Here is a 115,343-nt window from a genome sequence, read left to right as displayed (position 1 = left end):
ATCCTGCGCGTTGAAACCGGCAAGGTCCGGGTCGAAGACGCTCAGGGTCAACCGCCGACCATTCCATTCTGGCTCGGCGAGGCACCGGGCCGCAGTGCTGAATTGTCGTTTGCCGTGGCCCGCCTGCAAGCGCAGCTTGATGAACTGCTCGGCGCCACACCCGGTAATTTGCAGCCGGCGACTGACTGGCTCATCGACACCTTGGGCCTGAACCTTGCCAGCGCCGAACAATTGGTCGATTACCTGGCCCGTGCGCGCCTGACCCTCGGCGCCCTGCCGTCACAAGACACGCTGCTGATGGAGCGGTTTTTCGACGAGTCCGGCGGCACGCAACTGATCATCCACACGCCGTTCGGCAGCCGTATCAACCGCGCTTGGGGACTGGCCCTGCGCAAGCGTTTCTGTCGCACCTTCAACTTCGAACTGCAGGCGGCCGCCAGCGAAGACGCTATCGTTTTTTCGCTGTCCACCAGCCACAGTTTTGAGCTCGATGATGTCTGGCGCTACCTGCACAGCAACAGCGCCGAACACACCCTGATTCAAGCCGTGCTCGATGCGCCGCTGTTCGGTGTGCGCTGGCGCTGGAATGCCGGGGTGGCCCTTGCCCTGCCGCGTTATACCGGCGGGCGCAAAGTCGCGCCGCAGATCCAGCGGATAAAAAGCGAAGACCTGATTGCCAGCGTGTTCCCCGACCAGATTGCTTGCGTGGAAAACCTCGCCGGCGAACGGGAAATTCCCGACCATCCATTGGTGGAACAAACCCTCGACGACTGCCTGCACGAGGCCATGGACAGCGAAGGCTGGCTGGCGTTGTTGCGGCGCATGGAACGTGGCGACATCCGCCTGATCAGCCGCGATTTACCAGCCCCCTCACCGCTGGCAGCGGAAATCCTCAGCGCCCGGCCCTACACCTTTCTCGACGATGCACCGCTGGAAGAACGTCGCACTCAAGCGGTACTCAACCGGCGCTGGAGCGATCCGCAGTCCACCGACGACCTCGGCGCGCTGGATGCGCAAGCGATTCAAGCCGTGCGCGAGGAAGCCTGGCCAACGCCGACCGGCGCCGATGAAATGCACGAGGCATTGATGAGCCTGGCGTGCATCAGCGACGTCGAGGCCCAGGCCAATCCAGACTGGCTCGATTGGCTGAACGCCCTGGCTGACAGCGGTCGCGCCAGCCGCTTGCAAGTCAATGCCAGGCAAGCGCTGTGGTTGGCACTGGAGCGGCTGACCTGCCTGCGGGCGATTTATCCTCGGGCGATGTTGCAGCCACCGTTGGAGGCGTTGCCCGGGTTCGATGAAGTCTGGGCGCTGGACGACGCGGTGCTCGAAGTGATCCGTGCGCGGCTCAGCGCGTTCGGTCCGTTACCGCTGAAATCGATTGCCGAACCGCTCGGATTACCGGCGACACAAGTCACCCAGGCATTGGCGCAACTGGAACGCGAAGGCTATGTGCTGCGTGGCCAATTCACGCCCGGCACGGGTGAAGACGAATGGTGCGAACGGCATCTGCTCGCGCGGATTCACCGCTACACCGTCAAACGTCTGCGGCGGGAAATCGAGCCCGTGGCGCTGCAAGACTTCATGCGTTTCCTGTTCGACTGGCAGCATCTGTCCGTCGAGACCCAAGGCCAGGGCAGCGCAGTGTTGCCAGCGATAGTCAGTCAGTTCGAAGGCTACCCCGCCGCCGCTTCAGCCTGGGACAGCGACCTCCTGCCAGCGCGGATCAAAGGCTATTCGGCGAGTTGGCTGGATGACCTGTGCCGTAGCGGAAAACTGGTGTGGACGCGGCTGACCGCGCGCAACAAGAGCACGGGCACGGCATTGCGCAGCACGCCGATTCTGCTGTTGCCCCGCAGTCAGGTCGGGTTGTGGAGCGGGTTGACCGAGCAGACGCCGGCCAGCGAACTGTCGCCCAAGACACAAAAAGTTTTTGAAGCACTCAGCCAACACGGCGCGCTGTTTTTCGATGAGCTGATTCATGAGGCTCATCTGCTGCGCGCGGAACTGGAAATCGCCCTGCAGGAATTGGTCGGCGCCGGGTTGGTGAATGCCGACAGCTTCGCCGGCCTGCGAGCGCTGATCACCCCGGCCAGCAAGCGACAGAATCACAGCAGCCGACGCGGGCGCGGAGCGTTTGTCGGCGGGATGGACGATGCCGGGCGCTGGGCGCTGTTGCGGCGCGGAGCGCCGGCGCCGGTTGTGGATAACAAGCGCCCGCCGCCGACGCCGACCGACACCCTTGAACATATCGCCATGACCTTGCTTCGGCGCTACGGCGTGGTGTTCTGGCGCTTGCTGGAACGTGAAGCGGAGTGGCTGCCGAGCTGGCGGGAATTGCTGCGCACGTTCCATCGGCTGGAAGCTCGAGGCGAGATTCGCGGCGGACGGTTTGTCAGTGGCTTGGCGGGGGAACAGTTTGCGTTGCCCGAAGCCATTCCATTGCTGCGCGAGGTGCGGCGACGGCCGCATGACGGGAGTTTGATTGCCGTGTGCGGGGTTGATCCGCTGAACCTCGCCGGGACGCTTCTGCCGGGAGCAAAAGTGCCGGCATTGGCGAGTAATCGATTGGTGTATCGCGATGGATTGCCCGCCGCTGCCGAGATTGCCGGCAAGCCGCTTTTTTGGTTGGAGCTGGATCAGCAATCGACTACCGAGCTACACAACAAACTGATCCGGCATTAACGTTGCCTGGTCTGGCCCCTTCGCGAGCAGGCTCGCTCCCACAGGGGATTTGTGTCCGAGCCGAAAATTATATTCAACACAGAACACTGTGGGAGCGAGCCTGCTCGCGATGAGGCCAGCAAGCTCACCAAAATCATTGAGTACGCGGCTGATCCGGCAGCAACACCGATAAATGCTCCGGCGCAGGCCCATCGCTTTGCGGCAGATCAACAGCCTGCCGGGCCATCAAAACCTGCTGTGGATAAGTCTGCGCGAAATGCACCCACGGGCTGTTATCCACAAGTTTTTTCAAACGTTGGTTGAACGCCCGACTCACTGCGTATTGCCCGCCCGACACCGTGCGGAACTGTGCCGTCAGCACCACGCCGTTGAGGTCCATCTTGTCGACACCAAACACATCCAGCGGACCTTGCAGGTTGTACTTGAGGAACGCATCGTCGCGGATGGAATCCCCGGCCTCGCGGATCAACTCGATAGCCTTGTCGACATCGGTGTCGTAGGTGAACTGCACCGAGAAGAACGCATAGGCGAATTGCCGCGACTGATTGGTCACAGCCTTGATCTGACCGAACGGCACCGAGTGCACAAACCCCTTGCCGTCGCGCAGGCGCAAGGTGCGGATGGTCAGGCCTTCGACGGTGCCGGCGTGGCCAGAATCGAGCACCACCCAATCGCCAATCGACAACGTGTCTTCGATGATGATGAACAACCCGGTGATCACGTCCTGCACCAGTTGCTGGGAGCCGAAACCGATGGCCAGCCCAATGACACCGGCACCGGCCAAAAAGGGCGCAACGTTGATTCCCAGGTTGGCCATGGTGGTGATGGCGCAGATAACCACCAGGATGATTTTGATCGCGTTGCGCAGCAGCGGCAGGATGGTTTTGGTTCGGGTACTGGGTTGGCGCGCCGAGCGTTTGTTAACGGGGGGCTTCAGGGCTTCCTGAATCGCCGTGTCCAACACCACCCAGCCCATCCAGGTCACCAGGAAAATCAAACCGATACGGCTCAGCGAATCGCTGATCGCCCGTCCGACCGAATTGCTCACCGCAAACTCGAACAGCGACACGCCCCAGATGCGCCCCAGGACATCAATGAACACAATCGCCAGGGCGATCCGCAGCAACGCGTGCGAAAGGCTGAGAAAGCGCTCTTTGTAGGCACTGCTGCGGCGCACGGCCAACTCATTGCGCGACTTGAACAGGTGATGCAGCGACGTGCTGAGAAACACCGTCGCAATCAACAGCACCGTGGTAAACAGCGCACAACGCAGTACTTTCTGGTTGTCATCGCCAATGCCGATCAGGTTGATCACCGACACCAGCACCATCAATAGAATCGGCCAGTACCAGAGCCCGGAAAAGATCCGCAGCATTTCACGCAAGGCCGGCTGACTGAGGCGCTGGGCCAACGGCAAAATGCGGATCAGATGGGCCACCGGACGGCGCATTTTGATCACCAAATAGCCAAAGATGACCGAGGCTGCCACCCCGGTGAACACCGCGACACTGCTGGTGAGATTGCCGCCGAGCAGGCGGGCGATCTGCGGACTGGTCAAGGCGTCGCTCAGGGCCACGAGGAAGCCCATCAAAAACAGCGGTCGTGGGCTGTGCTGACGAATAATCTGCACCGCCCGGCGCTTGTGGCCGGCGTTGAACAACACCACCAGCGACAACAGCAACGAGGCGGCGAAAATGCCGCTGCTGGTGGCATAAGCGAAACACAATGCCAGTGCCCGGCCGGCGGACACTTGCAAGAAGTGGCTGACATAGAGTGTCAGCGGCAGGCTGACCAGCGCCGGAACCGTGTAGGGCAACACATAACCGAGTAACGCCTGACCGCGCTCGCGAGTGAGCAGCAGACGGTTCTGGCACAGACGTTTGGCGAGCAGCCCTCCTAGCAGCCAGAGCAGCGCAAAGACGCCAATCCACACACAAGACAACAGCAGGAAATCCCCCGCCACGCTCCAGCTTGAACGGGCCGATGGATGATTGACCAGTTTATCCACCTCAACCGCCGCCCGGTCTGCACGCAGACGCCAGGCGTCGAGCAAGTCCTCATTGAGATCGAGTTTGCCCTGGACTTCCTCAATGCTCGAACTGATCGCACCCAGCAAACCACCCTGTACCAGCGGTTCGGGGTGTGCCAGTGGTGTCGCGGCGGTGGCTGTCGCCGGCACACCTGGTAGTGCGGCAGCCTCCAGCTCGTTGCTGCCAAAAATCAGCAATGCCCCCAGTAGTATCGCGGTCTTGAACTTGAACAAACGCGGTGCTCCTGCAAATGGGTCTGTAAGGAAAGATCGGGAAAGTGTAGGCAAGTTCGGTTATTGGGTGAAATCAAGGGCTGGGTGAGGGGCAGCTTTTAATCTTTGCGCACAACGCAAATATCAAATGCCTATCCCCCTATTTTTCCGCATAACCCAAACCCGGACACTGCGCCCCATCAATCAATCCACCGGAGTTGCAGCCATGCCCATTGCCTTGCTCGCGCTGACCCTCAGCGCCTTCGCCATCGGGACGACCGAGTTCGTCATCGTTGGCCTGTTACCCACTATCGGCGCCGACCTCGGTGTCAGCCTGCCGTCCGGCGGCCTGCTGGTCAGCCTGTACGCATTGGGCGTTGGGCCCGAACCTTCGGCAGCTCCTACAGGTGTTCACATGCCTCTGTAGGAGCTGCCGCAGGCTGCGATCTTTGCTTTGCCATCCGTACTCCCGTCGAAACTTTCTCGCACGTCCCGCAGTCATCAAAAGACAGGGGCAGTCCGAGACCATTAGACGGGAGGCGATATGGCGGCGATTCACATCGGTATTTCAGGCTGGCGCTACACGCCCTGGCGGGGGGATTTCTACCCGAAGGGGCTGACCCACAAGCGCGAATTGCAATTCGCCTCACGGGCGGTCAACAGCATTGAAATCAATGGATCGTTTTACGCCCTGCAACGGCCTGAACGCTACGCCCAGTGGTACACAGAAACCCCGGCGGGCTTCGTCTTCAGCGTCAAAGCCCCGCGCTTCATTACTCACATCAGGCGACTGCGAGACATCCATAAACCCTTGGCGAATTTCTTCGCCTCCGGCGTGCTGGAACTCAAAGACAAACTAGGTCCGATCCTCTGGCAATTCCCGCCCAATTTTAAATTCGATGCCGAGTTGTTCGAAACCTTTCTGGAGCAGTTGCCCCACAACACCGAAGAGGCCGCCGCCCTCGCCCATCAACACGAATCGCGCCTGAACGGTCGCGCCAGCATGAAGGCCTACGGGAAAAAGCCTTTGCGCCATGCCGTGGAGATCAGAAACGAGAGCTTCGTCGACCCGGCATTCGTCCGCCTGCTCAAACGCCACAATGCTGCGCTGGTTATCGCCGACACCGCCGGTAAATGGCCGTACCGCGAAGACCTCACCAGCGACTTCGTCTACCTGCGCCTGCACGGTGCCGAAGAGCTCTATGCCAGCGGTTACACCTGCGAGGCACTGAAACGCTGGGGCGACCGGATCGAGGTCTGGCATCACGGCCAGCAACCGAGCGACCCGCAGCTGATCGCGCCCCGGCAAAAACCCAAAGCACGCAAGTCCCGTGAGGTGTTTTGCTACTTCGACAACGACATCAAAGTCCGCGCGCCCTTCGATGCCCGCCGCTTGCTAGAGCGCTTTCATCTGGATAAAGACCTCGCCACCCGTCCCGGTGAACTGGCCGCCGAAGGAGTGCTGTCATGAGCATTCCCGAACCGGTCGGCACCACCGACGAACAGCAATCAATCATCACCGCCGTGCGCCGCTTCACCGTGCTGACGGTCAACACGCACAAGGGTTTCACCGCCCTCAACCGGCGTTTCATCCTGCCCGAGTTGCGTGAAGCGGTGCGCAGCGTGTCCGCCGACGTGGTGTTTTTGCAGGAAGTCCACGGCACCCACGAGCATCATCCCCAGCGCTACGACAATTGGCCGCCGATACCGCAATACGAATTCCTCGCCGACACCCTGTGGCCGCAGTTCGCCTATGGACGCAACGCGGTCTATCCGGCGGGCGATCACGGCAATGCGCTGCTGTCGAAATTCCAGATCATTCGCCACGACAACCTCGACGTGTCCATCAACGGTCACGAGAACCGCGGCATCCTGCATTGCGTGCTGCGCCTGCCCGGTGATGGCCAGGAAGTGCATGCCATTTGTGTGCATCTGGGCCTTCGCGAAACCCACCGGACCGAACAACTCCAGTTGCTGGCCCAGCGCCTCAAAGAACTGCCGAGCGATGCCCCGGTGATCGTTGCCGGTGACTTCAACGACTGGCGCCAGCGTGCCGATGCGCTGCTCACACCCTGCGGTTTACGGGAAGTTTTCGCCGAGCTCCACGGCAAACCGGCGCGCAGTTTTCCAGCACGTTTGCCGGCGTTGCGCCTTGACCGCATCTACGTCCGCAATCTCAAGGCCAGTCACCCGCAAGTGCTGGCCGCGCGCCCCTGGTCACACCTTTCCGACCACGCACCGCTATCGGTGGAGATCGAGCTATGAGCAGCCCATCGATGGATAAAACCAACGTGGAGCACCTATCCACAACCCCGCCGATCCGTGAACCGGGCGTGGTAGACGTCGAATATGGCTGGCAAGGCAACAACCGCGTAGACATGCTGGAAAACGGCGAAGCGTATTTCCCTCGGGTGTTCGAGGCCATGCGTCAGGCCAAGACTGAAATCCTGCTGGAAACCTTCATTGTGTTCGAGGACAAGGTGGGTAATGAGCTGCAGGAAGTACTGATCGCCGCCGCTCAACGCGGCGTGCGGATCACCGCCAGTCTCGATGGCTTTGGCTGCGGCGAACTGAGCACGGGATACCTCACCGCCCTGAGCGAGGCCGGCGTGCGCATCCAGATTTTCGATCCGGCGCCGAAACATTTGGGCATCCGCACCAACTGGTTCCGCCGCCTGCACCGCAAGATCGTGGTGGTCGACGGCACGATTGCGTTCATCGGCGGCATCAACTTTTCCGCCGACCATTTGGCTGACTTCGGCCCGGAGGCCAAGCAGGATTATTCCGTTGAAGTACAAGGCCCGGCGGTGGCCGACATTCATCACTTCGCCCTGCTGCAAAGCGGTCGCCCGGCTCGCGCCAAATACTGGTGGCAACGGCGCAGGCAACGGCGCTCGGAACTGGCGTTCAGCGATCATGACGGCCAGGTTCGCCTGGTGTTCCGCGACAACGGCGAGCATCCGACCGACATCGAAGAGGTTTACCGCCAGGTGCTGCGCAGTGCCAAGCGCCGAGTCGTGATCGCGAACGCCTACTTCTTTCCAGGCTATCGCCTGCTACGCGAGATCCGCAACGCGGCGCTCCGTGGCGTCGATGTGCGGCTGATCCTGCAAGGTCAGCCCGATATGCTGGTGGCCAAACTCGCCGCGCGCATGACTTATGACTACCTGCTCAAATCCGGCGTGCAGATTTACGAATATTGCGACCGTCCCTTACACGGCAAGGTCGCGCTGGTGGATGAGGATTGGAGCACGGTCGGTTCGAGCAACCTCGACCCATTGAGTCTGTCGATGAACCTGGAAGCCAATGTGTTGATCCGCGATCGCGCCTTCAACCGCGACCTGTTCAAACGCCTCGAAGACCTGAGTAACAACCATTGCAAGGCCATGTCCGCCGACAAAACCCCGCGCGGACGGATCTGGCACATGACCGTCGGCTTTCTGGTGTTTCACTTTTTGCGGCATTTCCCAGCCTGGGCCGGTTGGCTGCCGGCGCATAAACCGCGCCTGAAGCGGTTCATTCATCCGGCCGGGAGCGACCACCATGAACCGCGCTGACGCACACCCGACGGCCCACGCCGACAGCCCGAGCAAATCTCGCTGGAGACGCTGGAAACGGCCGCTGACGATGCTGTTTTTTTTGGCGCTGATCGTGCTGATTACGATGCTCGCCCAGCGCATCGAATGGAACGAAGTGTTCGACACCCTGGCTGATCTCAAGGTGCGCACGCTGATCATCGCATTCAGCCTGACCTTGGTGAGTTTTCTGGTCTACGCCTGTTTCGATCTGATTGGTCGTACCTACATTCGCCAGGACCTGACGTGGAAGCAGATCCTGCCGGTGGGGATAATCAGCTATGCCTTCAACCTCAACCTGAGTGCCTGGGTCGGTGGCATCGCCATGCGTTATCGACTGTATTCGCGACTCGGGGTGAGCAAGGGCAACATCGCGAAAATTCTCGGGTTGAGCCTGGCGACCAACTGGTTCGGTTACATGGTGATTGCCGGCGCGGTGTTCAGCAGCGGGCTGGTGCGAATGCCACCAGGCTGGAAGCTGAGCACAGGCGCATTGCAAGGTGTAGGCGTGTTGCTGCTGCTGGTAAGCGCGGGGTATCTGGTGGCGTGTCAGTTTTCCAAGCGTCGGGAATGGTCGATACGCGGGGTAGAAATCAACTTGCCCTCCCTGCGCATGGCGGTGCTGCAACTGGCCCTCGGGGCACTGAATTGGTCGCTGATGGCCGCGGTGATTTTCACCCTGCTGCCGAGCAAGCTGGATTATCCGCTGGTGCTTGGGGTGTTGCTGATCAGCGCGATTGCCGGGGTCATCACGCACATTCCCGCCGGGCTCGGCGTATTGGAAGCGGTGTTCGTGGCGCTGCTGCAACATGAAGCGTCCCGAGGGAGCCTGGTGGGCGGATTACTAGCGTATCGGGCGATCTATTTCATCCTGCCGCTACTGATTACCCTGGTGATGTACCTGATCGTGGAGGCCAAGGCCAAGTCGTTGCGGATCGAGAAGAAACCTTCCTGAAGGTTGCGGTGAGGCGGATGCCGCCTTCTCGAGCAGGCTCGCTCCCACAGTTGATCGCAGTCTAATGTGGGAGCGAGCCTGCTCGCGAATGATTGCAAGAACACCGCAAATCTCAGCTGGATTGAATAATGCTCAACCGCTCACCCACCACCATCTCGGTGATCCAGCCCACCAGGATCGAGGTGTACGCCTGTTGCGAAACAGGTTCGCTCAAGGCGTGGTCGGCTCCGTCGATAATCCGGTGGGTCAACGAGTGAGTCTGCTGGCAGGCCGCGCGGTAACTCATGATGGTGGCGTGGGGCACGTAGTCGTCAGTCTCTGATTCGACCAGCAGCACATCCCCGGTGAACTGCGAACAGGCATGCAGCGCACGATTGCTGTCGGCGCGGACTAACGTGCGGCGGTAATCACGTAAATCGAGCTTATCCAGGTCACGCTTGGGCGTGTGCCATTGATCATCGCGATACAGCGCCGGCACCCGCAGCGCCAGCCAGCGCACCGGACGCAATGACGTCAGGATCGAGGCCAGATAACCGCCATAGCTGGTGCCGACCACGGCAATCGCCGGTGTATCGAGCGCTGGGTGCGCGAGCAAGCGGTCATACGCCGCCAGCAGGTCGCGCAGGTTGTCTTCGCGCGTCACTCGACTCAGCGCAATACCCGTCCCGCCGGTGTGCCCGCGCAAGTCGAACGTCAGGCACACGCACCCCAAACCCGCGATGCCTTTGGCCCGTAGCAGGTCCCGTTCCTGACTGCCACCCCAACCGTGCACAAAGAGCACGCCGGGGACTTTTGATTTGGGGCTGAGAAAAGTCCCGATCATCTGTTCATCGTCGATGTCGATCTGAATGGTTTCGCTTCTAGCCGTCATAGGATTTAACCGTTACGTACTTGAGAAGAAAGTCACTGTTTTGCGCCGGCCCGCGATACACCTCTATGGCGTCCGTCGGCAGCGGCTGGTCGATGTAGGTCTCGACCGAAGACACGCGAATCGCGCGCATCCCGGGGTCGTTGACGAAGCTCTGCAAGGCGGCGACTTCGGCGCTGCTGGCACCGCCCATCCGCCAGGACTGCTCGAGCACGCCACTGCGCTGTTTGCCGTGACTGTCCACACCTTGGGCGATGTCGTAGTTGCGCCGCGAGGCGTAGAAACCGGGATAAGCCTCATCCGCGGCGCTGTCGAACACTTGCGCCTGCCGAATCGCCAGCCGCACATCGTCCGGCAGGTCCAGTTCGAGCAAATCGTCGTAATACCCCTGAACCACCAGCAGGTTGGAGCCTCCATAAACCTGCTCGCCCTGACCGTCTTTGGTCAAGTACTGATCACCGCAATAACTCAGCACCTTGTCGCCGATAAAGCTCTGACCGACGCTGTGGGTGATCACTTGGCCCAGGTCCTGTTCCAGCACCACGCCTTCGGTGAACAGCGTTTCGGCATCGGCTCTGGCGAGGATGGCATCGAACTGGTCGAGGCTTTTGATCACTTCCTGACCGCGTCCGGCGCAGGCATGAATAGGCTTGATACGGATCGGGCCGCTGTAGAGCAGATGCTCTGCCGCAGGGCGCGCATCCTCCAGGGAAAAGACGCTGAGGCCATCGAGCACCACGCTGCGCACACGTTCGGAAAACAACGGCGACCAGCCTTCCGGAGCGTGAGCATTTTTGTTGCATAACCCGTGACTGATGGCTTTGGTGCAGATGAAGTCATGGTCGACGTAACCGCCCCACAAATCCTCCGGCCCCTTGACGCCTAATTGCCGGGCGGCAGCGGCGCCAACCAGCGTCTGGGTCGGAATCAGATAAAGGTCTCGACCGTTGTGAAGCTTGGGGTCGTAACTGCCGCCGTATTTAAGCCCCAGAATCTGCGCGAGCCAACGCGCCAGCGCACGATTGGTTTCTACTTCGTGCAACGGTGCTTCGGGGCGCACGGAGTGGGCGACCACCAGTTTCTTGTGATTTGTTGGGGTCATGCGTCCCCCTTCAATCTGCGTTTGATGAATGTAATGGAGGAGGTGCAGAGATCAGGCCAAGGGGGGGCGAAGACAAACGTTTATCAAATCAGCCAGTTGCGAAAAGAATGATGGCGCCGTGCCTGCATTATTCTGCACGACAAGAGTTTCAACTCCGGCATTTTGCACGACTTTCGCTCACCCCTGACTCGCTCCCACACCGAACCGTGTCCGGTAATCACTCGGCGCCAACCCGGTAATTTTCTTGAACGTCGCCCGAAAGGCACTCGGATCCTGATAACCCACCGTCCAGGCAATGTGATCAATGGTGCCATTGGTGAATTCGAGCATTTCCCGAGCCTTGCCGACCCGCAGGTGCTGACAGTATTCGGTGGGTTTGAGCCCGGTTGCCGCGCGAAATCGACGCAGAAAAGTGCGCTCTTCCAGCCCTGCCCGCTCAGCCATCATCATCAGCGACACATCGCTCGCTCCGGTGCTTTGCAGCCAATGCTGGACCTTGAGAATCGAGGCATCGCCATGGCTGAGGATCGGTGAAAAGTTGCTGCCGCACTCGCTCGCGCTGTCGCTGTGTTCCACCACCAGAAACCGCGCGGTGCTAGTGGCGATGCTCGGCCCCAGCAGACGGTTGACCAGACGCAAGCCCAGTTCGGACCAGGCCATCAGCCCGGCGGTGGTGATCAGGTCGCCGTCGTCAACAATGGGGGTGTCGGCTTTGAGCTTGATCGCAGGATAACGCTCGGCGAAAGCGTTGGCCGAGGTCCAGTGGGTGGTGGCGCTACGACCGTCAAGAAGGCCGCTTTCGGCCAACAAAATAGACCCCACGCACACCCCGCCGAGTGTCGCGCCATTCGCGTGTTGCTGACGCAGCCAGCGGTTCAACGACTGCGACGCCTGGCCTGGGGAAAAACCGGCAATCGATGGCGGGATCAACACCGCCACCAACTTGCCGTCTGGAGCGGGATGACTGTCGTAGACCCGCTCGGGCATCTGATCGCCATCGGCCTGCCAATGGCTGACCCGCAGCAATGGCAACTGCGCGGCCTGATGCTCGCTGGCAATCCGGTTCGCCACCCCGAACAAGTCCGTCAACCCATGCACCGCCGCCATCTGCGCGCCGGGATAGATCAACACGCCCAGCTCGGCGATTGCCCTTTCTGCGTCCATTGTCAGTTTTCCCCCTTCTATTGTCGGTGCGGCCAATCCTCGGACGGCCTGCTAAACCCAATACTTCAATCCACACCCAACAAGCACTTCGAGGAAACAGTCATGGCCAAGCAAGCCCTCATCGTAGTCGATATCCAAAACGACTACTTCCCCCAAGGCAAGTGGCCACTGGTCGGTGCCGACGCCGCTGCGGACAACGCCGTACGGTTGATCAAAGCCTTCCGCGATGCGGGTGATTCGGTGGTGCACATCCGCCACGAATTCACCTCCGACGAAGCGCCCTTCTTCACGCCGGGCTCCGAGGGCGCGAAGCTGCACCCCAAAGTCCTCAACCGTGCCGACGAGCCGGTCGTGCTCAAACACTTCGTCAACTCGTTCCGCGAGACCGAACTACAGTCAATCCTCGATCAGCAAGGCATCAAGGAACTGGTCGTCGTCGGCAGTATGAGCCACATGTGTGTCGACGGCATCACCCGCGCCGCCGCCGATCTTGGCTACACCGTCACGGTGATTCACGACGCCTGCGCCTCCCGTGACCTGGAGTTCAACGGCCTCACCGTGCCGGCAGCCCACGTGCATGCAGCCTTTATGTCGGCCCTGGGTTTTGCCTATGCCAGCGTGGTGTCCACTGACGAGTTCCTGGCGGCGCATCACTGACCAACGCTTCTGCCTCGGGTGCTGCAATCCGACGCTCCCGAAACAAAGAAGGCCAGTCGCGTGCGCACATGACTGGCCTTTTTTCTGAGACTTACGGCCGAAAAGCCGGATAATGGCGACCAAATCGTCTAGCCCGTTATTCTGGTAATCCCCATGGAAATCAAGGTCAACTTTCTCGACAACCTTCGGCTTGAAGCAAAGTTCGATGACTTCACAGTCGTGGCCGATCAGCCTATCCGCTACAAGGGCGATGGCTCGGCACCTGGTCCGTTCGATTACTTTCTCGCTTCATCGGCTTTGTGTGCGGCTTATTTCGTAAAGTTGTACTGCGACACTCGCAGTATTCCCACCGAAAACATCCGCCTGTCGCAGAACAACATTGTTGATCCGGAAAACCGCTACAACCAGATATTCAAGATTCAGGTCGAGCTGCCTGCGGACATCTCCGACAAGGACCGCCAAGGCATCCTGCGCTCCATCGATCGCTGCACCGTGAAAAAAGTGGTGCAAGCCGGGCCTGAGTTTGTGATCGAAGAAGTGGAAAACCTCGACGCCGACGCCCAGGCGTTGTTGATGCCTGCTTCCAGTTCAGCGGCTGGCACCTATATCGCGGGCAAAGACCTGCCGCTGGAGCAGACCATCGCCAATATGTCAGCCATTCTGGCTGACCTGGGCATGAAGATTGAAATCGCTTCGTGGCGCAATATCGTTCCCAATGTGTGGTCGCTGCACATCCGCGACGCGCACTCGCCGATGTGCTTCACCAATGGCAAGGGTGCGACCAAAGAAGGCGCGTTAGCGTCGGCGCTGGGCGAGTTTATCGAGCGACTCAACTGCAACTTCTTCTACAACGACCAGTTCTGGGGCGAAGACATCGCCAACGCGCCGTTTGTGCATTACCCGGACGAACGCTGGTTCAAGCCTGGCCGTAAAGATGCACTGCCGGCCGAAATTCTCGACGAGTACTGCCTGAAAATTTACAACCGCGACGGCGAGCTGCGTGGCTCCCACCTGATCGACACCAACTCGGGCAACGAAGAGCGCGGGATTTGCTCGCTGCCGTACGTGCGCCAGTCGGACGGCGCGGTGGTGTATTTCCCGTCCAATCTGATCGAAAACCTGTTCCTGAGCAACGGCATGAGTGCCGGTAACACGCTGGCCGAAGCCCAGGTGCAGTGCCTGTCGGAGATCTTCGAGCGCGCGGTAAAACGCGAAATCATCGAAGGCGAATTTGCTCTGCCCGATGTGCCGGCCGAGGTGCTGGCGAAGTATCCCGGGATTCTGGCCGGCATTCAGGCGCTGGAAGAGCAAGGGTTCCCGGTGCTGGTGAAAGATGCGTCCCTGGGCGGTGAATTCCCGGTGATGTGCGTCACGTTGATGAACCCGCGTACCGGCGGTGTGTTCGCCTCGTTCGGCGCCCACCCGAGCCTGGAAGTGGCGCTGGAACGCAGCCTGACCGAATTGTTGCAGGGCCGCAGTTTCGAAGGCCTCAACGATCTGCCTCAGCCGACGTTTGAAGGTCATGCGGTGACCGAGCCGAATAACTTCGTCGAGCACTTTATCGACTCCAGCGGCGTGGTGTCGTGGCGCTTCTTCAGTGCCAAATCGGATTACGAATTCGTGGAGTGGGACTTCTCCGGCCAGGGCGAAAATTCGAATGCCGAGGAAGCCGCAACCTTGTTCGGCATTCTCAAAGGCATGGGCAAAGAAGTGTACATGGCCGTCTACGAGCATATCGGCGCCAAGGCGTGCCGCATCCTGGTGCCGGACTATTCGGAAATCTATCCCGCAGATGATCTGATCTGGGATAACACCAACAAAGCGCTGTTCTTCCGCGCCGATATCCTGAACCTGCATCGCCTGGACGAAAGCGAACTGCAAGCGCTGGTTGAGCGTCTGGTGGAAAGTGAGCTGGACGACTACACCGACATCACCAGTTTGATCGGCATCGAATTTGACGACAATACGGCGTGGGGTCAGCTGACGATCCTGGAGTTGAAGCTACTGATTTATCTCGCCTTGCAGCAATTTGAAGAGGCGAAAGAGGCGGTGGAAATGTTCCTGCAGTACAACGACAACACGGTTGAGCGCGGCTTGTTCTACCAGGCGGTCAATGTGGTGCTGGAAATGAAGCTGGACGAAGACCTGGAACTGGAAGACTACGAGGCCAATTTCCGCCGGATGTTTGGCACCGAGCGGACGGATGCAGCGATCGGCTCGGTGGACGCAAGCGTGCGCTTCTATGGCTTGACGCCGACCAGCATGAAACTGGAGGGGCTCGACCGGCACCTGCGGTTGATCGATAGCTACAAGAAACTGCACTCGGCACGGGCCAATGTAACCACTTTGCCCCGTTAACAGCGCCAACAAAAAAGCGAAGCCAGATCAATGGCTTCGCTTCAGATGTTGTCACTTCTTAAATAGCTGTTTTTCAGAAAGGAATATCGTCATCAAAGCTGTCGAAATCCGGAGCCGGTTGCGGAGCTGCCTGCTGTGGAGCTGGAGCCTGGCGCGACTGCTGCGGTGCCGACTGCTGAGGACGCGGAGCCTGTTGGCGTGGAGCTGGGGCGGACTGCTGGTAGTTATTGCCCCCGCCTTGCTGGTCGCCCTGCTGTGGACGGCCGCCCAGCAGTTGCATGGTGCCTTGCATGTCGACCACGATTTCGGTGGTGTAACGCTTGATACCGTCTTTTTCCCACTCGCGGGTCTGCAGCTTGCCTTCGATGTAGACCTGCGAACCTTTACGCAGGTACTCGCCGGCGATCTCGGCAACCTTGCCGAACATCGACACACGGTGCCATTCGGTCTTCTCGACCTTCTGACCGGTTTGCTTGTCGGTCCACTGTTCGCTGGTCGCCAGACTCAGGTTGGTCACGGCGTTACCGTTAGGCAAGTAGCGAACTTCGGGATCCTGGCCGCAAGTGCCGACCAATATGACTTTGTTAACCCCACGGGCCATAACGTTCTCCTAGGCTACGCACGCTGCCCCGGCCGGGTTGTTCACCAGGCGTTCAAGGGTGGTGCGATCCAATAGTTCGGTGTCCAATTTGATGTAAATCGCCGCTTCATCTTCGACGATCACTGCATCCGTTACCCCTACGACGGCCTTCAGGCGCTCGACCAGACCCGCTTCGCGGATCGCCTCGGGCGACAACGGCAAGCGCAGGCTCGTCACGTAGGGAGGTTCGCGCATGGTAACAGCAAAGGCCAGCCAGAGGGCAGCCAGACCGGCGCATCCCAGGAACACAACCGACAAACCGCCATGCTGGAACAACCAGCCGCCGAGGATGCCGCCCAGTGCCGAACCGAGGAACTGGCTGGTGGAATAAACCCCCATCGCCGTGCCCTTGCCGCCTGCCGGTGAAACCTTGCTGATCAGCGATGGCAAGGAAGCTTCCAGCAGATTGAACGCGGTGAAAAACACCACCGTACCGATCACCAGAGCCCGCAAGCTATCGCCGAACTGCCAGAAGAATAGCTCAGTGAGCATCAGCGTCAGCACTGCGCCCAATAAAACTCGTTTCATTTTGCGTTTCTTCTCGCCGTAGATAATGAACGGGATCATGGCGAAGAAGGAAATCAGCAGCGCGGTCAGGTACACCCACCAGTGCTGCTCTTTAGGCAACCCGGCTTTTTCGACCAGCGCCAAAGGCAACGCAACGAAGCTCGACATCAACATCGCGTGCAACACAAAAATGCCCAGGTCCAGGCGCAGCAGGTCCGGGTGCTTGAGCGTCGGTATCAACGCTTGGCGCGCGACGCCGGATTCGCGATGCTGCAACGGGCCGTTGGCTCGCGGCACCATGAACATCACGATCACGATGCCGAACAGCGCCATGCCGCCCGTAGCAAGGAACAACCCGGACAGGCCGAATGCGCGGGTCAGCAACGGTCCTACAACCATCGCGACAGCGAAAGACAGACCGATCGTCATGCCGATCATGGCCATGGCTTTGGTCCGATGCTGTTCGCGGGTCAGGTCTGACAGTAACGCCATCACCGCCGCGGAAATCGCCCCCGCGCCTTGCAGGATTCGTCCGGCGATCACGCCCCAGATCGAATCGGCATTGGCCGCCAGCACGCTACCGAGGGCGAAGACGATCAGCCCCAGGTAAATCACCGGACGACGACCGATGCGGTCGGAAATGAAGCCGAAAGGAATCTGAAAGATCGCCTGGGTCAAGCCGTAAGCGCCAATCGCCAGCCCGATGAGGGCCGGGGTCGCTCCCGCCAGATCCATCCCATAGGTCGCCAGTACCGGCAACACCATGAACATGCCAAGCATACGGAAGGCGAACACCAGGGCCAGACCGCTTGCTGCGCGGGTCTCACTGCCACTCATGCGTTCGCTGTGGGGATCGTGCATGGAAAAACCTCATGTGAACCGGCGGCGATTCTACCAGTCCCATCGATTGACGGGGTATATCGCGACGCTTTGACGCGCTCTGCTGACACAGTCTTCATGTAAGGCTGCGACCCGCTCATTTGATAGTGTGCATCCATCCAGTATTTGGCCGTATACTCCTACGTTTTCGACGCCCGCCGAGCGAGGCCACTTTGGACAAGATCCTGATTCGTGGGGCCCGAACCCACAACCTGAAGAACATCGACCTGACCCTGCCACGGGACAAACTGATCGTCATCACCGGCCTGTCCGGATCCGGCAAATCGTCCCTGGCCTTCGACACGCTGTATGCCGAAGGCCAGCGCCGTTACGTCGAATCACTGTCGGCCTACGCCCGGCAGTTCCTGTCGATGATGGAAAAACCTGACGTCGACACCATCGAAGGTTTGTCGCCAGCGATTTCCATCGAACAGAAGTCGACCTCACACAACCCGCGTTCGACGGTCGGCACCATCACCGAAATCTACGATTACCTGCGCCTGCTATACGCTCGCGTGGGTATTCCGCGTTGCCCGGATCACGACATTCCGCTGGAAGCCCAGACCGTCAGCCAGATGGTCGACCTGGTCATGGCTCAACCGGAGGGTAGCAAGCTTATGCTGCTGGCCCCGGTGATCCGCGAGCGTAAAGGCGAACATCTGTCGGTTTTTGAAGAGTTGCGTGCCCAGGGCTTTGTGCGGGCCCGGGTCAACGGCAGGCTCTGCGAGCTGGACGAGTTGCCGAAGCTGGATAAACAAAAGAAGCATTCGATCGATGTGGTGGTCGACCGCTTCAAGGTCCGCGCCGACCTGCAACAGCGCCTGGCCGAGTCGTTCGAGACCGCCTTGAAGCTGGCGGACGGCATCGCCCTGGTAGCGCCGATGGACGACGAGCCCGGCGAAGAGATCATCTTCTCCGCGCGTTTCGCTTGCCCGATTTGCGGCCACGCCATCAGCGAGCTGGAACCCAAGCTGTTCTCTTTCAACAACCCGGCCGGCGCTTGCCCGACCTGCGATGGCCTTGGCGTTAAGCAATTCTTCGACATCAAGCGATTGGTGAATGGCGAACTGACGCTGGCGGAAGGCGCGATTCGCGGCTGGGACCGGCGCAACGTCTATTACTTCCAGATGCTCGGGTCGCTGGCCGCACACTACACGTTCAGCCTCGAAGTACCGTTCAACGATCTGCCGGCCGATCAGCAGAAGTACATCCTGCACGGAAGCGGCTCGCAGAACGTCGACTTCAAATACCTCAACGACCGTGGCGACATCGTCAAACGCTCGCACCCGTTCGAAGGCATCGTGCCGAACCTGGAACGTCGCTACCGCGAAACCGAGTCAGCCTCGGTGCGCGAAGAGCTGGCCAAGTTCCTCAGCACCCAGCATTGCCCTGATTGTCGCGGCACGCGCCTGCGTCGTGAGGCGCGGCACGTTTGGGTGGGCGAGAAGACGCTGCCGGCGGTAACCAATCTGCCAATTGGCGACGCCTGCGAATACTTTGGCGTGCTGAAGCTGACTGGCCGTCGCGGCGAAATTGCCGACAAGATTCTCAAGGAAATCCGCGAGCGCCTGCAGTTTCTGGTCAACGTTGGCCTCGACTATTTGTCGCTCGATCGCAGTGCCGACACGTTGTCCGGCGGTGAAGCTCAGCGCATCCGTCTGGCCAGTCAGATTGGCGCCGGACTGGTAGGGGTTCTGTACATCCTCGACGAGCCGTCCATCGGTCTGCATCAGCGGGACAACGATCGGCTGCTCGGCACGCTCAAGCACCTGCGTGACATCGGCAACACGGTGATCGTGGTCGAGCATGACGAAGATGCAATTCGTCTGGCCGACTACGTGGTGGATATCGGGCCGGGCGCAGGTGTACACGGCGGGCATATCGTTGCCGAAGGTACGCCGGCCGAGGTCATGGCTCACCCGGATTCGTTGACCGGCAAATACCTGTCGGGGCGGGTGAAGATTGCCGTTCCGGCCAAACGCACGCCCCGTAACAAGAAGTTGTCGCTGTCCCTCAAGGGCGCTCGCGGCAACAACTTGCGCAATGTCGATCTGGATATTCCAATTGGTCTGCTGACTTGCGTCACCGGCGTGTCCGGCTCGGGCAAATCGACGCTGATCAACAACACGTTGTTTCCTTTGAGCGCCACGGCACTCAACGGTGCAACGACGCTTGAAGCTGCCGCTCACGACAGCATCAAAGGTCTGGAACATTTGGACAAGGTCGTCGACATCGACCAGAGCCCGATCGGTCGGACGCCGCGTTCCAACCCAGCGACCTACACCGGACTGTTCACACCCATTCGCGAACTGTTCGCCGGTGTGCCGGAGTCCCGCTCACGCGGATATGGTCCTGGACGTTTCTCCTTCAACGTGAAGGGCGGACGTTGCGAAGCGTGTCAGGGCGATGGCCTGATCAAGGTGGAAATGCACTTCCTGCCGGACATCTACGTCCCGTGCGATGTCTGCAAGAGCAAGCGGTACAACCGCGAGACTCTGGAGATCAAGTACAAGGGCAAGAACATCCACGAAACCCTCGAGATGACGATCGAGGAAGCGCGAGTGTTCTTCGACGCGGTTCCGGCCCTGGCGCGCAAACTTCAGACGTTGATGGATGTCGGCCTTTCGTACATCAAGCTCGGGCAGTCAGCGACCACGCTGTCGGGTGGTGAAGCCCAGCGGGTGAAGCTGTCCCGCGAACTGTCCAAGCGCGATACCGGCAAGACGCTGTATATCCTCGATGAGCCGACGACCGGCCTGCACTTCGCAGATATCCAGCAATTGCTCGACGTGCTGCACCGCCTGCGCGATCACGGCAACACCGTGGTGGTGATCGAGCACAACCTGGACGTTATCAAGACTGCCGACTGGTTGGTGGATCTTGGGCCGGAAGGCGGTTCCAAGGGCGGCCAGATCATTGCTGTCGGTACGCCGGAAGAAGTGGCGGAGATGAAGCAGTCTCACACGGGCTTCTACCTCAAACCGCTGCTGGCTCGCGACAAAGCCTGAATCAGGCCTACGAAAAAGCCCCTGTCACTTCTTAAGTGACAGGGGCTTTTTTGTAGACGGCGGAATCAGCACTGCGATTGCAGGTAATTCTCCAGACCGATCAACTTGATCAGACCCAGCTGCTTCTCGAGCCAGTAGGTGTGATCTTCTTCGGTGTCATTCAGCTGGATACGCAGCATTTCGCGGCTGACGTAGTCTTTGTGAACCTCGCAAAGCTCGATGCCCTTGCAGAGTGCGGCGCGGACTTTGTATTCCAGACGCAGGTCAGCAGCGAGCATGTCAGGCACTGTGGTGCCGACATCCAGGTCGTCCGCACGCATGCGCGGAGTGCCTTCGAGCATAAGAATGCGGCGCATCAGGGCGTCAGCGTGCTGCGCCTCTTCTTCCATCTCGTGGTTGATACGTTCGTAGAGCTCGGTGAAACCCCAGTCCTCGTACATCCGCGAATGGATGAAATATTGATCACGTGCCGCCAGCTCGCCGGTCAGCAACGTGTTGAGGTAATCGATTACGTCTGGGTGGCCTTGCATCGCCCTACATCTCCCTGCTTGAAAGTCTGTAGTTTGAACCAAGCGGACTGTTTGGTCACTCTGCTTGCGCGTTAAAAGCGAAGATATTCTGAGAAAAGTGGTTTAAATAACGCAAAAACCGCCCAAATGAGGGCGGTTCTGCTTCTCGTTTAGACTTCGTTAAGCTGTACGCCCAACGCCGTTGCAATTGCTTCTCCATACGCCGGGTCGGCCCTGAAGAAATGCTGTAATTGACGGTCAATCACGTCGCCGGAAACCCCGCCCATGGCGCCGGCAATGTTGTTGACCAGCAGGGCTTTCTGCTCATCACTCATCAGACGGAACAGCGCTCCGGCGTGGCTGTAATAGTCGGTATCTTCGCGATGATCGTAACGATCAGCCGCGCCGCTCAGGGCCAACGCGGGCTCTGCATAGCGAGGCGCCTGTTTCGGCGACTCAACGTAGCTGTTCGGCTCGTAGTTAGGTGCCGCACCGCCATTGCTGCCAAATGCCATCGAACCATCGCGCTGATAGCTGTTCACCGGGCTGCGAGGTGCGTTCACCGGCAATTGCTGGTGGTTGGTGCCAATACGGTAGCGGTGAGCATCGGCGTAAGCGAACACTCGACCCTGCAGCATGCGATCAGGCGACAAACCGACACCCGGGACCATGTTGCTCGGACCAAACGCTGCTTGCTCGACTTCAGCAAAGTAATTCAGCGGGTTGCGGTTGAGCTCCAACTCGCCCACTTCGATCAGCGGAAACTCTTTCTGCGACCAGGTCTTGGTCACGTCAAACGGGTTCTCGTAGTGCGCCGCGGCCTGAGCCTCGGTCATGACCTGGATGCACACGCGCCATTTCGGGAAATCACCGCGCTCAATCGCGCCGAACAGATCACGCTGCGCATAATCCGGATCGGTACCGGCCAGGCGTGCCGCTTCTGTCGGTGCCAGGTTTTTGATCCCTTGCTGGGTCTTGTAGTGCCACTTCACCCAGTGACGCTCGTCATTGGCGTTGATCAGGCTGTAAGTGTGGCTGCCGAAGCCGTGCATGTGGCGGTAGCCATCAGGAATACCGCGATCCGAGAACAGAATGGTGACCTGGTGCAACGCCTCAGGCGAATGGGACCAGAAGTCCCACATCATTTGTGCGCTTTTCAGGTTACTTTGCGGCAGGCGTTTTTGGGTGTGAATGAAATCGGGGAATTTCAGTGGATCGCGAATGAAGAACACCGGCGTGTTGTTGCCAACGATGTCCCAGTTGCCTTCTTCGGTATAGAACTTGAGAGCGAAGCCGCGTGGATCGCGCTCGGTATCAGCCGAACCGCGCTCGCCGCCTACGGTGGAAAACCGCAGGAAGGTCGGGGTTTGCTTGCCGACGGACTCGAACAGCTTGGCGCTGGTGTACTCAGTGATGTCACGCGTCACAGTGAACTTACCGTAAGCGCCCGAGCCTTTGGCGTGCACACGACGCTCAGGGATGTTTTCACGGTTGAAGTGGGCAAGCTTCTCGATCAGGTGAAAGTCGTCGAGCAGCAGTGGGCCACGAGGACCGGCGGAACGGGAATTCTGGTTGTCGGCGACAGGAGCGCCACTGGCGGTCGTAAGCGTTTTGTTTTGGCTCATGCGATCTTCTTCCTCTGTCAGTTTTGGAACTGCCGGCTAATCGGCTTGGGAGGGAGTATTGACCATCGATCAGCACACCTACAAATTCATTAACTTGCAGACATCAATAGAAAAAAACTACCAACAATCCCGTTCACATAATGACGGCATGAACCGCAGTGAAGCTTGTACAAGCAGCGCGTTTTTTACAGGCACAAAAAACCGGGCACTAGGCCCGGTTCTTCGTTTCAGACTGACGTCTTACTCAGCGGATACAGCTTCACCGCCGGCAGGACGATCAACCAACTCGACGTACGCCATAGGCGCGTTGTCGCCAGTGCGGAAACCGCACTTGAGGATGCGCAGGTAGCCACCCTCACGGGTAGCGTAACGCTTGCCCAAGTCGTTGAAGAGCTTACCAACGATAGCTTTCGAACGAGTACGGTCGAAAGCCAGACGGCGGTTAGCCAGGCTGTCTGTCTTGGCCAAAGTGATCAGCGGCTCAGCAACGCGACGCAGTTCTTTAGCTTTCGGCAGTGTAGTTTTGATCAGCTCGTGCTCGAACAGCGACACTGCCATGTTTTGAAACATGGCCTTGCGGTGCGAGCTAGTGCGGCTCAGGTGACGACCACTTTTACGATGACGCATGGTTCATTCCTTACCAAACACAACGTTCGGTGATTACGACGATCAGGCAGTCGCCTTGTCGTCCTTCTTAAGACTTGCAGGCGGCCAGTTGTCGAGGCGCATGCCGAGGGACAGACCGCGGGAGGCCAGAACGTCCTTGATTTCAGTCAAGGATTTCTTGCCAAGGTTCGGAGTCTTCAACAGCTCTACTTCGGTGCGCTGAATCAGGTCACCGATGTAGTAGATGTTTTCCGCCTTAAGGCAGTTAGCCGAACGTACAGTCAGTTCCAGATCGTCAACCGGGCGAAGCAGGATCGGATCGATCTCGTCTTCCTGCTCAACAACCACTGGCTCACTGTCACCTTTGAGGTCGACGAACGCAGCCAACTGCTGTTGCAGAATGGTTGCAGCGCGGCGGATAGCCTCTTCAGGATCCAGAGTACCGTTGGTTTCCAGATCAATAACCAGCTTGTCCAGGTTAGTACGCTGCTCGACACGGGCGTTTTCCACCACGTATGCGATACGGCGAACCGGGCTGAACGAAGAGTCAAGCTGCAAGCGACCGATGCTGCGGCTTTCGTCTTCATCGCTCTGACGCGAGTCTGCCGGTTCATAACCACGACCACGAGCTACGGTGAGCTTCATGTTCAGGGCGCCGTTAGACGCCAGGTTAGCGATTACGTGATCGGGGTTAACGATCTCGACATCATGATCCAGCTGAATATCGGCAGCGGTAACCACCCCCGAACCCTTCTTCGACAAGGTCAGCGTAACTTCGTCACGACCGTGCAGCTTGATAGCCAGACCTTTAAGGTTCAACAGGATTTCAATTACGTCTTCCTGTACGCCTTCGATGGCGCTGTACTCATGGAGTACACCGTCAATCTCGGCCTCGACTACTGCACAGCCGGGCATTGAGGACAACAGGATGCGGCGCAGCGCGTTGCCCAGGGTGTGGCCGAAACCACGCTCGAGAGGCTCGAGAGTGATCTTGGCGCGGGTTGGACTGACAACCTGCACATCAATATGGCGGGGTGTCAGGAACTCATTTACCGAAATCTGCATGGATGCACCTATTTTCTAGCCCTTACTTGGAGTAGAGCTCGACAATCAGGCTTTCGTTGATGTCGGCGGACAGATCACTGCGAGCTGGAACGTTCTTGAAAACGCCCGACTTCTTCTCAGTGTCTACTTCTACCCATTCTACGCGGCCACGTTGGGCACACAGATCGAGAGCTTGGACAATGCGAAGTTGGTTCTTTGCTTTCTCGCGAATCGCGACCACGTCACCAGCACGAACCTGGTACGACGGCACGTTTACGGTCTGACCGTTAACGCTTACGGATTTGTGCGATACCAGCTGACGGGATTCGGCACGAGTAGAGCCAAAACCCATACGGTATACGACGTTGTCCAGACGGCATTCGAGCAGTTGCAACAGGTTTTCGCCAGTTGCGCCTTTCTTGCCAGCAGCTTCTTTGTAGTAGCCGCTGAATTGACGCTCGAGAACGCCGTAGATACGACGGACCTTCTGCTTTTCACGCAGTTGGGTGCCGTAATCGGACTGGCGACCGCGGCGTTGGCCGTGGATACCAGGTGCTGCTTCAATGTTGCACTTCGATTCGATCGCGCGCACGCCGCTCTTCAGAAAGAGATCGGTGCCTTCGCGACGAGCGAGTTTGCATTTTGGACCAATGTAACGAGCCATTCTTTACAATCTCCTGGATTACACGCGGCGCTTCTTCGGCGGACGGCACCCGTTGTGCGGGATTGGCGTCACGTCGGTGATGCTGGCGATCTTGTAGCCACAGCCGTTCAAAGCGCGGACTGCAGATTCACGACCTGGGCCTGGACCTTTGACGTTGACGTCGAGGTTTTTCAGACCGTATTCCAGCGCAGCTTGACCAGCACGTTCAGCAGCTACTTGAGCAGCAAACGGGGTGGACTTGCGGGAACCGCGGAAACCCGAACCACCGGAGGTAGCCCAGGAAAGAGCGTTGCCTTGACGGTCGGTGATGGTCACGATTGTGTTGTTAAAAGAAGCATGGATGTGGGCGATGCCATCAACCACTGTCTTTTTAACTTTTTTACGAGGACGAGCAGCAGGTTTAGCCATGATTAATTTCCTGTCGATTCGCTGGGGCGATTACTTGCGGATCGGCTTACGCGGACCTTTACGGGTACGCGCGTTGGTCTTGGTACGCTGACCGCGCACTGGAAGACCACGACGATGACGCAGACCGCGATAGCAACCGAGGTCCATCAAACGCTTGATTTTCATGTTGATTTCGCGACGCAGGTCACCTTCAGTGGTGAACTTCGCCACTTCGCCACGCAGCTGTTCAATCTGCTCGTCGCTCAGATCTTTGATCTTTGCCGCTGGGTTTACCCCAGTCACCGCACAAATCTTCTGTGCAGTAGTGCGACCAACACCATAGATGTAGGTCAGCGAGATAACAGTATGCTTGTTATCTGGAATGTTAACGCCTGCAATACGGGCCATTCAGTGGGACTCCAATTGACAGCTACCTACGCCCCGGAAGCCAAGAAATAGGGCGCGAGATAATATCGCTGTAATAACAAATAATCAACCCGGCAGCGCACTAGCTGCCGGGCTTAACACAATCACACTCAGCCTTGGCGCTGTTTGTGACGCGGTTCCGCGCTGCAAATTACTCGAACAACACCTTCGCGGCGAATAATTTTGCAGTTACGGCACAGCTTTTTCACCGATGCACGAACTTTCATCACCAACTCCTCGAACCTTATGGGTACTCAGCGCAACATGCCGCTGCCGTAACCCTTCAGGTTGGCTTTCTTCATCAGGGATTCGTACTGGTGCGAAACGAGGTGCGATTGTACTTGGGACATGAAGTCCATCACAACCACGACGACGATCAGCAACGAGGTCCCGCCAAGGTAGAACGGAACGTTTGCTGCAACCACCAGGAACTGGGGCAGCAGGCACACGGCCGTCATATATAGAGCACCGAACAAGGTCAAACGAGTCAGCACGCCATCAATATAGCGCGCAGACTGCTCACCTGGACGGATACCCGGAATAAAGGCACCGGACTTCTTCAGGTTTTCCGCTACGTCTTTCGGATTGAACATCAACGCCGTATAGAAGAAGCAGAAGAAAATAATCCCTGCACTAAACAGCAGAATATTCAACGGCTGACCAGGAGCGATCGACTGCGAGATGTCCTGCAGCCAGCCCATACCTTCAGACTGACCAAACCAGGTCCCCAACGAAGCCGGGAACAGCAGAATGCTGCTCGCGAAAATGGCTGGAATAACACCAGCCATGTTCACTTTCAACGGCAAGTGGCTGGTCTGCGCAGCGAAGACCTTACGGCCCTGCTGACGCTTGGCGTAATGAACAGCAATACGACGCTGACCACGCTCAATGAACACCACGAAACCGATAATCGCTACTGCCAACAAACCGATGGCAACCAAGGCGAAAATATTGATATCACCCTGACGCGCAGACTCGAAAGACTGCCCAATCGCCCTCGGAAGACCGGCGACGATACCTGCGAAAATCAACATCGAGATACCGTTGCCAACACCGCGCTCAGTAATCTGCTCACCCAGCCACATCATGAACATCGCACCAGCCACAAAAGTGGATACCGCGACGAAATGGAAGCCAAAGTCACCAGTGAACGAAACGCCTTGCCCTGCCAGACCAATGGACATGCCAATTGCCTGAACGAGAGCGAGAACGACAGTGCCGTAGCGGGTGTACTGGGCAATCTTGCGACGACCAGCTTCACCTTCCTTCTTCAACTGCTCCAGCTGCGGGCTCACGGCGGTCATCAGTTGCATGATGATCGATGCCGAAATATACGGCATGATCCCCAGTGCAAAGATGCTCATCCGCTCCAGCGCGCCGCCGGAAAACATGTTGAACAAGCTAAGAATGGTCCCCTCATTCTGTCGAAACAGGTCCGCGAGTCGGTCCGGGTTGATACCTGGAACCGGGATGTGTGCGCCTATTCGGTAGACGATAATCGCCAGGAACAGAAAACGCAGACGAGCCCAGAGTTCAGACATACCGCCTTTGCCGAGCGCAGAGAGAGCACCTTGCTTAGCCATTTATTCCTCGAACTTGCCGCCAGCTGCTTCGATAGCCGCACGCGCACCTTTGGTGGCGCCGATTCCCTTTCCGATGGTAACAGCGCGAGTAACTTCGCCGGACAGCATGATTTTCACACGCTGTACGTTGACGTTGATCACGTTGGCATCTTTCAGGGACTGCACGGTGACGATGTCGCCTTCCACTTTAGCCAGCTCGGACAAACGCACTTCTGCGCGGTCCATGGCCTTCAGGGAAACGAAACCGAACTTCGGCAGGCGACGATGCAGCGGCTGTTGACCGCCTTCAAAGCCTGGAGCAATGGTGCCACCGGAACGGGAGGACTGACCTTTGTGGCCACGGCCACCGGTCTTGCCCAAACCACTACCGATACCACGGCCCGGACGATGCTTTTCGCGACGGGAACCCGGCGCTGGACTCAGATCATTGAGTTTCATCGATTAACCCTCGACACGCAGCATGTAGTAAGCCTTGTTGATCATCCCGCGATTCTCGGGAGTATCAAGTACTTCTACAGTGTGACCGATGCGACGCAGACCCAGACCCTTAACGCACAGTTTGTGGTTAGGGATGCGGCCGGTCATGCTTTTGATCAGCGTTACTTTAACGGTAGCCATGATCAGAAGATCTCCTTGACGCTTTTGCCACGCTTGGCGGCAATGGATTCAGGAGACTGCATAGCTTTCAAACCTTTGAAAGTGGCGTGAACCACGTTTACCGGGTTAGTCGAGCCGTAGCACTTGGCCAGAACGTTCTGAACACCAGCAACTTCGAGGACAGCACGCATAGCGCCGCCAGCGATGATACCGGTACCTTCAGAAGCAGGCTGCATGTACACCTTCGAAGCGCCATGGGCGGACTTCATTGCGTACTGCAGCGTGGTGCCGTTCAGGTCAACTTGGATCATGTTGCGGCGAGCAGCTTCCATTGCCTTCTGGATCGCAGCAGGCACTTCACGTGACTTGCCACGGCCGAAGCCAACGCGCCCTTTACCATCACCAACCACGGTCAACGCGGTGAAAGTGAAGATACGGCCGCCTTTAACGGTTTTGGCTACGCGGTTAACTTGAACCAGCTTCTCAATGTAGCCTTCGTCGCGCTTTTGGTCGTTATTTGACATAACTTAGAACTCCAGCCCAGCTTCACGAGCAGCATCAGCCAGCGCCTTGACGCGGCCGTGGTACTTGAAGCCAGAGCGGTCGAAAGCCACCTGCGAGACGCCAGCGGCTTTTGCACGCGTAGCGACCAGCTGGCCAACCTTAGTGGCCGCGTCGATGTTGCCAGTGGCGCCATCACGCAGTTCTTTATCCAAAGTCGAGGCACTTGCCAGGACTTTGTTGCCGTCGGCCGAAATGACCTGGGCGTAGATGTGCTGCGACGAGCGGAACACGCAGAGACGCACGACTTCGAGTTCGTGCATTTTCAGGCGTGCTTTGCGAGCGCGACGCAGTCGAGTAACTTTTTTGTCGGTCATTTGCTATGCCCTACTTCTTCTTGGCTTCTTTACGACGGACGACTTCGTCCGCGTAGCGCACACCTTTGCCTTTGTACGGCTCTGGTGGACGGAAGTCGCGGATCTCGGCGGCCACTTGACCTACCAGCTGCTTATCGATGCCCTTGATCAGGATATCGGTCTGGCTAGGAGTCTCAGCGGTGATGCCTTCCGGCAGTTCATAATCCACTGGGTGCGAGAAGCCAAGAGCCAGGTTCAGCACTGTGCCTTTTGCTTGCGCTTTGTAACCAACACCGACCAGCTGGAGCTTGCGCTCGAAGCCTTGGCTTACGCCTTGGACCATGTTGTTTACCAACGCACGAGTGGTACCAGCCATTGCGCGAGTTTGTTGATCGCCATTGCGAGCAGCGAAACGCAGCTCACCAGCTTCTTCAACAATCTCAACGGACGAATGGATGTTCAGTTCGAGAGTGCCCTTGGCACCCTTCACCGAAAGCTGTTGGCCTGCGAATTTTACTTCGACACCGGCTGGCAGCTTAACGGGGTTCTTAGCGACGCGTGACATGCTTATCCCCCCTTAGAACACAGTGCAAAGAACTTCGCCGCCGACACCGGCAGCGCGCGCAGCACGATCCGTCATCACACCTTTGTTGGTGGAGACGATAGACACACCGAGACCGCCACGAACTTTTGGCAGATCATCGACGGACTTGTACTGACGCAGGCCTGGACGGCTAACGCGCTTCACTTCTTCGATGACCGGACGGCCTTCGAAGTACTTCAGCTCGATGGACAGCAGTGGTTTGATTTCGCTGCTGATCTGATAACCCGCAATGTAACCTTCGTCCTTCAGGACTTTGGCAACAGCTACCTTCAACGTAGAAGATGGCATGCTTACGACGGACTTTTCAGCCATCTGGGCATTACGGATTCGAGTTAGCATGTCCGCTAACGGGTCCTGCATACTCATGGGCTAGACGCTCCTAATACAAAAAAATTAGCCTTGCGGCTACTACTTGTCGCCGAGTGCATCCGTGCGAAAAAAGCACGGGCTCAGGCGAGCCGGGTATTCTAGACACACCCCACAAATGAATCAAGCCCCAATAGGGGCTTGATTCAAGTTCAAGGTCACCGACGGTCAGGATCTTGCGATTCGGACCGCCGAGACTTTGATCGTGCTTACCAGCTGGCTTTAACCAGACCAGGTACGTCACCACGCATAGCAGCTTCACGCAGTTTGTTACGGCCGAGGCCGAACTTGCGGTAAACGCCGTGTGGACGACCGGTCAGGCGGCAGCGGTTACGCATGCGCGAAGCGCTTGCGTCACGTGGCTGCTTCTGCAGAGCTACTGTAGCTTCCCAACGCGCTTCTGGACTTGCGTTCAGATCAACGATGATAGCTTTCAGTGCTGCACGCTTTTTGGCGTACTTGGCAACCGTGAGCTGACGCTTCAGCTCGCGGTTTTTCATGCTCATCTTGGCCATTTTCCTACTCCAATCAGTTGCGGAACGGGAATTTGAAAGCACGCAGCAGCGCGCGACCTTCATCATCGTTCTTGGCAGTGGTGGTCAGGGTAATGTCCAGACCGCGGAGAGCATCGATCTTGTCGTAGTCGATTTCCGGGAAGATGATCTGCTCTTTAACGCCCATGCTGTAGTTACCACGACCATCGAAGGACTTGGCATTCAGGCCGCGGAAGTCGCGGACCCGAGGCAGGGAGATCGACAGCAGACGATCCAGGAATTCGTACATACGCTCACGGCGCAGGGTCACTTTGACGCCGATCGGCCAACCTTCACGGACTTTAAAGCCAGCGATGGATTTCCGAGCGTAGGTCACAACGACTTTCTGGCCGGTGATCTTTTCCAGGTCAGCAACAGCGTGTTCGATGACTTTTTTGTCGCCGACCGCTTCGCCCAGACCCATGTTCAGGGTGATTTTGGTAACGCGTGGAACTTCCATCACGTTCGAAAGCTTAAGTTCTTCCTTAAGTTTCGGTGCGATTTCCTTCCAGTAAATCTCTTTTAGTCGTGCCATGGTCTTCTACCTAGCAGTGTTCAAGCATCAACCGCTTTTTGGGTCGACTTGAAGACACGAATTTTCTTGCCGTCTTCTACTTTGAAACCAACGCGATCAGCCTTGTTGGTTTCGCCGTTGAAAATGGCAACGTTGGAAGCGTGCAGTGGCGCTTCTTTTTCGACGATACCGCCTTGTACGCCCGACGCAGGGTTTGGCTTGGTATGACGCTTAACCAGGTTCAGACCACCAACGACCAGACGGTCGTCAGCGAGAACCTTAAGCACCTTACCGCGCTTACCTTTGTCTTTGCCGGCGATCACGATGATCTCGTCGTCACGACGAATCTTTTGCATGTCGGATCTCCTTACAGCACTTCTGGGGCGAGCGAGACGATCTTCATGAACTTCTCAGTACGAAGTTCACGGGTCACTGGCCCAAAGATACGGGTGCCGATCGGCTCTTGCTTGTTGTTCAGAAGAACAGCAGCGTTGCCATCAAAGCGGATAATGGAGCCATCAGCACGGCGAACGCCGTGGCGAGTGCGGACTACAACAGCAGTCATCACTTGGCCTTTTTTCACTTTACCGCGAGGAATTGCTTCCTTCACGGTAACTTTGATGATGTCACCGATACCAGCGTAACGACGATGGGAGCCACCCAGCACCTTGATGCACATAACACGGCGAGCGCCGCTGTTATCGGCCACATCGAGCATGGATTGAGTCTGAATCATATAATTTCTCCGACCCCTAGTCCTTAGACTTCCACAGCGCGTTCGAGAACATCAACCAGCGCCCAAGACTTGGTCTTGGCCAAAGGACGAGTTTCACGAATAGTGACTTTGTCGCCGATGTGGCACTGATTGGTTTCGTCGTGCGCGTGCAGCTTAGTCGAACGCTTAACGTATTTACCGTAGATCGGGTGCTTAACGCGACGCTCGATCAGAACGGTGATGGTTTTGTCCATCTTGTCGCTGACAACACGGCCAGTCAGCGTACGGACAGTTTTTTCGGCTTCAGCCATGATTACTTACCTGCCTGCTGGTTAAGCACAGTCTTCACGCGAGCGATGTCACGTTTAACTTGCGAGAGCAGATGAGACTGCCCCAACTGGCCAGTTGCTTTCTGCATACGCAGATTGAACTGGTCGCGCAGCAGGCCGAGCAGTTGCTCGTTCAGCTGCTGTGCGGATTTTTCACGAAGTTCATTCGCTTTCATCACATCACCGTCCGTTTAACAAAGGCGGTGGCGAGCGGCAGCTTTGCAGCAGCCAGGGCAAAAGCCTCACGCGCCAGCTCTTCAGTTACACCCTCGATTTCATACAGGACTTTGCCTGGCTGAATCTGGGCAACCCAGTACTCCACACTACCCTTACCTTTACCCATCCGAACTTCGAGTGGCTTTTTGGAAATAGGCTTGTCCGGGAATACACGGATCCAGATCTTGCCGCCACGTTTAACGTGACGGGTCAGTGCACGACGCGCTGACTCGATCTGACGAGCGGTGAGACGACCACGAGCTACAGACTTCAGCGCATATTCGCCGAAGCTGACTTTGCTACCGCGCTGAGCCAAGCCACGGTTGTGGCCAGTCATCTGCTTGCGGAACTTCGTACGCTTTGGTTGCAACATTTGGCGTACCCCTTACTTAGCAGCTTTTTTACGAGGCGCTGGTGCTTGTGGTTTCAGTTCTTCTTGGCGACCACCAATTACTTCGCCTTTGAAGATCCAAACCTTTACACCGATCACACCATAAGTGGTGTGAGCTTCGTAGTTGGCATAGTCGATGTCGGCACGCAGGGTGTGCAGTGGCACACGACCTTCGCGATACCATTCAGTACGTGCGATTTCAGCACCGCCGAGACGACCGCTCACTTGGATTTTGATGCCTTTGGCACCAATGCGCATGGCGTTCTGTACAGCGCGCTTCATAGCGCGACGGAACATTACGCGACGCTCCAGCTGCTGAGCTACGCTCTGCGCAACCAACATACCGTCGAGTTCCGGCTTGCGGATTTCTTCGATATTGATGTGCACAGGCACACCCATTTGCTTGGTCAGGTCCTGACGCAGTTTCTCAACATCTTCACCTTTCTTCCCGATAACAATACCTGGACGAGCGGTGTGGATGGTGATACGTGCAGTCTGAGCCGGACGATGGATATCGATACGGCTTACGGACGCGCTTTTTAGTTTGTCTTGGAGATACTCGCGCACCTTCAGATCAGCGAACAAATAGTCCGCATAAGTCCGACCGTCTGCGTACCAGACGGAGGTGTGCTCCTTGACGATTCCCAGGCGAATGCCAATGGGATGTACTTTCTGACCCATCTCTTCGACTCCGTTACTTGTCAGCAACCTTGACAGTGATATGGCAAGACCGCTTGACGATGCGATCAGCACGGCCTTTGGCACGTGGCATGATTCGCTTCAGCGAACGCCCTTCGTTGACGAAAACGGTGCTGACTTTAAGGTCATCAACGTCTGCGCCTTCGTTATGCTCGGCGTTGGCTACGGCCGACTCCAGCACTTTCTTGATGATCTCGGCGGCTTTCTTACTGCTGAAAGCCAACAGGTTGAGCGCTTCGCCCACCTTCTTCCCGCGGATCTGGTCGGCGACCAAGCGGGCTTTCTGGGCGGAGATTCGAGCGCCCGACAACTTAGCGGCTACTTCCATCGTTCCTTACCCCTTAACGCTTGGCTTTCTTGTCTGCCACGTGCCCACGATATGTGCGGGTACCGGCAAACTCGCCTAGTTTGTGGCCGACCATGTCTTCGTTCACGAGAACTGGAACATGTTGACGACCGTTATGCACTGCAATGGTCAAACCGACCATTTGTGGCAGGATCATGGAACGGCGCGACCAGGTTTTAACTGGTTTGCGATCGTTCTTTTCCGCCGCCACTTCGATCTTCTTCAGTAGGTGAAGATCAATAAAAGGACCTTTTTTCAGAGAACGTGGCACTGTCGTATCCCTCTATTTACTTGCGACGACGGACGATCATTTTGTCGGTACGCTTATTACCACGAGTCTTCGCGCCCTTAGTCGGGAAGCCCCATGGCGATACCGGATGACGACCACCAGAGGTACGACCTTCACCACCACCATGTGGGTGGTCAACCGGGTTCATGGCAACACCACGAACGGTTGGGCGAACGCCACGCCAGCGTTTGGCACCAGCTTTACCCAGCGAACGCAGGCTGTGCTCGGAGTTCGAGACTTCACCCAGGGTCGCGCGGCATTCAGCCAGCACTTTACGCATCTCACCAGAACGCAGACGCAGGGTCACGTAGACACCTTCACGAGCGATCAGCTGAGCCGAAGCACCAGCGGAACGAGCGATTTGCGCGCCTTTACCTGGCTTCAATTCGATGCCGTGTACGGTGCTACCAACTGGAATGTTACGCAGTTGCAGAGCGTTGCCCGGCTTGATCGGTGCCAGAGCACCTGCGATCAGCTGGTCGCCAGCACTCACGCCTTTAGGGGCGATGATGTAGCGACGCTCGCCATCTGCGTACAGCAGCAGAGCGATGTGAGCAGTACGGTTTGGATCGTATTCAATACGCTCGACAGTGGCAGAGATGCCATCTTTGTCGTTGCGACGGAAATCGACCAGACGATAATGCTGCTTATGGCCACCACCGATGTGACGGGTAGTAATACGACCATTGTTGTTACGACCACCAGTCTTCGATTTTTTCTCGAGCAGCGGTGCGTGAGGAGCGCCTTTATGCAGCTCCTGGTTGACCACCTTGACCACAAAACGGCGGCCAGGGGAAGTCGGTTTGCATTTAACGATTGCCATGATGCACCCCTTCCTTACTCAGCACTGCTGCTGAAATCGAGATCTTGGCCTGGCTGAAGGGAGATAACTGCCTTCTTCCAGTCATTACGCTTGCCCAGACCGCGAGCAGTGCGCTTGCTCTTACCCAGAACATTCAGGGTAGTAACACGCTCTACTTTCACGCTGAACAGGCTTTCGACGGCCTTCTTGATTTCCAGCTTGGTTGCGTCAGTTGCAACCTTGAAAACGAACTGGCCTTTCTTGTCAGCCAGAACCGTAGCCTTCTCGGAAACGTGCGGGCCAAGCAGAACTTTAAATACGCGTTCCTGGTTCATCCCAGCAGCTCCTCGAATTTCTTCACGGCCGACACGGTGATCAACACCTTGTCGTATGCGATCAGACTAACTGGATCGGAACCTTGCACGTCACGTACATCAACGTGTGGCAGGTTGCGAGCAGCCAGGTACAGGTTCTGATCAACCACTTCAGACACGATCAAGACGTCAGTCAGGCCCATGCCAGTCAGTTTGTTCAGCAGATCTTTGGTCTTCGGTGCATCAACAGCGAAGTCCTGAACCACAACCAGACGATCAGTACGCACCAGCTCAGCAAGGATGGAACGCATTGCTGCGCGATACATCTTCTTGTTCAGCTTCTGGGTGTGATCCTGAGGACGAGCTGCGAAAGTGGTACCGCCGCCACGCCAGATTGGGCTACGGATAGTACCGGCACGAGCACGGCCAGTACCTTTCTGACGCCATGGGCGCTTACCGCCGCCACGAACGTCGGAACGGGTCTTTTGCTGCTTGCTACCTTGACGGCCGCCGGCCATGTAGGCCACGACTGCCTGGTGAACCAGCGTCTCGTTGAATTCGCCGCCAAATGTCAGTTCGGAAACTTCGATCGCTTGAGCGTCATTTACATTTAATTGCATGTCAGCTTCCCCTTAACCGCGAGCCTTGGCTGCTGGACGTACAACCAAGTTGCCGCCAGTAGCGCCAGGAACAGCGCCCTTGACCAACAACAGATTGCGTTCAGCGTCCACGCGCACTACTTCGAGGGACTGCACGGTCACGCGCTCAGCGCCCATATGACCGGACATTTTTTTGCCCTTGAATACACGACCAGGAGTCTGGCACTGGCCGATAGAGCCTGGAACGCGGTGGGACACGGAGTTACCGTGGGTATTATCTTGCCCGCGGAAGTTCCAACGCTTGATCGTACCCTGGAAGCCTTTACCCTTGGACTGACCGGTTACATCAACCAGTTGACCAGCGGCGAAGATTTCAGCGTTGATCAGATCGCCAGCCTGGTACTCGCCCTCTTCAAGACGGAATTCCATTACGGTACGACCAGCGGCAACGTTCGCTTTAGCGAAGTGGCCAGCTTGAGCAGCTGTAACACGCGAAGCACGACGCTCGCCTACAGTGACTTGCACTGCACGATAGCCATCGGTCTCTTCAGTTTTGAACTGGGTGACGCGATTCGGCTCGATCTCAATGACCGTGACCGGAATGGAGACACCTTCTTCGGTGAAAATACGGGTCATACCGCATTTACGACCGACTACACCAATAGTCATGTTGTAAACCTCATGAGTGTACGGGGCTTTCACCCGCTATGGCCGCCCATTTCAGAGCGTTACACGACTAAGACCGAGTCTTAGCCGAGGCTGATCTGCACTTCCACACCGGCCGCAAGATCAAGCTTCATAAGCGCATCAACGGTTTTATCCGTTGGCTGGACGATGTCCAGAACGCGCTTATGCGTACGGATCTCGTACTGGTCACGCGCGTCTTTGTTGACGTGCGGGGAGACCAGAACGGTGAACCGCTCTTTACGGGTAGGCAGTGGAATTGGACCACGCACTTGAGCACCAGTACGTTTCGCGGTTTCCACGATTTCCTGGGTGGATTGGTCGATCAGGCGATGGTCAAAAGCCTTCAACCTGATACGGATTTGCTGATTTTGCATTGGATTTCAGACTCCGGCTGCTATTCCCACCGAGCGCAATACGCCCGTTAAAAGGAGGCGCAATTCTATAGACGGGCCAACTGAGTGTCAACCCAATAAAAAAGCCCCCGCAAGCGGGGGCCTTTTCATCAATCAACGCTTAGGCGATGATTTTGGCTACGACGCCAGCGCCGACGGTACGACCGCCTTCACGAATAGCGAAACGCAGACCATCTTCCATTGCGATGGTTTTGATCAGGGTGACAACCATTTTGATGTTGTCGCCCGGCATTACCATTTCAACGCCTTCCGGCAGCTCGCAGTTACCGGTCACGTCAGTGGTCCGGAAGTAGAACTGTGGACGGTAGCCTTTGAAGAACGGAGTGTGGCGACCGCCTTCTTCTTTGCTCAACACGTACACTTCAGCTTCGAAGGTAGTGTGCGGCTTAACCGAACCTGGCTTGACCAGAACCTGGCCACGCTCAACGTCGTCACGCTTGGTGCCGCGCAGCAGCACGCCGCAGTTCTCGCCAGCACGACCTTCGTCGAGCAGCTTACGGAACATTTCAACGCCGGTGCAGGTGGTGACAACAGTGTCACGCAGACCAACGATTTCCAGCGAATCCTGAACCTTGACGATACCGCGCTCGATACGGCCAGTTACAACAGTACCGCGACCGGAGATCGAGAATACGTCTTCGATTGGCATCAGGAACGGCTTGTCGATAACACGAATTGGATCTGGGATGTAGCTGTCCAGAGTCTCAACCAGTTTACGAACGGCAGTGGTGCCCATTTCGTTGTCGTCTTGGCCGTTCAGAGCCATCAGAGCCGAACCGATGATGATCGGAGTGTCGTCGCCCGGGAAGTCGTAAGTGCTCAGCAGATCGCGCACTTCCATCTCTACCAGCTCCAGCAGCTCAGCGTCGTCAACCATGTCAGCCTTGTTCAGGAAGACAACGATGTACGGAACGCCAACCTGACGGGACAACAGGATGTGCTCACGGGTTTGTGGCATCGGACCATCAGCGGCCGAGCAAACCAGAATAGCGCCGTCCATCTGAGCAGCACCGGTGATCATGTTCTTCACATAGTCAGCGTGACCTGGGCAGTCAACGTGAGCGTAGTGACGGATCAACGAGTTGTATTCAACGTGTGCAGTGTTGATGGTGATACCACGAGCCTTTTCTTCCGGAGCGCTGTCGATTTTGTCGAAAGCAACAGCGGCCGAACCGAAAACTTCGGAGCAGACACGAGTCAGAGCAGCAGTCAGCGTGGTTTTACCGTGGTCAACGTGACCGATGGTGCCAACGTTAACGTGCGGGAGGTCACGTACAAATTTTTCTTTAGCCACGACAATTAACTCCTAGCCTAAAGGGGCTGAATCAGCCTTGTTTTTTGGTAACAGTTTCGACGATATGCGACGGAGCTGTATTGTATTTTTTGAATTCCATAGAGTAGCTTGCGCGACCTTGGGACATGGAGCGAACGTCGGTTGCGTAACCGAACATCTCACCCAACGGAACCTCGGCACGAATCACTTTGCCGGAAACCGTGTCTTCCATACCCAGGATCATGCCGCGACGACGGTTAAGGTCGCCCATCACGTCACCCATATAGTCTTCAGGCGTAACAACCTCTACCGCCATGATCGGCTCAAGCAACTCACCACCGCCCTTCTGGGCCAGTTGCTTGGTCGCCATGGAAGCGGCCACCTTAAACGCCATCTCGTTGGAGTCGACGTCGTGGTAAGAACCGTCAAACACGGTAGCCTTCAGGCCGATCAGCGGATAGCCGGCGACAACGCCGTTCTTCATCTGCTCTTCGATACCTTTCTGGATAGCCGGGATGTATTCCTTAGGAACCACACCACCCACTACTTCGTTCACGAATTGCAGACCTTCCTGACCTTCGTCAGCAGGCGCAAAACGAATCCAGCAGTGACCAAACTGGCCACGACCGCCGGATTGACGAACGAACTTACCTTCGATTTCACAGTTCTTCGTGATGCGCTCACGATAGGAAACCTGAGGCTTACCGATGTTGGCTTCGACGTTGAACTCACGGCGCATCCGGTCAACCAGGATGTCCAGGTGCAACTCGCCCATGCCGGAGATGATCGTTTGACCAGTCTCTTCATCAGTCTTGACGCGGAAAGATGGATCTTCCTGAGCAAGCTTGCCCAGAGCGACACCCATTTTTTCCTGGTCGTCCTTGGTCTTAGGCTCTACGGCAACCGAAATAACCGGCTCCGGGAAGTCCATACGAACCAGGATGATTGGCTTGTCACCATTGCACAAAGTTTCGCCAGTGGTGACGTCCTTCATGCCGATCAAGGCCGCGATGTCACCAGCGCGCACTTCCTTGATTTCTTCACGGGCGTTTGCGTGCATTTGCACCATACGGCCCACGCGCTCTTTCTTGCCTTTGACCGAGTTGATCACGCCGTCGCCGGAGTTCAACACGCCCGAGTAAACACGGACGAAGGTCAAGGTACCCACGAATGGGTCGGTGGCAATTTTGAATGCCAGAGCGGAGAACGGTTCGCTGTCATCTGCATGACGCTCCAGCTCGATAGTCTCGTCATCCGGGTCAGTACCCTTGATGGCAGGAATATCAACAGGTGCAGGCAGGTAATCGATAACGGCGTCGAGAACCAGGGGAACACCCTTGTTCTTGAAGGAAGAACCGCAAACAGCCAGAACGATCTCACCAGCGATAGTACGCTGACGCAGAGCGGCCTTGATTTCCTCGTTGGTGAGTTCTTCACCTTCGAGGTACTTGTTCATCAGCTCTTCGCTGGCTTCGGCCGCAGCCTCAACCATGTTGCCACGCCACTCGTCAGCCAATTCCTGCAGTTCAGCAGGGATAGGCTTGCGAACTGGAACCATGCCTTTGTCAGCGTCATTCCAGTAAACAGCTTCCATGGCCATCAGATCGATCTGACCCTGGAAGTTGTCTTCGGAACCGATAGCCAACTGGATTGGCACCGGGGTATGACCCAGACGCTGCTTGATCTGACCGATCACGCGCAGGAAGTTCGCACCAGCACGGTCCATCTTGTTTACGTAAACAAGACGTGGAACGCCGTACTTGTTGGCCTGACGCCATACGGTTTCCGACTGAGGCTCAACGCCCGAGGTACCACAAAACACAACGACCGCGCCGTCGAGAACACGCAGGGAACGCTCAACTTCAATGGTGAAGTCAACGTGGCCCGGGGTGTCAATGACGTTGAAGCGGTATTGGTCTTTGTGCTGCTTCTCGGACCCCTGCCAGAAGGCGGTAATAGCAGCAGAAGTAATGGTAATACCACGCTCCTGCTCCTGAACCATCCAGTCTGTGGTCGCGGCGCCGTCATGCACCTCGCCCATCTTGTGACTTTTGCCAGTGTAAAAAAGGACGCGCTCGGTGGTGGTGGTTTTACCAGCATCCACGTGAGCAACGATACCAATGTTACGGTAGCGATTAATCGGTGTTGTACGAGCCATAAAGCCCTCGCAAAATTAGTGACGCTAAAATTAGAAGCGGTAGTGCGAGAAAGCTTTGTTAGCTTCAGCCATACGGTGCACGTCTTCACGCTTCTTAACTGCAGCACCTTTACCTTCAGCCGCGTCCAACAGTTCGCCAGCCAAACGCAGAGCCATAGACTTCTCGCCGCGCTTACGGGCGAAGTCTACCAACCAGCGCATTGCCAGAGCGTTACGACGGGACGGACGAACTTCGACCGGAACCTGGTAAGTAGCACCGCCTACACGGCGCGACTTTACTTCGACCAGCGGAGCGATGGCGTCGAGAGCTTTCTCGAAGATTTCCAGGGGATCGCTGTTCTTGCGTTCTTTAACCTTGTCCAGCGCGCCATAAACGATACGCTCGGCAACGGCTTTCTTGCCGCTTTCCATAACGTGGTTCATGAACTTGGCCAGGATTTGGCTTCCGTATTTTGGATCGTCAAGCACTTCGCGCTTGGCTGCTACGCGTCTTCTTGGCATGGATAAGCCCTCAAACGGTCTTCAGGTTCGCTCGGAATCGGTCCCCTTACGGGACGCCTCCGACCTTACTCTTATCGACTCAGAAAAATAGAAAATCAGTTTTTACAAAAAGCCACTACTACTTAGGCTTCTTGGTACCGTACTTCGAACGACCCTGGTTACGACCTTTAACGCCGGAAGTATCCAAAGAACCGCGCACGGTGTGGTAACGAACACCTGGCAAGTCTTTTACACGACCGCCGCGGATCAGTACCACGCTGTGCTCTTGCAGGTTGTGGCCTTCACCGCCGATGTACGAGGAAACCTCGAAACCGTTGGTCAGACGCACACGGCATACTTTACGCAGTGCCGAGTTAGGTTTTTTCGGCGTGGTGGTATACACACGGGTGCATACGCCACGACGTTGCGGGCAGTTCTGCAGCGCAGGCACGTCGGATTTCTCGACGATACGCTTACGCGGCTGACGTACCAGCTGGTTGATAGTTGCCATCTACTAGCTCCACTGTTGTCTTGCGACGCTATTGTCTTGCAAGAAAAGCAAAATGGCAGGAACGAATTCCCGCCAAATTTAGGGGTACAAGAGTCTAAAGAGGATCTTGCCCCCAGTCAAGGCAAGGCCCCAACCTCCCCGCTTATCCAATCTCGACAAATTGTCTCGATTCGATTAACGGAGAGGCCAGGGCCCCACGCTTATTTACTGCAGAACTCAGTTACCGCTCGAGTTCAGTGCTTCGGTCAGTGCAGCTTCCACTTCACTGGCGCTTACGCGCAACGGTTTGTCAGCTTCACGGCGACGCTTGCGCTCGCTGTGATAAGCCAGACCGGTACCCGCCGGGATCAGACGACCCACGACCACGTTTTCTTTCAGGCCGCGCAGGTAATCGCGCTTGCCGGTTACCGCCGCTTCGGTCAGTACGCGAGTGGTTTCCTGGAAGGAAGCCGCCGAGATGAACGATTCGGTGGACAACGACGCCTTGGTGATACCCAGCAGCACGCGAGTGAACTTGGAAACGAATTTCTCGTCGCCCGCCAGACGCTCGTTCTCTACCAGAACGTGAGTCAATTCCATCTGGTCGCCCTTGATGAAAGTGGAATCGCCGGATTCAGCGATTTCAACTTTACGCAGCATCTGACGCAGGATGGTCTCGATGTGCTTGTCGTTGATCTTCACGCCCTGCAGACGATAAACGTCCTGGATCTCGTTCACGATGTACTTGGCCAGCGCACTCACACCCAGCAGACGCAGGATGTCGTGTGGATCGCTCGGGCCGTCGGAGATAACTTCGCCGCGGTTTACCTGTTCGCCTTCGAAGACGTTCAGGTGACGCCACTTCGGAATCAGCTCTTCGTACGGATCGCTACCGTCGTTCGGGGTAATGACCAGACGGCGTTTGCCTTTGGTCTCTTTACCGAACGCGATGGTGCCGCTGACTTCAGCCAGAATCGAGGCTTCTTTCGGACGACGGGCTTCGAACAAGTCGGCAACACGCGGCAGACCACCGGTGATGTCACGGGTTTTCGAAGTCTCTTGCGGAATACGAGCGATAACATCACCGATCGCGATTTTCGCACCGTCCGCCACGCCGACCAGGGCGTTGGCAGGCAGGAAGTACTGAGCAATTACGTCGGTACCCGGCAGCAAGAGATCCTTGCCGTTGTCATCAACCATCTTCACAGCAGGACGGATATCTTTACCGGCAGCTGGACGGTCTTTGGCGTCGAGTACTTCAATGTTGGTCATACCGGTCAATTCGTCAGTCTGACGCTTGATCGTGATGCCTTCTTCCATGCCCACGTAGGTCACGGTACCTTTCATTTCGGTAACGATTGGGTGAGTGTGCGGATCCCACTTGGCCACGATTGCGCCAGCGTCGACCTTGTCACCTTCTTTAACCGAAATCACAGCACCGTACGGCAGCTTGTAACGCTCACGCTCACGACCGAAGTCATCAGCGATTGCCAGCTCACCGGAACGGGACACAGCAACCAGGCAACCATCCACTCGCTCAACGTGCTTCAGGTTGTGCAGACGGACAGTACCGCCATTCTTCACCTGAACGCTGTCCGCAGCAGAGGTCCGGCTTGCCGCACCACCGATGTGGAACGTACGCATGGTCAGCTGGGTACCCGGCTCACCGATGGACTGGGCGGCGATAACGCCGACCGCTTCACCAATGTTCACCTGGTGCCCACGAGCCAAGTCACGGCCATAGCACTTGGCGCAGATGCCGTAGCGGGTTTCGCAGCTGATCGGCGAACGCACGATCACTTCGTCGATGCTGTTCAGCTCGATGAACTCAACCCACTTCTCGTCTACCAGCGTGCCGGCAGGAACGATGATTTCTTCCGAACCTGGCTTGAACACGTCGCGGGCAATAACACGACCCAATACGCGCTCACCCAGCGGCTCAACAACGTCACCGCCTTCAATGTGCGGAGTCATTACCAGGCCATGTTCGGTGCCGCAATCGATCTCGGTCACAACCAGATCCTGCGCCACGTCTACCAGACGACGAGTCAGGTAACCGGAGTTCGCAGTTTTCAACGCGGTATCCGCCAAACCTTTACGAGCACCGTGAGTGGAGATGAAGTACTGGAGTACGCTCAAACCTTCACGGAAGTTCGCAGTAATCGGCGTTTCGATGATGGAACCGTCCGGCTTGGCCATCAGGCCACGCATACCGGCGAGCTGACGGATCTGCGCAGCAGAACCCCGTGCGCCCGAGTCGGCCATCATGTACATCGAGTTGAAGGATTCCTGGTCGACTTCGACGCCATGACGGTCGATGACTTTCTCTTTCGAGAGGTTGGCCATCATCGCCTTGGAAACTTCGTCGTTCGCCTTGGACCAAAGGTCGATCACTTTGTTGTACTTCTCGCCCTGGGTTACCAGGCCGGAGGCGTACTGACTTTCGATCTCTTTCACTTCATCGGTAGCAGCACCGATGATGCGGGCTTTTTCATCCGGGATAACGAAGTCGTTAACACCGATGGAAACGCCGGAAATGGTCGAATAGGCAAAACCGGTGTACATCAACTGGTCAGCGAAGATCACGGTCTCTTTCAAACCAACCACGCGGTAGCACTGGTTGATCAGCTTGGAGATCGCCTTTTTCTTCATCGGCTGGTTGACGACGTCGTACGACAGGCCAGGTGGAACAACCTGGAACAACAGCGCACGGCCGACAGTGGTGTCGACGATACGGGTGTTCTTGACGCTGCCACCATCACGATCGTTGACGGTTTCGTTGATCCGCACTTTGACCTTGGCGTGCAGTGCGGCTTCGCCAGCACGGAACACACGGTCAACTTCCTGCAGATCCGCGAACACACGACCTTCGCCCTTGGCGTTGATCGCTTCACGAGTCATGTAGTACAGGCCCAATACAACGTCCTGCGACGGAACGATGATTGGCTCACCGTTGGCTGGCGACAGAATGTTGTTGGTCGACATCATCAACGCACGCGCTTCCAACTGGGCTTCCAGTGTCAGCGGTACGTGCACGGCCATTTGGTCGCCGTCGAAGTCGGCGTTGTACGCAGCACAGACCAGAGGGTGCAGCTGGATAGCCTTACCTTCGATCAGTACCGGTTCAAACGCCTGGATACCCAGACGGTGAAGGGTCGGTGCACGGTTGAGGAGAACCGGGTGTTCGCGAATGACTTCAGCGAGAACGTCCCAAACTTCCGGCAGCTCGCGCTCAACCATCTTCTTGGCAGCTTTGATGGTGGTAGCGAGACCACGCATTTCCAGCTTGCCGAAAATGAACGGCTTGAACAGCTCGAGAGCCATTTTCTTCGGCAGACCGCACTGGTGCAGACGCAGGGTCGGACCTACGGTAATTACCGAACGACCGGAGTAGTCAACACGCTTACCGAGCAAGTTCTGACGGAAACGACCTTGTTTACCCTTGATCATGTCAGCCAGGGATTTCAGAGGACGCTTGTTGGAACCGGTGATAGCGCGGCCACGACGACCGTTGTCGAGCAGTGCATCGACGGCTTCCTGCAACATACGCTTTTCGTTGCGCACGATGATGTCCGGAGCGGACAGATCAAGCAGACGCTTCAAGCGGTTGTTACGGTTGATCACTCGACGATACAGATCGTTGAGGTCGGAAGTCGCGAAGCGACCGCCATCCAGCGGGACCAGTGGACGCAGATCTGGCGGCAGAACCGGCAGAACGGTCAGCACCATCCATTCTGGAAGGTTGCCGGAACCCTGGAAGGCTTCCATCAACTTCAGACGCTTGGACAGCTTCTTGATTTTGGTTTCGGAGTTGGTTTGCGGAATTTCTTCACGCAGACGGCCAATCTCGTGTTCCAGATCGATAGCGTGCAGCAGTTCACGGACAGCTTCGGCACCCATGCGGGCATCGAAATCGTCGCCGAACTCTTCCAGCGCTTCGAAGTACTGCTCGTCGTTCAGCAGTTGGCCTTTTTCAAGGGTAGTCATGCCTGGATCGATAACGACATAGCTCTCGAAGTAGAGAACGCGTTCGATATCACGCAGGGTCATGTCCATCAGCAAGCCGATACGCGACGGCAGCGATTTCAGGAACCAGATGTGGGCGACTGGCGAGGCCAGTTCGATGTGCGCCATGCGCTCACGACGAACTTTGGCCAGCGCGACTTCAACGCCGCACTTCTCGCAGATCACACCACGGTGCTTCAAGCGCTTGTACTTACCGCACAGGCACTCGTAATCCTTTACCGGGCCAAAGATCTTGGCGCAGAACAGGCCATCACGCTCAGGTTTGAACGTACGGTAGTTGATGGTTTCCGGCTTTTTAACTTCACCGAACGACCACGAACGGATCATCTCAGGCGATGCCAATCCAATACGGATGGCGTCGAACTCTTCGACTTGACCCTGGTTTTTCAGCAAATTCAGTAGGTCTTTCAAGGCCTTTCCTCCTGGCGGAGCAGAGAGCGGGCAATGCTGCCCCGCTCTCGATTCGCGTCACGTGTTATTCGGTTTCCAGATCGATATCGATGCCGAGGGAACGAATTTCCTTGATCAACACGTTGAAAGACTCGGGCATGCCCGGCTCCATACGGTGATCGCCATCCACGATGTTTTTGTACATCTTGGTACGGCCGTTCACATCGTCCGACTTCACTGTGAGCATTTCTTGCAGAGTGTAAGCGGCACCGTATGCTTCCAGTGCCCAGACCTCCATCTCCCCGAAACGCTGACCACCGAACTGTGCCTTACCACCCAGCGGCTGCTGGGTAACCAGGCTGTACGAACCGGTAGAACGAGCGTGCATCTTGTCGTCTACCAAGTGGTTCAGCTTCAGCATGTACATGTAGCCAACAGTAACCGGGCGCTCGAACTTGTTGCCGGTACGGCCGTCAGTCAGCTGCATCTGGCCGCTTTCTGGCAGATCTGCCAGTTTCAGCATGGCCTTGATTTCGCTTTCCTTGGCGCCGTCGAACACTGGAGTGGCCATTGGAACGCCGCCACGCAGGTTCTTCGCCAGATCCAGGATTTCCTGGTCGGAGAAGCTATCCAGATCTTCGTTACGACCGCCGATCTGGTTGTAGATCTCGTCGAGGAATTTACGAAGCTCAGCGACTTTGCGCTGCTCTTCGATCATCCGGTTGATCTTCTCGCCCAAGCCTTTAGCCGCGAGGCCCAGGTGGGTTTCAAGGATCTGACCAACGTTCATACGCGAAGGTACGCCCAACGGGTTGAGGACGACGTCGACCGGGGTGCCATTGGCATCGTGCGGCATGTCTTCAACCGGCATGATCACGGAGACCACACCTTTGTTACCGTGACGACCGGCCATCTTGTCGCCCGGCTGGATGCGGCGACGGATTGCCAGGTAAACCTTGACGATTTTCAGCACGCCTGGAGCCAGGTCATCGCCCTGCTGCAGTTTGCGCTTCTTGTCTTCGAACTTGTCGTCCAGCAGACGGCGGCGATCAACGATGTAGGCCTGAGCCTTCTCGAGCTGCTCGTTCAGAGCATCTTCAGCCATGCGCAGTTTGAACCACTGACCATGCTCAAGACCGTCGAGAACTTCGTCGGTGATTTCCTGACCTTTCTTCAGACCGGCGCCACCTTCAGCTTTGCGGCCGACCAGAGCGGAACGCAGACGTTCGAAAGTGGCGCCTTCAACGATACGGAACTCTTCGTTCAGATCCTTGCGGATCTCGTCGAGTTGAGTCTTCTCGATGGACAGAGCACGAGCATCACGCTCGACGCCGTCACGGGTGAAGACCTGTACGTCGATGACAGTGCCCTTGGTACCGGTAGGTACACGCAGGGAAGTGTCTTTAACATCGCTGGCTTTTTCACCGAAGATGGCACGCAACAGCTTCTCTTCCGGAGTCAGCTGGGTCTCGCCTTTCGGAGTGACCTTACCTACCAGAATGTCGCCTGCGCCAACTTCAGCACCTACGTAAACGATACCGGCTTCGTCCAGCTTGTTCAGTGCAGCTTCACCCACGTTCGGGATGTCTGCAGTGATTTCCTCTGGCCCAAGCTTGGTGTCACGTGCCACACAGGTCAGTTCCTGAATGTGGATCGTGGTAAAGCGATCTTCTTGAACAACTCGTTCCGACAGGCAGATGGAGTCTTCGAAGTTGTAACCGTTCCAGGCCATGAACGCGATGCGCATGTTCTGACCCAGCGCCAGTTCACCCATGTCAGTGGACGGGCCGTCAGCCATGATGTCGCTACGCTGAACCCGATCACCTTTACGCACCAGCGGACGCTGGTTGATGCAGGTGTTCTGGTTGGAGCGGGTGTATTTAGTCAGGTTGTAGATGTCGACACCAGCTTCGCCGGTTTCAACTTCGTCATCAGCAACTCGAACCACGATACGGCTGGCATCAACGGAGTCGATCACGCCGCCACGACGAGCCACGACGCAAACGCCGGAGTCACGAGCTACGTTACGCTCCATGCCGGTACCGACCAGCGGCTTGTCAGCACGCAGGGTTGGTACAGCTTGACGCTGCATGTTCGAACCCATCAACGCACGGTTGGCGTCATCGTGCTCGAGGAACGGGATCAGCGACGCTGCAACCGAAACTACCTGCTTCGGAGAAACGTCCATCAAAGTGACGTCTTCCGGCGCCTTGACGGTGAACTCGTTCAAGTGACGAACAGCTACCAGCTCGTCGATCAGCATTTTCTTGTCGTTCATCGTGGCCGAAGCCTGAGCGATCACGTGATCAGCTTCTTCGATGGCGGACAGGAACACGATCTCGTCGGTGACCAAAGCATCTTTCACCACACGGTACGGGCTTTCGAGGAAGCCGTACTGGTTGGTGCGCGCATAAGCGGCCAGGGAGTTGATCAGACCGATGTTCGGACCTTCCGGCGTTTCAATCGGGCATACACGACCGTAATGAGTCGGGTGTACGTCACGAACTTCAAAGCCAGCACGCTCACGAGTCAAACCGCCAGGGCCGAGTGCAGACACACGACGCTTGTGGGTGATCTCGGACAGCGGGTTGTTCTGGTCCATGAACTGGGAAAGCTGGCTGGAACCGAAGAACTCTTTCACCGCCGCAGCCACTGGCTTGGCGTTGATCAGGTCTTGCGGCATCAGGCCTTCGCTTTCAGCCATCGACAGACGCTCTTTGACCGCACGCTCAACACGTACCAGGCCAACGCGGAACTGGTTCTCGGCCATTTCGCCTACGCAGCGAACACGACGGTTACCCAGGTGGTCGATGTCATCGACGATGCCTTTACCATTACGGATGTCGACCAGAGTCTTCAGAACCGCAACGATATCTTCTTTGCACAACACGCCCGAACCTTCGATCTCGGTACGACCGATACGACGGTTGAACTTCATCCGGCCGACCGCAGACAGGTCATAGCGCTCAGGGCTGAAGAACAGGTTGTTGAACAGAGTCTCGGCAGCATCCTTGGTTGGCGGCTCGCCTGGACGCATCATGCGATAGATCTCGACCAGCGCTTCCAATTGGTTGCTGGTGGAGTCGATCTTCAGCGTGTCGGAGACGAACGGACCGCAGTCGATATCGTTGGTGTACAGAGTTTCGATGCGAACAACCTGGGACTTGGCGATTTTCGCCAGGATCTCGGTGTTCAGCTCGGTATTGCACTCTGCCAGGATTTCGCCGGTTGCCGGGTGCACGATGACCTTGGCGGTAGTGCGACCCAGGACGTAGTCCAGAGGCACTTGCAGCTCTTTGATCCCTGCCTTTTCCAGCTGGTTGATGTGGCGAGCAGTGATACGACGACCTTGCTCGACAATAACCTTGCCTTTGTCATCCAGGATATCCAGGACAGCAATTTCACCGCGCAGGCGATGAGGCACCAGTTCCAGGTTGAGGTTTTCACCTTGCACGTGGAAGACGTTGGTGGTGTAGAACGCGTCCAGCACTTCTTCAGTGGTATAGCCGAGCGCGCGCAGCAATACCGACGCAGGCAGCTTGCGACGACGGTCGATACGCACGAACACGCAGTCTTTCGGGTCGAACTCGAAGTCCAGCCACGAACCGCGGTAAGGAATGATGCGCGCGGAGTACAGCAGTTTACCGGAGCTGTGCGTCTTGCCACGGTCGTGGTCGAAGAACACGCCCGGGGAACGGTGCAGCTGGGAAACGATTACACGCTCGGTACCGTTGATAACGAAGGTACCGTTCTCAGTCATCAGGGGGATTTCACCCATGTAGACTTCTTGCTCTTTAATGTCCTTGATCGCTTTGTTCGACGATTCTTTGTCGAAAATGATCAGGCGCACTTTTACCCGCAAAGGTACGGCGTAAGTTACACCGCGCAATACGCATTCTTTGACATCAAATGCCGGCTCGCCCAGGCGATAACCGACGTACTCCAGCGCAGCATTGCCGGAGTAGCTGATGATCGGGAAAACGGATTTGAAGGCCGCATGCAGGCCCACGTCGCGGAACTGATCTTTAGTCGCTCCCGCTTGCAAGAATTCACGATACGAATCCAGCTGGATGGCCAGGAGGTACGGCACATCCATGACGTCCGGCAACTTGCTAAAGTCCTTGCGGATACGTTTTTTCTCAGTATATGAGTAAGCCATCAGCGTTCCCCAGCTTGGTCACCTGCTTGTTTGGCCCCTCCCGACGGGAGCAGCCAGAAAATCGTGCAAACCCCATGGTTTGCGCCACCGCATCGGGTGGTTACAGCTCGTTATCAACACCGACCCAGTCGGCTGCCAATAACGGAAAAAGGCCGGTGGCAAGAGCCACCAGCCATCAGCCTTTCGCTTTACGCTCGGGCTGGAGACGCAAAGTCGATGCTTACTTCAGCTCGACTTTAGCGCCTGCTTCTTCCAGAGTGGCTTTGGCTTTGTCAGCTGCGTCTTTCGAAACAGCTTCCAGAACCATGCCAGGAGCGCCGTCAACTACAGCCTTGGCTTCTTTCAAGCCCAGACCGGTCAGTTCACGTACTGCCTTGATCACGTTAACTTTCTTCTCGCCAGCTTCCAGCAGCATGACGTTGAATTCAGTTTGTTCTTCAACAACGGCAGCGACAGCAGCTGGACCAGCGGAAGCAGCGGCAGCGGAAACGCCGAACTTCTCTTCCATGGCCTTGATCAGCTCAACGATTTCCAGAACGGATTTTTCGCCGATTGCTTCGATGATTTGGTCGTTAGTCAGAGACATGACTATAAATTCCTGTATTGGGGTGACAGCCTACGCGGCCATCGAAATAAACAATAAACGCTGAAAGGAGTCGCTCAGCCTTAGGCTGCGGCAGCTTCTTTCTGGTCGCGAAGAGCCGCCAGAGTACGAGCCAATTTGCTGGTTGCGCCTTGAATCACGCTCATCAGCTGGGAAATTGCTTCGTCACGGGTCGGCAGGCTTGCCAGTACGTCGATCTGATTAGCTGCGAGGAACTTGCCCTCGAACGCAGCTGCCTTGATCTCGAACTTGTCCTGACCTTTTGCGAACTCTTTGAAGATACGGGCAGCAGCGCCCGGATGTTCTTTGGAGAATGCAATCAAGGTCGGGCCAGTGAACACGTCGTTGAGCACGTCATATTGAGTGCCAGCAACGGCGCGCTTGAGCAGGGTGTTACGTACAACACGTACGTATACGCCAGCTTCACGAGCCTCTTTACGGAGTCCGGTCATAGCGCCTACTGTCACGCCACGGGCATCAGCCACGACAGCGGACAGAGCAACTTGGGCAGCCTTGTTGACTTCAGCGACGATGGCCTTCTTGTCTTCAAGTTTAATTGCCACGGGAAAAACTCCTGCTTGTTACCGTTTCATCCAACCGAGGCCAGATGTCGTTTTGGTGTCTGATTCGGTAAGGAACCGGGAGCACCATCTGCGTAGGCTTGAGGTTTAAGACTTGCGTCGCCTACGGTCTTGGATAGCCCCCGCCAGGCAGGGACCCCAATCTTTCAATTGGCGCAATCGCTTGCGCCAACCTGTGTCTTACGCGTCGAGCGAGCCTTGGTCGATGACCAGACCTGGACCCATGGTGGTGCTCAGGGTAACGCGCTTGACGTAAATACCTTTCGAGGAAGCTGGCTTGATACGCTTCAGATCAGCGATCAGGGCTTCAACGTTTTCCTTCAGCTTGACGGCATCAAAGCCGACTTTGCCAACGGAGGTGTGAATGATGCCGTTTTTGTCGGTGCGATAACGAACCTGACCAGCCTTGGCGTTTTTAACCGCGGTAGCTACGTCTGGAGTTACGGTGCCGACTTTAGGGTTAGGCATCAGGCCACGTGGGCCGAGAATCTGACCCAGCTGACCCACAACGCGCATTGCATCCGGGGATGCGATAACTACGTCATAGTTCAGGTCGCCGCCTTTCATTTCGGCAGCCAGATCGTCCATACCTACACGGTCAGCGCCGGCAGCCAAAGCGGCCTCAGCAGCTGGACCCTGGGTGAACACAGCAACGCGAACAGTCTTGCCAGTGCCGTGTGGCAGCACAGTAGCGCTACGAACGACCTGGTCGGATTTACGCGGATCAACACCCAGGTTTACAGCAACGTCGAACGACTCGCTGAATTTGACAGTCGACAGCTCAGCCAGCAGAGCAGCAGCGTCTACAAAGTTGTAGGACTTGCCTGCTTCGATTTTGCCGGCGATAGCCTTTTGACGCTTGGTCAACTTAGCCATTACACACCCTCCACGTTAAGGCCCATGCTACGAGCAGAACCGGCGATAGTACGCACGGCTGCGTCCATATCAGCTGCAGTCAGATCCGCGTTTTTGGTTTTCGCGATTTCTTCCAGCTGAGCACGGGTCACGGTGCCAACCTTAACGGTGTTCGGACGAGCGGAACCGCTAGTCAGACCAGCAGCCTTCTTCAGCAGAACCGAAGCAGGGGTAGACTTGGTTTCGAAAGTGAAGCTACGGTCGCTATAGACAGTGATGATCACTGGAGTCGGCAGACCTGGCTCAATACCCTGAGTACGGGCGTTGAAAGCCTTGCAGAATTCCATGATGTTCACGCCGTGCTGACCCAGTGCAGGACCAACAGGTGGGCTTGGGTTAGCCTGAGCGGCTTTCACTTGCAGCTTGATGTAAGCGGTAATCTTCTTGGCCATGAGGCACTCCAATTACGGGTTCGAACGCCTCGAAAGGCTCCCCGGTTACTTGCGCGTTTATCCCAGTGACGACAAAACCCCACAGCCTAGGCCTGCGGGGTTGGGATGCTTGCTCAGCTAGACCTTTTCGACCTGACTGAACTCTAACTCTACCGGAGTAGAGCGACCGAAAATGAGCACCGCCACTTGGATCCGGCTCTTTTCGTAGTTAACCTCTTCGACCGTGCCAGTAAAGTCGGCAAACGGTCCGTCGTTGACACGTACCGACTCACCTGGCTCGAACAACGTCTTCGGCTTCGGCTTGTCGCTACCATCAGCAACGCGACGCAGAATCGCTTCTGCCTCTTTATCTGTGATTGGCGCAGGCTTATCAGCGGTACCGCCAATGAAACCCATCACCCGAGGTGTATCCTTGACCAAGTGCCAAGTACCCTCATTCATATCCATCTGAACCAGCACATAACCTGGGAAGAACTTGCGTTCGCTTTTGCGCTTCTGGCCATTACGCATTTCAACCACTTCTTCAGTGGGAACCAGAATTTCGCCGAAGCCATCTTCCATGCCAGCCAGCTTTACGCGCTCTACTAACGAGCGCATGACATGCTTCTCGTAACCGGAGTAAGCATGCACAACGTACCAACGCTTAGCCACGGGACACCCTTAGCCGACAATCAAGGAAACAAGCCAGCCGAGCAGGGAATCAAGCCCCCACAACAGCAACGCCATAACCAGAACAACAGCCACAACAATCAACGTGGTCTGCGTGGTTTCTTGGCGAGTTGGCCATACGACTTTACGAATCTCGGTGCGAGCTTCCTTAACCAGTACGAAGAAAGACTTGCCCTTGACTGTCTGCAGGCCTACAAAGGCAGCTACAGCAGCAATGACAAGCAAAGCAAGTACGCGGTACAGGATCGGCGAAGCAGAGTAATACTGATTGCCAACAACGCCAACAACCACCAAAGCGACTACTACTAGCCACTTGAGCAGATCGAAGCGAGAGCCTTGAGCTTCAGCTTTAGGAGTCATCTATGGAGATCCTGTGAAAAGAAAGCCAAACCCACCAAGTGAATCTGGCAGGTCAGGAGGGAATCGAACCCCCAACCTACGGTTTTGGAGACCGTCGCTCTGCCAATTGAGCTACTGACCTAAAACAAAATCAGGCCGACCATTATGCCGGCCTGAAAAAGACATTACAACAACTTACTCGATGACTTTTGCCACGACACCCGCGCCGACGGTACGACCGCCCTCACGAATAGCGAAACGCAGACCATCTTCCATCGCGATGGTTTTGATCAGGGTAACGGTCATCTGAACGTTATCACCCGGCATAACCATCTCAACACCCTCTGGCAGCTCGCAGTTACCAGTCACATCAGTCGTACGGAAGTAGAACTGTGGACGGTATCCCTTGAAGAATGGCGTATGACGACCACCTTCTTCCTTGCTCAGAACATAAACTTCGGCAGTGAACTTGGTATGCGGCTTGACGGTGCCCGGCTTGACCAGCACTTGGCCACGCTCAACATCATCACGCTTAGTACCGCGCAGCAATACGCCGCAGTTCTCACCCGCACGACCTTCGTCGAGCAGCTTGCGAAACATCTCAACACCAGTACAAGTCGTTTTGACCGTGTCACGAAGACCTACGATCTCGACTTCTTCCTGAATGCGAACAATGCCACGCTCAACACGTCCAGTCACAACTGTACCGCGACCAGAGATCGAGAATACGTCCTCGATCGGCATCAGGAACGGCTTATCAATAGCGCGCTCAGGCTGCGGAATGTAACTATCCAGAGTCTCGACCAACTTCTTGACGGCAGTGGTACCCATCTCGTTATCGTCTTGACCGTTCAGCGCCATCAGCGCAGAACCGATGATGATCGGGGTGTCATCACCTGGGAAATCGTAAGTGCTCAGCAGGTCGCGCACTTCCATCTCAACCAGCTCCAGCAACTCAGCATCGTCAACCATGTCAGCCTTGTTCAGGAAGACAACGATGTACGGAACGCCGACCTGACGGGACAACAGGATGTGCTCACGGGTCTGCGGCATCGGACCATCAGCGGCCGAGCAAACCAGAATCGCACCATCCATCTGCGCAGCACCGGTAATCATGTTTTTTACGTAGTCGGCGTGACCAGGGCAGTCAACGTGTGCGTAGTGACGCACGGCCGAATCGTATTCAACGTGAGCGGTATTGATGGTAATACCACGAGCTTTTTCTTCAGGGGCGCTATCGATCTTGTCGAAGTCGACCTTTGCCGAACCGAAAACTTCGGAGCAGACACGGGTCAAGGCAGCAGTCAAAGTGGTTTTACCGTGATCGACGTGACCAATGGTACCAACGTTGACGTGCGGCTTATTACGCTCGAACTTTTCCTTAGCCATCGAAATCACCCCTAGCAGAAGAATTAAGCAGGCCAAACAAGCCATTAAAACAAAGGCAGATATTTTCATATCTGCCTTGTTATATGGAGCTCTTGAGCGGATTTGAACCGCTGACCTCACCCTTACCAAGGGTGTGCTCTACCAACTGAGCTACAAGAGCGTAACACTTTGCAGGATCTGCAAACTTGGAGCGGGTAGCGGGAATCGAACCCGCATCATCAGCTTGGAAGGCTGAGGTTCTACCACTAAACTATACCCGCGGAGCTTGCAGCTCTCGCTAAAAATGGTGGAGGGGGAAGGATTCGAACCTTCGAAGTCGTAGACGTCAGATTTACAGTCTGATCCCTTTGGCCGCTCGGGAACCCCTCCTAAGCGAGCCGGCATTCTATATCATGCCAGCCTTCTGTCAAGCATTTTCTCATTAAAAACCTGAGGTTAGCTGCGTTGACGTCGCTCCACACCGTTTACCGTTAAAGGTCTTCACTGCGAAGCGGGCGCCATTCTATGCAAACTATTCGGCGGGTGCAACCCCCTCGCACGGCATTATTTTATGTTTTAACTCATTGAATTCTCTAGAAAGGTTTTTGAGCTGCGAGTCATCCAACCAACGTCGGCTTTCTGGTGCCACTCGCACCCAGTAACCAGAGGAATCGGCAGGAGCCTTCAGCAAGGACTCGAACTTGATTTCCATACCGCTCAATCGCCGTTCGACCGCCTGAACTGCTTCCTGACGAGCAAAACCGCCCAGATAGAGGCAACCATCGGCTGCCTGGGCCGACTTTCCTTTATCACGAGCCGCCTCAGTCATCTCACTCAACAAACGAATATCCTGCTGCGAACCCCGATACAAACTCAAAGGGGTCACATCCTTTGCACGCAGAGGGGCCTCTTGTTGGTGCCAGATGTAATAGAACACATTGAGAACAAGCAGCAGCAGAAACAACCAACGCATAAAAACCTCAGGACAAGGGGCATGCCATAGCCAAGCCTACAAACACCAGATCGGGAACCACCCTGGCCTCAGGCACGACCTCGGAAACCAGATCTGCATCTCCTCCAGTGAGGAACACAGCAAAATCATCCCCCCAATAGCTACGCGCCAACTCTAGCTGCGTCAGGACAAAGCCTCTCAGCATCAACGAGCATCCTCTCTCGACTGCTTCGACAGTTGTACGACCAGGAATGAGACTTTCCAAGGCGCGCTCGGCTGCTAGATCACCATAACGAATTCTACGGGTATGGGTACGCAACTGGTTTCGCATCAGCGGCATGCCCGGGCATATAAATCCTCCGAGATGCTCGCCATCGCCGGCAATGAAGTCCGCAGTAACAGCCGTACCAAAATCAAGCACAAGGCACGCGCCCGAGGCCAGATGAAACCCCCCAAGCATCGCCAGCCAACGGTCGAGCCCTAACCGCTCGAACTCCTCATAGCCATTACGAACCCCGGACATTTCGCGGGACGGCGCAGCACACACCACCGACACACCAAAAACTTCTGTCAGCAGAGAAATCAATGCAGCGGTTTCTTCGGTGGTCCTGACACTGACCAACCGACAAAACTTGAGAGCAAGCCCCTTGAGAGCTTTCAAGCTATCCAGCAAGGCGAGATCCGAATCCACGACACCCTCACCCACCAGCCGCCGAACATCCGCATCGAGCACACGCCACTTAATGAAGCTGTTTCCGCAGTCGAGCTCAAGAATCATCACGCAACCTCAGGCTGAGCTCACCACCACTAAAGACTTTTTCCACACCACCCACCTTCAAGCGCAGAGCACCCTGACTATCAATACCCAGCACTTCGCCATCTATTTGGTTAACACCGGCAATCAACGACACAGCCCGCCCCTGCCAGAGATGATTTTGCTCCCACTCTGCCTGGACAGCTGAAAACCCATCGACTTGATGACGACACAGGTACTCCTGGAGCATCGCGCCCAACTCTGCGACCAAGTGATTTCGGTCAAACACCTTACCCGACTCGAGCCGCATAGACGTCCACTGCTGATCTACCTCATCGGTAATCTGCATGTTCACATTAATTCCCACACCCAGCACAACGTGACACACATCGGCAGGATCCCCCACCAGCTCGAGCAATATCCCGGCAATCTTTTTCTGACCGACCAGGACGTCGTTTGGCCACTTCAATCCAGCCCCCGAAACACCAAGCTTTCGCAGGGCCTGCATGACGGCGAGCCCAACAACAAGACTCAAGCCTTCTAGCTGACGCATTCCACCTTCAATACGCAGCACGAGGCTGTAATAGATGTTTTCCGCAAATGGGCTCGCCCACTTTCGCCCTCGCCGCCCGCGACCTGCTGTTTGCCGTTCAGCAAGCACCAGAAATGGTGCAGCCTGACCTCGCTCTATGGCACGCAGAGCCTCGGCATTGGTGGAGTCGATTGAATCGAAAACCAGGATGGGCCAATCACAAGAAGGTGCCTGCCCTCTTATCTCGACAGGATCAAGTAGCGTCAACGGCGCAGCCAGTTGATAGCCGCGACCCCGCACCTTATGGATGGATAGCCCCAGATCAGCCTCTAAATGCTGAAGCTGCTTCCAAACGGCACTACGACTGACACCCAAGGCAACGCCCAGAGCCTGACCCGAATGGAATCGGCCATCTTTAAGAAGCTTTAACAACGTCAGCATGCAAGTCTCGCCTCACAATGAGGCCCGCATGATAGCCATGCTCCGAGCCATTGCATAGAAACTCGGCAGGTCAACTTTCCTGCGGACAAAACAAAACCCCTACCTGCATACGCAGATAGGGGTTTCGGAATTTAATCTTGACGATGACCTACTCTCACATGGGGAAACCCCACACTACCATCGGCGATGCATCGTTTCACTGCTGAGTTCGGGATGGGATCAGGTGGTTCCAATGCTCTATGGTCGTCAAGAAATTCGGTAGCCAGGTCGTGGGCCTTTTCAGGTTCACGCTCCAGCGAATGGGTAGGCGATAGATTTGTGTGTTGCCTTGCGAATTTTCGACTGGTGTCGTCTTCACACACCGCAATCTGGCCTCTTTCGAGTTCACAAATTGCTTGGGTGTTATATGGTCAAGCCTCACGGGCAATTAGTATTGGTTAGCTCAACGCCTCACAGCGCTTACACACCCAACCTATCAACGTCGTAGTCTTCGACGGCCCTTCAGGGGACTCAAGGTCCCAGTGAGATCTCATCTTGAGGCTAGTTTCCCGCTTAGATGCTTTCAGCGGTTATCTATTCCGAACATAGCTACCCGGCAATGCCACTGGCGTGACAACCGGAACACCAGAGGTTCGTCCACTCCGGTCCTCTCGTACTAGGAGCAGCCCCTCTCAAATCTCAAACGTCCACGGCAGATAGGGACCGAACTGTCTCACGACGTTCTAAACCCAGCTCGCGTACCACTTTAAATGGCGAACAGCCATACCCTTGGGACCGGCTTCAGCCCCAGGATGTGATGAGCCGACATCGAGGTGCCAAACACCGCCGTCGATATGAACTCTTGGGCGGTATCAGCCTGTTATCCCCGGAGTACCTTTTATCCGTTGAGCGATGGCCCTTCCATACAGAACCACCGGATCACTAAGACCTACTTTCGTACCTGCTCGACGTGTCTGTCTCGCAGTCAAGCGCGCTTTTGCCTTTATACTCTACGACCGATTTCCGACCGGTCTGAGCGCACCTTCGTACTCCTCCGTTACTCTTTAGGAGGAGACCGCCCCAGTCAAACTACCCACCATACACTGTCCTCGATCCGGATAACGGACCTGAGTTAGAACCTCAAAGTTGCCAGGGTGGTATTTCAAGGTTGGCTCCACGCGAACTGGCGTCCACGCTTCAAAGCCTCCCACCTATCCTACACAAGCAAATTCAAAGTCCAGTGCAAAGCTATAGTAAAGGTTCACGGGGTCTTTCCGTCTAGCCGCGGATACACTGCATCTTCACAGCGATTTCAATTTCACTGAGTCTCGGGTGGAGACAGCGCCGCCATCGTTACGCCATTCGTGCAGGTCGGAACTTACCCGACAAGGAATTTCGCTACCTTAGGACCGTTATAGTTACGGCCGCCGTTTACCGGGGCTTCGATCAAGAGCTTCGCGTTAGCTAACCCCATCAATTAACCTTCCGGCACCGGGCAGGCGTCACACCCTATACGTCCACTTTCGTGTTTGCAGAGTGCTGTGTTTTTAATAAACAGTCGCAGCGGCCTGGTATCTTCGACCGGCATGGGCTTACGCAGTAAATGCTTCACCCTCACCGGCGCACCTTCTCCCGAAGTTACGGTGCCATTTTGCCTAGTTCCTTCACCCGAGTTCTCTCAAGCGCCTTGGTATTCTCTACCCAACCACCTGTGTCGGTTTGGGGTACGGTTCCTGGTTACCTGAAGCTTAGAAGCTTTTCTTGGAAGCATGGCATCAACCACTTCGTCACCCAAAGGGTAACTCGTCATCAGCTCTCGGCCTTAGAATCCCGGATTTACCTAAGATTCCAGCCTACCACCTTAAACTTGGACAACCAACGCCAAGCTGGCCTAGCCTTCTCCGTCCCTCCATCGCAATAACCAGAAGTACAGGAATATTAACCTGTTTTCCATCGACTACGCTTTTCAGCCTCGCCTTAGGGACCGACTAACCCTGCGTCGATTAACGTTGCGCAGGAAACCTTGGTCTTTCGGCGTGGGTGTTTTTCACACCCATTGTCGTTACTCATGTCAGCATTCGCACTTCTGATACCTCCAGCAAGCTTCTCAACTCACCTTCACAGGCTTACAGAACGCTCCTCTACCGCATCACCTAAGTGATACCCGTAGCTTCGGTGTATGGTTTGAGCCCCGTTACATCTTCCGCGCAGGCCGACTCGACTAGTGAGCTATTACGCTTTCTTTAAAGGGTGGCTGCTTCTAAGCCAACCTCCTAGCTGTCTAAGCCTTCCCACATCGTTTCCCACTTAACCATAACTTTGGGACCTTAGCTGACGGTCTGGGTTGTTTCCCTTTTCACGACGGACGTTAGCACCCGCCGTGTGTCTCCCATGCTCGGCACTTGTAGGTATTCGGAGTTTGCATCGGTTTGGTAAGTCGGGATGACCCCCTAGCCGAAACAGTGCTCTACCCCCTACAGTGATACATGAGGCGCTACCTAAATAGCTTTCGAGGAGAACCAGCTATCTCCGAGCTTGATTAGCCTTTCACTCCGATCCACAGGTCATCCGCTAACTTTTCAACGGTAGTCGGTTCGGTCCTCCAGTTAGTGTTACCCAACCTTCAACCTGCCCATGGATAGATCGCCCGGTTTCGGGTCTATTCCCAGCGACTAGACGCCCTATTAAGACTCGCTTTCGCTACGCCTCCCCTATTCGGTTAAGCTCGCCACTGAAAATAAGTCGCTGACCCATTATACAAAAGGTACGCAGTCACCCAACAAAGTGGGCTCCCACTGCTTGTACGCATACGGTTTCAGGATCTATTTCACTCCCCTCTCCGGGGTTCTTTTCGCCTTTCCCTCACGGTACTAGTTCACTATCGGTCAGTCAGTAGTATTTAGCCTTGGAGGATGGTCCCCCCATATTCAGACAAAGTTTCTCGTGCTCCGTCCTACTCGATTTCATGACTAAGAGATTTTCGCGTACAGGGCTATCACCCACTATGGCCGTACTTTCCAGAACGTTCCGCTAATCTCAAAGCCACTTAAGGGCTAGTCCCCGTTCGCTCGCCACTACTAAGGGAATCTCGGTTGATTTCTTTTCCTCAGGGTACTTAGATGTTTCAGTTCCCCTGGTTCGCCTCTTAAGCCTATGTATTCAGCTTAAGATAACCATCTTATGATGGCTGGGTTCCCCCATTCAGACATCTCCGGATCAAAGTCTGTTTGCCGACTCCCCGAAGCTTTTCGCAGGCTACCACGTCTTTCATCGCCTCTGACTGCCAAGGCATCCACCGTATGCGCTTCTTCACTTGACCATATAACCCCAAGCAATCTGGTTATACTGTGAAGACGACATTCGCCGAAAATTCGCATTCTTACTCATTAAGAGCAACTCACAAATTTTACCTTAGCCTGATCCGTTACCAGTGAAAGTAACGTCCAGTCTATCTTTCTATCACATACCCAAATTTTTAAAGAACGATCTAGCCAAAGACTAGAAATCAACATTCACCATCATCACGATGGAATGCTCATTTCTAAGCTTTCAACAAACAGAAGCAGTTAGTGGTGGAGCCAAACGGGATCGAACCGTTGACCTCCTGCGTGCAAGGCAGGCGCTCTCCCAGCTGAGCTATGGCCCCGTATTTCTACAGGCGTTTCCCACACAAAATTGGTGGGTCTGGGCAGATTCGAACTGCCGACCTCACCCTTATCAGGGGTGCGCTCTAACCAACTGAGCTACAGACCCAATTTCGAGCTATAAGGCCGACCTCACCCTGCTCTCTACCACAAAGCATGGGGTGCGCTCTAACCAACCAAGCTACAACCCGTCAGGGCTGCTTCTTTATCGTCTTCTTCAATGAATCAAGCAATTCGTGTGGGAGCTTATGGAGCAGCTGATGTCGTCGATTAAGGAGGTGATCCAGCCGCAGGTTCCCCTACGGCTACCTTGTTACGACTTCACCCCAGTCATGAATCACACCGTGGTAACCGTCCTCCCGAAGGTTAGACTAGCTACTTCTGGTGCAACCCACTCCCATGGTGTGACGGGCGGTGTGTACAAGGCCCGGGAACGTATTCACCGCGACATTCTGATTCGCGATTACTAGCGATTCCGACTTCACGCAGTCGAGTTGCAGACTGCGATCCGGACTACGATCGGTTTTCTGGGATTAGCTCCACCTCGCGGCTTGGCAACCCTCTGTACCGACCATTGTAGCACGTGTGTAGCCCAGGCCGTAAGGGCCATGATGACTTGACGTCATCCCCACCTTCCTCCGGTTTGTCACCGGCAGTCTCCTTAGAGTGCCCACCATGACGTGCTGGTAACTAAGGACAAGGGTTGCGCTCGTTACGGGACTTAACCCAACATCTCACGACACGAGCTGACGACAGCCATGCAGCACCTGTCTCAATGTTCCCGAAGGCACCAATCCATCTCTGGAAAGTTCATTGGATGTCAAGGCCTGGTAAGGTTCTTCGCGTTGCTTCGAATTAAACCACATGCTCCACCGCTTGTGCGGGCCCCCGTCAATTCATTTGAGTTTTAACCTTGCGGCCGTACTCCCCAGGCGGTCAACTTAATGCGTTAGCTGCGCCACTAAGAGCTCAAGGCTCCCAACGGCTAGTTGACATCGTTTACGGCGTGGACTACCAGGGTATCTAATCCTGTTTGCTCCCCACGCTTTCGCACCTCAGTGTCAGTATCAGTCCAGGTGGTCGCCTTCGCCACTGGTGTTCCTTCCTATATCTACGCATTTCACCGCTACACAGGAAATTCCACCACCCTCTACCATACTCTAGCTCGACAGTTTTGAATGCAGTTCCCAGGTTGAGCCCGGGGATTTCACATCCAACTTAACGAACCACCTACGCGCGCTTTACGCCCAGTAATTCCGATTAACGCTTGCACCCTCTGTATTACCGCGGCTGCTGGCACAGAGTTAGCCGGTGCTTATTCTGTCGGTAACGTCAAAACAGCAAAGTATTAATTTACTGCCCTTCCTCCCAACTTAAAGTGCTTTACAATCCGAAGACCTTCTTCACACACGCGGCATGGCTGGATCAGGCTTTCGCCCATTGTCCAATATTCCCCACTGCTGCCTCCCGTAGGAGTCTGGACCGTGTCTCAGTTCCAGTGTGACTGATCATCCTCTCAGACCAGTTACGGATCGTCGCCTTGGTGAGCCATTACCTCACCAACTAGCTAATCCGACCTAGGCTCATCTGATAGCGCAAGGCCCGAAGGTCCCCTGCTTTCTCCCGTAGGACGTATGCGGTATTAGCGTCCGTTTCCGAGCGTTATCCCCCACTACCAGGCAGATTCCTAGGCATTACTCACCCGTCCGCCGCTCGCCACCAGGTACAAGTACCCGTGCTGCCGCTCGACTTGCATGTGTTAGGCCTGCCGCCAGCGTTCAATCTGAGCCATGATCAAACTCTTCAGTTCAAACATCTTTGGGTTTTTAAGAAACCCTAAACTTGGCTCAGCAATCGTTGGTTACATCTTTGATTTCTCGCGGAGTAACTTGTGATGCTGATAATCTTGTTGACTATCAGTCTGACTCCACAAGCACCCACACGAATTGCTTGATTCAGTTGTTAAAGAGCGGTTGGTTAAGATCTTTCGTCTCAACCGAGGCGCGCATTCTACAGCAGCCTCTGTTGCTGTCAAGCGATTATTTTCAGAAGTTTTCAAAGTTTCCTTTGTAACTTCAACCACTTGCGCTTCCGATCTCTCGTTAGCGGGAGGCGAATTCTACAGCGTTACTCGCTGCTGTCAACACCTCTTTTACACCGCTTTCGACCGAGAAGATCGAACCGTTAAAAGAGCCACACAACCCCGCTCTCTCAACTCCTTCTGGGCTTCGATGACCTGAAGCAACCCGCTGCCGAAAACTGCGTAACTCATTGTTTACCAAGGAGTTTTCCGTTTCGACTGCGCCGGAAGTGGGGCGAATTATAGACTTCCAGAATCTGCCGTCAACACCTATTTTCACAATTCTGTCATATAGGTCAAAAAAGCCCCTGAAACGCAAAGGCCGGCCCCAAGGGGCCGGCCTTCTTCCCTTCTACTTACAAACTAGGGAATGCGAATTGCGATGCCTCATGGCTCGCCCGTTGTGGCCAGCGCTGGGTAATGGCCTTGCGACGTGTGTAGAAACGCACACCATCCGGGCCATAAGCATGCAGGTCGCCGAACAGCGAGCGCTTCCAGCCACCAAAGCTGTGATAAGCCACCGGGACCGGCAGCGGTACGTTCACGCCGACCATGCCGACTTCGATCTCGTCGCAGAACAACCGCGCCGCTTCCCCATCACGGGTAAAGATGCAGGTGCCGTTGCCATATTCGTGATCGTTGATCAGCTGCATTGCTTCTTCCAGGCTGTTGACCCGAACGACGCACAACACCGGACCAAAGATCTCTTCTTTATAGATGCGCATCTCTGGTGTGACGTTGTCGAACAGGCAGCCACCGAGGAAGAACCCTTCCTCATGACCGGGCACGCTCAGACCACGACCATCCACCACCAAGGTCGCACCAGAAGAAACGCCGTCTTCTATATAGCCACTGACTTTGTCGCGAGCCTGGCCGGAAACCAGCGGCCCCATGTCCAGACCACAGGTCGTACCGGCACCGATTTTCAGTGCTTTGACCTGCGGCACCAGTTTGGCCACCAACGCATCCGCCACCTGATCACCGACGCAAACGGCCACCGAAATCGCCATGCAACGCTCACCGCAAGAACCGTAGGCCGCGCCCATCAGTGCGCTGACCGCGTTATCCAGATCCGCATCCAGCATCAGCACCGCATGGTTCTTCGCGCCACCCAGTGCCTGAACGCGCTTGCCGCGCTTAGTGCCTTCGGCGTAGATGTATTCGGCAATCGGCGTCGAACCCACAAAGCTCAACGCTTTGACTTCCGGCGCTTCGATCAGCGCATCCACCGCAACCTTGTCGCCGTGCACTACGCTCAGCACGCCTTTTGGCAGACCGGCTTCCACCAGCAATTGAGCAATCAACAGCGTAGAACTTGGGTCACGTTCGGACGGTTTGAGGATGAAGCAGTTGCCGCAGACGATCGCCAGCGGATACATCCACAGCGGCACCATGGCCGGGAAGTTGAACGGGGTAATACCGGCCACCACGCCCAACGGCTGGAAGTCCGACCAGGCATCAATGTTCGGACCCACGTTACGGCTGTATTCGCCCTTGAGAATTTCCGGCGCTGCGCAAGCGAACTCAACGTTCTCGATACCGCGCTTCAATTCACCCGCCGCATCTTCCAGCGTCTTGCCGTGTTCTTCGCTGATCAGTTGAGCGATACGCCCTTCGTTCTGTTCCAGCAGTTGCTTGAAGCGGAACATCACCTGCGCACGCTTGGCCGGCGGCGTGTTACGCCAGGCAGGGAAGGCAGCCTTGGCCGAGTCGATAGCTTTCTGAATAGTTTCGCGGCTGGCCAATGGCAGCTTATGGATTGCCTGGCCGGTAGACGGGTTGAACACGTCAGCCGTGCGACCGTCTTCGGTCACCAGTTCGCCATTGATCAAATGCGGGATAAGGCTCATGCGGGGCTCCTGAAAAGTTGTCCACAGGCGCCCATCAAAGGGCGCCCGTCTTTATATAGAGAGAATAGAAGGGAAAATCAGTCGATCTTGTTCAGCACTTCGCCGACCGCGTCGAACAGACGATCAAGGTCTTGCGGCTTGCTGTTGAAGGTTGGGCCAAACTGCAGGGTGTCGCCGCCGAAGCGTACGTAGAATCCGGCTTTCCACAGCGCCATGCCGGCTTCGAACGGACGCACGATGGCGTCGCCGTCACGAGGTGCGATCTGGATTGCACCGGCCAAACCGTAGTTGCGGATGTCGATAATGTTTTTCGAGCCCTTCAGACCGTGCAGCGCATTTTCGAAATACGGTGCGACTTCAGCCACGCTCTGTACCAGGTTTTCCTTTTGCAGCAGGTCGAGTGCTGCCAGGCCAGCGGCACACGCCACCGGGTGCGCGGAATAGGTGTAGCCGTGCGGGAATTCCACCGCGTACTCAGGCGTCGCCTGGTTCATGAAGGTCTGGTAGATCTCGGAGCTGGCAATCACCGCGCCCATCGGAATCGCGCCGTTAGTAACTTGCTTGGCGATGCACATCAAGTCCGGGGTCACGCCGAAGCTGTCGGCGCCGAACATTGAACCGGTACGGCCGAAACCGGTGATCACTTCGTCGAACACCAGCAGGATGTTGTGCTGATCGCAGATCTCGCGCAGACGCTTGAGGTAACCCTGTGGCGGAACCAGGACGCCAGCGGAACCGGCCATTGGCTCGACGAACACGGCAGCGATGTTCGAAGCGTCATGCAGCTCGATCAGTTTGAGCAGTTCATCGGCCAGGGCGATACCGCCCTCTTTCGGCATGCCACGGGAATAGGCGTTGCTCGCCAGCAAGGTGTGCGGCAGGTGATCGACGTCCATCATCGCCTGACCGAACATTTTGCGGTTGCCGTTCACGCCACCAAGGCTGGTGCCGGCGATGTTCACGCCGTGATAACCACGGGCACGGCCGATCATTTTGGTCTTGGTGGCCTGGCCTTTCAGACGCCAGTAAGCACGAACCATCTTCACCGCCGTGTCAGCGCACTCGGAACCCGAGTCAGTGAAGAACACGTGATTCAGGTTGCCCGGGGTCAGGTCGGTGATTTTCTCAGCCAGCTGGAACGACAGCGGATGGCCGTACTGGAAGCCTGGCGAGTAATCGAGAGTGCCCAATTGCTTGGCGACCGCTTCCTGAATTTCCTTGCGGGTATGCCCGGCGCCGCAGGTCCACAGACCGGACAGCGAGTCATACACTTTGCGGCCCTTGTCATCGATCAGCCAGCTGCCTTCAGCCGCCACGATCAGACGCGGATCGCGCTGGAAATTACGGTTGGCGGTGTAGGGCATCCAGTGAGCATCGAGTTTGAGCTGGCTGGCCAGGGAATTCGGGGCGTTTTCAGGCAAGTTCATGGGCAAAACCTCGCAGGGCAATAAGCGGCGTGGAGATGAAAAGCGTTCTTGCAGCTAAATTGCCACGGGGATAAAGTCGGTGAAATCCAACTTTTCTAACGTTCAGTCAGACCATCACTAAACTTTGAGTAATTAGAGCATGAGCACACGCCGCCCCGATCCACTGGCGCAGGTCAGTGACTTTGATATCCGCTTATTACGGATCTTCCGCAGCGTCGTGGAATGCGGTGGCTTCTCCGCGGCGGAATCGGTGCTGGGAATAGGCCGCTCAGCCATCAGCCAGCAAATGAGCGATCTGGAACAGCGCCTCGGTCTGCGTTTATGCCAACGCGGTCGCGCCGGGTTTTCCCTGACCGAAGAAGGTCGCGAGGTGTACCAATCGGCGTTGCAGCTATTGAGTGCGCTGGAAAGTTTTCGCACCGAGGTCAACGGCCTGCACCAACACTTGCGCGGCGAATTGACCATCGGCCTGACCGACAACCTGGTCACCCTGCCCCACATGCGCATCACGCACGCCTTGGCGCAATTGAAGGAACGCGGTCCGGACGTGCAGATTCAGATTCGCATGATCGCGCCCAATGAAGTCGAACAAGGCGTGCTCGACGGTCGATTGCATGTCGGCGTGGTGCCGCAGGCCAGCGCGCTGTCGGGGCTGGAATATCAGCCGCTCTATAGCGAACGCTCGCTCCTGTATTGCGCGGTCGGTCATCCGTTGTTTTATGTCGACGACAAACAACTGGATGACGAGCGCCTCAATAGCCAGGACGCCATCGCGCCGACCTTCCGTTTGCCAGCGGAAATCCAGGCCCATTACCAGGCGCTCAATTGCACCGCCAGTGCCTCGGATCGTGAAGGCATGGCGTTTCTGATCCTGACCGGGCGTTACATCGGTTACCTGCCGGACCACTACGCCAGCCTCTGGGTGCAGCAAGGCCGATTGCGTGCGCTGAAACCAAAAGTGCGGTTCTATGACCTGAGCCTCGCATCGGTCACTCGCAAGGGCCGCCGCCCGCATTTGGTGCTGGAAAGCTTTTTGGAGAGCCTGGCGGCGACGCGCTAGAAAGTCCTGGGCTTTTATCGAGTCAGGACTTGTCTGATGCCTGTGGGTACGCTATCAACGCACTGTTGCACCCACCCACTTGTTCGGAAGTGCTTATGACCTTTGAAGTCCCCGCTCACGGCGGTATACCTGCCAGCCGCATTCGTCAGAAGAACGAAGAGACCATCATCAAAGCCGCCGAAGACGAATTCGCCCGTCACGGGTTCAAAGGCACCAGCATGAACACCATCGCCCTGAATGCCGGGTTGCCCAAGGCGAATCTGCATTACTACTTCACCAACAAACTCGGTTTGTACGTGGCGGTGTTGAGCAACATCCTCCAGTTGTGGGACAGCACCTTCAACACCCTGACCGCTGAAGATGATCCGGGCGAAGCGCTGACGCGTTATATCCGCGCCAAGATGGAATTCTCCCGTCGTCAGCCGCAAGCCTCGCGAATCTTCGCCATGGAAGTCATCAGCGGTGGCGAGTGCCTGACCGAGTATTTCAATCAGGACTATCGCGCCTGGTTCCAGGGTCGGGCCGCCGTGTTCCAGGCGTGGATCGATGCCGGCAAGATGGACCCGGTAGACCCGGTGAACCTGATCTTCCTGTTGTGGGGCAGCACTCAGCATTACGCCGATTTCGCCACACAGATTTGCCGTGTCAGCGGGCGCACCAAGCTGACCAAGCAAGACATGGAAGACGCCGGCAACAACCTGATCCGCATCATTCTCAAGGGCTGCGGCCTGACGCCAACGATCTAAGACACTTATGCCTTTTACCCTCAACGGTTTTTGCGAGTACCGCGAAGAGATTCGCAAAAGCCGCTTCATCACCTTCGCCGCGCCGATTGCCAGCCCCGCTGAAGCCCAGGCGTTCATCGAACAGCACAGCGATTTGAATGCCTCGCACAATTGCTGGGCCTGGAAGCTTGGCGACCACTACCGCAGCACTGACGATGGCGAGCCTGGCGGCACCGCTGGCCGGCCGATTCTGGCGGCAATCGAAGCGCAGGATTGCGATCAGGTCGCCGTGCTGGTGATTCGTTGGTATGGCGGCATTCAACTCGGCACCGGAGGCCTCGCCCGGGCGTATGGCGGCGGTGCCAACAAGTGCCTGCAAGCCGCGGCGAAGGTTGAGTTGATCAGTCGAGTGCCGGTGAGCTGCGCCTGTGCTTTTGGTGAGTTGCCGCTGGTGAAGCTTCGGGTGGCGGAACTGGGTGGATTGGTTGTGGAAGAAACGTTCACGGCCAACGGCGTAGAACTGCAATTAGCCATCGGCAAAAACCAGATCGATACCCTGCAAACGCAGCTGGCGGATTTAAGCCGCGGGCGCATTCTGTTGCAGCATTAATCGCACCAACAACGTCCACAGCCCTTTCGTCGAACCGGTGCATTTGCCCACATCTACTGTGCACCCGGCTGTGGATAACCTGAGCACATCCGGCTGTAGCCCTTCTGTCATGCGGCTTTGCGGGCTTTGCTCACTTTTCGTCCAATTCGCCATCAAAAAAGCTAAATCCACGTAAAAACAATCAGTTAGCTCGGTTTATCACCTTTAGAAGAAAGCCACACAGTGCTTATGCCCGAGCTTCGGGCTTGCGCACAAATACTGTGGAGCAATCTGTGGATAACCCGTTCATGACTATCGCGGCCCCATGTCCGGCATGGCTTGCCGTCAGCTGCTCGTTTTTTGACCAAACACCCTGAGCAAAACCGGAGCCTGATCAACGGCTTTGCTCTCAAGTGGTGCCTGGCTCGGGATCGACATAGGGCGAGGCGCCGCCTTCAAAGCCTTCACCTGTAACGCTTTTGAACTTTCCTGACTCAATGGCCAGGAAATTGCTTTGCCCACAGGTATCACTTCAATCGACCCGAGCCTGTCATGCCTAACCCCGTGCCGACCCCCGATCAAACACCTCGTCTGCAATTGCGCAGAATCAGCAAGCGCTACCCCGGTTGCCTGGCCAACGATGCCATCGACCTGAGCATCGCGCCCGGCGAGATCCATGCCCTGCTCGGCGAAAACGGCGCGGGCAAAAGTACGCTGATGAAGATCATCTACGGCGTCACCCCTGCAGATTCCGGCGAGATGATCTGGCAAGGACAACGCGTGACCATGCGTAACGCGGCTCAGGCTCGTGGGCTGGGAATCGGCATGGTGTTCCAGCATTTCTCGCTGTTCGAAACGCTTAGTGTGGCGCAGAACATTGCACTGGCCATGGGCGCGGCGGCCGGCACGCCGAAACAGCTTGAGCCAAAAATTCGGGAAGTCTCCCAACGCTACGGCATGGCGCTGGAGCCGGAACGACTTGTCCACAGCCTGTCGATCGGCGAACGGCAACGGGTGGAAATCGTTCGTTGCCTGATGCAGGACATCCGTCTGCTGATACTCGACGAGCCGACCTCGGTACTGACCCCGCAGGAGGCTGACGAATTGTTCGTCACCCTGCGCCGACTGGCGGCCGAGGGCTGCAGCATTCTGTTTATCAGCCACAAACTCGGTGAGGTTCGTGCGTTGTGCCACAGCGCCACGGTGTTGCGCGGCGGTCGGGTGGCCGGGCATTGCGTGCCGGCTGAGTGTTCCGATCAGCAACTGGCGCGATTGATGGTCGGTGAAGCGGCCGACCTGATTGCCGATTATCCGAAGGTGATCGGCGGTGATGCCTTCTTGAGTGTGAGCGGATTGTACTGGCACAACCCCGACCCGTTTGGCTGTTCGCTGAAGGACATCGACCTCGAAGTACGCGGCGGCGAAATCGTCGGCATCGCCGGGGTGGCCGGCAATGGTCAGGATGAGTTGCTTGCGTTGCTCAGCGGCGAAGAACGCCTCCACTGCAATGACGGCAAAAGGATCAGTTTCGGCGGACAGCCTGTCGCACATTTACGACCGGATGCACGGCGCAAACTCGGTCTGGCCTTCGTCCCGACGGAACGTCTGGGTCACGGCGCGGTGCCGGAACTCAGCTTGGCCGACAACGCTCTGCTCACCGCCTTTCAACAAGGGTTGGTCAGCCGCGGACTGATCCAGCGCGGCAAAGTCGAGGCGCTGGCCGAAGAGATCATCCGTCGTTTCGGGGTGAAGACGCCCGATACCCAAACGGCGGCCCGCAGCCTGTCTGGCGGCAACCTGCAGAAATTCATCCTCGGCCGCGAAATCCTTCAGCAACCCAAACTGCTGGTGGCCGCGCACCCGACCTGGGGCGTGGACGTCGGCGCCGCCGCGACCATTCACCGAGCGCTGATTGCCTTGCGCGACGCCGGCGCGGCGATCCTGGTGATCTCCGAAGACCTCGACGAACTGTTCCAGATCAGCGATCGCCTCGGCGCCTTGTGCAGCGGTCGACTGTCGGCACTCAAGGCCACCGTCGACACCCGCCTGATCGATGTCGGCAGCTGGATGGCCGGCCAATTCGATGCCCCTCAATCACCTGCACCCGCAACGGTTTAACGGAGTTTCACATGCTGCTTTCTCTCGAACCCCGTGGCCAGCAATCGCGCCTGATGTTGTGGTGCTCGCCGTTGCTGGCGGGTGCCCTGACGTTGGGCTGTGGCTCGCTGCTGTTTATCGCGCTGGGTCATGACCCGTTGCTGACCTTGCACACGTTGCTCATCGCACCGATCAGCGACCTGTATGGCGTCTCCGAACTGCTGGTCAAAGCGCTGCCGATTTTGCTTTGCGCGTTGGGGCTGGCCGTGGCGTATCAAGCGCGGATCTGGAACATTGGCGCCGAAGGTCAGTTGCTGCTCGGCGCACTGGCCGGCAGTGCACTGGCCGTGAACATCATCGGCCTGCAAAGTCGCTGGGCGCTGGTGCTGATTCTGATCACCGGCACCCTCGCCGGCGCCGCGTGGGCCGGGCTGACGGCATGGCTGCGCACGCGTTTCAATGCCAATGAAATCCTCACCAGCATCATGCTCAATTACATCGCCCTGAACCTGCTGCTGTTCTGCGTGCATGGGCCGTTGAAGGATCCCGCCGGATTCAATTTTCCCGAATCGGCAATGTTCGGCGATGCCAGCCGTTTACCGTTATTGATGGAGGACGGTCGGGTGCATGCCGGGGTGTATTTCGCCCTGCTCGCGCTGGTCGCGGTGTGGGTGCTGCTGCAGAAAAGCTTTATCGGGTTCCAGATCAAAGTGCTCGGGCTGGACCAGCGCGCGGCGGGGTTCGTTGGCTTTCGCGAGAAGCGGCTGGTCTGGCTGGCGTTGTTGATCAGCGGAGGGTTGGCCGGGCTGGCCGGGGTGTGTGAAGTCACCGGGCCGATTGGCCAATTGGTGCCACAGGTGTCGCCGGGTTATGGCTATGCGGCAATCACCGTGGCATTTCTCGGGCGGTTGAATCCCATCGGCATTCTGTTTTCCAGCCTGCTGATGGCGCTGCTGTACATCGGCGGCGAGAGCGCGCAGATGAGCATGAATCTGCCCCAGGCCATCACCCAATTGTTCCAGGGAATGATGCTGTTTTTTCTGCTGGCCAGTGACGTACTGATTCTCTACCGGCCGCGTTTGAACCTGCGCTGGACCCGTCGTGCACAAGCCACCGCCGTACAAGCAGGAGCGCTGTGATGGATATCGATCTGCTGAGCAATATTTTCTACGCCATGGTCCGTTGCGGCACGCCGCTGCTGTTGGTGGCGCTGGGTGAATTGATCTGTGAGAAGAGCGGCGTTCTGAACCTGGGCCAGGAAGGCATGATGCTGTTTGGTGCGGTGATCGGTTTTATCGTCGCGCTGAACAGCGGCAACCTGTGGCTCGGCGTGTTGCTGGCGATGCTTGCCGGGATGCTGTTGTCGTCTCTGTTTGCGCTGGTGGCGCTGGTGTTCAACGCCAATCAGGTGGCCACCGGGTTGGCGCTGACGATTTTCGGTGTGGGCCTGTCGACGTTTGTCGGTGCGGCGTGGGTCGGTAAACCGCTGGCGGGTTTTGAACCGGTGGCGATTCCTTACCTGAGTGAGATTCCGATGATCGGGCGGATGCTGTTTGCGCAGGATTTGCTGGTGTATGTGTCGTTCGCGCTGTTTGCGCTGGTGGCCTGGGTGATTTTGAAAAGCCGCGTCGGGCTGATCATTCAGGCCGTCGGGGAAAACCCGGATGCCGCCAGTGCGATGGGCTTGCCGGTGTTGGGCGTGCGCACGTTGGCGGTGCTGTTTGGCGGGGCGATGGCTGGATTGGCCGGGGCGTATTTGTCGCTGGCCTACACGCCGATGTGGGCGGAGAACATGAGCGCCGGGCGTGGCTGGATTGCCTTGGCACTGGTGGTGTTTGCCAGTTGGCGGGTGTGGCGATTGCTGCTGGGGGCGTATCTGTTCGGACTCGCCAGCATCCTGCACCTGGTGGCACAGGGGTTGGGGCTGGCGATACCGTCGAGTCTGCTGGCGATGCTGCCGTATGTCGCGACCATTGTGGTGTTGGTGCTGCTGTCCCGGGATGCGTTGCGTACGCGGTTGTATGCGCCGATGTCGTTGGGGCAACCGTGGCAGGCCGGGCATTAGTGGCTGTCTGCACCGGCCTCTTCCCGAGCAGGCTCGGTCCCACAATGGATCGGTTTGAACCCTGGATTATTGGTTTACACAGTTACCCTGTGGGAGCGAGCCTGCTCGCGAAGGCTGCCGCACTGGCAACGCCTGAACAACGCCCCACGCCAACTCAAAGAACAGGAAAACCATCAACAACGAACTGGCGCCATGGAGCAAGGCATACAGCTGCCAAGCGGCGAACAGAAACCTGCCGACTGCGTCATACCGACCATAAACCTGCTGCGGATCCCGAATCCGCAGCACCGCCCAAACACACACAATCGACCCCAGCAGATTCGCCATCAACATGTGCATCGGCTCAAACGCCGGCAGCTCGCCAGGCAAATTGAACGCCTGACTCACACTCGCCAACACCCCATGCAACGCCGCAAAACTCCACGGCGTGGCAAACGCCGCCGTCACGATCAAGTCATACCAGGCGCTACCGCGCACCAACCGGCGATATTGCGTTGAAGTCCACATCCGTCTTGCTCCAGAAAATCAGGGAGCAACAAGGCTAAAGCCTGGAGTATGCTCCAGGGTCAAGCCCTCTCGAGACGTCATGATGCGCATCGGTGAATTAGCCCAGGCCAGCGCCGTCAGCCGCGACACACTGCGCTTTTACGAGCAGCGCGGACTGATCGCGGCGCAACGCAGCGCCAACGGTTACCGCGACTATCCGGCGGACATGGTGCAATTGGTGCTGTACATCAAGACCGCCCAGCGGTTGGGATTTACGCTTGGCGAGATCGGCAACAGCGTCGCCGCGATAGGGCCGTCGACCGATCCGGACAGCGCCGTCACACAATTGCTGCAAGACAAACTCAAACTGATCGAAACCCGAATTGACGAACTCGGCGCGCTGCGTCACGAGTTGCAACAACGGCTCGGGCAACGTTGTCCATTGAATCCCTGACCTCATTTATCAAGGAAGCCACTCATGTCCACGGCAAAAACCGCACTCATCATCGGCGCCTCCCGAGGCTTGGGCCTGGGCCTGGTGAAAACCCTGCTGGCCGACGGCTGGCAAGTCACCGCCACCGTGCGCAACCCGCAGAACGCCGAAGCCTTGCAGGCTTTGGGCAAGGTGCGGATAGAAAAACTCGACATGGACGATCAGCAGGCAGTTATCGCCCTGAGCCAGCAGCTCAAGGACGAAGTGTTTGACCTGCTGTTTGTGAATGCCGGGGTCAAGGGGCCCGACGTTCAAACACCGGGTGGCGCGACCCTGGCCGAAGTTGGCCAGTTGTTCTTCACCAATGCCGTGGCACCGATCAACCTGGCCCAGCGCTTCGTCGGGCAGATCCGCCCGGACAGCGGCGTGCTGGCGTTCATGAGTTCGGTGCTGGGCAGCGTGACCATGCCGGATGCGCCGGAGCTGGCGCTGTACAAGGCGAGTAAAGCGGCGCTGAACTCCATGACCAACAGCTTCGTCACTCAGTTGGGCGAGCAGAAACTCACTGTGCTGTCGTTGCATCCGGGTTGGGTGAAGACCGACATGGGCGGTGAAGGTGCTGACATTGATGTGGACACCAGCACGCGTGGGTTGGTCGATCAAGTAAACGCGTATACCGGCAAGGGCGGGCATCATTTTGTGAATTACAGGGGTGAAACCATTCCCTGGTAAACACCACCGCCCTCCTGTGGGAGCGGGCTTGCTCGCGAAGGGGCCGTGACAGTCAATATCAATGTCGACTGACACACCGCTTTCGCGAGCAAGCCCGCTCCCACAGGGTTTCGCGTCGTCTGGTCGGGACGGGCTTGCCCACAGCTCACTTTTGTTCGAAACTCCGCACCTCGTCCACGCGACGACCCTGGATCAGCAGACAGGGCAACACTGAGCTGGCAACCCTGAACCCAACTTTCAGAGGAGCCGGCCAACATGCCTGCGACCCGTACCTGGTTAAAAAATCCCCTCGCTATCTTCACTGCCAATGGCCTCGATGCACGTGGCGGCCTGGTGCTGCAAGACGGTTTGATCGTCGAAGTGCTCGGCGCTGGCCAGCAACCTTCAGCGCCCTGTGGACACGTATTCGATGCCCGCGAGCATGTGATCCTGCCGGGACTGATCAACACCCATCACCACTTCTATCAAACCCTGACCCGCGCCTGGGCGCCGGTGGTCAATCAGCCGTTGTTCCCGTGGCTCAAAACCCTCTACCCGGTCTGGGCACGCCTCACGCCTGAAAAACTCGCCCTCGCCAGCAAAGTCGCGTTGGCCGAGTTGCTGCTGTCCGGCTGCACCACCGCGGCCGATCACCATTACCTGTTTCCGCAAGGCCTGGAAAATGCCATCGACGTGCAAGTCGAGAGCGTTCGCGAACTGGGCATGCGCGCCATGCTGACTCGCGGTTCCATGAGCCTTGGCGAAAAGGACGGCGGACTGCCCCCGCAACAGACCGTGCAACAAGGTGAAGTGATCCTCGACGACAGTCAGCGCTTGATCGCCGAGTACCACGAACGTGGCGACGGCGCGCAAATCCAGATCGCCCTGGCGCCCTGCTCGCCGTTTTCGGTGACGCCAGAAATCATGTCCGCCAGCGCCGAACTGGCGAACAAGCTCGACGTGCGCCTGCACACCCATCTGGCCGAAACCCTCGACGAAGAAGACTTCTGCCTGCAACGTTTCGGGCTACGCACCGTGGATTACCTGGACAGCGTCGGCTGGCTCGGCCCGCGCACCTGGCTCGCTCATGGCATCCACTTCAACCCGGATGAAATCGCCCGCCTCGGCGCCGCCGGCACCGGGATTTGCCATTGCCCGAGTTCGAACATGCGCCTGGCTTCCGGTATTTGCCCGACCTTGGACCTGACGGCTGCGGGTGCGCTACTGGGCTTGGGCGTGGACGGTTCGGCGTCCAACGACGCGTCGAACATGATGCTGGAAACCCGTCAGGCGCTTTACATTCAGCGGCTGCGCTATGGCGCCGAGAAGATTACTCCGGAGTTGGTGCTGGGTTGGGCGACCAAGGGTTCGGCGCAGTTGCTGGGCCGTACCGATATCGGCGAACTGGCGGTGGGCAAGCAGGCGGATCTGGCACTGTTCAAGCTCGATGAGCTGCGCTTCTCCGGCAGCCATGATCCGGTTTCCGCGTTGCTGCTGTGCGGCGCGGATCGGGCAGATCGGGTGATGGTCGGTGGCAAGTGGCGGGTGATTGATGGGCAGGTTGAAGGGCTGGATTTGAAGGGGTTGATTGCCGATCACAGCCAGGCGGCTCGGCAGCTGATCGCCGGTACCTGACACAACGATCGGTCACAACCCAAGCAGCGACAACATGATGAATGTCGCAAACAGCACAAAGTGGGTCATGCCTTCGATGGCGTTGGTTTCGCCATCGTTAAGGTTGATTGCGCTGACGATCAGGGTGAGGAAGATCATCACGGTCTGCACCGGGGTCATCGCCATCTGAAACGGCTGGCCGGTGTAGAGCGCCATCGCTTCCATCACCGGCACGGTCAGGATCACCGTCGACAGTGAAGCGCCCATGGCGATGTTGACCACCGACTGCATGCGGTTGGCCAGTGCGGCCCGCAACGCCGTCAGAATTTCCGGCGCCGCCGAGATTGCCGCGACCAGGATCGCCGTGATCACCGGCGGTGCGCCCGTGCCTTCCAGACCCAGGTCGAGGGTCTTGGACATCACTTCGGCCAATGCGCCGATCACCACCACACCAAACACCAATGTCCCAATACTCAGCCCCAGATTGATGGGCTCAGGTTCTTCCTCCGGGACTTTCTTGCGACGTTTTTCCGGGTAGCTGTAGCTGAAGAAATAACTGTGCGGCCCCACCTGCATGCGCAGGAACAGGGCGTAGAGCACAATCATCGCGCCGATGGTAAACGCCGAATAAATTTTCCAGTTGGCCTCGGGAATAAACTCTGGCACCACCATGGATACACCCATGGCGGTGAGAATCATCACGCTGTAGCTGCGCGCCGAGTCGTCGTTATAGGACTGTTCGCCGTACTTGATCCCGCCCATCAATGCGGCCAGGCCGAGGATGCCGTTGATGTCGAGCATCACCGCCGAATAAATCGTGTCGCGCACCAGGGTCGGTGAGGCCTCGTTGCTCATCATGATCGCCAGAATCACCACTTCCACCAGCACCGCGGCCAGCGTCAGGATCATCGTGCCGTAGGGGTCGCCAACTTTTTCCGCGAGCAGTTCGGCGTGATGGGCGACGCGCATGGAGGCCGCGACGATAAAGGCGATCAGCACCAGGCCGGCGGTCAACGCAATGGGCTGGCCGCTGTGCAGCATCCAGTGTTCCATCGGGAAAGCGATGAATGCTGCGATCAGGGCAAGCAACAAAAACTTTTCTTGCTTGAGGAGTGTGAGCATTGCGGGCCTTTTTTGCCGAGTGAAGCGAAACCAGTGTGATGAGCTACTGACTGCGAGGCGGCGCTAACGTTTCGTTACACCTTAGCGCACCAGTGGATGGCGGCTGGTTTGGCACGTGCACTTTTATTGGCCTTGCGGGCCTCTTCGCGAGCAGGCTCGCTCCCACATTGATCTCCGTGCGCCGCATATCCCTGTGGGAGCGAGCCTGCTCGCGAAGGCCGTTACGCGGTTTCGGTTTTTTTATTGTCCTGTTGGTCAGCAATTTGCATTGACCTTGCCAACCTCAAAACAAAATGGAGTTGGAATTCATGCACAAACGTCCGTTGAAGAAGCTTCTGTGCGCCGTCGTCGCTGCCATCGGTCTGAGCGCCAGCCTGACCGCCAGTGCCGCCGACCCGCTGAAAGTCGGCTTCGTCTATATCGGCCCGATCGGCGATCACGGCTGGACGTATCAGCATGAACAGGGGCGCAAGGCGCTGGCCGAAAAATTCGGCGACCGGATCACCACTAACTATGTGGAGAACGTCGCCGAAGGTGCCGACGCCGAGCGGGTGATCCGCAACATGGCCAAGGACAACTACGACCTGATCTTCACCACATCCTTCGGCTACATGAACCCGACCCTGAAAGTCGCCAAACAATTTCCCAAGGTGACCTTCGAACACGCCACCGGCTACAAGCAGGACAAGAACCTCGGCACCTACCTGGCGCGCACGTATGAAGGTCGCTACGTCGGCGGTTTCCTCGCAGCGAAGATGACCAGGACCAGGAAGATCGGTTACGTCGCCTCCTTCCCGATCCCGGAAGTGATCCGCGACATCAACGCCATTCAACTGGCTCTGAACAAGTACAACCCGGGCACCGAGATCAAGGTGATGTGGGTCAACTCCTGGTTCGATCCGGGCAAAGAGGCTGATGCCGCCAACGCGTTGATCGATCAGGGCGTGGACGTGGTGTTCCAGCACACCGACAGTCCGGCAAAGATCCAGGCCGCCGAGCGTCGCGGTGTGTATGCCGTGGGCTACGCTTCGGACATGGCGCACTTCGGGCCGAAAGCGGTGCTGACGTCCATCGTCAACGACTGGGGCCCGCACTACATTCAGGCGACCCAAAGCGTGCTCGACCACACGTGGAAGTCGCAGGATTACTGGGGTGGTTTGAAGGAAGGCACGGTTGAGTTGCCGATCAGCGATCTGGTACCGGCGGCGGTGAAGACCGAAGCCGAGCAGATCATTGCTGACATCAAGAGCGGCGCATTCCACCCGTTCACCGGGCCGATCAAGGATCAGGCAGGCACAGAGAAAATTGCGGCGGGCACGACGGCCAGCAACGCGCAGCTGGCATCGATGAACTACTACGTCGAAGGCATGAAGGCCGACATTCCGAAGTAATCCTTCACACCAACACACAGTACCTGTGGGAGCGAGCCTGCTCGCGTGAAGGCGTCGTGTCAGTAGACATCAATGTTGTATGACACACCGCATTCGCGAGCAGGCTCGCTCCCACATTGGATTTTCAGCGTTTTTAAGGACTGCGCATGAACAGCCTTCCCATCATCAACATCGCCCCGCTCTACAGCGACGATCAAACCGCCTGGCAATCCATCGCCACGCAAATCGACCGCGCCTGCCGCGAGTGGGGCTTTTTCTATATCAAGGGCCACCCTATCAGCCAGTCGCGCATCGACGCCGTGCTCGACAGCGCCCAACGTTTCTTTGCGCTGCCTGCCGCCGAAAAACTCAAGATCGACATCACCCAGACCCGCCACCACCGCGGTTACGGCGCCATCGCCACTGAACAACTCGATCCGAGCAAACCCAGCGACCTGAAAGAAACCTTCGACATGGGTCTGCACCTGCCGGCCGATCACCCAGAGGTACTGGCGGCAAAACCGTTGCGCGGCCCCAACCGTCATCCGTCGATGCCCGGCTGGGAATCGCTGATGGAACAGCACTACGTCGACATGCAGGCCTTGGCACAAACCCTGTTACGGGCGATGACCCTGGCGCTGGGAATCGAGCGCGACTTTTTCGACACCCGCTTCGTTGAGCCGGTCAGTGTGCTGCGGATGATTCATTACCCACCGCGCCACACCGCCAGCTGCGAAGAGCAACAAGGCGCCGGCGCCCACACCGATTACGGCTGCATCACCCTGCTGTATCAGGATGCTGCGGGCGGCCTGCAAGTGCGAAACGTAACAGGCGAGTGGATCGACGCGCCGCCCATCGACGGCACGTTCGTGGTCAACCTTGGCGACATGATGGCGCGCTGGAGCAACGACCGTTATCTGTCGACGCCGCACCGGGTGATCAGCCCGCTGGGCGCGGACCGTTACTCGATGCCGTTCTTTGCCGAGCCGCACCCCGACACGGCCATCGAATGCCTGCCCGGCTGTCAGGATGAACGGCACCCGGCAAAGTATCCGGCCACCACCTGCGCTGAATTCCTGCTCTCGCGCTTCGCCGACACCTATGCCTATCGACGGGAACAGGACGCGGTGTGATGAACCGGCTGGTCAGGTTTTACTAATTGTTTCCACGAGCATCTGTAGAATGCACGCCATCTGCACCTGATGAGAAAAGACTATGTACGACTGGCTGAACGCCCTGCCCAAAGCAGAACTGCACCTGCACCTTGAGGGTTCGCTGGAGCCTGAGCTGCTGTTCGCCTTGGCCGAACGCAACAAGATCGCCCTGCCGTGGAGCGACGTCGAAACCCTGCGCAAGGCGTACGCCTTCAACAACCTGCAAGAGTTTCTCGACCTGTATTACCGGGGTGCCGACGTGTTGCGCACCTCTCAGGACTTCTACGACCTGACCTGGGCCTACCTGTTGCGCTGCAAGGCGCAGAACGTGATTCACACCGAACCGTTTTTCGACCCGCAGACCCACACCGACCGTGGCGTGCCATTCGAAGTGGTGCTCAATGGCATCGCCGCTGCACTGAAAGATGGCGAGCAGCAACTGGGCATCACCAGCGGTTTGATCCTGAGCTTCCTGCGCCATTTGAGCGAAGAAGAAGCCGAGAAAACCCTCGACCAGGCGCTGCCGTTCCGTGATGCGTTTGTCGCTGTCGGTCTGGACAGCTCGGAAATGGGTCATCCGCCGAGCAAGTTCCTGCGCGTGTTCGATCGCGCTCGGCACGAAGGCTTCCTGACCGTCGCCCACGCCGGTGAAGAAGGCCCGCCCGAGTACATCTGGGAAGCCCTCGACCTGCTGAAAATCCAGCGCATCGACCATGGCGTGCGCGCCATCGAAGACGAGCGATTGATGCAGCGGATCATCGACGAGCAAATTCCGTTGACCGTGTGCCCGCTGTCGAACACCAAACTCTGCGTCTTCGATCACATGTCACAGCACAACATTCTCGACATGCTGGAACGTGGTGTGAAAGTGACCGTGAACTCGGATGACCCCGCGTACTTCGGCGGTTATGTCACCGAGAACTTCCACGCGTTGTACACCGATTTGGGCATGACCCAGGATCAGGCCAAGCGTTTGGCGCAGAACAGCCTGGATGCGCGGTTGATCAAACCTTAAGCATCAGCGCAAAACCCTGTGGGAGCGGGCTTGCCCGCGATGGCGGTCTGTCAGCCAACGTGATGTTGAAGCTAATGGCCTTATCGCGGGCAAGCCCGCTCCCACAGGTCTGGTGTTCAGCCAACGGCTACCGGTTTAGTCCATCAAAAGGCTCTAGAGCGCCATTTCCAGCTCGGTCTCCTTGGCGAACCGATGGATTTCACGCTGCCCCGCGGCGGTGATCTGCAAGGCTCGCGAATCGTTGGGCAGGCTCAACCAACCGGACTGCATGAACAATTGCAGCAACGCCGCACCCAGTGATCCGCCCATGTGTGGGCGTCTTTCGCTCCAGTCCGGACAAGCGCAAGCGACTCTGCTGTTGCGATGGGCCAGCGCCTGGATGAACACACCACGCGTCGCCAATTGCGTGGCGCCCTTGTGAGTGATCATGACCCGCTGATCGAGCTGTTCAATCCAGCCCGAATCCAGCAGACGCTGATAAAGATCGGCGGCAAGGGTGCCGCCCAGATGGTCGTCGCAAAGCCTGGCACGCAATAACGACGAAGGCGCCACCGGAGGTTTGGCGAGGGGGGCCGTGCGCTTGAAAACGTCCGGGATTTCCCGTGGCTTGCTGGCCAGGGTGGCGCTGGCCAGTGCCTCTATCGCGGCCCCCACTTCGGGCGCAGCAAGACGGTAGAACCGCTTGCGTCCGCGAATTTCAACTTTCAACAGACCTCCGGCGGACAAACGCCCCAGATGTGCACTGGCCGAAGACGGTGACAGGCTGGCCAACAAGGCCAGCTCTTCGGTTTGCCGCGCCGAGCCGTCCATCAAGGCCCACATCATTGCGCTGCGCTTTGGGTCAGCCAGCAACGTGGCGATCTGACTGATGCAAGGTGCATGTTCCATGTATTCACTCCCTGTTGAATCGTTTCGTCTACTGCTCAGAGACATCTTGACCAGTAATGTGTCGTCGGCCAAGGCGTGGAAACCGCCATAACCCGGGCAAAGCCAGCCAATCGCACAGGCCATTGCTTCGCAGGTTTCGCAAAGCCGCGGCGATTGACCATGGGGCCGGGCTGACTCGGATGTGGACTCGCCATTGCGAGATCGACGGTGCGTACATGAGGCGAGCGCTAGTATAGGCGGGTTAACCGCCGGTTCCTGCCCTTGGGAAACCATTGGTGGTGATAGTTCCTGAGTGAAATTTCGCTATTTGCCTGCGACTAATGATCAGCGCCCGGTAACGTCGGAAATTGACTACTTAACCGGGTGCATCGACTGGCGAGCATTTCCCGCAAAAGGTTCACCGGCTTACTCAATTGTGCGCGATGGGCGCACAGCAAATTCAGCGGTGCGCGCTCACAAAGCAGTTCCGGCATGAGCACTTTCAATCGACCGGCCAGCACATCGGCGGCGACATCGAGCCAGGATTTATAGGCGATCCCGGCACCCGCCACGGCCCACAGCCGCACGACATCGGCATCATCGCTGAAACGATCACCGCTGACGGTCAGGCTGACCTCACGTTTGCCGTCATGAAAACTCCAATGATCGTGGACCCGGCTGCCGAGCATGAACAGCAGGCAATTGTGCTGAGCCAGCTGCTCCAGTTGCCGTGGCTCGCCATGGCGGGCCAGGTAACTCGGGGCGGCACAGAGGACGCGGCGGTTCTGCGGGGCGATGGGCAGCGCCACCAGGCTTGAGTCTTCCGGCTCGCCGTAACGCAGGGCAATGTCCACCGGTTGGCGGAACAGGTCGGCGATACGATCGCCCAGCAGCAAACGCACGGTGAGTTTGGGATGCTCACGCTGAAACTCGTCCAGCCATGGCAGCAGCAGATTACGGCCAAAGTCCGAAGGCGCCGACAGCTGCAAAATCCCGCTGACCTGGTCCTGACCGCTGGCCAGCAAACGGCGCCCCTCATCGAGATTGCTCAAGGCCGCCCGAGCGTATACGAGAAATCCCTCGCCTTCAGCGGTCAGCCGCAGGCTGCGGGTAGAACGGGCGAGCAACCGGGCGCCGAGCTGCTGTTCGATGCGCTTCAACGCCGCACTGGCCACCGCGGCCGACATGTCCATCCCGCGCGCCGCCGCTGACAGACTGCCCAGGTCCGCCGCCCGGACAAATAACTGCAAGTCATCGAAACGCAGCATTATTAGCCTCTATTATCAAAAAAATATTGAAAGAGACTGCTCTTTTAGCGGGTTTTATCTTGTAGAGAAATAGCCAATCATCCGTCCCATCGAATTCATCCCGTTCCCGGAGCCGAACATGTCCCAGCCTTTTACCGCTATCGCCACCCTCATCGCCAACGCCGGCCAGCAGGACGCCCTCGAACAGCACCTGCGTGCGCTGCTGGAACCGACCCGCGCCGAGGCTGGTTGCGGTCAATACGACTTGCACCAGGACCTCGCCAACCCTCACGCCTTCTACATGATCGAACACTGGAGCAGTGACGAAGCCCTGCAAGCCCATGACGCCAGCGCGCATATCCAGAACTTCCGCGCCAAGGCCGGCGACTTTCTCGAACACTTCGACCTCAAGCGCCTGCGTCCCATCGTCTGATTACAGCCTTCCCTATTACTGTTCAGGAGCCCCAATGAAAGCCATTGCCTACTACGCCTCCTTGCCAATCAGCGACTCAAACGCTCTGCAAGACATCGAACTGCCGGAACCGGTCGCCGGCCCGCGCGACCTGTTGGTGGAAGTCAAAGCCATCTCGGTCAACCCGGTGGACACCAAGGTCCGCCAGAACGTCCAGCCTGAAGGTGGCGCGGCGAAAGTGCTGGGCTGGGACGTGGCCGGTGTGGTCAAGGCCGTCGGCAGTGAAGTGACGCTGTTCAAGGCTGGCGACAAAGTCTTCTATGCCGGCTCCATCGCCCGCGCTGGCGGCAACAGCGAACTGCACGTGGTAGACGAGCGGATCGTCGGCCATATGCCGAAAACCCTCGGTTTCGCCGAAGCCGCCGCGCTGCCGCTGACCGCTATCACCGCGTGGGAATTGCTCTTCGAGCGTCTGCAAGTGCGTGAAGGCAAAACCGATGAAGGCCAGAGTTTGCTGATCGTCGGTGCGGCCGGCGGTGTGGGGTCGATCCTCACGCAATTGGCCAGCCAGCTTACCGGGCTGAAAGTCATCGGCACAGCTTCCCGCCCGCAGACCCAGAGCTGGGTTCGTGAGCTGGGTGCCGACCTGGTGATCGATCACAGCCAGCCCTTGAGCGAAGAACTCAAACGCGCCGGCCTCGATCAGGTCACCCACGTTGCCAGCCTGACCCAGACCGATCAGCACCTGGATCAATTGGTCGAGGCGCTGGCGCCGCAAGGCAAACTGGCACTGATCGATGATCCGAAGGCGTTGGACGTGACCAAGCTCAAGCGCAAGAGCCTGTCGTTGCACTGGGAGTTCATGTACACCCGCTCGCTGTTCGACACTGCAGACATGATCGAGCAGCACAAACTGCTCAACCGCGTTGCGCAGCTGATCGACGCCGGGACGCTGAAAACCACGGTCGGCGAGCACTTCGGGCGCATCAATGCGGCGAACCTGCGTCGTGCCCATGAACTGCTGGAAAGCGGTAAGTCCAAGGGCAAGATTGTGCTTGAAGGGTTCTAAGACGCGGTGACACAGGGGTCGTCCAGAAATGGACGGCACCGTCAGTCAGAGAGTTGACCGTTGTCATAATTGCGATCGTATTCGGGTCTACAATCGTGGCGTCCGCAATGCAATCTTTTACATAAGGAGGTCAGCAATGAAGATCCTGATAAAAGAAGTGGCTAAATCCCAGTGGCAAGTCCGCCTGGACCAACACGCGGTGACGTTCCGTAGCGAAGCCGAAGCCCGCGCGTTCACCCGCACCCTTGAAGCGCGCCTGCATGCTCCTCATCAGTTTCCCGACCAGCAGCGCGCTGCTGGCTGAGCCCTCCTCAGACCTGGGCTTGCGCCAATGCCCGGGCATTTTGCAAACGTCGGGTGAGCATCGCCACGCTCACCACCAGAATTCCGCACAGGCTGATGACCATAGCCATCGGCATGGCGCTGCCATCGTGTAACACACCCACCAGCGCTGCTGCCCCGGCGGCGACGCTGAATTGCAGGCAACCGAGCATCGCCGACGCACTGCCGGCGCGAGCGCCCTGTCCGTTCATGGCGCAGGCCGAGGCGTTGGGGAGGATGCAACCAAGGCTGGCGATACAGATAAACAACGGAATCAGCAACGGCCATAGCTGCACGGTGTGCAACGAACTGACGGCCAGCAGCGCCAGGCCCGCGCCGACGTAGACCCACACAGTTCGCACCAACAGAAACGCCGGGCCACGCTTGGCCAGCAATCGCGCATTCACCTGCGCTACCAGAATGAAACCCGCCGCATTGGTACCGAACAGCCAGCCGAAATGCTCGGCCGGTACGCCATACAGCTTGATGAAGACGAACGGTGAACCGGCGATGTAGGCAAACATCCCGGCGATGGCGATGCCACCGGTCAAGGCGTGACCAAGGAACAACGGATCCGACAACAGTCGACCGTACTGACGCAACGCGCCGGACAACGGTTGACGCGGCACATGGGCCGGCAGACTTTCCGGCAACCCGAGCGCCACGGCCAACCCTGCCAGCGCACTGAAACCGCTCAACACGAGAAAGATCGACTGCCAGCCCGTGGTGTTGACCAACAGCCCGCCCAGCATTGGCGCAAGAATCGGCGCCAGGCCCATAACCAGCATCAGCTGCGAAAAGACCTTCGCCGAACCCACCGCATCGCATTTATCGCTGACCACCGCGCGGGCGATCACCATCCCCGCGCACCCACCCAGCGCCTGAATGAAACGTGCGCCAATCAGCCATTCGAGATTCGGCGCATAGGCACACGCCAGAGAGGCTGCGGTGAACAGGCCGACGCCGGTCAGCAAGGGAATGCGTCGCCCGAAGCGATCCGCCACCGGGCCGTAAGCCAGCTGACCGATGGACAAGCCCAGGAAATACGCCGCCAGGGTCAGCTGAACGTGTTTTTCATCGGTGCCGAAGGCGAGCGCCATCGCCGGGAAGGCCGGCAGATAGAAATCGATCGCCAGCGGACCGAAAGCGCTCAAGGCGCCAAGAATCAATATGGAACGGAAATTCATCAGGCATCCAGTTGGACAGGGGTCGGCAGCCCCACAGTCTAGACGCGCATGGTCGCCTTGAACATTCCGTTAGGTCGCTAACTATTAAAAAGCTTCAGGCGACTTTCGCCTCGTAGCCTTCTTCACTGATCACCGCGATCACTTGATCCGATGTCAATGCACTCTCGACGCCGACTTCTTTCGCAGCCAGATCGATACGCACGCTGGCCGCAGGATCCTTGGCTTGCAGCGCCTGAGTGATGGCTTTGACGCAGTGACCGCAAGACATGCCTTGAACGTTGAACACTTGCATGGGATGACTCCTTGAGTGAGGTTGCGTGCAGTCTCGAGCTTGTCACCATGGCAAGGTCAAGTTCTGAAGTGAACTGCCGGGCTGGCAATCGGCGTCGCGCTCGGCCAAGCTGCGTCCATCAATGACTCGACATCAGGAGATTCAGCCATGCGCTGGTCAGTTCTCAGCCTGTTTGGCTTTCTCAGCCTTTTCGCCGTTGCGCCTTCGGTCAATGCAGCCGGGGAGGATTACGGCGTGCTGATCATTTCCCGTGAGCGCCTGGAAGTCTCGACCTCCTGCGAGATTGGCGTGTATATCCAGGATCAGTTGTCGGCGCGGTTATTCCAGGAACAAAGCACCTCGTTCAACCTGCCACCGGGCAATGTGTCCCTGCGCCTGAAGCTGCTGCCGGGCCAGGCACCGGGTTGCAACCCAGGCATGCTCGCTCCCGGTTCGCAGAACATCACGCTCAAGGCCGGTGACGTGCTGAAGTTCCGGATTGCGATGACGCAGGAAGGGATGTACCTGAAACCCACAGCCCTCGATTACTGACGCAAATCCAATGTGGTGAATTGTTGATTGGCGCTTGACCTTGCCCACATGGCAAGGTTGATCCTGTAGGCATCTTCTACAGGGAGCGTGACCGATGTCCGAATTCACCACTTTCGATCTGCCGATTGCCGGCATGACCTGCGCCAGTTGCGCCGGGCGTGTCGAGCGCGCCTTGAGCAAAGTCATCGGCGCCTCTGCCGTCAGCGTCAACCTGGCCACCGAACAGGCTCGGGTTCAAGCACCCAGCGACAGCCTGCCGGCGTTGATGGATGCGGTGCAGCAGGCCGGTTACAGCGTGCCGCAGCAGAGCCTGGAATTGAGCATTGACGGCATGACCTGCGCCTCCTGCGTCGGCCGGGTCGAACGGGCGCTGGCCAAGGTGCCGGGAGTCAAGAACGTCAGCGTCAATCTGGCCAACGAACGCGCCCACCTTGAGCTGCTCGGTCAGATCGATGCGCAAACCTTGATCGCTGCCGTGACCAAGGCTGGCTACAGCGCCAGTGTCTGGGAAGTTGAACACCCGCAAACCGACCATCAGCAACAGCGCCTGCACCGCGAACGCTGGGCCTTGATCATGGCGATCGCCCTCGCCTCGCCGTTGGTGCTACCGATGTTGCTGCAACCGTTCGGCGTGCACTGGATGCTCCCGGCCTGGGTGCAATTCGCGTTGGCCACGCCAGTGCAATTCATCTTCGGTGCACGGTTTTATGTGGCCGCCTGGAAAGCTGTGCGCGCCGGTGCCGGCAACATGGATTTGCTGGTCGCGTTGGGCACCAGCGCCGGTTATGGCTTGAGTCTCTATGAGTGGGCCACCGCCGCCGGGCGCATGCCGCACCTGTATTTCGAAGCCTCGGCGGTGGTGATTGCCTTGGTGCTGTTGGGCAAGTACCTGGAAAGCCGCGCCAAACGCCAGACTGCCAGTGCGATTCGCGCCCTCGAAGCCTTGCGCCCGGAACGGGCGATTCAGGTGGTCGATGGTCGCGAGCAGGACGTCGCCATCAGCGCCTTGCGCCTCAATGATCTGGTGATGGTCAAACCCGGTGAACGCTTCCCGGTGGACGGCGAAGTGGTCGAAGGCCAGAGCCACGCCGACGAAGCGCTGATCAGCGGCGAAAGCCTGCCGGTGCCCAAACAACCCGGCGACAGGGTCACTGGCGGCGCGATCAATGGCGAAGGCCGATTGCTCGTTCGCACCCTGGCCTTGGGCGCGGAAACCGTGCTGGCGCGCATCATTCGTTTGGTCGAAGACGCTCAGGCGGCAAAAGCGCCGATCCAGAAACTGGTGGATAAAGTCAGTCAGGTGTTTGTCCCTACGGTTCTGCTGATTGCGTTGGCCACCTTGATCGGTTGGTGGTTGTACGGCGCACCGATGGAAACGGCGCTGATCAATGCCGTGGCGGTATTGGTAATCGCATGCCCATGCGCCCTGGGGTTGGCCACGCCAACGGCCATCATGGCCGGCACCGGTGTGGCGGCGCGCTACGGGATTCTGATCAAGGACGCCGAAGCGCTGGAGCGCGCGCATGAAGTCAGTGCAGTGGTCTTCGACAAGACTGGCACGCTGACGTCGGGGACTCCGCGCATCGCTCATTTGAGCGCAATCAACAATGACGAAGCGGCGTTGCTGCAAATGGCCGGCGCCCTGCAACGCGGCAGTGAACATCCGTTGGCCAAGGCGGTTCTGGACGCTTGCGCCGAACGCGGTTTGACGGTGGCCGATGTCACTGGCAGCCAGTCCCTGACCGGCCGTGGCATCGCGGGCACGCTCGACGGTCGCCGATTGGCGCTGGGTAATCGTCGTCTCCTGGAAGAGAGCGGCTTGAGCGCAGGTGAATGGGCTGACTCCGCCACCGCTTGGGAAACCGAAGGCCGAACCCTGTCCTGGCTGATCGAGCAAAGCCCCGAACTTCGGGTGCTGGGCCTCTTCGCTTTCGGTGACACGCTCAAACCCGGCGCGCTGCACGCCGTACAACAACTCAGCGCACGCAACATCAGCAGCCACCTGCTGACCGGCGACAATCGCGGCAGTGCCAACGTGGTTGCCGAGGCGCTGGGCATCAAGGATGTCCACGCCGAAGTGCTACCCGCCGACAAAGCGGCCACTGTCGCCACACTTAAAAAAACCGGCGTGGTCGCGATGGTCGGCGACGGCATCAACGACGCCCCCGCCTTGGCCGCCGCCGACATCGGCATCGCCATGGGCGGTGGCACCGACGTTGCGATGCACGCGGCCGGGATCACCCTGATGCGCGGCGACCCACGGCTGGTGCCGGCGGCGCTGGAGATCAGTCGCAAGACCTACGCGAAGATTCGTCAGAACCTGTTCTGGGCCTTCGTCTATAACCTGATCGGTATTCCGCTGGCAGCGTTCGGCTTTCTCAACCCGGTGCTGGCCGGCGCGGCCATGGCGTTATCGAGCGTCAGCGTGGTGAGCAATGCGTTACTGTTGAAAACCTGGAAACCCAAGGATCTGGAGGACACTCAATGAACATCGGCCAAGCGGCCCGCCAGAGCGGCTTGAGCGCGAAGATGATTCGTTATTACGAATCCATCGGCTTGCTCAAGGCCGCCCATCGTACCGACAGCGGTTACCGGGTCTACGGCGACGACGACCTGCATACCCTGGCGTTCATCAAGCGTTCCCGGGACCTGGGGTTCTCACTGGAAGAAGTCGGCAAGCTGCTGACCCTCTGGCAGGACCGCCAAAGAGCCAGCGCCGATGTGAAGGCCCTGGCCCGTCAGCACATCGAAGAGCTGGACCAGAAAATCCTCGAACTCGGCCAACTGCGCGACACCCTGCAGGACCTGGTCGAACACTGCCACGGTGATCACCGTCCCGACTGCCCGATTCTCAAGAACCTGGAGTCGGGCTGTTGCGCCCAACCCGTTCGCCCCTGATTGCCAGCCGCTTCACCACCAACAAAGTGCTGAGGGGAATCCCGTGGAACAACAGCACCACGGCACCCGGCGTCCACCACGAATAGAACGGCGCGGCAATCAGCATGCCAACGCCGAACCCGGTCATTTGCAACAGGGTCAGGAAGCTGAAGATCGGCAGGCGCAGGCTGTCCGGTTCACGCTGCAGGCGCGACATCAGGCCGACTTCAGAGAAGCCGTCACCGAGGCCCGCCGGCAGCGAGAACAGCAGCAGCCCGTAAAGGGTCTGCTGCTGAAACATCAGGATGAAGCCACAAGACATCAGCAACACACCCAAGAAAAAACGTCGTTCCAGGTTCACGTTGTCCGAGCCTTTCAGCCGACTGGCGATGCGCGCACCGATGAGTTTTCCGCTGGCCCAGACCGCCAGCATCAGGCCCAGCGTGGTGCTGGCCGACTCGGGCGTCAGCAGTTTGGAAATGATCGGAAAACCCACGTTGTGCGCGGCACTGCCAAGGGTGTCGGCCATGGTTACCGCGAGCATCGCCGCCACCACCGGTGTACTGCGCAGGCCCTGGAGCAGGGCCGACCATTCACCCCGTTCGTGGGAGGGCTTGGCGTTGGGCCCTGGTTTTGAAAAGCGCAGCGGCAAGATGAACAACGCGGCTAGCAGATAAGTGACGACGTTCAATGCAAACACCGTTTCAAAGCCGAATGCCGCCACTAAAAGCCCCGACACCAGACTTCCACCGACCATTGCGGCCGACGACGTCGAGGTGATCCAGGCGTTGGTCTTGAGCAGGTGTTCGTTTTCAATCAAGTGTGGCAACTGGCTGTTGAGGCCGATGGCGAACATCGAGTTACCGAATCCCAGACCGAACGCAATTAACGGTAAAAGCAGTACGTGCTGGGCGACCGGCAACACCAGCAGCAGGCCCAGCAGCCCGGCGCGCAACAGGTCGAAGGCAATCAGCGGCGTGCGCCCGCCCCAGCGGCGATAGAAAGCGGTGCCGATCAGGCTGGCGAAAATCCCTCCACCCACACGGCTGGCGAGGAAGATACCGACACTCATGGCGCTGTTGCTGAGCAGGTAGACGTAGGTGGCCAGGGCGACCATGTTGAGGAAGGCACCGAAGTCCGAGATCAGACGAGCGGTGATGATGAGTTGGGCGTTGCGGGTGGAATTCACAATCAATCCTTGAATGTGGAGGCGTTTCGAGGCTCGCTGTATGTGGGAGCGAGCCTGCTCGCGAAAGCGGACTGTCAGGCGACATCGATGTTGAAGGTGATGGCCTCTTCGCGAGCAGGCTCGCTCCCACAATTGATTTCCAGTGTTTGGAAATTTCGTGGTCTGGTATACACAAAAAAACCCGGCCGAAGCCGGGTTTTAGGTGGGTTTTATTTATTCCCAGAATCCCGGTGGTATATAAATCCGAATGACGGGCATTAAGTGGGACTGGCCGAAACTATCCGGAACTAAGCGGGATGAAAATTCAGAAGACGGCTAATTCTTTCACCCCCGAGCACCGCTAAAGCGATGCACGGGGGGGGGAGGACATGAAAGCCGAATCGATTCACAAGTAACCCCTTCGAATGCGACTGCAATCCCGACTGGATTGGCCAACTGCTGAGTTGAGCGCAGTGAAGAGACGCTCGCTTTTGTTTCACATGACCGCCGAACTTGCCCTGTGCCAAATGCTGCGCTAAAGTGGCGCTGTCGCTGCAAATTCAGCGACTTGGGATTGGCGTCTCGGAATCTAGGCAGATACAACCGCCGCTCATAAGCGGTTTTTTTGTATCCGCATCATGGCAAGTCGTTTATGGACGGGCCGTGCGGGGGCATCTTCGGATGCGCCGGACCTAGACCGGTACGCCAACCCTGCACGGTTCCGTCCACCCTAATTGGCGTTGGGGTTGCGGAAAACTGGATTTCTAGGAGTTTCCCCATGTCCACCCAATCGGTCGCACCTCCCCATGATTTGGCTACGTCACCGCTGTGGCTAGACGTTTCAGCGTTTGCCTCGCTGGCAAATCTTTCAGTTTCACAAGCCCGTCAAGCCTTATCCCAATCTGCGCTCGGTCAACCTTGGCGCGGTTCGGCCTTGCAGGTGCGCGTGCTGGCGGGCAGTACCGGCTCATCACGCTGCTATCAAGTCCAAACCAGCAGCTTACCCGCAGACCTGTACAGCGCATGGTTTCACCAATCCATTCCCCCGATGGCGCCCGCTACGCCATTTTCTAATGTTCTTTCTCTAAGCACTGCGCCACACCCCCTAGATCGTCAGGCAGTCAAACACCGTGACCTGGCACTGTGGAAATGGAACCTGATTCAGCCCGCCCTGATGTACCCCAAGCATTCCCATGCCCGCGGTGAGGCGTTGCGCCTGCTGGCCAATACCTTCCACACGCGCCCCGATGGCCGGCGTACCAGTCTAAGCCTCGACACCTTGTATACCTGGGTCGCCAGCTATGAAGACCAAGGCTTAGTATCGCTCATGCGCCGTCCCCGGCGTGACGTCGGCCGCACGATGGTCGGCATCACTCGCCAGTGGGACAGCCTCTGCCCGCTTGCGGTTGAGGCCCAGGCCGTGGTGGCGACGCAGTTGGCTGAACAAGTTCGTTCATTGTGGGCGGCAGGAGCGCCGGGTTATCGCACGGTGGCTGAATTGGGCAGCGCCATCTTGTATGACCTGTCTTTGGCGGCGGGCTGGTCCGAGGTATCTTTCTCGGCCTGCCAACTGAGCCGCAGTTATGTGGAGCGCTACCGACGTTATGCGTTGGTGGCTATGCACGACAAAGATGCGCGGTTGTTCTTTGACACCATGCTGCCGCGGATACAGCGTCACCGTGAGGGCTTAAAGCCAATGGACATCATCGTCGGCGATGTCCATCCGATTGATATCATGTTGACCCGTGATGACGGTACAGCGGTTATGCCGCGGGCGATTGCCTGGATGGATGTCGCCACCCAGCGTGTCCACGTCACCTTGATCCAACTGGAAAAAGGTGAAGGGGTCAAGCAAGTGCATATTGCCCAGTCCTTTGCCGCCATGTGTAGCGCTTGGGGTTTACCCCGTCAGTTGTATCTGGATAACGGTTCTGAATACGGCTGGCAGGGCATGATGGAAGGCTTTGCCCAACTCAGTCGCCTGACCGGTGTAACACTCGACGCCCGACTGAACGAACCGCTTCGAGCATCCAGCGCGGTTGTTCGCGCACGTCCGTACAACGCCCCCGCCAAACCCATTGAAGGCCTCTTTGGTCTGCTGGAGCAGCAGGTATTGTCGATGTTGCCAGGCTGGATTGGGGGCAACCGAATGCGCCAAAAAACGCACAACGTGGGCCGTGCGCCCCATCCCTATCCGGGTGACTGGGCAGCCTTTCACGATTCGTTTGATCGGGCCTTGGCGTATTACCACGCTCGCGCTCAACCGCGCAGCCGTACTTTGCAAGGACAGAGCCCTAACGATGCCCTGCGCGCCGCGATGGCTAACGGCTGGAACGGCGCACCACAGGTGGATGCTCTGGCCCTGCGGGTAGCGTTTTCGTGTGAGGACACGCGGCTGATCCAAGGGGGCGGTTACGTCAACTGGAATGGTAAAACCTACTTTGACGAGGCCTTGATTGCCCACAACGGCGAACGCCTGCGAATTCGTTTCGCCAAATGGGATGACGCTTACCTCTTTGTGTTTGACCCAAACAACCATCTGATCTGTGCCGCCAGAGAAGCCAAACGTTTTGAATTTTTCGCCAGAGAGGGGGCGCAGACCCAAGCCGAACGCGCCAAGGTGATGAAGCGCCATATTCATGATCTGCGCTCGGATACGGTGTGCCTGAATCTGGAAGCGGCCATGCAACGGCGCACTGAACTGGCGCCACCGGCCCCGGTGATGCCACACGGCGCCCTGATTGAGCTCACCCCGACGGTCAAAAGCATGCTGCACGCCGTCAAACACTACGAAGCGCAACAACACCAGCAAGACCGCCAATCGCACGAAGACCAACTCAGCACCCACAGTCGCCAGCGCAGTACCCGCCAATGGTCCACTACGCCCAACCCGCTGCTCGAAGCCTTGGCGCTTTTACCTGCGGACACTGACCCCGATGTCGATATCGACACGTGCGGCGCTTCACCTATTGAAAAAACCAAAACAACTGCGTTGGATCTGGACGGCGCCCAATGAGCAAGGTAATCGAAACACAAGATGTGCAAGAGGCATTCGCACTGGCGCAAACCCTGTTGAGCGCTGACAGCAACAGAGTTGGCAAAATCGATGGCAAACCCGGCACCGGCAAAAGCACCATCGCCCATTACTTGGTTGATCGACTGAACGCGGTGCGGGTGTGTGCCTATCAAGGCATGTCCACCAAGTCCTTGATGCTGGACTTATGTGTCGCGCTTGGGTTAGAGGTGACCACGGGGACGGCTGCCGGTTTGATTGCGCGTGCACGACCACTGGTTAAAAACCGTTTGGTCATTGTGGATGAGGCCAACCATTTGAAGTGGCCGCAACTGGAAGGCTTGCGTTTTCTGGCCGATGAGGCCGGCATGGCGTTATTGCTGATGGGCACAGATATCATGAATCGGCAGTTTCGCACGCCGCAGACGGGGGTCTATTTGGCGCAACTGGCCTCACGCATCGGTGCAAAAACCTTGCACCTGACACGCATGCGCCGAATTGAAGAGGGGCAGGCCTATGTTCTGCAGCCGCTATTTGGCAAAGTCGAACGCTCCACCGCCAAGCGGTTCATCCAAATCAGTCAAGGTTACTGGCGTGACAGCATTGAGCTGGCGCGTGCTTGTCAGCGCTTGATGGAAAGCAACGGGCTGACGCAACTGACCACGGACATCATCGACACCGCAGCAGTTTGGATGACACAAGCCCGTCGAGAGGATAACTCCAGCGCCAATTAACCAAGATAGCTAAGGTCGTGAAGGATTCTGCGTTTGGCAGGCACCTTGGTACCGGTATTGTGTGTCGATCCGCCAATGGATCCCTTAAAAGGAAGCGAATCATGCAAAGCGAAGTCGCAGTCATCGGCCTTGGCGCGATGGGTTTGGCCCTGGCGCATGTTTTATTGCGCGCGGCTAAGCAAGTGACTGACCGTCGACAAACTGCCTTCCTGGTAAAGCTTGCGCCACAGGAACAACTGGTTGGCATTGATGCCGTTACGCCGAGCCACCAGCGAAACGTTTAGCCTTGGCTCAAGGCTCTCGCGAACCAGGCCAGTTTTTGCTCTGGGCTCCAGCGGCGACGCCGCTCCAGGAAAGACAGTGCATCAACTTAATCCTCGCGCCCACGCCTCTACCCGCTCATAACACCATGAGCAAAATTCGCAGTGTGCCTCATCGTCATCTAACAAAAAAATAACCCGGCGCATTTGGAGACGGCTACGCCGGGTTAAAAGTGAAATCGTATAAATCTGCTACAAGCAAGCAGCAGGCTGGGAAACGGACCGAACGTCCGACGCTTTCACGCCCTGTATTGATTGGTCTTCTGCGCGCACTCTTTCCCAAATTTCAAGATCAATGACCGCTTCATGAGAGGGGCGTATGAAAACGCTCCCCTCTCACAGCGTCGCTTTATACGATCAACTGGTGATTGATCAACAAGGTCTCCATGTCCGTGGCCACCCCGTTCAGTGTCAGCACCAAGGAGGATGAGAACGTTGAACCTGCACCGTCGCGGTCGACACTGATCGAAGTGTTGGTCCCGTTGTTGGTGACACTCAGGTAATTCATCAGCCCCTCTGAGGCTTTATCCAATACCGGTTTGGCGGTGGTGACATCGGTGTAGACGTAGGCCGTACCGGTGTAGCCTGTCAGCAAGGCGCTAAGATCAATCATATCGGCGGCGGCCACACTGTTGATGTTGCCCAGGCCGAAGCCGATTGCTGTGTCAGTACCGTTGCCACCGGTAGCATCGCTGTTATTCACATTGGTGAAGGTCAGCAGCGTATGACCGCCAGCGGTGATGGTGTAGGTGTCGTTGCCGCCACGTCCGTCGAGAAGTGAGTTCACGCTAGCGGTGCTGTTGGCTGTCAGGACGTCATTTCCGCCCCCGCCAATGATCCCTTCGATACCGGTCAGGGTCACGGTGTTAAACCCGGTGGCCTGAGCCGTGGCAGTGTTGAGGTTCACGGTCACCCCGGTCGTGCCTGCAAGAGTGAAGTTCACGATGTCTTCGCCGCGAGTGATTTGCCAGGCAGGTGTACCGTAATGGGTTAACCATCCGCCGCCGCCAACGAAAGTATCCGTGCCTGCAGTAGCGAAGAAGGTGTCATTGTATCCTGTGCCGATGAAATTGCCGTTGGCGTTGTTACCGCCAGCTTCCGCGGACAGTACGTAGTTACTAGTGGCCAAGCCGGTCGTAAGGCCCGTCCAGGTGGTATTGACTTGCTCAATGCTGTTGCCGCCCAGTGTTGCGACACCGGAAACGTCTGTGGAAACACCGCTGACGCTCTTCAGCAGGACGGCGGTGTAGGTTTCCGTAGCGCTGAGGCCATAAAAGTATACCAAGGCAGAGGCATCAACGCTGGTTAACCCCATTTGCGGGTTGATCACTTGGGAGGAGATTAAAACCCCCAATGCGTTATAAAGTTGGACGGTATTTCCATAAAATACATTTAGCCCCTGCTGGTCGAAAATTTGCAAATGTAAGCTTGTCCCGTCGGCAACTAATTTATTGTTGAATAACACAGGCGCCAACACATTCGCAGCTGTATTCACTAATAAATCTTGTGCTCCGTCCCAGTTAAAATCGATAGGTGAGACACCCTGAAAATCATTTCTTATCAATGTTGAAATGTTCGCACCGGTACTAAACACGGCACTGCCTTGATTGGCATACCAAACTATATTACTACTCACACCAATTCGAGGCACTTCGATTACATCCATTTTGCCATCGTGATTCCAGTCCATTGCCAAAGAGCCTGAACCGCTCAACGTGTCGGCAAAATAGGTTGCAGTTCCCCCTGTAGTTCCAGCCGTCGTGCCAAAGCCGCCGCTTTGATTATTCCAGTAGATACGACTGGCATCGCTGTCCGCCGTATTGGTGGCATTCCTTCCCATATTCAAATACAAGTCCATGTAACCGTCATTATTAAAATCAGCCCACGTCATAGCAACTTCCTTGCCGCCAATAGCCGTTACAAAGACGCCCGCCAAGTTAGTCAGTGCAAATGAATTTGTACTTAGTTGATCATTAAAAAAGGTGGTCAGTGCAAAATTACCATTACCGTTGGTGTGTTCTACAATATCTACTGTGCCATTATTGTTAAGATCAACTGCTGACGCTTCAGCGTAATTATTTATCGTTCCCGTACCCGTCGGCCTGCCCGTTCCTGTTGAGGCGGTGCCGTTCATCCAAGTAAGCGCCCCGGCAGTGTTGGACACGAAAGTCAACGAAGTATTGGCCCTATCACCAAAAGCGAAATCCAGATAGCCATCCCCCGTTTTATCGTAAGCCACCACCGCGCCGTATGTCCGTGAAAATGCGGGGCCGCTTAATGGTGTATTTCTACTATAGCTCACATCATTGGAGGTTAGCCCAACAATAACTTCCCCAGTGCCTGTGGATTGATTGAGTCCAATGGACACTATGGCCTGATAGCCTGTCCGCTGAAAATCTGCTGCTGTCAGAACATTCATTAAACCGTAGGACCCATCACCCGCTTGAAACATTGTAGACAGTGACGTCTGAGACCAAGTGTTAATAACACCAACCTGATTGTGGGTGGCGTATATATGCCAAAGTCCATTATGATTAACTTTAACAGGACCCTGATACGTTGAAAAAAATACACCAATAGTAGCTTCTGTCGCCAAATCCGAGGCCACCACACGCAAGTGCGTCCCCCCACTCAACCCACTCCTGTTCCCTGCCGCATCCACCCCCATAAAGGCCAGGTGATAACTGCCCACCGCCTGCCCCGCCGTACTCAACGACCAGCTCCCTCCCGCCGCCACCGTGGTTGTCGCCAAAATCGAGTCGATGCCTTGCGAATAAACCCCGTCATTATCAATGTCATTGATGAGCACCAGGGTGGAACCCACTTCGCCCAGCCCACTGGTCGCACTGCTGAACGTGATGGCCGTCGTGGTGGTGGTGATGTTGTCGCCCACCACGCCCGTATCAAATGCGCTCGTCAGTACCGGGGCAATCAGGCTGGTGATCAGCGGCGCGGTGCTGTCCACGGTGACCACCGTTGAGGCGGTGCCCGTTGCCACGTTACCGGCGATGTCGATGGCGCGCAGTTGATAGGTGGTGGCGCTGGTTCTGGCCACCGGATCGGTATAACTCCAGGTCTTGGCCGTGTTGTTAAAGGTGGTGACGTTGGTCCACGTCGTGCCGCCGTCGGTGCTGATCTGGAGAAACTCGCCTGTCAGTACGTTGCCGGTATAGCTGCCATTGACGGTCAGTAACGGATCACGCGTGGTGAGGTCGGTGTTTAGCGCACTGTCGGTCGTGCTGCCTGTGCCCAGGACCAGCCCGGCGGTGGTGTCGGTGGTGATGGCGGTGAGTGATACGGCGCTCATCGCGGGGGCGACCAGATCAATGGTCACCGCCGTGGCGGCCGATACGGTGCCGATGTTGCCGGCGGTGTCCACGACCCGGGCCCGGAAGTTGTAGCTGCCGGCGGCCAGGGTGTTGGCGGTGTTGTTGAAGCTGTAGAGCGAGCCACTGACCAGTGTTGCCGTGTTCCAGGTCGATCCGTTGTCCAGGCTGATCTGGACGGTTTCCCCACTGCCCACGGTCCCGGTGACCGTGGCGCTGATGGTGAGCGTTTGATCGTTGGTGATGAAGTCGGTGCTGCTGGTTCCGCTATCGGTCGTGATGGCGCTGATGGTTGCCGTCGCCGTTGGGGCTACGGTATCGATCTGCACCACTTGGGTGGTGCTTAGGCCGAGGTTGTTGGCAATGTCGATGACTCGGGCGACGACGGTGTAGGCGCCGCTGGCCATGACGTTGGCGGTGTTGTTGTAGCTCCAGCTGGTGCCGGTCACGGTGGCCGTCGACCAGGATGTTCCGCCATCCAGGCTAATCTCCACCCGTTCGTCAGTGGCCAGTGTGCTGCTCAAGGTGCCGGAGAAGATCAGGGTGGTGTCGGTGGTGATGAAGTCGGTGGCGATTGCCGAGTCGGTGGTGATTGAGGTGATGGTAATCGATGCGCTCGGTGGGGTGGTATCGACGGTCATCGTTTGGTTGGCGGTGTTGACGAAGTTGCCTGCGGCATCCACGACCCGCGCCCTGAGGTTGTAAATGCCATCGCTCAGGGTGTTGGCACTGTTGTCGTAGCTCCAGGTGGTGCCGGACACGGTGGCGCTGAAGTAGGTGGTGCCGCCATCCATGCTGAACAGTACCTCTTCGCCGGCTCCCAGCGTGGCGCTGAGGGTGCCGGAGAACACCAGCGTGGTGTCCTGGGTCTTGAAGTCCGTGGTGATGCCGGTGTCGCTGGTGACGGCGCCGATGGTGAGGGTGGCGGTGGGGGCGGTGCTGTCGACGGTCACCAGTTGGGTGGCGGTCTGCCCGACGTTGCCGGCAATGTCTACCACGCGAGCGTCGACGGTGTAGGCGCCATCGGCCAGGGTGGTTGCCGTGTGATCGTGACTCCAGGTCAGGGCGCTGGTGGAGGCGTTGAACCAGCTGGCGCCGTTAAGCCGCACTTGCACGCTTTCCCCGGCCAGCAGCGCGGCCCCCAGCACGCCGTTGAAGACCAGGTTTTTGTCACTGGTGATGTAGTCGGTGCTGCTGGTCCCCGAGTCCAGGGTAATGGAGGTGAAGGCAATGGTTTGCGCGGCGGCGGGGGCGGAGGTGTCGACCACCAGGGTTTGGTTGGCGGTTTGGCCTGCGTTGCCCGCGGCATCGACGACCCGCGCCTTGAGGTTGTAGGTGTTGTCCGCCAGGGCGTTGGCGCTGTTGTCATAACTCCAGGTGGTGCCGCTGACGGTGGCGGCGTTATAGGTCGCGCCACCGTCCAGGCTGAACTGCACACTGTGTCCTGCGGCCAGGGTGGTGCCCAATACGCCGCTGAAGATCAGTGTGTTGTCGTTGGTGTTGAAGTCACCGCTCACCTCACTGTCGGCGTTAATGGCGCCGATGGTGATGGTTTCGCTGGCGCTCGGGGCTACGGTGTCGACGGTCAGGGTAAAGTTGCTGGACGAAAGACCGTTGTTGTTGGCCACATCGCTAATGACCGCGTGATAGGTGTGCGCCCCCTCGGCGGTGGTGCCCAGTTGGTAGTTCCAGGTGTTGCCACTGACGGTGGCGACACCCAGCAAGGTCGCGCCTTCATACACCCGCACCGTATCGCCGCTGGCCAGGCCGCTGACCGTGCCGTTCAGCACGGGGGTGGTATCATTGCTGCTGGTGCCTGTGCCGAAGTCGCCCAGCAGTGCAAAGACGTTGTCGGTGTAGGTGTCAAGGCTGACGGTGTAGCCGACGGTGGGTCCGGTGATATCGACTGTCACGGCCTGGGAGGCCACGGCACTGGTATTGCCGGCCCCATCGATGACCCGACTGAGGAAGGTGTAGCTGCCTTCAGCCAAGGGGGTGGCACTGTGGTCATAGGCGTAGGTGCTGCCACTGACCAGTGAGGCGTTATTCCAGCTCGCTGCGTTATCCAGAGAAATCTGCACGTTCTCACCGGCGTTGAGCGTGCCGGTCAGGGTGGTGGTGATGAGCAGTGTTTGATCGCTGGTGATAAAGTCCCCGGTGGTGCCGGTGTCCGTGGTGATCCCGCTGATGGCCACGCTTGCCATAGGGGTGGCGGTGTCGATGGTCAGGGCGGTGCTGGCGCTCTGGCCGAGGTTGCCTGCGGTGTCGAAGACTTGGGCCTCAATCGTGTAGCTGCCGTCAGCCAGGGCGGTGGCGGTGTTGTCAAAGCTCCAGGTGGTTCCAGTGACCGTTGCGATCTGCCAGGTTGCTCCGCCGTCCAGACTGATCCTGACATCTTCATTGCTTTGCAGGGCGGCGCCCAGGGTGCCGCTGAAGGTGAGGGTATTGTCACTGGTGACAAAGTCGCCCGCCGTGCCGGTGTCGACACTGATGGTGGTAATGGCCACGGTGGCGCTGGCGCTTGGCGCCACGGTGTCGATGCGCAGGGTTTCGACGGCGGTCTGTTCAACGTTGCCGAACACGTCAGTGATCCGTGCCTGCAGGTTGTAGCTGCCGTCGGCCAGGGTATTGGCGGTGTTGTCAAAACTCCAGGTGGTCCCCGTGACAACGGCGTTGGCCCAGGTCAGGCCATTATCCACGCTGATTTCTACATTGCCCCCGGCCCCTAGCGGTGAGGTGATGATACCGCTGAAGATCAGGTTGGGACTGTTGGTGATGAAGTCGGTAGGGCTGCCGGAGTCAGGGGAAACCGCCAGGATCTCGATCGAGTTGCCAACGGGCGCGGTACTGTCAATGGAGACCATTTGACTGGTTGTCTGACCGATGTTGCCGGCGGTATCGGCGACCCTGGCCAAAACGGTATACACGCCGTCGGGCATGATGTTGGCGGTGTTATCGTATTGCCATTCGGTGAGGCCGGTGTTCGTCGCGTTCAGCCAGGTGAGCCCATTGTCCAACGAGATCTCTACGTGTTGGCCCGTACCCAATGGCAGCCCGACATTGCCCAGAAAGAGCAGGGTGTTGTCGGCCGTGTTGAAGTCGCTACCGCTGGTACCGGTGTCCAGCGAAATGCCGATGATGCTGACTGTAATGCTCGCGCTTGGCGCGCTCGTATCGACCACCACCGATTGGCTGGCGGTTTGACCGATGTTGCCGGCGCTATCCACCACCCGCGCTTGCACGGCATAGGTGGCATCAGCCAACACGGTAGCGGTGTGATCAAACGTCCAGGCCGTGCCGGTGACGGTGGCGCCCGACCAGGTGCTGCCGCCGTCCAGGCTGACCTGCACCGACTCCCCAGCCACCAGAGACACCCCCAACACACCGCTGAAGATCAGGGTGTTGTCGTTGGTGACAAAGTCGTTGCCCACGCCACTGTCGGCATTGATCGTGGTGATGCTGATGGTGGCACTGGCGCTTGGCCCCTGGGTGTCCACGATCAAGCTGAAATCGCTGGAGACCGTGCCTTGGTTGCCCGCGGCATCGGCAATGACCACGTGATAGGTATGGCTGCCATCGGAGGTCGCCGCCAGTTGATAGCTCCAGGCCCCGCCCGTGACGGTGGCAAGACCGAGTAAGGTGGTGCCTTCATACACCTGCACGACGTCGCTTGCGTTCAGCCCACTGACGGTCCCGTTCAGTTTTGGGGCGGGGTCATTGGTGAGCGTGCCGTCAGCAAAGTTGCCGGTTTGCAGGTTGACCAGATCCGTATAGGTGGTGATGGCCACCGCGTTACCCGTGGAGGGGGCCGTGGTATCAATCTGCAGCGTTTGTGTCGCCACCGCACTGGTGTTGCCGGCCACATCGAATACCCGGGCCTGCAGGGTATACAGGCCTTGTGCCAAGGTAGTGGCGGTGTGGTCATACACATAGGTGCTACCGCTGGACAGCGTCGCGTCGTGCCAGGTGCTGCCCGCATCCAGGGAGATCTGCACAAAGTCGTTGCTGCCCAGGGCCCCGGCCAACGTCAAGCTGAACACCAGGGTTTGGTCGCTGGTGCTGAAGTCCGTGGCACTGGTGCCGCTGTCGAGCGTGATGCCGGTGACCGACGCCGTGCCCGCGGGCACCGCGTTATAGATCTCCACGGTCCGCTGGGCGCTCTGCCCGACGTTGCCGGCGGTATCGATCACGCGCAGTTGGGCGAGGTAGGTATTGTTCGCCAGCGACAAGCCGGTGTTGTCATAGGTCCAGTTGGTGCCGCTGACGGTCGTGGCCGACCAGGTGGTGCCGCCATCAATACTGAACTGCAGCGTTTCATCGCTGCTCAAAGGCGCCGTGAGCGTGCCGTTGAACAACAAGGTTCGGTCGCGGGTGATGAAGTCACTGGCGCTGATCCCCAAGTCCAGACTGATCGAGCCGAAGGCAGGAATAATGCTCGCCGACGGCAGCGAGGTGTCAACGGTGACCGTTTGAGTGGCCAGTGGGCTTCTGTTGCCCGCCGTATCAATCACCCGGGCCTGCACGGTATAGCTGGCATCCGCCAACACGGTAGCGGTGTGATCAAACGTCCAGGCCGTGCCCATCGGCTGGCCGCGAGCCCGACCGATGCAGCGCCGATAACATCCTCAACTTGATGCTGGAAAGCGTACAGAAGCGATTGGGCGATCAATTGGCCCTCACGCAGGTGCAATGACGAAGCGAGGCTCGGCCAGTGCCAAACAGATGCGCCTATGTGCTCGACAGATCGGTTTTCAGCCGGTGATCACCCCAGCGCACAGCCCGCCAACCAGCGCCAGACTGAACTGGGGTAAACGATCTATTGTGACGAAGTGGCGCACATGTCCCAAAACCCAATCAAGAAACGGCGCTGCGTAGCCTGGCCATTGCCGTTGATTGCAACGAGCAGCCTGCGCACCGCGCATTGGCCGCTCTGTGCCCAGCATGATGACGTCAATTCGGGCTTACCTCATTGCCCAGGCATGGAGCTTATAATTTTATTATTTAACCGCGCATGCAGAAGGTAGAGTCAACCGTCGCCGATGTACTGCATGTGAAATCGTATCATTCATGCTTATTCATATTAAGACCTCAGTGCTTTTTCGGACGGTCTCATTCCCACCCCGAACGACTCCCTTATCTTTAACTGGGGGAGTTAAAAATGGCCAACGTGTCCTTGTTTTTATGGGCGCTACGCCATAAGCACTGCGTTACTGAAATGGATTTTTAGCCAGGCCTAGGCTGTTATTTCATAAGTTTTGCGCATTGGAAATTTTTTAACGTTGTGAATTTGTGTTCGATATCTTGCGCGACTCAGGTTTTGTCCCGAGTGACAAAATTGAAGCTGAAAAAGGGGTCTATGATACGTTTATGACCGATGTGTCTTTTATTACTAGCCACACTACATGGGTATGTAGCAGGTCGCTGTTGCCATGTTGAGCTTACTCAACATTTTTAAAGGATGAGCGCATTCCTTTATGCAGCGCCCTTTACGAACCTGTGCGTAGCGTATAGCGAGGAAATACCAAGAAAGAGGGTCCTGCGAAAGCGTGACTTGTCTGATTTGGTAGTTACCCATCTTTGAGCGGCCATTGAACTAACGATTATTTGGAGACGCAACATGAAAGCGACTATCTCGATAATTAATAAGCACAACCATGCGTCTAACGTCGTCTCCGGTCTTCACGCATCCATTGCCGAGCCGTCTGTGGTGAAGTTGTCGGTTGATTCAGTCAGCGACATTGCCTCGCTTGAGCGCCAGGGTGATGCGCTGGTTATTTCGATGCGTTCAGGGGAGGTCATTACTCTGGACGACTTTTACCTGGTGCATAAAGGCGTCAAAAACACTTTGGTCATTCAGGATGCGCAGGGATTGTCGACCCCAGTGCTGGATGCTGCCGGAGTACCGGTGCTGGACACCGGCAGTTTCGTCAACCTTGAGAGTCTCCAACCCTTACTTGACGCTTCCAGCTCTGCGTTTAGTGGCTGGTGGCTGGCAGGTGCGGGTTTGTTGGCCGGTGGTGTGGCGCTGGCCAGCGGTGGCAGCGGAGGTGGTGGCGGTCATAGCGACGCGCCTAGCGCGCCAGCGGGTCAGGCGCCCAGCGCGCTTGCCACGATTACGGCCATCTCAGACAATGGCGTGGTCGGTGACTTTGTTACCAATGATCATACGCAGGTAGTCAGCGCCCAATTGGACGGTACGCTCGCGAGCGGCGAGCGTGTGCAGATCTCGCTGGATGGTGGCGCGTCATGGCATGACGCTGTCTGGGTCGGTGGCAATACCTATACTTATGATAACTCCGCCAATGTGTTGCCCGACGGGGTGTACAGTTTTGAAGCCCGAGTCGTCAGTGCGTCCGGTACACCAGGCGTCGTTAGCCGCCAGGTGGTGGTCATCGACACGGTGGCGCCAGCGGTCATTGAAACCATCAGCATTGCCCACATCAGTGATGACACCGGCATCAGCGCCAGTGACTTTATCACCAGCGACAACCGCTTGGTGTTCACTGGGAACCTGGGAGCGCTGCTCTTAGCGGGTGAACGAGTAGAAATCAGCCTGGATGGAGGGAGCTCGTGGTTAACCGCGACCCTCTCAGGCACCACTTGGAGTTATGACAATAGTCTTAACCCACTGCTTGATGGTGCCTACACCATTGCGGCGAGGGTTGTGGATACCGCTGGCAATGTAGGTCAAGTCACCAGCCAGAGTTTGCAGATTGATAGTGCTGCACGCCATGCAATTATTAATATTACTTCAATCTCTCCTGATAGCGGTATTAGCAGTATCGACTACATCACTAATGGCACGAAACTGACGTTCTACGGCACATTGAATGCGCCTTTGGGACCTGATGATGGTGTGCGAATCAGCCTGGACGGGGGCATCACTTGGCATCAAGCCATCGTCACCGGTACAACGTGGGAATATGACCCCCTGCTTGACGGGGCCTATCACGTTACCGCTGAGGTCATTGATACAGCGGGCAACGTCAGTAGTTCTTCCAGTATTGATATTTTCGTGGATACGGCTGTACCGACCATCTCCCCAGGCTCGACCGTGGTAACTAACGCCGATGGTAGCCTGAGCGTTTCGGGCGCACCGGGTACCGCTGAACCTGGCACTACCGTAACGATTGTTTTCCCTGACGGCACCACCGGCACCGCGGTGGTCGGCAGCGACGGCCACTATGGTCCGATCAGCAGCGCGGCGTCACAGCCCAGCGGTGGCCTCGATGTAACGCTGACCGACGTGGCGGGTAATATTAGTACCCCGGTGGCGTTCTCCCACCTGGATGTTACCCCGCCCAGTACCACGATCACTTTCGATGCCATCAGCAATGATTCAGGCATCAGTGGTGACTTTTCCACCAGTGACAACACCCTGATTTTTAGCGGTGCTTTGGGCACCGCACTGCCCGCAGGTGAGCGCGTCGAAGTCAGCCTGGATGGCGGCACCACTTGGGCGACGGCGGTAGTCACTGGCCCCAACTGGAGCTTGGATCACAGCGCCACCATGCTGGCCGATGGCAGTTATGCGGTGCAGGCACGGGTGGTGGATGCGGCCGGCAATGTCGGCCAGAGCGCCAGTCAGACCGTGGTGGTGGATACCCAGGCGCCGAGTGTTACAGAAACAATCAGCTTCGATGCGATCACCCTCGACAGTGGCACCAGTGGCGACTTTACCACCAGCGACAACACCCTGATCTTCAGCGGCACCTTGGGCATTGCCCTGGCCGCCGGCCACGGCGTCGAAGTCAGCCTGGACGGGGGCGCGACTTGGGTCGCGGCCACCGTCAGTGGCACCAGCTGGAGCTTGGATCACAGCGCCACCGTGCTGGCCGATGGCAGTTATGCGGTGCAGGCACGGGTGGTGGATACGGCCGGCAACGTCGGCCAGAGCGCCAGTCAAACCGTGGTAGTGGATACCCAGGCGCCGAGCGTTACGGAAACCATCAGCTTCGATGCGATCACCCTCGACAGCGGTACCAGCGGCGACTTTACCACCGGCGACAACACCCTGATCTTCAGCGGCACCTTGGGTGTTGCCCTGGCCGCCGGGCACGGCGTCGAGGTCAGCCTGGACGGTGGCGCGACTTGGGTCGCGGCAGTAGTGAGTGGCACCAGCTGGAGCTTGGATCACAGCGCCACCGTGCTGGCCGACGGCAGTTATGCGGTCCAGGCGCGGGTGGTGGATGCGGCCGGCAACGTCGGCCAGAGCGCCAGTCAGACCGTGGTGGTGGATACCCAGGCCCCGAGCGTCAGTGAAACCATCAGCTTCGATGCAATCACCCTCGACAGCGGTACCAGTGGCGACTTTACCACCAGCGACAACACCTTGATCTTCAGTGGCGCGCTGGGCGTTGCCCTGGCGGCTGGCCACGGCGTCGAGGTCAGCCTGGACGGTGGCGCGACCTGGGCGGCGGCAGTAGTCAGTGGCACCAGCTGGAGCTTGGATCACAGCGCCACGGTGCTGGCCGATGGCAGTTATGCGGTGCAGGCACGGGTGGTGGATGCGGCCGGCAATGTCGGCCAGAGCGCCAGTCAGACCGTGGTGGTGGATACCCAGGCGCCGAGCGTTACGGAAACCATCAGCTTCGATGCGATCACCCTCGACAGCGGCACCAGTGGCGACTTTACCACCAGCGACAACACCTTGATCTTCAGCGGCACCTTGGGTGTTGCCTTGGCCGCCGGCCACGGCGTCGAGGTCAGCCTGGACGGTGGCGCGACCTGGGCGGCGGCAGTAGTGAGTGGCACCAGCTGGAGCTTGGATCACAGCGCCACGGTGCTGGCCGATGGCAGTTATGCGGTGCAGGCACGGGTGGTGGATGCGGCCGGCAACGTCGGTCAGAGCGCCAGTCAAACCGTGGTGGTGGATACCCAGGCGCCGAGCGTCAGTGAAACCATCAGCTTCGATGCGATCACCCTCGACAGCGGTACCAGCGGCGACTTTACCACCAGCGACAACACCCTGATCTTCAGTGGCACCTTGGGTGTTGCCCTGGCCGCCGGCCACGGCGTCGAGGTCAGCCTGGACGGTGGCGCGACCTGGGTCGCGGCAGTAGTCAGTGGCACCAGCTGGAGCTTGGATCACAGCGCCACGGTGCTGGCCGATGGCAGTTATGCGGTGCAGGCACGGGTGGTGGATGCGGCCGGCAATGTCGGCCAGAGCGCCAGTCAGACCGTGGTGGTGGATACCCAGGCGCCGAGCGTTACGGAAACCATCAGCTTCGATGCGATCACCCTCGACAGCGGCACCAGTGGCGACTTTACCACCAGCGACAACACCTTGATCTTCAGCGGCACCTTGGGTGTTGCCTTGGCCGCCGGCCACGGCGTCGAGGTCAGCCTGGACGGTGGCGCGACCTGGGCCGCGGCAGTAGTGAGTGGCACCAGCTGGAGCTTGGATCACAGCGCCACGGTGCTGGCCGATGGCAGTTATGCGGTGCAGGCACGGGTGGTGGATACGGCCGGCAACGTCGGCCAGAGCGCCAGTCAAACCGTGGTGGTGGATACCCAGGCGCCGAGCGTCAGTGAAACCATCAGCTTCGATGCGATCACCCTCGACAGCGGTACCAGCGGCGACTTTACCACCAGCGACAACACCTTGATCTTCAGCGGCGCGCTGGGCGTTGCCCTGGCGGCTGGGCACGGCGTCGAGGTCAGCCTGGACGGGGGCGCGACCTGGGTCGCGGCCACCGTCAGTGGCACCAGCTGGAGCTTGGATCACAGCGCCACGGTGCTGGCCGACGGCAGTTATGCGGTGCAGGCACGGGTGGTGGATGCGGCCGGCAACGTCGGCCAGAGCGCCAGTCAGACCGTGATGGTGGATACCCAGGCGCCGAGCGTCAGTGAAACCATCAGCTTCGATGCAATCACCCTCGACAGCGGTACCAGTGGCGACTTTACCACCAGCGACAACACCCTGATCTTCAGCGGCGCCTTGGGGGTTGCCTTGGCCGCCGGCCACGGCGTCGAGGTCAGCCTGGACGGTGGCAGCACCTGGTCCGCGGGCTTGGTCAGTGGCACCAGCTGGAGCTTGGATCACAGCGCCACCGTGCTGACCGATGGCAGTTATGCGGTCCAGGCACGGGTGGTGGATGCGGCCGGCAACGTCGGCCAGAGCGCCAGTCAGACCGTGATAGTGGATACCCAGGCCCCGAGCGTCAGTGAAACCATCAGTATCGATGCAATCACCCTCGACAGCGCTACCAGCGGCGACTTTACCACCAGCGACAACACCCTGATCTTCAGTGGCACCTTGGGTGTTGCCCTGGCGGCTGGGCACGGCGTCGAGGTCAGCCTGGACGGTGGCGCGACTTGGGTCGCGGCAGTAGTCAGTGGCACCAGCTGGAGTTTGGATCACAGCGCCACGGTGCTGGCCGATGGCAGTTATGCGGTGCAGGCGCGAGTAGTGGATGCGGCCGGCAACGTCGGCCAGAGCGCCAGTCAGACCGTGATAGTGGATACCCAGGCCCCGAGCGTCAGTGAAACCATCAGTATCGATGCAATCACCCTCGACAGCGCTACCAGCGGCGACTTTACCACCAGCGACAACACCCTGATCTTCAGCGGCACCTTGGGCATTGCCCTGGCCGCTGGGCACGGCGTCGAGGCCAGCCTGGACGGTGGCGCGACTTGGGTCGCGGCAGTAGTCAGTGGCACCAGCTGGAGTTTGGATCACAGCGCCACGGTGCTGGCCGATGGCAGTTATGCGGTGCAGGCGCGAGTAGTGGATGCGGCCGGCAACGTCGGCCAGAGCGCCAGTCAGACCGTGATAGTGGATACCCAGGCCCCGAGCGTCAGTGAAACCATCAGTATCGATGCAATCACCCTCGACAGCGCTACCAGCGGCGACTTTACCACCAGCGACAACACCCTGATCTTCAGCGGCACCTTGGGCATTGCCCTGGCCGCTGGGCACGGCGTCGAGGTCAGCCTGGACGGTGGCGCGACCTGGGTCGCAGCGGTAGTCAGTGGCACCAGCTGGAGCTTGGATCACAGCGCCACGGTGCTGACCGATGGCAGTTATGCGGTGCAGGCGCGGGTGGTGGATACGGCCGGCAACGTCGGCCAGAGCGCCAGTCAAACCGTGGTGGTGGATACCCAGGCGCCGAGCGTCAGTGAAACCATCAGTATCGATGCAATCACCCTCGACAGCGGTACCAGCGGCGACTTTACCACCAGCGACAACACCCTGATCTTCAGCGGCACCTTGGGTGTTGCCCTGGCGGCTGGGCACGGCGTCGAGGTCAGCCTGGACGGTGGCGCGACCTGGGCGGCGGCAGTAGTCACTGGCACCAGCTGGAGCTTGGATCACAGCGCCACGGTGCTGGCCGATGGCAGTTATGCGGTGCAGGCGCGGGTGGTGGATACGGCCGGCAACGTCGGCCAGAGCGCCAGTCAAACCGTGGTGGTGGATACCCAGGCGCCGAGCGTCAGTGAAACCATCAGCTTCGATGCGATCACCCTCGACAGCGGCACCAGTGGCGACTTTACCACCGGCGACAACACCCTGATCTTCAGTGGCACCTTGGGCGTTGCCCTGGCCGCCGGCCACAGCGTCGAGGTCAGTCTGGACGGTGGCAGCACCTGGTCCGCGGGCTTGGTCAGTGGCACCAGCTGGAGCTTGGATCACAGCGCCACCGTGCTGACCGATGGCAGTTATGCGGTCCAGGCACGGGTGGTGGATGCGGCCGGCAACGTCGGCCAGAGCGCCAGTCAAACCGTGGTGGTGGATACCCAGGCGCCGAGCGTTACGGAAACCATCAGCTTCGATGCGATCACCCTCGACAGCGGCACCAGTGGCGACTTTACCACCGGCGACAACACCTTGATCTTCAGTGGCACCTTGGGCATTGCCCTGGCGGCTGGGCACGGCGTCGAGGTCAGCCTGGACGGTGGCGCGACCTGGGCGGCAGCGGTAGTCACTGGCACCAGCTGGAGCTTGGATCACAGCGCTACCGTGCTGACCGATGGCAGTTATGCGGTCCAGGCACGGGTGGTGGATACGGCCGGCAACGTCGGCCAGAGCGCCAGTCAGACCGTGGTGGTGGATACCGCGGTTTCCAGTACCACGATTGCCTTTACGGCCATCAGTAGCGACTCAGGCACCGCTGGCGACTTCATCACCAGCGACAGCACCCTGATATTTTCAGGCACCTTGAGCGGTGTCTTAGCCACTGACGAGCGGGTGGAAATTAGCCTGGATGGTGGCACTTCGTGGTCGACGGCGAGTGTGGCCGGGACCAATTGGAGTTATGACAATACTGCTACCGTGATGGCCGACGGCTCCTACACCGTGATCGCACGCGTGATCGACGTGGCGGACAATATCGGTCTGAGTGATACCCAGGTTGTGCAGATTGATAGCCTGGCCCCGCCGGCCACCGCGGTGATCAGTGCAATTACGCCTGATACCGGCGCCCTCACCAATGACTTTGTCACGTCCAATCCCTTGCTGACGATCAGCGCGCAAGTGACGGGCGTGTTGGGGGCGGGGGATCAAGTTCAAATCTCGCTGGATGGCGGGGTGTCGTGGCAGGATGCCTCGTTACAAAGCGGTACAACCTATGTGTTAAACAACACCGCCAATACCTTGGCCTCCGGCACGCATGCTTTTGTCGCCCGTGTGGTGGACGCTGCCGGCAACGCGAGCACTGCAAGCACCCAGAGCGTGGTGATTGATACCAGCGCGCCGAGTGCGAGCGCCACGCTCTCCATTGACGCCATTACCGATGACACCGGGCTCAGTGCCACGGACTTCTACACCAACGACAATACCTTGGTCTTTACGGGCACCTTAGGGGCGGCCTTAGCCGCTGACGAAGGGGTACAGATTAGCCTCGATGGTGGTACTACGTGGAGTGCGGCGATCGTCTCCGGCCTGAGCTGGAGTTTTGACCACACCGCCACTGCGCTAGCCAGCGCTACCTATGCGGTGCAAGCCCGGGTGATCGATACCGCCGGCAACATCGGCCAGAGCACCAGTCAAGCGGTGGTGGTGGACACCCAGGCACCGGCGCCGACCACCACGATCACCATCACCTCCATTGCTTCAGATACCGGGCTGGACAATGGGGCCAGCCTCAATGACTTCATCACGCAGGACCACACGCTCCTGTTCAACGGTTCGTTGAGCGCTGCGTTGGTCGGGGATGAGAGCGTTCAAATAAGCCTCAATGGCGGCGTCACGTGGTTGAGCGCCGCGGTGAGCGGGACCACCTGGAGCTACAACAACACCGCCAGTTCCATGGCCGACGGTGACTACATCGTGCAGGTCAGGGTGACGGATGTTGCCGGCAATATCGGGCAAACCAGTTCGCAGGCGCTGAAGATTGACAGCGCGATTCCGACCGAAACCGTCACTCTCAGCGGGATTAGTTTGGACAGCGGGGTGGTGGGTGACTTTATCACCAGTGACAATACCTTGGTCTTCAGCGGCCAGGTGAGCGCCCCGTTGGCAGCAGACAGTACCGTGCAGATCAGCCTGGACGGCGGTAGCACGTGGTCGGGCGCCACCGTCACCGGCACGGCCTGGACGTTTGATCACACCGCTACCGTGTTGGCCGATGGCAGCTATACCGTGCAGGCCCGGGTGATTGATACGGCGGGCAACAGAAGCCCACTGGCCACTCAAACGGTCACCGTTGACACCTCGCTCCCCTCGGCGAGCATTATTCCTGCCTTCGGCTCGATCAGTCTGGACTTGGGGATCAGCGCCAGTGACTTCATCACCCGCGACCGAACCTTGTTGTTCAACGGCACGCTCACGGCGCCTTTGAGCAGCGATGAAACGCTGCAGTTCAGTATTGATGGCGGCACCACCTGGTCGGCCACGACCGTCAGCGGCACCAACTGGACCTATGACAACACCGGCTTGTCGCTGGCGAACAATACCTACCTCGCCCAACTGCGCGTGATCGATACCGCCGGCAACGTCGGGCAGAGCGCCCAGCGGACCGTGGAGATCTATAACGCGGTGCCCGCGGGCACGGCGTCGGTCACCGGCATCACGCTCGACAGCGGCACCAGTGCCACGGACTTCAGCACCAGCGACCAAACCCTGGTGTTCAGCTTGACGTTGGCCGGGGCCCTGGGCAGCAACGACTTTGTGCAGATCTCCCTGGATGCGGGCAGCACCTGGCACGACGCGACGCTGTCCAGCGGTAGCACCTATGTGTATGACCACACCGCCACTACCTTGGCACAAGGCCTGTATACCCTGCAGGCCCGGGTATTCGATGTGGCCGGCAACACCAGTGCGGTGGCGACACAAACGCTGCAGATTGATACCACGGCCCCCTCCACGGGTAACGCGGTGGCCATCACCACCTATACGGATCTGGTCAACCTGCAAACCGGCAACTTTGCTGACGGCACGCTCACCAATGACCCCGCCCCAAAACTGAACGGGACCGTCAGTGGGCTGAACGCAAGCGACGTCGTGCAGGTGTATGAAGGCACCACCTTACTCGGTCTTGCCACCGTCACGGGCGGGGCCTGGAGCTATCAACTGGCGGCGACCTCCGATGGCAGCCATACCTATCACGTGGTCATTGCCGATGCCGCGGGCAACCAAGGCACGGTCTCCAGCGATTTCAGCTTGATCGTGGACACCCAGGGGCCAAGCGCCAGTGCCACCATCAGCATCACCACGATCAATGCCGACAGTGGCGTGGGCAACGACTTTGTCACCAACGACAACACCCTGATCTTCAGCGGTGTGTTGGGGGTGTCTCTGGTGGCTGGGGAGTCGGTGCAGGTCAGCCTGGACGGCGGCAGCACCTGGTCGGGCGCCACCGTCACCGGCACGGCCTGGACGTTTGATCACACCGCTACCGTGTTGGCTGATGCCACCTATGCCGTGCAAGCGCGGGTGGTGGATAGCGCCGGCAACATCGGTCAAACCGCCAGCCAATCGGTGGTGGTCGATACGAGCGCGCCAAGCGCGAGCATTACAGTCAGCATCATCGGCATTTCGCTGGACACCGGTACCAGCGGTAGCGACTTCAACACGGCCGACAACACCCTGCTCTTTCTGGGCAATGTCGGGCTGCCATTGGGTACGGGCCAACACGTAGAGATCTCGTTGGACAATGGGCTCACCTGGCTGAACGCGACGAACACCGGCCTCACCGAATGGCAATACGATAACACCGCCAACATCATGCCCGACGGCGTGTATACCGTTTTGGCCAGGGTCGCCGATACCGCCGGCAACATCGGTCAGACAACCAGTCAAATGGTCTCCATTGACAGTACCGCGCCCGTTGGCAACTCGATCGAGATCCTGGCGGTTTCCCCTGACTCCGGCAGCCCTACCGACTTCATCACCAACAGTCCCAACCTGATCTTCAGCGGTATCATCACCTCACCGCTAGGGGCCGGGGGCAATGTAGAAATCAGCGTGGATAATGGCCTGACCTGGGCCAACGCCGTTGTCACGGGGACCACCTGGAGTTTTGACAACACCGCCAATACCCTGGCCGACGGCAGCTACAACCTGCAGGCACGGATCACTGACGTGTTCGGCAACGTTGAACAGACCGCCGTCGAAACCCTGCGCATCGACACCGTGGCGCCAAGCGCCAGCGCCACCGTGGCCATTACCACCATCAGTGTCGACACCGGCACGGCGGGCGACTTTGTCACCAGTGACAATACCCTCACCTTCAGCGGCACCCTGGGCGCCGCCCTGCAAAGCAATGAAGATGTCAGGATCAGTCTGGACGGCGGAGCAACCTGGCAGATCGCAACGGTCACTGGAACCACCTGGAGCTTTGACAACACCGCCACCGCCCTGGCTGACGGCAGCTACACGATTGAGGCCCAAGTCTTCGACACCGCAGGCAACCTCGGCCAGAGCGCCAGCACCGCCCTGACCATCGACACCGCCACCCCTATGGCAAGCGTGGCCATCAGCGGGATCACCACGGACACCGGCACCACCGGGGACTTTATCACCAGCGATCAAACACTGCTCATCACCACCACCCTGACCGGCACGCTCAACGCCGGTGAGAACGTGCAGATTTCTCTGGATAACGCAGCGAGCTGGAATAACGCCTCACTGGTCAGTGGCAGCACCTACGCCTATGACCACAGTGCCACCCCCTTGGCTGAAGGCAGCTACACCTTCCTCAGTCGGGTCATCGATGGGGCCGGCAATACCAGTGCCGTGGCCTCCCAGGCCGTGACAGTCGATATCACCGGACCCACCGTCGGCTACACCGTCAGCCTTGACACCTACACCGACAACGTCTTTGCACTGCTGGGCGACTTCGGCACAGGCACCAGCAGCAATGATACCACCCCCGTGCTGAACGGCACGGTCAGCGGCCTGGCCAGCGGCGATACGGTGCGGGTGTATGAAGGCGCGACCTTGCTGGGTGTCGCCACCGTCAGTGGCAACACCTGGAACTACCAACTGGGCACCACCGCCGAGGGGGCGCACACCTATCACGCGGTCATTAGCGATGTGGCCAACAACAACGGTCTTTCGTCCAGCAACTTTACCCTGACCGTCGACACCGTAGCCCCGAGCGCCAGCGAAACCATCACCATCGGCGCCATTAACGCCGACAGTGAGGTGAGCGGTGACTTCAACACCAACGACAACACACTGATCTTCAGCGGCGTATTGGGCACCACCCTGGCCGCAGGACACAGTGTGCAGTTCAGCCTGGACGGTGGCGCGACCTATAACGCCGCCACCGTCAGCGGCACCACCTGGAGTTATGACAACAGCGCCAACGCCCTGGCGGACAACACCTACAACCTCAAGGCGCGGGTCGTCGATGCCGCGGGCAACGCAGGCCAAACCGCCAACCAAACCCTGGTGGTCGACACCTCCGCCCCCGCCGCCGCGCAAACCATTGCCTTCACCTCCATTACCCTGGACTCGGGGACCAGCAGCACCGACTACATCACCAGTGACAAAAACCTGGTCTTCAACGGCGTGCTGGGGGCCGCGCTGCTGGCCGGGGAAAGCGTGCAAGTGCGGCTTAACGGCGCCAGCTGGTTCAACGCCTCCACCAGCGCCCTGACCTGGAGTCACGATCACACGGCAACCACCCTGGCCGATGGCGCCTACACCGTCGACGCTCGCGTGGTAGACATTGCCGGCAACGTCGGGCAGACCGCCACCCAACTGGTGACCGTCGACAGCACCGCCCCCACCGCCACCCTCACCATCGGCGCCGTCACCAGCGACACCGGCATCACCACGGACTTCAAGACCCAGGACACCACGCTGGTGTTCTCCGGCACCCTCAGCGCCAC

Annotated in this window: 91 protein-coding genes, 6 tRNA genes, 3 rRNA genes and 2 pseudogenes (2 of these 102 running past the window's edge); 30 read left to right on the top strand and 72 right to left on the bottom strand. The window is 57.8% G+C overall.

The window, feature by feature from the left end; all coding sequences use genetic code 11:
- Positions 1-2,685, top strand: the 3' portion of a protein-coding gene (locus ACYZTX_RS05255; protein WP_462033217.1) for an Lhr family helicase. 1,632 nt of this gene lie to the left of the window's left edge; 2,685 of the gene's 4,317 nt are visible here — the last part of the coding sequence; its start codon lies beyond the left edge, outside the window; the stop codon is at positions 2,683-2,685.
- A gap of 133 nt (positions 2,686-2,818) precedes the next feature.
- On the opposite strand, the gene ACYZTX_RS05250 is transcribed toward ACYZTX_RS05255, so the two are convergent.
- The gene (locus ACYZTX_RS05250; protein WP_462033216.1) at positions 2,819-4,948 is read right to left on the bottom strand and encodes a mechanosensitive ion channel family protein; all 2,130 of its coding nucleotides are present in this window, start codon (positions 4,946-4,948) and stop codon (positions 2,819-2,821) included.
- Between the two features lie 205 nt (positions 4,949-5,153).
- Between ACYZTX_RS05250 and ACYZTX_RS05245 the strand changes: the two are divergent.
- The 5 genes and pseudogenes from ACYZTX_RS05245 to ACYZTX_RS05225 all read left to right on the top strand — a co-directional run.
- Positions 5,154-5,306 (top strand): annotated as a pseudogene (locus ACYZTX_RS05245) (MFS transporter); the annotation flags it as partial.
- A 165-nt stretch (positions 5,307-5,471) separates the two neighbouring features.
- On the top strand, positions 5,472-6,398 hold the full coding sequence (locus tag ACYZTX_RS05240; RefSeq protein WP_462033215.1) for a DUF72 domain-containing protein: 927 nt from the start codon (positions 5,472-5,474) through the stop codon (positions 6,396-6,398).
- Complete coding sequence (locus ACYZTX_RS05235) at positions 6,395-7,192, top strand: endonuclease/exonuclease/phosphatase family protein (RefSeq protein WP_462033214.1); 798 nt, start codon at positions 6,395-6,397, stop codon at positions 7,190-7,192. The genes ACYZTX_RS05240 and ACYZTX_RS05235 overlap by 4 nt, the downstream gene beginning before the upstream one ends.
- A complete protein-coding gene (gene clsB / locus ACYZTX_RS05230) occupies positions 7,189-8,484 on the top strand; it encodes a cardiolipin synthase ClsB (RefSeq protein WP_462033213.1) in 1,296 nt (431 codons plus the stop codon). The genes ACYZTX_RS05235 and clsB overlap by 4 nt, the downstream gene beginning before the upstream one ends.
- Complete coding sequence (locus tag ACYZTX_RS05225) at positions 8,471-9,457, top strand: lysylphosphatidylglycerol synthase domain-containing protein (protein WP_462033212.1); 987 nt, start codon at positions 8,471-8,473, stop codon at positions 9,455-9,457. The genes clsB and ACYZTX_RS05225 overlap by 14 nt, the downstream gene beginning before the upstream one ends.
- Before the next feature lie 112 nt (positions 9,458-9,569).
- Here the strand turns inward: ACYZTX_RS05225 and ACYZTX_RS05220 are convergent, their stop codons facing one another.
- From ACYZTX_RS05220 to ACYZTX_RS05210, 3 genes are all read right to left on the bottom strand, one after another.
- Entirely contained in the window at positions 9,570-10,328 is a 759-nt protein-coding gene (locus ACYZTX_RS05220; protein ID WP_462033211.1) for an alpha/beta hydrolase family protein, read from the bottom strand.
- Positions 10,318-11,427, bottom strand: a complete 1,110-nt coding sequence (locus ACYZTX_RS05215) for a DUF3182 family protein (RefSeq protein ID WP_462033210.1) — start codon at positions 11,425-11,427, stop codon at positions 10,318-10,320. Before ACYZTX_RS05215 ends, ACYZTX_RS05220 begins: the two co-directional genes overlap by 11 nt.
- Before the next feature lie 177 nt (positions 11,428-11,604).
- Positions 11,605-12,591 (bottom strand): GlxA family transcriptional regulator, encoded by a 987-nt coding sequence (locus tag ACYZTX_RS05210; RefSeq protein ID WP_462033209.1) that lies wholly within the window; start codon positions 12,589-12,591, stop codon positions 11,605-11,607.
- Between the two features lie 102 nt (positions 12,592-12,693).
- Here ACYZTX_RS05210 and ACYZTX_RS05205 point away from each other — a divergent pair, with 102 nt between their 5' ends.
- Together ACYZTX_RS05205 and ACYZTX_RS05200 are read left to right on the top strand one after the other, a co-directional pair.
- Positions 12,694-13,248 carry a cysteine hydrolase family protein gene (locus tag ACYZTX_RS05205; protein ID WP_462033208.1) on the top strand — a complete coding sequence of 185 codons (555 nt, stop codon included), beginning with the start codon at positions 12,694-12,696 and terminating at the stop codon, positions 13,246-13,248.
- A 153-nt stretch (positions 13,249-13,401) separates the two neighbouring features.
- Positions 13,402-15,606 (top strand): OsmC domain/YcaO domain-containing protein, encoded by a 2,205-nt coding sequence (locus ACYZTX_RS05200; protein WP_462033207.1) that lies wholly within the window; start codon positions 13,402-13,404, stop codon positions 15,604-15,606.
- Positions 15,607-15,679: 73 nt separating this feature from the next.
- Here the strand turns inward: ACYZTX_RS05200 and ACYZTX_RS05195 are convergent, their stop codons facing one another.
- Together ACYZTX_RS05195 and ACYZTX_RS05190 are read right to left on the bottom strand one after the other, a co-directional pair.
- Positions 15,680-16,207: a single-stranded DNA-binding protein gene (locus tag ACYZTX_RS05195; RefSeq protein ID WP_016969466.1), complete on the bottom strand. Its 528-nt coding sequence runs from the start codon at positions 16,205-16,207 to the stop codon at positions 15,680-15,682.
- A 9-nt stretch (positions 16,208-16,216) separates the two neighbouring features.
- A complete protein-coding gene (locus tag ACYZTX_RS05190; RefSeq protein ID WP_462033206.1) occupies positions 16,217-17,614 on the bottom strand; it encodes an MFS transporter in 1,398 nt (465 codons plus the stop codon).
- A gap of 191 nt (positions 17,615-17,805) precedes the next feature.
- On the opposite strand from ACYZTX_RS05190, the gene uvrA reads away from it, so the two are divergent.
- Entirely contained in the window at positions 17,806-20,640 is a 2,835-nt protein-coding gene (gene uvrA / locus ACYZTX_RS05185) for an excinuclease ABC subunit UvrA (RefSeq protein WP_462033205.1), read from the top strand.
- Positions 20,641-20,705: 65 nt separating this feature from the next.
- Here the strand turns inward: uvrA and bfr are convergent, their stop codons facing one another.
- The 57 genes from bfr to aptA form a co-directional block, all read right to left on the bottom strand.
- Positions 20,706-21,170, bottom strand: coding sequence for a bacterioferritin (gene bfr / locus ACYZTX_RS05180; protein ID WP_462033204.1), 465 nt, complete (start codon positions 21,168-21,170; stop codon positions 20,706-20,708).
- 149 nt (positions 21,171-21,319) lie between these two features.
- A complete protein-coding gene (locus tag ACYZTX_RS05175) occupies positions 21,320-22,774 on the bottom strand; it encodes a catalase (protein ID WP_462033203.1) in 1,455 nt (484 codons plus the stop codon).
- 240 nt (positions 22,775-23,014) lie between these two features.
- Positions 23,015-23,401: a 50S ribosomal protein L17 gene (rplQ, locus tag ACYZTX_RS05170; protein ID WP_008145500.1), complete on the bottom strand. Its 387-nt coding sequence runs from the start codon at positions 23,399-23,401 to the stop codon at positions 23,015-23,017.
- Positions 23,402-23,443: 42 nt separating this feature from the next.
- On the bottom strand, positions 23,444-24,445 hold the full coding sequence (locus tag ACYZTX_RS05165; protein ID WP_003186012.1) for a DNA-directed RNA polymerase subunit alpha: 1,002 nt from the start codon (positions 24,443-24,445) through the stop codon (positions 23,444-23,446).
- A gap of 22 nt (positions 24,446-24,467) precedes the next feature.
- A complete protein-coding gene (gene rpsD / locus ACYZTX_RS05160; protein ID WP_003210056.1) occupies positions 24,468-25,088 on the bottom strand; it encodes a 30S ribosomal protein S4 in 621 nt (206 codons plus the stop codon).
- An 18-nt stretch (positions 25,089-25,106) separates the two neighbouring features.
- Complete coding sequence (rpsK, locus tag ACYZTX_RS05155; protein WP_002555466.1) at positions 25,107-25,496, bottom strand: 30S ribosomal protein S11; 390 nt, start codon at positions 25,494-25,496, stop codon at positions 25,107-25,109.
- Between the two features lie 30 nt (positions 25,497-25,526).
- The gene (gene rpsM, locus ACYZTX_RS05150) at positions 25,527-25,883 is read right to left on the bottom strand and encodes a 30S ribosomal protein S13 (protein ID WP_003186020.1); all 357 of its coding nucleotides are present in this window, start codon (positions 25,881-25,883) and stop codon (positions 25,527-25,529) included.
- 128 nt (positions 25,884-26,011) lie between these two features.
- Complete coding sequence (gene rpmJ, locus ACYZTX_RS05145; protein WP_002555468.1) at positions 26,012-26,128, bottom strand: 50S ribosomal protein L36; 117 nt, start codon at positions 26,126-26,128, stop codon at positions 26,012-26,014.
- Between the two features lie 27 nt (positions 26,129-26,155).
- The gene (gene secY, locus ACYZTX_RS05140) at positions 26,156-27,484 is read right to left on the bottom strand and encodes a preprotein translocase subunit SecY (protein WP_008073883.1); all 1,329 of its coding nucleotides are present in this window, start codon (positions 27,482-27,484) and stop codon (positions 26,156-26,158) included.
- Positions 27,485-27,922, bottom strand: a complete 438-nt coding sequence (gene rplO / locus ACYZTX_RS05135; protein ID WP_007896782.1) for a 50S ribosomal protein L15 — start codon at positions 27,920-27,922, stop codon at positions 27,485-27,487.
- A gap of 3 nt (positions 27,923-27,925) precedes the next feature.
- The gene (gene rpmD / locus ACYZTX_RS05130; RefSeq protein ID WP_003186033.1) at positions 27,926-28,102 is read right to left on the bottom strand and encodes a 50S ribosomal protein L30; all 177 of its coding nucleotides are present in this window, start codon (positions 28,100-28,102) and stop codon (positions 27,926-27,928) included.
- 2 nt (positions 28,103-28,104) lie between these two features.
- Positions 28,105-28,605, bottom strand: coding sequence for a 30S ribosomal protein S5 (rpsE, locus tag ACYZTX_RS05125; protein ID WP_003186035.1), 501 nt, complete (start codon positions 28,603-28,605; stop codon positions 28,105-28,107).
- Positions 28,606-28,608: 3 nt separating this feature from the next.
- Positions 28,609-28,959 carry a 50S ribosomal protein L18 gene (gene rplR / locus ACYZTX_RS05120; RefSeq protein WP_003186037.1) on the bottom strand — a complete coding sequence of 117 codons (351 nt, stop codon included), beginning with the start codon at positions 28,957-28,959 and terminating at the stop codon, positions 28,609-28,611.
- A 10-nt stretch (positions 28,960-28,969) separates the two neighbouring features.
- Positions 28,970-29,503, bottom strand: coding sequence for a 50S ribosomal protein L6 (gene rplF, locus ACYZTX_RS05115; protein ID WP_003176412.1), 534 nt, complete (start codon positions 29,501-29,503; stop codon positions 28,970-28,972).
- A 12-nt stretch (positions 29,504-29,515) separates the two neighbouring features.
- Entirely contained in the window at positions 29,516-29,908 is a 393-nt protein-coding gene (gene rpsH / locus ACYZTX_RS05110; protein ID WP_003186040.1) for a 30S ribosomal protein S8, read from the bottom strand.
- A gap of 209 nt (positions 29,909-30,117) precedes the next feature.
- Entirely contained in the window at positions 30,118-30,423 is a 306-nt protein-coding gene (rpsN, locus tag ACYZTX_RS05105; RefSeq protein ID WP_003176414.1) for a 30S ribosomal protein S14, read from the bottom strand.
- Between the two features lie 13 nt (positions 30,424-30,436).
- Complete coding sequence (gene rplE, locus ACYZTX_RS05100) at positions 30,437-30,976, bottom strand: 50S ribosomal protein L5 (RefSeq protein ID WP_003176415.1); 540 nt, start codon at positions 30,974-30,976, stop codon at positions 30,437-30,439.
- Positions 30,977-30,996: 20 nt separating this feature from the next.
- Positions 30,997-31,311, bottom strand: coding sequence for a 50S ribosomal protein L24 (gene rplX / locus ACYZTX_RS05095; protein WP_033059465.1), 315 nt, complete (start codon positions 31,309-31,311; stop codon positions 30,997-30,999).
- Between the two features lie 11 nt (positions 31,312-31,322).
- Positions 31,323-31,691, bottom strand: a complete 369-nt coding sequence (gene rplN, locus ACYZTX_RS05090) for a 50S ribosomal protein L14 (RefSeq protein ID WP_002555479.1) — start codon at positions 31,689-31,691, stop codon at positions 31,323-31,325.
- A 23-nt stretch (positions 31,692-31,714) separates the two neighbouring features.
- Positions 31,715-31,981 carry a 30S ribosomal protein S17 gene (gene rpsQ, locus ACYZTX_RS05085; protein WP_003176419.1) on the bottom strand — a complete coding sequence of 89 codons (267 nt, stop codon included), beginning with the start codon at positions 31,979-31,981 and terminating at the stop codon, positions 31,715-31,717.
- A gap of 2 nt (positions 31,982-31,983) precedes the next feature.
- Positions 31,984-32,175: a 50S ribosomal protein L29 gene (rpmC, locus tag ACYZTX_RS05080; RefSeq protein ID WP_002555481.1), complete on the bottom strand. Its 192-nt coding sequence runs from the start codon at positions 32,173-32,175 to the stop codon at positions 31,984-31,986.
- Entirely contained in the window at positions 32,175-32,588 is a 414-nt protein-coding gene (gene rplP, locus ACYZTX_RS05075; RefSeq protein WP_045057467.1) for a 50S ribosomal protein L16, read from the bottom strand. Before rplP ends, rpmC begins: the two co-directional genes overlap by 1 nt.
- 12 nt (positions 32,589-32,600) lie before the next feature.
- Positions 32,601-33,287 (bottom strand): 30S ribosomal protein S3, encoded by a 687-nt coding sequence (gene rpsC, locus ACYZTX_RS05070; protein WP_003176422.1) that lies wholly within the window; start codon positions 33,285-33,287, stop codon positions 32,601-32,603.
- 13 nt (positions 33,288-33,300) lie between these two features.
- Positions 33,301-33,633, bottom strand: a complete 333-nt coding sequence (rplV, locus tag ACYZTX_RS05065) for a 50S ribosomal protein L22 (protein WP_003210077.1) — start codon at positions 33,631-33,633, stop codon at positions 33,301-33,303.
- A 13-nt stretch (positions 33,634-33,646) separates the two neighbouring features.
- Positions 33,647-33,922 (bottom strand): 30S ribosomal protein S19, encoded by a 276-nt coding sequence (gene rpsS, locus ACYZTX_RS05060; protein WP_002555486.1) that lies wholly within the window; start codon positions 33,920-33,922, stop codon positions 33,647-33,649.
- Between the two features lie 16 nt (positions 33,923-33,938).
- Positions 33,939-34,763, bottom strand: a complete 825-nt coding sequence (rplB, locus tag ACYZTX_RS05055; RefSeq protein ID WP_003176423.1) for a 50S ribosomal protein L2 — start codon at positions 34,761-34,763, stop codon at positions 33,939-33,941.
- Positions 34,764-34,777: 14 nt separating this feature from the next.
- Positions 34,778-35,077: a 50S ribosomal protein L23 gene (gene rplW, locus ACYZTX_RS05050; protein WP_002555488.1), complete on the bottom strand. Its 300-nt coding sequence runs from the start codon at positions 35,075-35,077 to the stop codon at positions 34,778-34,780.
- Positions 35,074-35,676, bottom strand: coding sequence for a 50S ribosomal protein L4 (rplD, locus tag ACYZTX_RS05045; protein ID WP_007896707.1), 603 nt, complete (start codon positions 35,674-35,676; stop codon positions 35,074-35,076). The genes rplW and rplD overlap by 4 nt, the downstream gene beginning before the upstream one ends.
- Positions 35,677-35,688: 12 nt before the next feature.
- Positions 35,689-36,324, bottom strand: a complete 636-nt coding sequence (gene rplC / locus ACYZTX_RS05040) for a 50S ribosomal protein L3 (protein WP_003186059.1) — start codon at positions 36,322-36,324, stop codon at positions 35,689-35,691.
- Between the two features lie 80 nt (positions 36,325-36,404).
- Positions 36,405-36,716 (bottom strand): 30S ribosomal protein S10, encoded by a 312-nt coding sequence (gene rpsJ / locus ACYZTX_RS05035; RefSeq protein WP_003186070.1) that lies wholly within the window; start codon positions 36,714-36,716, stop codon positions 36,405-36,407.
- Positions 36,717-36,855: 139 nt separating this feature from the next.
- Positions 36,856-38,049: an elongation factor Tu gene (tuf, locus tag ACYZTX_RS05030; protein WP_282379303.1), complete on the bottom strand. Its 1,194-nt coding sequence runs from the start codon at positions 38,047-38,049 to the stop codon at positions 36,856-36,858.
- Positions 38,050-38,080: 31 nt separating this feature from the next.
- The gene (gene fusA / locus ACYZTX_RS05025; RefSeq protein ID WP_461966598.1) at positions 38,081-40,186 is read right to left on the bottom strand and encodes an elongation factor G; all 2,106 of its coding nucleotides are present in this window, start codon (positions 40,184-40,186) and stop codon (positions 38,081-38,083) included.
- 30 nt (positions 40,187-40,216) lie between these two features.
- A complete protein-coding gene (gene rpsG, locus ACYZTX_RS05020; RefSeq protein WP_010490886.1) occupies positions 40,217-40,687 on the bottom strand; it encodes a 30S ribosomal protein S7 in 471 nt (156 codons plus the stop codon).
- Between the two features lie 118 nt (positions 40,688-40,805).
- Positions 40,806-41,177: a 30S ribosomal protein S12 gene (gene rpsL / locus ACYZTX_RS05015; RefSeq protein WP_002555494.1), complete on the bottom strand. Its 372-nt coding sequence runs from the start codon at positions 41,175-41,177 to the stop codon at positions 40,806-40,808.
- A 216-nt stretch (positions 41,178-41,393) separates the two neighbouring features.
- Positions 41,394-45,593 (bottom strand): DNA-directed RNA polymerase subunit beta', encoded by a 4,200-nt coding sequence (gene rpoC, locus ACYZTX_RS05010; protein ID WP_462033202.1) that lies wholly within the window; start codon positions 45,591-45,593, stop codon positions 41,394-41,396.
- A 64-nt stretch (positions 45,594-45,657) separates the two neighbouring features.
- Positions 45,658-49,731 (bottom strand): DNA-directed RNA polymerase subunit beta, encoded by a 4,074-nt coding sequence (gene rpoB / locus ACYZTX_RS05005; RefSeq protein ID WP_462033201.1) that lies wholly within the window; start codon positions 49,729-49,731, stop codon positions 45,658-45,660.
- 220 nt (positions 49,732-49,951) lie between these two features.
- Positions 49,952-50,317: a 50S ribosomal protein L7/L12 gene (rplL, locus tag ACYZTX_RS05000; protein WP_010467258.1), complete on the bottom strand. Its 366-nt coding sequence runs from the start codon at positions 50,315-50,317 to the stop codon at positions 49,952-49,954.
- A gap of 80 nt (positions 50,318-50,397) precedes the next feature.
- Positions 50,398-50,898, bottom strand: a complete 501-nt coding sequence (gene rplJ / locus ACYZTX_RS04995) for a 50S ribosomal protein L10 (protein ID WP_010467255.1) — start codon at positions 50,896-50,898, stop codon at positions 50,398-50,400.
- A 198-nt stretch (positions 50,899-51,096) separates the two neighbouring features.
- Entirely contained in the window at positions 51,097-51,792 is a 696-nt protein-coding gene (rplA, locus tag ACYZTX_RS04990; RefSeq protein WP_007896626.1) for a 50S ribosomal protein L1, read from the bottom strand.
- Entirely contained in the window at positions 51,792-52,223 is a 432-nt protein-coding gene (rplK, locus tag ACYZTX_RS04985) for a 50S ribosomal protein L11 (RefSeq protein ID WP_003210097.1), read from the bottom strand. Before rplK ends, rplA begins: the two co-directional genes overlap by 1 nt.
- Before the next feature lie 117 nt (positions 52,224-52,340).
- The gene (gene nusG / locus ACYZTX_RS04980; RefSeq protein ID WP_007896622.1) at positions 52,341-52,874 is read right to left on the bottom strand and encodes a transcription termination/antitermination protein NusG; all 534 of its coding nucleotides are present in this window, start codon (positions 52,872-52,874) and stop codon (positions 52,341-52,343) included.
- Positions 52,875-52,883: 9 nt separating this feature from the next.
- A complete protein-coding gene (secE, locus tag ACYZTX_RS04975) occupies positions 52,884-53,252 on the bottom strand; it encodes a preprotein translocase subunit SecE (RefSeq protein WP_007896620.1) in 369 nt (122 codons plus the stop codon).
- A gap of 45 nt (positions 53,253-53,297) precedes the next feature.
- Positions 53,298-53,373: transfer RNA gene (locus ACYZTX_RS04970), tRNA-Trp, on the bottom strand.
- Positions 53,374-53,426: 53 nt separating this feature from the next.
- A complete protein-coding gene (gene tuf / locus ACYZTX_RS04965; RefSeq protein ID WP_007896619.1) occupies positions 53,427-54,620 on the bottom strand; it encodes an elongation factor Tu in 1,194 nt (397 codons plus the stop codon).
- 84 nt (positions 54,621-54,704) lie between these two features.
- Positions 54,705-54,780, bottom strand: a tRNA-Thr gene (locus ACYZTX_RS04960).
- A 26-nt stretch (positions 54,781-54,806) separates the two neighbouring features.
- Positions 54,807-54,880: transfer RNA gene (locus ACYZTX_RS04955), tRNA-Gly, on the bottom strand.
- Between the two features lie 24 nt (positions 54,881-54,904).
- A tRNA-Tyr gene (locus ACYZTX_RS04950) sits at positions 54,905-54,989 on the bottom strand.
- 142 nt (positions 54,990-55,131) lie between these two features.
- Positions 55,132-55,572, bottom strand: a complete 441-nt coding sequence (locus tag ACYZTX_RS04945; RefSeq protein ID WP_462033200.1) for a hypothetical protein — start codon at positions 55,570-55,572, stop codon at positions 55,132-55,134.
- 7 nt (positions 55,573-55,579) lie between these two features.
- Entirely contained in the window at positions 55,580-56,329 is a 750-nt protein-coding gene (locus ACYZTX_RS04940) for a pantothenate kinase (protein ID WP_462033199.1), read from the bottom strand.
- Positions 56,319-57,278: a bifunctional biotin--[acetyl-CoA-carboxylase] ligase/biotin operon repressor BirA gene (gene birA / locus ACYZTX_RS04935; protein WP_462033198.1), complete on the bottom strand. Its 960-nt coding sequence runs from the start codon at positions 57,276-57,278 to the stop codon at positions 56,319-56,321. Before birA ends, ACYZTX_RS04940 begins: the two co-directional genes overlap by 11 nt.
- Positions 57,279-57,413: 135 nt before the next feature.
- Positions 57,414-57,529: ribosomal RNA gene (gene rrf / locus ACYZTX_RS04930) — 5S ribosomal RNA — on the bottom strand.
- Between the two features lie 155 nt (positions 57,530-57,684).
- Positions 57,685-60,576 (bottom strand): 23S ribosomal RNA (locus tag ACYZTX_RS04925).
- A 251-nt stretch (positions 60,577-60,827) separates the two neighbouring features.
- Positions 60,828-60,903: transfer RNA gene (locus ACYZTX_RS04920), tRNA-Ala, on the bottom strand.
- Positions 60,904-60,933: 30 nt separating this feature from the next.
- Positions 60,934-61,010: transfer RNA gene (locus tag ACYZTX_RS04915), tRNA-Ile, on the bottom strand.
- 162 nt (positions 61,011-61,172) lie between these two features.
- Positions 61,173-62,711, bottom strand: a 16S ribosomal RNA gene (locus ACYZTX_RS04910).
- The 16S, 23S and 5S rRNA genes sit together here with 2 tRNA genes alongside, the layout of an rRNA operon.
- Before the next feature lie 626 nt (positions 62,712-63,337).
- The gene (locus ACYZTX_RS04905) at positions 63,338-64,831 is read right to left on the bottom strand and encodes a CoA-acylating methylmalonate-semialdehyde dehydrogenase (protein ID WP_462033197.1); all 1,494 of its coding nucleotides are present in this window, start codon (positions 64,829-64,831) and stop codon (positions 63,338-63,340) included.
- 77 nt (positions 64,832-64,908) lie between these two features.
- Positions 64,909-66,258, bottom strand: coding sequence for an omega-aminotransferase AptA (aptA, locus tag ACYZTX_RS04900; protein ID WP_462033196.1), 1,350 nt, complete (start codon positions 66,256-66,258; stop codon positions 64,909-64,911).
- A 139-nt stretch (positions 66,259-66,397) separates the two neighbouring features.
- On the opposite strand from aptA, the gene ACYZTX_RS04895 reads away from it, so the two are divergent.
- The 6 genes from ACYZTX_RS04895 (at position 66,398) to ACYZTX_RS04870 (ending at position 72,794) form a co-directional block, all read left to right on the top strand.
- Entirely contained in the window at positions 66,398-67,318 is a 921-nt protein-coding gene (locus ACYZTX_RS04895) for a LysR family transcriptional regulator (RefSeq protein WP_462033195.1), read from the top strand.
- A gap of 95 nt (positions 67,319-67,413) precedes the next feature.
- Positions 67,414-68,064 carry a TetR/AcrR family transcriptional regulator gene (locus tag ACYZTX_RS04890; RefSeq protein WP_462033194.1) on the top strand — a complete coding sequence of 217 codons (651 nt, stop codon included), beginning with the start codon at positions 67,414-67,416 and terminating at the stop codon, positions 68,062-68,064.
- 7 nt (positions 68,065-68,071) lie between these two features.
- The gene (locus ACYZTX_RS04885; RefSeq protein ID WP_462033193.1) at positions 68,072-68,653 is read left to right on the top strand and encodes an IMPACT family protein; all 582 of its coding nucleotides are present in this window, start codon (positions 68,072-68,074) and stop codon (positions 68,651-68,653) included.
- Positions 68,654-69,184: 531 nt separating this feature from the next.
- A complete protein-coding gene (locus tag ACYZTX_RS04880) occupies positions 69,185-70,750 on the top strand; it encodes an ABC transporter ATP-binding protein (RefSeq protein ID WP_462033192.1) in 1,566 nt (521 codons plus the stop codon).
- 11 nt (positions 70,751-70,761) lie between these two features.
- On the top strand, positions 70,762-71,868 hold the full coding sequence (locus ACYZTX_RS04875) for an ABC transporter permease (protein ID WP_462033191.1): 1,107 nt from the start codon (positions 70,762-70,764) through the stop codon (positions 71,866-71,868).
- Positions 71,868-72,794, top strand: a complete 927-nt coding sequence (locus ACYZTX_RS04870; RefSeq protein WP_462033190.1) for an ABC transporter permease — start codon at positions 71,868-71,870, stop codon at positions 72,792-72,794. Before ACYZTX_RS04875 ends, ACYZTX_RS04870 begins: the two co-directional genes overlap by 1 nt.
- 66 nt (positions 72,795-72,860) lie before the next feature.
- Here the strand turns inward: ACYZTX_RS04870 and ACYZTX_RS04865 are convergent, their stop codons facing one another.
- Positions 72,861-73,301 (bottom strand): hypothetical protein, encoded by a 441-nt coding sequence (locus ACYZTX_RS04865; RefSeq protein ID WP_462033189.1) that lies wholly within the window; start codon positions 73,299-73,301, stop codon positions 72,861-72,863.
- An 82-nt stretch (positions 73,302-73,383) separates the two neighbouring features.
- Here ACYZTX_RS04865 and ACYZTX_RS04860 point away from each other — a divergent pair, with 82 nt between their 5' ends.
- The 3 genes from ACYZTX_RS04860 (at position 73,384) to ACYZTX_RS04850 (ending at position 76,059) form a co-directional block, all read left to right on the top strand.
- A complete protein-coding gene (locus tag ACYZTX_RS04860) occupies positions 73,384-73,734 on the top strand; it encodes a MerR family transcriptional regulator (RefSeq protein WP_462036987.1) in 351 nt (116 codons plus the stop codon).
- A gap of 24 nt (positions 73,735-73,758) precedes the next feature.
- Positions 73,759-74,445 (top strand): SDR family oxidoreductase, encoded by a 687-nt coding sequence (locus tag ACYZTX_RS04855; protein WP_462033188.1) that lies wholly within the window; start codon positions 73,759-73,761, stop codon positions 74,443-74,445.
- Between the two features lie 255 nt (positions 74,446-74,700).
- The gene (locus ACYZTX_RS04850) at positions 74,701-76,059 is read left to right on the top strand and encodes an 8-oxoguanine deaminase (protein ID WP_462033187.1); all 1,359 of its coding nucleotides are present in this window, start codon (positions 74,701-74,703) and stop codon (positions 76,057-76,059) included.
- A gap of 12 nt (positions 76,060-76,071) precedes the next feature.
- Here the strand turns inward: ACYZTX_RS04850 and ACYZTX_RS04845 are convergent, their stop codons facing one another.
- Positions 76,072-77,160, bottom strand: coding sequence for a calcium:cation antiporter (locus ACYZTX_RS04845; RefSeq protein WP_462033186.1), 1,089 nt, complete (start codon positions 77,158-77,160; stop codon positions 76,072-76,074).
- Positions 77,161-77,468: 308 nt separating this feature from the next.
- Between ACYZTX_RS04845 and ACYZTX_RS04840 the strand changes: the two genes are divergently transcribed.
- The 3 genes from ACYZTX_RS04840 (at position 77,469) to ACYZTX_RS04830 (ending at position 80,699) form a co-directional block, all read left to right on the top strand.
- Positions 77,469-78,551 (top strand): BMP family ABC transporter substrate-binding protein, encoded by a 1,083-nt coding sequence (locus ACYZTX_RS04840; protein WP_462033185.1) that lies wholly within the window; start codon positions 77,469-77,471, stop codon positions 78,549-78,551.
- Positions 78,552-78,697: 146 nt separating this feature from the next.
- Positions 78,698-79,663, top strand: a complete 966-nt coding sequence (locus tag ACYZTX_RS04835) for a 2-oxoglutarate and iron-dependent oxygenase domain-containing protein (RefSeq protein ID WP_462033184.1) — start codon at positions 78,698-78,700, stop codon at positions 79,661-79,663.
- A gap of 82 nt (positions 79,664-79,745) precedes the next feature.
- Positions 79,746-80,699, top strand: coding sequence for an adenosine deaminase (locus ACYZTX_RS04830; protein ID WP_462033183.1), 954 nt, complete (start codon positions 79,746-79,748; stop codon positions 80,697-80,699).
- A gap of 153 nt (positions 80,700-80,852) precedes the next feature.
- Here ACYZTX_RS04830 and ACYZTX_RS04825 read toward each other — a convergent pair whose 3' ends face one another.
- Together ACYZTX_RS04825 and ACYZTX_RS04820 are read right to left on the bottom strand one after the other, a co-directional pair.
- Positions 80,853-81,587, bottom strand: coding sequence for an ArsR/SmtB family transcription factor (locus ACYZTX_RS04825; RefSeq protein WP_462033182.1), 735 nt, complete (start codon positions 81,585-81,587; stop codon positions 80,853-80,855).
- A gap of 317 nt (positions 81,588-81,904) precedes the next feature.
- A complete protein-coding gene (locus ACYZTX_RS04820; protein WP_462033181.1) occupies positions 81,905-82,834 on the bottom strand; it encodes a LysR family transcriptional regulator in 930 nt (309 codons plus the stop codon).
- A 118-nt stretch (positions 82,835-82,952) separates the two neighbouring features.
- On the opposite strand from ACYZTX_RS04820, the gene ACYZTX_RS04815 reads away from it, so the two are divergent.
- The 3 genes from ACYZTX_RS04815 to ACYZTX_RS04805 all read left to right on the top strand — a co-directional run bounded on the left by ACYZTX_RS04815 (position 82,953) and on the right by ACYZTX_RS04805 (position 84,598).
- The gene (locus ACYZTX_RS04815; RefSeq protein ID WP_462033180.1) at positions 82,953-83,246 is read left to right on the top strand and encodes a putative quinol monooxygenase; all 294 of its coding nucleotides are present in this window, start codon (positions 82,953-82,955) and stop codon (positions 83,244-83,246) included.
- 34 nt (positions 83,247-83,280) lie between these two features.
- Positions 83,281-84,294 carry a zinc-binding alcohol dehydrogenase family protein gene (locus ACYZTX_RS04810; RefSeq protein ID WP_462033179.1) on the top strand — a complete coding sequence of 338 codons (1,014 nt, stop codon included), beginning with the start codon at positions 83,281-83,283 and terminating at the stop codon, positions 84,292-84,294.
- Between the two features lie 136 nt (positions 84,295-84,430).
- Positions 84,431-84,598, top strand: coding sequence for a hypothetical protein (locus tag ACYZTX_RS04805; protein WP_462033178.1), 168 nt, complete (start codon positions 84,431-84,433; stop codon positions 84,596-84,598).
- Between the two features lie 7 nt (positions 84,599-84,605).
- Here ACYZTX_RS04805 and ACYZTX_RS04800 read toward each other — a convergent pair whose 3' ends face one another.
- On the bottom strand, positions 84,606-85,802 hold the full coding sequence (locus tag ACYZTX_RS04800; RefSeq protein ID WP_462033177.1) for a multidrug effflux MFS transporter: 1,197 nt from the start codon (positions 85,800-85,802) through the stop codon (positions 84,606-84,608).
- A gap of 94 nt (positions 85,803-85,896) precedes the next feature.
- The gene (locus ACYZTX_RS04795) at positions 85,897-86,094 is read right to left on the bottom strand and encodes a heavy-metal-associated domain-containing protein (RefSeq protein WP_462033176.1); all 198 of its coding nucleotides are present in this window, start codon (positions 86,092-86,094) and stop codon (positions 85,897-85,899) included.
- Positions 86,095-86,241: 147 nt separating this feature from the next.
- Between ACYZTX_RS04795 and ACYZTX_RS04790 the strand changes: the two genes are divergently transcribed.
- The 3 genes from ACYZTX_RS04790 to cueR all read left to right on the top strand — a co-directional run bounded on the left by ACYZTX_RS04790 (position 86,242) and on the right by cueR (position 89,523).
- The gene (locus ACYZTX_RS04790) at positions 86,242-86,625 is read left to right on the top strand and encodes a hypothetical protein (protein ID WP_462033175.1); all 384 of its coding nucleotides are present in this window, start codon (positions 86,242-86,244) and stop codon (positions 86,623-86,625) included.
- A gap of 94 nt (positions 86,626-86,719) precedes the next feature.
- Positions 86,720-89,113 (top strand): heavy metal translocating P-type ATPase, encoded by a 2,394-nt coding sequence (locus tag ACYZTX_RS04785; protein WP_462033174.1) that lies wholly within the window; start codon positions 86,720-86,722, stop codon positions 89,111-89,113.
- Positions 89,110-89,523, top strand: coding sequence for a Cu(I)-responsive transcriptional regulator (cueR, locus tag ACYZTX_RS04780; protein ID WP_462033173.1), 414 nt, complete (start codon positions 89,110-89,112; stop codon positions 89,521-89,523). The genes ACYZTX_RS04785 and cueR overlap by 4 nt, the downstream gene beginning before the upstream one ends.
- On the opposite strand, the gene ACYZTX_RS04775 is transcribed toward cueR, so the two are convergent.
- The gene (locus tag ACYZTX_RS04775) at positions 89,477-90,691 is read right to left on the bottom strand and encodes an MFS transporter (protein WP_462033172.1); all 1,215 of its coding nucleotides are present in this window, start codon (positions 90,689-90,691) and stop codon (positions 89,477-89,479) included. The two genes, cueR and ACYZTX_RS04775, sit on opposite strands and share 47 nt — an antisense overlap.
- 1,153 nt (positions 90,692-91,844) lie before the next feature.
- On the opposite strand from ACYZTX_RS04775, the gene ACYZTX_RS04770 reads away from it, so the two are divergent.
- Complete coding sequence (locus tag ACYZTX_RS04770) at positions 91,845-93,686, top strand: Mu transposase C-terminal domain-containing protein (RefSeq protein ID WP_462033171.1); 1,842 nt, start codon at positions 91,845-91,847, stop codon at positions 93,684-93,686.
- Entirely contained in the window at positions 93,683-94,417 is a 735-nt protein-coding gene (locus ACYZTX_RS04765) for an AAA family ATPase (protein ID WP_462033170.1), read from the top strand. The genes ACYZTX_RS04770 and ACYZTX_RS04765 overlap by 4 nt, the downstream gene beginning before the upstream one ends.
- A 188-nt stretch (positions 94,418-94,605) precedes the next feature.
- On the opposite strand, the pseudogene ACYZTX_RS04760 reads toward ACYZTX_RS04765, so the two are convergent.
- Together ACYZTX_RS04760 and ACYZTX_RS04755 are read right to left on the bottom strand one after the other, a co-directional pair.
- Positions 94,606-94,778: pseudogene (locus ACYZTX_RS04760) on the bottom strand (transposase); the annotation flags it as partial.
- Positions 94,779-95,086: 308 nt separating this feature from the next.
- Positions 95,087-102,646, bottom strand: a complete 7,560-nt coding sequence (locus ACYZTX_RS04755; protein ID WP_462033169.1) for a beta strand repeat-containing protein — start codon at positions 102,644-102,646, stop codon at positions 95,087-95,089.
- 1,034 nt (positions 102,647-103,680) lie between these two features.
- Here ACYZTX_RS04755 and ACYZTX_RS04750 point away from each other — a divergent pair.
- Positions 103,681-115,343, top strand: the 5' portion of a protein-coding gene (locus ACYZTX_RS04750; RefSeq protein WP_462033168.1) for an Ig-like domain-containing protein. The gene runs 3,787 nt beyond the window's last position; 11,663 of the gene's 15,450 nt are visible here — the first part of the coding sequence; the start codon lies at positions 103,681-103,683; the stop codon falls past the right edge of the window.

This window comes from Pseudomonas sp. MDT1-17, from assembly GCF_054898105.1.
The sequence above is the reverse complement of the archived record's forward strand: the minus strand, read 5'-3'. Positions and strand labels throughout refer to the sequence as shown.

Excerpts from the sequence above, each read along its gene's own strand:
- ACYZTX_RS05200 (WP_462033207.1), top strand. The coding sequence starts at position 13,402 with ATGGAAATCAAGGTCAACTTTCTCGACAACCTTCGGCTTGAAGCAAAG.
- ACYZTX_RS05205 (WP_462033208.1), top strand. The coding sequence starts at position 12,694 with ATGGCCAAGCAAGCCCTCATCGTAGTCGATATCCAAAACGACTACTTC.
- ACYZTX_RS04840 (WP_462033185.1), top strand. The coding sequence starts at position 77,469 with ATGCACAAACGTCCGTTGAAGAAGCTTCTGTGCGCCGTCGTCGCTGCC.
- ACYZTX_RS04875 (WP_462033191.1), top strand. The coding sequence starts at position 70,762 with ATGCTGCTTTCTCTCGAACCCCGTGGCCAGCAATCGCGCCTGATGTTG.
- rpsL (WP_002555494.1), bottom strand. The coding sequence starts at position 41,177 with ATGGCAACTATCAACCAGCTGGTACGTCAGCCGCGTAAGCGTATCGTC.
- rplP (WP_045057467.1), bottom strand. The coding sequence starts at position 32,588 with ATGTTGCAACCAAAGCGTACGAAGTTCCGCAAGCAGATGACTGGCCAC.
- secY (WP_008073883.1), bottom strand. The coding sequence starts at position 27,484 with ATGGCTAAGCAAGGTGCTCTCTCTGCGCTCGGCAAAGGCGGTATGTCT.
- ACYZTX_RS05240 (WP_462033215.1), top strand. The coding sequence starts at position 5,472 with ATGGCGGCGATTCACATCGGTATTTCAGGCTGGCGCTACACGCCCTGG.
- rpsD (WP_003210056.1), bottom strand. The coding sequence starts at position 25,088 with ATGGCTCGTTACATTGGTCCAAAATGCAAACTCGCTCGTCGCGAAGGC.
- rplF (WP_003176412.1), bottom strand. The coding sequence starts at position 29,503 with ATGTCACGCGTCGCTAAGAACCCCGTTAAGCTGCCAGCCGGTGTCGAA.
- rpmD (WP_003186033.1), bottom strand. The coding sequence starts at position 28,102 with ATGGCTACCGTTAAAGTAACGCTGATCAAAAGCATGACCGGCCGCATC.
- ACYZTX_RS04880 (WP_462033192.1), top strand. The coding sequence starts at position 69,185 with ATGCCTAACCCCGTGCCGACCCCCGATCAAACACCTCGTCTGCAATTG.
- rplV (WP_003210077.1), bottom strand. The coding sequence starts at position 33,633 with ATGGAAGTAGCCGCTAAGTTGTCGGGCGCTCGAATCTCCGCCCAGAAA.
- ACYZTX_RS04770 (WP_462033171.1), top strand. The coding sequence starts at position 91,845 with ATGTACCCCAAGCATTCCCATGCCCGCGGTGAGGCGTTGCGCCTGCTG.
- rplC (WP_003186059.1), bottom strand. The coding sequence starts at position 36,324 with ATGACTATTGGTGTAGTCGGTCGTAAATGCGGTATGACCCGTATTTTC.
- ACYZTX_RS04850 (WP_462033187.1), top strand. The coding sequence starts at position 74,701 with ATGCCTGCGACCCGTACCTGGTTAAAAAATCCCCTCGCTATCTTCACT.
- tuf (WP_007896619.1), bottom strand. The coding sequence starts at position 54,620 with ATGGCTAAGGAAAAGTTCGAGCGTAATAAGCCGCACGTCAACGTTGGT.
- rpsQ (WP_003176419.1), bottom strand. The coding sequence starts at position 31,981 with ATGGCTGAAGCCGAAAAAACTGTCCGTACGCTGACTGGCCGTGTTGTC.
- ACYZTX_RS04815 (WP_462033180.1), top strand. The coding sequence starts at position 82,953 with ATGTCCCAGCCTTTTACCGCTATCGCCACCCTCATCGCCAACGCCGGC.
- ACYZTX_RS04795 (WP_462033176.1), bottom strand. The coding sequence starts at position 86,094 with ATGCAAGTGTTCAACGTTCAAGGCATGTCTTGCGGTCACTGCGTCAAA.
- rpsC (WP_003176422.1), bottom strand. The coding sequence starts at position 33,287 with ATGGGTCAGAAAGTACATCCCATTGGCATTCGCCTGGGAATCGTCAAG.
- ACYZTX_RS04885 (WP_462033193.1), top strand. The coding sequence starts at position 68,072 with ATGCCTTTTACCCTCAACGGTTTTTGCGAGTACCGCGAAGAGATTCGC.
- ACYZTX_RS05175 (WP_462033203.1), bottom strand. The coding sequence starts at position 22,774 with ATGAGCCAAAACAAAACGCTTACGACCGCCAGTGGCGCTCCTGTCGCC.
- ACYZTX_RS05195 (WP_016969466.1), bottom strand. The coding sequence starts at position 16,207 with ATGGCCCGTGGGGTTAACAAAGTCATATTGGTCGGCACTTGCGGCCAG.
- rpoB (WP_462033201.1), bottom strand. The coding sequence starts at position 49,731 with ATGGCTTACTCATATACTGAGAAAAAACGTATCCGCAAGGACTTTAGC.
- rpmJ (WP_002555468.1), bottom strand. The coding sequence starts at position 26,128 with ATGAAAGTTCGTGCATCGGTGAAAAAGCTGTGCCGTAACTGCAAAATT.
- ACYZTX_RS04805 (WP_462033178.1), top strand. The coding sequence starts at position 84,431 with ATGAAGATCCTGATAAAAGAAGTGGCTAAATCCCAGTGGCAAGTCCGC.
- ACYZTX_RS05165 (WP_003186012.1), bottom strand. The coding sequence starts at position 24,445 with ATGCAGATTTCGGTAAATGAGTTCCTGACACCCCGCCATATTGATGTG.
- rpsG (WP_010490886.1), bottom strand. The coding sequence starts at position 40,687 with ATGCCAAGAAGACGCGTAGCAGCCAAGCGCGAAGTGCTTGACGATCCA.
- ACYZTX_RS04865 (WP_462033189.1), bottom strand. The coding sequence starts at position 73,301 with ATGTGGACTTCAACGCAATATCGCCGGTTGGTGCGCGGTAGCGCCTGG.
- rplO (WP_007896782.1), bottom strand. The coding sequence starts at position 27,922 with ATGAAACTCAATGATCTGAGTCCAGCGCCGGGTTCCCGTCGCGAAAAG.
- ACYZTX_RS05210 (WP_462033209.1), bottom strand. The coding sequence starts at position 12,591 with ATGGACGCAGAAAGGGCAATCGCCGAGCTGGGCGTGTTGATCTATCCC.
- ACYZTX_RS05225 (WP_462033212.1), top strand. The coding sequence starts at position 8,471 with ATGAACCGCGCTGACGCACACCCGACGGCCCACGCCGACAGCCCGAGC.
- rpmC (WP_002555481.1), bottom strand. The coding sequence starts at position 32,175 with ATGAAAGCGAATGAACTTCGTGAAAAATCCGCACAGCAGCTGAACGAG.
- ACYZTX_RS04940 (WP_462033199.1), bottom strand. The coding sequence starts at position 56,329 with ATGATTCTTGAGCTCGACTGCGGAAACAGCTTCATTAAGTGGCGTGTG.
- birA (WP_462033198.1), bottom strand. The coding sequence starts at position 57,278 with ATGCTGACGTTGTTAAAGCTTCTTAAAGATGGCCGATTCCATTCGGGT.
- rplA (WP_007896626.1), bottom strand. The coding sequence starts at position 51,792 with ATGGCTAAGTTGACCAAGCGTCAAAAGGCTATCGCCGGCAAAATCGAA.
- ACYZTX_RS04785 (WP_462033174.1), top strand. The coding sequence starts at position 86,720 with ATGTCCGAATTCACCACTTTCGATCTGCCGATTGCCGGCATGACCTGC.
- ACYZTX_RS04790 (WP_462033175.1), top strand. The coding sequence starts at position 86,242 with ATGCGCTGGTCAGTTCTCAGCCTGTTTGGCTTTCTCAGCCTTTTCGCC.
- cueR (WP_462033173.1), top strand. The coding sequence starts at position 89,110 with ATGAACATCGGCCAAGCGGCCCGCCAGAGCGGCTTGAGCGCGAAGATG.
- ACYZTX_RS05235 (WP_462033214.1), top strand. The coding sequence starts at position 6,395 with ATGAGCATTCCCGAACCGGTCGGCACCACCGACGAACAGCAATCAATC.
- ACYZTX_RS04895 (WP_462033195.1), top strand. The coding sequence starts at position 66,398 with ATGAGCACACGCCGCCCCGATCCACTGGCGCAGGTCAGTGACTTTGAT.
- fusA (WP_461966598.1), bottom strand. The coding sequence starts at position 40,186 with ATGGCTCGTACAACACCGATTAATCGCTACCGTAACATTGGTATCGTT.
- rplN (WP_002555479.1), bottom strand. The coding sequence starts at position 31,691 with ATGATTCAGACTCAATCCATGCTCGATGTGGCCGATAACAGCGGCGCT.
- ACYZTX_RS04820 (WP_462033181.1), bottom strand. The coding sequence starts at position 82,834 with ATGCTGCGTTTCGATGACTTGCAGTTATTTGTCCGGGCGGCGGACCTG.
- ACYZTX_RS04810 (WP_462033179.1), top strand. The coding sequence starts at position 83,281 with ATGAAAGCCATTGCCTACTACGCCTCCTTGCCAATCAGCGACTCAAAC.
- secE (WP_007896620.1), bottom strand. The coding sequence starts at position 53,252 with ATGACTCCTAAAGCTGAAGCTCAAGGCTCTCGCTTCGATCTGCTCAAG.
- ACYZTX_RS04830 (WP_462033183.1), top strand. The coding sequence starts at position 79,746 with ATGTACGACTGGCTGAACGCCCTGCCCAAAGCAGAACTGCACCTGCAC.
- ACYZTX_RS04855 (WP_462033188.1), top strand. The coding sequence starts at position 73,759 with ATGTCCACGGCAAAAACCGCACTCATCATCGGCGCCTCCCGAGGCTTG.
- clsB (WP_462033213.1), top strand. The coding sequence starts at position 7,189 with ATGAGCAGCCCATCGATGGATAAAACCAACGTGGAGCACCTATCCACA.
- ACYZTX_RS05215 (WP_462033210.1), bottom strand. The coding sequence starts at position 11,427 with ATGACCCCAACAAATCACAAGAAACTGGTGGTCGCCCACTCCGTGCGC.
- rplB (WP_003176423.1), bottom strand. The coding sequence starts at position 34,763 with ATGGCAATCGTTAAATGCAAACCGACTTCCCCTGGCCGCCGTTTTGTG.
- rpsM (WP_003186020.1), bottom strand. The coding sequence starts at position 25,883 with ATGGCCCGTATTGCAGGCGTTAACATTCCAGATAACAAGCATACTGTT.
- ACYZTX_RS04765 (WP_462033170.1), top strand. The coding sequence starts at position 93,683 with ATGAGCAAGGTAATCGAAACACAAGATGTGCAAGAGGCATTCGCACTG.
- rplR (WP_003186037.1), bottom strand. The coding sequence starts at position 28,959 with ATGACCGACAAAAAAGTTACTCGACTGCGTCGCGCTCGCAAAGCACGC.
- rpsE (WP_003186035.1), bottom strand. The coding sequence starts at position 28,605 with ATGTCAAATAACGACCAAAAGCGCGACGAAGGCTACATTGAGAAGCTG.
- rpsK (WP_002555466.1), bottom strand. The coding sequence starts at position 25,496 with ATGGCTAAACCTGCTGCTCGTCCTCGTAAAAAAGTTAAAAAGACAGTG.
- ACYZTX_RS04755 (WP_462033169.1), bottom strand. The coding sequence starts at position 102,646 with ATGGGCACGGCCTGGACGTTTGATCACACCGCTACCGTGTTGGCGGAT.
- ACYZTX_RS05220 (WP_462033211.1), bottom strand. The coding sequence starts at position 10,328 with ATGACGGCTAGAAGCGAAACCATTCAGATCGACATCGACGATGAACAG.
- rpsN (WP_003176414.1), bottom strand. The coding sequence starts at position 30,423 with ATGGCCAAGATGAGCATGAAAAACCGCGAGCTGAAGCGTCAGCTCACG.
- rplK (WP_003210097.1), bottom strand. The coding sequence starts at position 52,223 with ATGGCCAAGAAGATTACCGCTTACATCAAGCTGCAAGTGAAAGCCGCT.
- rplD (WP_007896707.1), bottom strand. The coding sequence starts at position 35,676 with ATGCAATTAAATGTAAATGACGCTCAAGCGATCGAAGTTTCCGAACTG.
- rplE (WP_003176415.1), bottom strand. The coding sequence starts at position 30,976 with ATGGCACGACTAAAAGAGATTTACTGGAAGGAAATCGCACCGAAACTT.
- ACYZTX_RS04825 (WP_462033182.1), bottom strand. The coding sequence starts at position 81,587 with ATGGAACATGCACCTTGCATCAGTCAGATCGCCACGTTGCTGGCTGAC.
- rplX (WP_033059465.1), bottom strand. The coding sequence starts at position 31,311 with ATGCAAAAGATTCGTCGTGACGACGAGATCATCGTGATCGCCGGCAAA.
- ACYZTX_RS05190 (WP_462033206.1), bottom strand. The coding sequence starts at position 17,614 with ATGCACGATCCCCACAGCGAACGCATGAGTGGCAGTGAGACCCGCGCA.
- ACYZTX_RS04870 (WP_462033190.1), top strand. The coding sequence starts at position 71,868 with ATGGATATCGATCTGCTGAGCAATATTTTCTACGCCATGGTCCGTTGC.
- ACYZTX_RS04945 (WP_462033200.1), bottom strand. The coding sequence starts at position 55,572 with ATGCGTTGGTTGTTTCTGCTGCTGCTTGTTCTCAATGTGTTCTATTAC.
- rpsJ (WP_003186070.1), bottom strand. The coding sequence starts at position 36,716 with ATGCAAAATCAGCAAATCCGTATCAGGTTGAAGGCTTTTGACCATCGC.
- rplW (WP_002555488.1), bottom strand. The coding sequence starts at position 35,077 with ATGAACCAGGAACGCGTATTTAAAGTTCTGCTTGGCCCGCACGTTTCC.
- rpsH (WP_003186040.1), bottom strand. The coding sequence starts at position 29,908 with ATGAGTATGCAGGACCCGTTAGCGGACATGCTAACTCGAATCCGTAAT.
- ACYZTX_RS04890 (WP_462033194.1), top strand. The coding sequence starts at position 67,414 with ATGACCTTTGAAGTCCCCGCTCACGGCGGTATACCTGCCAGCCGCATT.
- rplL (WP_010467258.1), bottom strand. The coding sequence starts at position 50,317 with ATGTCTCTGACTAACGACCAAATCATCGAAGCAATCGGCGAAAAATCC.
- ACYZTX_RS04835 (WP_462033184.1), top strand. The coding sequence starts at position 78,698 with ATGAACAGCCTTCCCATCATCAACATCGCCCCGCTCTACAGCGACGAT.
- ACYZTX_RS04800 (WP_462033177.1), bottom strand. The coding sequence starts at position 85,802 with ATGAATTTCCGTTCCATATTGATTCTTGGCGCCTTGAGCGCTTTCGGT.
- bfr (WP_462033204.1), bottom strand. The coding sequence starts at position 21,170 with ATGCAAGGCCACCCAGACGTAATCGATTACCTCAACACGTTGCTGACC.
- ACYZTX_RS04860 (WP_462036987.1), top strand. The coding sequence starts at position 73,384 with ATGCGCATCGGTGAATTAGCCCAGGCCAGCGCCGTCAGCCGCGACACA.
- rplQ (WP_008145500.1), bottom strand. The coding sequence starts at position 23,401 with ATGCGTCATCGTAAAAGTGGTCGTCACCTGAGCCGCACTAGCTCGCAC.
- ACYZTX_RS04845 (WP_462033186.1), bottom strand. The coding sequence starts at position 77,160 with ATGCTCACACTCCTCAAGCAAGAAAAGTTTTTGTTGCTTGCCCTGATC.
- ACYZTX_RS04905 (WP_462033197.1), bottom strand. The coding sequence starts at position 64,831 with ATGAGCCTTATCCCGCATTTGATCAATGGCGAACTGGTGACCGAAGAC.
- aptA (WP_462033196.1), bottom strand. The coding sequence starts at position 66,258 with ATGAACTTGCCTGAAAACGCCCCGAATTCCCTGGCCAGCCAGCTCAAA.